Raw genomic sequence first — 115343 nt, 5'->3', positions numbered from 1 at the left:
CCCGACCGGCCGCCTGGCGCTGGTGTTCCCCGGTCAGGGTTCGCAGTGGGTCGGCATGGGTCGGGACCTGCTGGTCTCGTCTCCGGTGTTCGCGGCGCGGTTCGCGGAGTGTGCCGAGGCTTTGGGTGAGTGGGTGGATTTCGCGCCGTTGGCGGCGTTGGGCGACGAGGGTCTGTTGTCGCGGGTCGATGTGGTGCAGCCGTTGTTGTTCGCGGTGTTGGTGTCGCTCGCCGCGGTGTGGGAGTCGTTCGGCGTGGCGCCGGATGCCGTCGTCGGTCACTCCCAAGGTGAGATCGCGGCGGCGGTGGTGGCGGGCGGTCTGTCACTGGCCGACGGTGCTCGGGTGGTGTGCGTCCGGTCCCGACTCATCGCCCAGACCCTGGCCGGGCACGGCGGGATGCTCTCGGTCGCGTTGTCCGAGGCCGACGTCCGCACGCGGCTGGCCGGGTTCGAGGGTGTGTCGGTGGCGGCGGTGAACGGGCCCTCCTCGGTCGTGGTCTCCGGCGATGCCGCCCCGCTGGCGGAGTTCGCCGCCGCCTGCGACGCCGACGGCGTCCGGGTGCGATGGATCCCGGTGGACTACGCCTCCCACTCGGTGCAGGTGGAGCGCATCGAGACGGACCTGTCGGCGGCCCTGGCCGGGATCACGCCGCGCAGCAGCGACGTCGGGTTCCTCTCCACGGTCACGGGCGACTGGCTGGACACCGCGGAGCTGACCCCGGAGTACTGGTACCGGAGCCTGCGGCAGACCGTGCGCTTCCATCCGGCGATCACCGCGCTGGTCGACCAGGGCTACACCGGTTTCGTCGAGTCCTCCCCGCACCCGGTGCTCACCATGGCGATCCAGGACGCCGTCGACGACGCGGGCATCGAACACGCCCTGGTCACCGGGACGCTGCGTCGCGACGACGGCGGACCGCGTCGCCTCTACGACAGCCTCGCGCAGGCCTGGACCCGCGGCTATCCCGTCGACTGGACACCTGCCTTCGGCGACCATGCCCGACGCGTCCCGCTGCCCACCTATGCCTTCCAACACGACCGCTACTGGCTCGATGCGATCCGCCCGGCGGCGGCCGGGACCGCCCCACCCGCCGACGCCGACTTCTGGCAGGCCGTGGACGACGAGGATCTCGACACCCTCGCCCGCGATCTCGCGGTGGCCCCCACCGCCCTCGCGGAGGTCCTGCCCGCCCTGTCCGCCCGCCGCGCCAGGCAGCGCCGGGACACCACTCTCGACCGCTGGCGCTACGGCATCACCTGGCGGCCCCGCACGCAGAGCCCGCGCCCCGCCCGCACCGGCGACTGGCTGCTGGTACGCACCGAGGACGACGCCGACCGGGCCGCCACCCTGCGCGACGGGCTCGCCGCCGCCGGGGCGACGGTGCGCGAACTGGTGCTCGACGCGGCCGACGAGCGGGGGCGGGAGGCGCTCGCGGCGCGGCTGCGTGATCTCGACGCGGCAGGCGCCACCGGCGTGCTCTCGCTGCTCGCCGCCGATCAGCGACCCGACGCGGAGCACATCGGACTCACCACCGGCCTGACCGGCGGCCTCGGTCTGTTCCAGGCGCTGTCCGACGTGGGCGGCGCGGCACGGCTCTGGATCGTCACCCGCGAGTCGGCGGCCACCGGCCGCGGCGACGCGGTGCGCAACCCCGAGGACGCCGCCTTCTGGGGCCTGGGTCGGGTGATCGCGCTGGAACACCCGGACCGGTGGGGCGGCCTCGTCGACCTGCCCGCCGACCTGGACGCCGCCACCGTGCGAAGCCTGGTCGGCATCCTCGCCGACCCCGGCGCCGAGGACCAGTTCGCCGTCCGTGACGGCGCGGTGTTCCTGCGGCGCCTCGTCCGCCTGCCGATCGGCGATGCCGTGCCGCCCCGGCGGTGGACGCCGCGCGGGACCGCCCTGATCACCGGCGGAACCGGTGGCCTCGGCGCGCACACCGCCCGCTGGCTCGCCCGAGGCGGCGCCGAACACCTCGTGCTCACCAACCGGCGGGGCGACGCCGCGCCGGGAGCCGCGGAGCTGTCGGCCGAGCTGACCGCCCTCGGCGCGCGCGTCACCATCGTCGCCTGCGACGTCGCCGACCTCGCCGCGCTGACCGAACTCGTCGACGGCCTGACCCGCGACGGCGAGGAGATCCGCACCGTCGTGCACACCGCGGGCATCGGCCTGCTCGTCCCGCTCGCCGACACGTCGACGGCCGACTTCGCCGAGGGCGCCCGCGCCAAGCTGGTGGGCGCCCGGAATCTCGACGCGCTGTTCGCCGAGGACACTCTGGACGCCTTCGTGCTCTGCTCCTCGGTCGCGGGCGTCTGGGGCAGCGGCGACCACGGCGCCTACGCCGCCGCCAACTCCTACGTCGACGCCCTCGCCGAGCACCGTCGCGCCCGCGGCCTGGCCGGGACGTCCATCGCCTGGGGCATCTGGAGCCCGGACGGCGGCGGCATGGCCGTCGACATCGTCCAGGAGCAGCTGCGCTGGCGGGGAATCACCTTCATGGACCCCGGGCTCGCCGTGGCGGGGATGCAGCAGGCGCTCGACCACGACGAGGCCTTCGTGGCCGTCGCCGACGTCGACTGGGACCGGTTCGTCCCGGTCTTCACCGCCGCGCGCGACCGCCCGCTGCTCGCCGAGGTCCCCGAGGTACGCGACATCCTGGCCGCCGACGCGGCGCCCGTCGCCGACGGCGGCCAGGACGACGAGCTCGTCCGGCGACTGCGGGCGAGCGACCCCGCCGAGCAGGACTGGCTGCTGCTCGACCTGGTGCGCACCCAGGTCGCCGTGGTCCTCGGCCACGACGGGCCCGAGACGGTCGACACCGGACGTGCCTTCCGCGACCTCGGCTTCGACTCGTTGATCGCCGTGGAACTGCGCAACCGGCTCAACGCGGCCACCGGCCTGCGCCTGCCCGCCACCATCGTCTTCGACCATCCGACGGCCGCCGCGCTGGCCGAGAACCTGCGGACCGCCCTGCTCGGCGAACGCGCGGCCGCACCCGTCGCCGTCCCGCAGGCCGCCCGCGCCGAGGTCGACGACGACCCGATCGCCATCGTGGCGATGGCCTGTCGGTTCCCCGGCGACGTCACCACCCCGGAACAGCTGTGGGAGCTGCTCACCGAGGGCGGCGACGCGATCTCGGACTTCCCGACGGACCGAGGCTGGAACGTCGCCGAGCTGTACGACCCCGACGCCGACCGGCAGGGCACCAGCTACGTCCGAACCGGCGGCTTCCTGCGCGGCGCGGGCGACTTCGACCCCGGCTTCTTCGGGATCTCCCCGCGTGAAGCGCTGGCGATGGACCCGCAGCAGCGGATGATCATGGAGGTCGCCTGGGAGACGGTGGAACGCGCCGGGATCGACCCGCACTCGCTGCGCGGCAGCAGCACCGGCGTGTTCGTCGGAGCCGCCTACCAGGGATACGGCAACGACCTTCCCGAGCTGCCCGAGGGCGCCGAGGGCCACCTGGTCACCGGCACGGCGACCAGCGTGCTGTCCGGCCGGGTCTCCTACACCCTCGGCCTGGAGGGACCCGCGATCACGCTCGACACCGGCTGCTCGGCGTCCCTGGTCGCGCTGCACCTGGCCGCCGACGCGGTGCGCCGCGGCGAGTGCACGCTGGCGCTGGCGGGCGGGGTCGCCGTGATGTACGGCCCCGACGGCTTCATCGGATTCAGCAGGCAGCGCGGCCTGGCCCGCGACGGTCGCTGCAAGGCCTTCGGCGCGGGAGCCGACGGCATGGCGCTCGCCGAGGGCGCGGGACTCGTGCTCGTGGAACGGCTCTCGCAGGCCCGCCGCGCCGGTCGTCGGGTGCTCGGCCTGCTGCGCGGTTCGGCGATCAATCAGGACGGCGCCTCCAACGGGCTCAGCGCGCCGAACGGACTGGCCCAGCAGCGTGTCATCCGGCAGGCGCTGGCCAACGCCGGACTGGCCTCCTCGGAGATCGACGTCGTGGAGGCGCATGGCACGGGCACGTCGTTGGGCGATCCGATCGAGGCACAGGCCCTGTTGGCGACCTACGGTCGGGAGCGGCCCGCGGGCAGGCCGTTGTGGCTGGGCTCGGTGAAATCGAACCTCGGCCACACGCAGGCCGCCTCCGGCATGGGCGGCCTGATCAAGATGCTGCTCGCCCTGCGTCATTCGACCCTGCCGCGCACCCTGCACGCCGACGAGCCCACCACGCACGTGGACTGGTCGGCGGGCGACATCCGGCTGCTGACCGAGCCGCGACCCTGGCTCGGCGAGGGCCGTCCCCGTCGCGCCGGGATCTCCTCCTTCGGCGTCAGCGGCACCAACGCGCACCTCGTCATCGAGGAGCCGCCCGCCGAGGCCGACGAGCCGAGGCGGATCGCGCCGCCCGCGGAGGCGATCGTGCCGTGGCCGGTCTCCGGCCGGACCGATCCGGCGTTGCGCGCGCAGGCGGCGGCGCTGCTGGACCGGCTCGCGGCGGCGGAATCGTCCGCCGACTCCGACTCCGCCGACACCCCCGACACCGTGCCCACCGCCGTGGACGTCGGGTTCTCCCTCGCCACCACCCGCGCGTCGTTGGACCGCCGCGCGGTCGTGGTCGGTGCGGGCGAGACCGCGCTGCGCGACGGGATGGGACTGCTGGCCGACGGCGGCGCCACACCCGACGTGGTGACCGGCACGGCCGACGTGGCCGGCCGCGTCGCGTTCGTCTTCCCCGGCCAGGGATCACAGTGGACCGGGATGGCCGTCGAGCTGCTGGCGTCGTCGGAGGTGTTCGCCGCCCGCTTCGCCGAGTGTGCCGCCGCCGTCGAGGAGCACGCCGACTTCGCCGCCCTCGCGGCGCTGTCCGACGAGGACCTGCTGGCCCGGGTCGACGTCGTGCAGCCGTTGCTGTTCGCCGTGCTGGTCTCGCTGGCCGAGGTGTGGCGGGCCCACGGCGTCGAGCCGCAGGCCGTCGTCGGACACAGTCAGGGCGAGATCGCCGCCGCCGTCGTGGCGGGCGGACTGAGCGTCGCCGACGGCGCGCGGATCGTCTGCCTGCGCTCCCGGCTCATCGCCGAGGAGCTCGCAGGCGCGGGCGGCATGCTGTCCCTGGCCCTGCCCGCCGACGACGTTCGCGGCCGGATCGACCGCTTCGGCACCCGCGTCTCGATCGCCGCGGTCAACGGACCCGCCGCCGTCGTCGTGTCCGGCGAGCCGACCGCGCTCGACGAGCTGCTCGCCGAATGCGAGGCCGACGGCGTCCGGGCCCGCCGCATCCCGGTGGACTACGCCTCGCACTCCGCGCAGGTCGAGCGGATCCAGGACCGGCTGATCGCGGCGCTGGCCGGCATCAGCCCACGCACCGGGACGGTCCCGTTCTTCTCCACGGTCGTCGGCGACTGGCTGGACACCGCCGAACTCGACGCCCGCTACTGGTACCGCGGCCTGCGTGCCTCGGTCCGCTTCGACACCGCCATCGGAGCGCTCGCCCGCCAGGGTTTCGGCGGATTCGTGGAGACGAGCCCGCATCCGGTGCTCACCATGGCGGTGCAGGACACCCTGGAGACCGCCGACCTCCCGTCGCCCACCGCCGTCGTCGGCACCCTGCGCCGGGGAGAGGGCGGCAGGCATCGCCTGCTGACCTCGCTGGCCGAGGCGTGGGTCCGCGGTCTGCCGGTGGACTGGGCTCCGGTCTTCGCCGAGTTCGACCCGCGCGCCGTCGCGCTGCCCACCTACGCCTTCCAACGACAGCGTTTCTGGCTCGCCGCCGAGAATCCGGCCCGGCGGACTCGCTCCGGCCCGGCCGCCGACGGCCGTCGCTACCGGGTCGCCTGGCAGCCGATCGAGGCGCCCGAGGCCGCCCCGGCAGGCGCCTGGCTGCTGGTGGCCCCCGCCGAGGACGACGTCCACGAGCCCCTCGCCGCCGCCCTGCGCGCCCGCGGCGTCGACCTGCGGGTGCTGCCGGTCGACGGAGCCGGGGACCGCGCCACCCTGGCACGCCGGCTCCGCGAGGTCGACGACGAACGTCCGCTCGTCGGCGTGCTCGGCCTGCTCGGCTCCGCCGAGGAGCCCGCCGAGCAAGGCTCGGCGACCCCGATCGGATTGATCGCCACCCTCACCCTCCTACAGGCCCTGGGCGACTCCGGCATCGCGGCGCCGCTGTGGACCCTGAGCACGGGGGCCGTGGCCACCGCGCCCGCCGAGCCGCTGACCGCGCCGCTCCAGGCCCTGGGCTGGGGCCTCGGTCGCATCGCGAGCCGGGAACACCCCGATCGCTGGGGCGGGATGATCGACCTGCCCGCCGACCGGGACGAGGACACGACGGACCTGCTCTGCGCCGCACTGTCCGGGGTGGGCGGCGAGGATCAACTCGCGGTACGCGGCCGAGGGCTGCTCGCCCGCCGCCTGGTGCGTGCCGAGCCCGCCGCGGCCGCCGTCCCCTGGTCGCCGAGCGGGACCGTGCTGGTCACGGGCGGCACCGGCTCCTTCGGTTCGCGGACCGCGCGGTGGCTGGCCGCCGAGGGCGCCGAACATCTGGTCCTGGTCAGCCGACGCGGCGCCGCGGCCGACGGCGCCGAGGAACTCGCCGCCGGACTGCGGGACCAGGGCGTCGAGGTGACCCTGGCGGCCTGCGACGTCGCGGACCGCGCCGCGCTGGCCGCCCTGCTGGACTCGCTGCCCGGCCCGCTCACCGCCGTGGTGCACGCCGCGGGACTGGTGGACGACGGCGTCCTGGACACCCTGAGCCCGGACCGCGTCGCGGGCGTGCTCCGCGCCAAGCTCGACGCCGCCCGCAACCTGCACGAGTCGACCCGGCATCACGACCTGGACGCCTTCGTGCTCTTCTCCTCGCTGGCGGGCACTCTCGGCGGTCCCGGTCAGGGCGCCTACGCGGCCGCCAACGCCTACCTCGACGCCCTGGCCGAGCACCGGCACGCGCTCGGCCTGCCCGCCACCGCCGTGGCGTGGGGTGCCCTGGCAGGCGGCGGGCTGGTCGACGAGGCCGCCGCCGCCCGCTTCCGGCGCACCGGGATGGGCCTGCTGGAACCCGACGTCGCCCTCCACGAACTCGGCCGGGCGGTGGCGGGCGACCTCCCGGTCCTCGCGGTGGCCGACATCGACTGGCCGCGGTACGGACCGACGCTGACGGCCTCGCGTCCCGACCCGACGCTGCACGGCCTCCCCGAGGCTCGGCCTGCGGCGCCGTCGACGGCGGAGACCGGTCTGGCGGGCGAGCTTCGCGCGCTGCCCGCCGCGGAACGCTCGGCGCGGCTGCTCGACTCCGTTCGTGCGCTCGCGGCGGTCGCGCTCGGCTACCCCGACGCGACGGCCGTCGATCCCGACCGCGCCTTCCGCGACCTCGGCTTCGACTCGCTCACGGCCGTCGACCTGCGCAACCGCGTGGCCGAGCACACCGGACTCCGGCTGCCGGTGACCCTGGTCTTCGACCACCCCACGGCCACCGCGCTGGCCCGCCACCTGGAGGCCGAACTCCTGGGCGCCGACGCGGCGGCCGACACGGCGGCCGGGGACGTCACGCGCGGGGCGGCCACGGCCGAGGCGGACGACCCCGTCGTGATCGTCGGCATCGGCTGCCGCTTCCCCGGCGGCGTCGAGTCGCCCGCGGACCTGTGGCGACTGGTCGACGAGGAGCGGGACGCGATCTCGCCGCTGCCGACCGACCGAGGCTGGGCGCTGGAGGAGAGCTACCACCCGGACCCGGATCACCCCGGCACCTTCTACACCACCGGCGGCGGCTTCCTTCAGGACGCGGGAGAGTTCGACGCCCCGTTCTTCGGCGTCTCGCCGAGGGAGGCCCTCGCGATCGACCCGCAGCAACGCCTGCTGCTGGAGACCTCCTGGGAGGCCTTCGAATCCGCCGGAATCGACCCCGGTGGCGCGCGAGGCGAACGGGTCGGCGTGTTCGTCGGCTCCAACTACCACGACTACGCGTCCCGCAGCGGGCAGGCGCCCGACGGGCTGGAGGGATACCTGGCCACCGGCAGCGCGGGCAGCGTCGCCTCCGGCCGGATCGCCTATCTGTTCGGCTTCGAGGGGCCCGCGCTCACCGTCGACACCGCCTGCTCGTCCTCGCTGGTCGCCCTGCATCTGGCCGCCGACGCGGTGCGGCGAGGCGAGTGCACGATGGCGCTGGCCGGCGGGGTCACCGTGATCTCCACCCTCGACACCTTCGTGGAGTTCAGCAGGCAGCGGGCACTCGCCCCCGACGGCCGCTGCAAGGCCTTCGGCGCGGAAGCCGACGGCGCGGGCTGGGCCGAGGGCGCGGGAATGCTCCTCGTCGAACGGCTCTCCGACGCCCGCCGCCACGGACATCCGGTGCTCGCCGTCGTGCGCGGCTCGGCGATGAACTCCGACGGCGCCAGCAACGGGATGACCGCGCCGAGCGGGCCCGCCCAGCAGCGGGTGATCCGGCAGGCCCTGACCAACGCGGGCGTGACGGCCGCCGACGTGGACGTCGTGGAGGCACACGGCACGGGCACCTCCCTGGGCGATCCGATCGAGGCGCAGGCGTTGCTGGCGACCTACGGCCACGATCGGCCGGCGGAGCGGCCGTTGTGGCTGGGGTCGGTGAAGTCGAACCTCGGCCACACCCAGGCCGCCTCCGGGTTGGCAGGCGTGATCAAGATGGTGATGGCCTTCCGGCACGAGCGGCTGCCCCGCACCCTGCACGCCGACGAGCCGTCGCCGCACATCGACTGGAGCTCCGGTGCCGTGCGGCTGCTGACCGAGTCGCGGCCGTGGGCAGCGGACGCGAAGCCGAGGCGGGCGGCGGTGTCCTCCTTCGGCATCAGCGGCACCAACGTGCACGTCGTACTCGAACAGACACACGAGCCGGAGCCCGTCGCACCGGAGTCGACGGGGACCGCGCTCGGTGCGGGCGCCCCGGCGTGGGTGCTGTCCGCCCGCTCGGCGGCCGCCCTGCGGGGACAGGCCGCGCGACTGCTCGACGTCGTCGACCGACACCCCGGACTCGACCCCGCCGACGTGGCCTGGTCACTGGCCACCGGTCGCGCGCAGTTCGAGCACCGTGCGGTGATCGCGGGCGGCGATCCGGCCGCGCTGCGTGCCCTCGCCGACGGGGACGTCGCGCCGGGGCTGACCACGGGGATCGCCGCACGCGGTCGGCTCGCCTTCCTGTTCACCGGGCAGGGCGCCCAGCGCGCGGGCATGGGCCGCGACCTGTACGCCGCCGCTCCGGTGTTCGCCGCCGCCTTCGACGAGGTGTGCGCGCGGGCCGATCACGAGCTGGCCCGCCCGCTGCGGGAGGTGGTGTTCGCGGATCCCGACGGCGAGGACGCGGCGCTGCTGGACCGCACCGAGTACACCCAGATCGCCCTGTTCGCCGTCGAGGTCGCGCTGTTCCGCCTGTTCGAGTCCTGTGGCGTCCGACCGGACTACCTGTTGGGCCACTCGATCGGCGAGATCGCCGCCGCGCACCTCGCGGGCGTGTTCTCCCTGGCCGACGCCTGCAGGCTGGTGCTCGCCAGGGGACGGCTCATGCAGGCGCTGCCGCCCGGCGGCGCGATGGTGTCCGTGCTGGCCGCCGAGGACGAGGTCCGGCCGCTGCTGGTCGGGCGCGAGCACGAGGCCGATCTCGCCGCCGTCAACGGCGCGCAGTCGGTGGTCGTCTCCGGCACCGTCGCCGCGGTCGACGCCGTCGCCGCCGAACTCGAACGGCTCGGCCGCAAGACCCGGCGGCTGCGCGTCGCACAGGCCTTCCACTCCCCGTTGATGGACGCCGTCCTGACGGAGTTCGCCGAGATCGCCGCCGGGATCGACTACTCGCCGCCGCGCATCGGCGTCGTGTCCAACGTGACCGGCGCGCTCGCCGACGGCGACGACCTGTGCACCCCGGAGTACTGGGTGCGGCATGTCCGCTCGGCCGTCCGTTTCGGCGACGGCATCCGGACGCTGACCGGACTCGGTGTCACCGCGTTCGCCGAACTCGGCCCCGACGGGGTGCTGATCGCGCTGGCACAGGATGATCCCGACGCCCTCCCGCGCGGCGCGGCCGCGGTTCCCACGCTGCGCCGCGACCGCACCGACCGGGAGGCGGTCGGCGCGGCCCTGGCCGAGCTGCACGTGCGCGGCGTCGCCCTGGACCGCGCCGAGGTGTTCGGCAGGCCGGGCGCCCGCCGCGTGGAGCTGCCGACCTATGCGTTCCAGCGCGACCGCTACTGGCTGGAGATCACCAGCAAGACGGCGGGCGAGTCGGGACTGGCACCGACCGGGCACCCGCTGCTGGGCAGCACGACGGAACTGGCCGCCGACGGCACCGTGCTGTGCACGGGGCGGATCTCCACGCAGTACCAGCCCTGGCTGGCCGAACACCGGGTGTCCGGCACGATCCTGTTCCCCGGCACCGCGTTCCTCGAACTCGCGCTCGCCGCGGGGGAGACGGCGGGCGCGGGCGCGGTCGAGGAGCTGACGCTGCGGACGCCGCTCGTCCTGGGCGACGGCGACGCCGTACGCCTCCAGCTCGTGCTCGCCCCCGCCGACGAGGCGGGACGCCGCGCGATCACCGTGCACACCCGCCCCGACGTCGGCGCGGGCGACTGGACGTGTCACGCCACCGGCTTCCTCGGCGCCGCGAGCCCGACACCCGGAGCACAGACGACGGACTGGCCCCCGCCCGGTGCCCAGCCGGTCGACGTCGCCGATCTGTACGAACGGTGCGCGGCCAACGGCTTCGACTACGGCCCGATGTTCCGAGGGCTCCGCGCGGCCTGGCGGCTCGGCGCGGACGTGCTCGCCGAGATCGCCCTGCCCGAGGGGCGGGAGTCGGCCGCGGCGGACTTCGGACTGCATCCCGCGCTGCTGGACGCGGCGCTGCACACGATCGCCTTCGAGGACCCGGAGTCCGGCGGCACGCTGCCCTTCTCCTGGGACGACGTCACCCTGCACGCCACAGGGGCCTCGGCCCTGCGAGTCCGACTGTCGCCGACCGCGACGGACACGGTGGCGTTGACGGCGACCGACGCCGCCGGGCTGCCCGTGCTGACGGTGTCCGCGCTGCGCCTCCGGCCGCTGCCCGCGGCGGAACTGCTCGCCGCCCGCCCGACCGGGACGGACTCGCTGTACCGGCTGGACTGGCCGGTGCTGCCGGTCCCGGCGTCGACGCCCGGACACTGGGGACTGCTGTCGGATGCCGACGGCGCCGACGGGATCACGCTGCCCGGCCTGGAGCGGTTCGCCGGGGTGGCCGAGGTCGCCGCCGCCACGGCGCCGCCGCAGGCCGTGTTCGCCGATTTCTCGGCGTCCTCGGTCGCCGCCGCGAGCCTGCCCGCCGCCGTCCGCGCGGCCACCCGGCGGGCGCTGGCGTCGACCCAGGCCTGGCTCGCCGAGGACCGCCTCGGCGGCACGCCGCTGATCGTCCTCACCCGTCGGGCCTGCGCGGTGGGATCGGAGCACGCGGACCCGGTCGGGGCCGCGGTGCACGGCCTCCTGCGCACCGCCCAGTCCGAGCATCCGGACCGCTTCGTGCTGCTCGACGTCGACACGGACGAGCCGTCGCCCGCCGTGATCGCCGCCGCGCTCGCAAGCGGCGAACCCCAGCTGGCGCTGCGCGGCGCCGAGGTACGGGTACCCCGACTGGTTCCCGCCCGGACCATCCCGAGCGCACAGACCGCCCGGCCCGCCGAGCCCGCGGGCACCGGGACGGCCTCGCGGCCGTGGTCGGACCGGGGGACCACGCTGATCACCGGGGCGACCGGCACGCTGGGCCGGGCGCTGGCCCGCCACCTCGTCGCCGAACGCGGGGTGCGCGACCTGCTGCTCACCAGCCTGCGCGGCCCGGCGGCGCCCGGCGCGGCCGGACTCGTCGCCGAGCTCACCGGCCTCGGCGCGCGGGTACGGCTGGTGGCCTGCGACGCGGCGGATCGCGCCGCGCTGGCCGAGACGCTGGCGACCGTGCCCGCCGAACACCCGCTGACGGCCGTGGTGCACGTGGCGGGCGTGCTCGACGACGGCGTGCTGACCGCGCTCACCCCGGAACGACTCGACACCGCGCTGCGGCCGAAGGTCGACGCCGTGGTCAACCTGCACGAGCTCACCGCCGACCTCGACCTGGAAGCGTTCGTGCTGTACTCCTCGCTGGCGGGCACCCTCGGCGGAACCGGCCAGGGCAACTACGCCGCCGCGAACGCCTTCCTGGACGCCTTCGCCGGGCATCGGCAGGCCCTCGGCCTGCCCGCTCAGTCCCTCGTGTGGGGCTTGTGGGCCGAGGCCAGCGGGATGACCGGCAAGCTCGACCGGGCGGACCTGGCCAGAATGGCCAGAGGCGGACTCGCCCCGATGTCCACCGTGGAGGCCTTCGCGCTGTTCGACCTGGCCACGGCCGGAGACGAGGCGGTGCTCGTGCCCGCCCGGCTGGCGGCGCGAACGTCGACCGACGGCGTGGTGCCGCCCGCGCTGCGGGCCTCGACCCCGGCCCGGCCGCGCTCGGCCGCGTCGACCGCCGCTCCGGCATCGGGTGCCGGGCTCGCCGAGCAGCTGGCCCCGTTGACGACGGAGGAGCGGCACGAACTGCTCGTCGACGTCGTGCGGGCGGAGGCGGCACGGGTGCTGGGCATCGCCGATGCCGAGGACGTCGACGCCGAACGCGGCTTCCTCGACCTGGGCTTCGACTCGCTGACCGCCGTCGAGCTGCGGAACCGCCTCGCCGTCGTCACCGGGCTTCGCCTGCCCGCGACCCTGCTGTTCGACTACCCCACCCCGGCCGCGCTCGCCGGTCATCTGCGCGACGAGACCGCTCCCGCGACGGGTGGTCTGGCGGACGCGCTGGTCGGAGTGGCAGCCCTCGAACGGGCGCTGCCCGCGTTGGAGGGCACCTCGGCGGACCGGGCCGAGCTGGCCGGCCGGCTGCGCGGGCTGCTCGCCGCACTGGACGAGACGGCCGCGGGCCAGGGCCGGGTCGATCCCGCGATCGACGCCGCCAGTGACGACGAGATCTTCGACCTGATCGACAACGAACTCGGCATCTCGTGACTCGCCGGGCTGCGATCGCGCTGCGAAAGGGACACCAGCAATGAGCGACGCCAGGCTTCGAGACTACCTGAAGCGGGTCACGACCGACCTTCAGCGCACCCGCATGCGGCTGCGCGAACTGGACGACCGCGAGCACGAGCCGATCGCGATCGTCTCCATGAGCTGCCGGTACCCCGGCGGGGTCGCCTCGCCCGAGGACCTGTGGCGGCTCGTGGAGTCCGGCGCCGACGGCATCACCGAGTTCCCGACCGATCGAGGCTGGGACATCGCGCGGCTCTACGACCCCGACCCGGACTCGGCGGGGACGACCTACGCCAGGGCGGGCGGCTTCCTGCCCGACGCCGCCGACTTCGACGCCGACTTCTTCGGACTGAATCCGAGGGAGGCGCTGGCCACCGACCCGCAGCAGCGTCTGCTGCTGGAGGGCGCCTGGGAGGCGTTCGAACGGGCGGGCATCCCGCCCGCCGAGCTGCGCGGCAGCCGCACCGGGGTCTTCACCGGCATCATGTACAACGACTACGGTTCCCGGTTCGACACGCCGCCCGCCGGGCTGGAAGGCTATCTCGGCAACGGCAGCGCGCCCAGCATCGCCTCGGGCCGGGTGGCCTACACCTTCGGCCTGGAGGGGCCCGCCGTCACCATCGACACGGCCTGCTCCTCCTCGCTGGTCGCCCTGCACTGGGCGATGCAGGCGCTGCGCCGGGGCGAGTGTTCGCTGGCCCTCGCGGGCGGGGTCACCGTGATGTCGACGCCGATCACCTTCGTCGAGTTCAGCCGCCAGCGCGGGCTGGCCGCCGACGGCCGCTGCAAGTCGTTCTCGTCGTCGGCCGACGGCACCGGCTGGGCCGAGGGGCTCGGACTGGTGCTGTTGGAACGGCTGTCCGACGCCCGCCGCAACGGGCACGAGGTCCTCGCGGTGCTGCGCGGCTCGGCGATCAACCAGGACGGCGCGAGCAGCAGGCTCACCGCGCCCAACGGCCCCGCTCAGCAACGGGTGATCCGGCAGGCCTTGGCCGACGCGGGACTGGAGCCGTCCGACGTGGACGCCGTGGAGGCGCACGGCACCGGAACGACGCTGGGCGACCCGATCGAGGCACAGGCCCTGCTGGCCGCCTACGGCCAGGACCGGCCCGCACAGCGGCCGCTGTGGCTGGGCGCCTTGAAGTCCAACATCGGGCACACCCAGGCCGCCGCCGGGGTCGGCGGCGTGATCAAGATGGTGCAGGCGATGCGGCACGGCCTGCTGCCCAGGACGTTGCACGTCGACGAGCCCACGACCGCCGTCGACTGGACCGCAGGGGCGGTGCGCCTGCTCACCGAGGCGGTCGACTGGACGGAGTCGGATCGGCCGCGCCGCGCGGGCGTCTCCTCCTTCGGCGTGAGCGGCACCAACGCCCACGTCATCGTCGAGGAGGCACCCGAGCCCGCCTCGGCGTCCTCGGCGGGCGCCGTGCCGACGGACTCCGACGACGCGAACGCCGAGCTGCCGCCCGCGGACCGGACCGGCCGTAGGCGGGCCGAGGCGGACCGGACCGAGGCCGAGCGGGCCGACACGGCACCGGCCGACTCCGTGACGGCTGTCGTGGTGGATCCGCCGGTCGTGCCCTGGCCGCTCTCCGGCCGCACCGCCCCGGCGCTGCGGGACCAGGCCGAACGACTGCTGGCCCTGCTGGAGCGGCGCCCCGAACTGTCCTTCGTGGACGTCGGCCATGCCCTGGCGGCGACCAGGACCCACTTCGACGCCCGTGCGGTGGTGCTGGGCGCCGACCGCGCCGAGCTGACCGCCGGGCTGCGCGCGCTCGCCGAGGACACCGACTCGGCGCAGGTCGTGCGGGAGTCCGCGGGCACCGGTCGCCTCGCCTTCCTGTTCGCCGGGCAGGGCTCCCAGCGCCCCGGCATGGGCCGCGAGCTGTACCACGCCCACCCGGTGTTCGCGCGGGCCTTCGACGAGGCCTGCGCCCACCTCGACCCCGAGCTGCCCCGGCCGCTGCGGGAGGTGGTCTTCGCCGACCAGGGCAGCGCGGCGTCGGCGCTGCTCGATCACACCGTGTTCACCCAGGCCGCGTTGTTCGCGGTGGAGGTCGCCGCCTTCCGTCTCGTCGAGTCCTGGGGCGTGCGCCCCCGCTACCTGCTCGGTCACTCCATCGGCGAACTCGCGGCGGCGCACCTGGCCGGGGTGTTCTCCCTGGCGGACGCCTGCGGGCTCGTGGCCGCGCGAGGCAGGCTGATGCAGGCCCTTCCCTCGGGCGGGGCGATGGTCGCCGTACAGGCCGCCGAGGACGAGGTGGCCCCGCTCCTGACCGACCAGACGGGCATCGCCGCCGTCAACGGCCCGACCTCCGTGGTGATCTCCGGTGAGGCCGACGCGGTGCTGGCCGTCGCGGCCGTGTTCGCCGAGCGCGGCCGCCGCACCCGACGGCTGGCGGTGTCGCACGCCTTCCACTCGCCGCTGATGGACGGGATGCTCGCCGAGTTCGCCCGCGCCGCCGAGGCCGTGACCTACCGGCGGCCGAGGCTCGCCGTGGTGTCCGACGTGACCGGCGTGCAGGCGACGGCCGAGGAGCTGACCTCGCCCGAGTACTGGGTGCGTCACGTCCGCTCCGCCGTCCGCTTCCGCGACGGGGTCGACTTCCTGCGCGATCGCGGCGTCACCCGATTCCTGGAGATCGGACCCGGCGGCACGCTCACCGGGATGGTCGGGGACTGCCTCGACGGCGCCGAGGGCGTCGTCGCCACCCCGCTGCTGCGCGGCGACCGCCCGGAGTCGCGGGCCGTCGTCGAGGCACTCGCGCGGCTGCACGGCCACGGCGTCGACCTCGACTGGCCGCGACTGTTCGACGGTGCCGCACCACGGCGCGTCGAGCTGCCCACCTACCCCTTCCAGCGCAAGCGCTTCTGGCTCGACACGCCGCCGCCCGGCGCGGATCCGGAGGGCATGGGGTTGGCCGCCTCGGCTCATCCGCTGCTGGCCGGAATGATCGCGCTCGCGGACTCGGACGCCGTCCTGCTCACCGGGGCACTGTCGCTGCGCTCCCATCCGTGGCTCGCCGACCATCGGGTCGGCGGTGTCGTCGTGCTGCCGGGGACCGCGCTGGTCGAACTCGCTCTGCACGCGGGCGACCGCGCGGGCTGCTCCACCGTGGAGGAGCTGACGCTGCGGACACCGCTGACGCTGCCCGAGGAGGGCGCGGTGCGGGTTCAGCTCGTCATCGGCGAGCCCGACGCCTCGTCCGCGCGTTCCCTGCGCGTCTACTCCCGCCCCTCGGGCGAGGGGGAGGACCAGCCGTGGACGCTGCACGCGCACGGCATGCTGGGTCGGACGCCCGCACCCGAGGGTCCGGCGCAGGCCGAGTGGCCGCCCGCGGACGCGGTCGCCGTCGACCTCGATCCGGAGTCCTTCTACGACGGGCTCGCCGCGGCGGGTCTGGAGTACGGGCCGGTGTTCCGCGGTCTGCGTGCGGTATGGCGCCACGGCGACGACGTGCTCGCCGAGGTCGCCCTGCCCGAGGACGTGCGCGGCGGGTTCGCCCTGCATCCGGCCGTGCTGGACGCGGCGCTGCACGCGGCGGGCCACACCGGGATCGGCGGCGGCGGCGCCGTGCTGCCGTTCTCGTGGACCGGGGTGACGCTGCACTCCGTCGGCGCCGCCGCACTGCGCGTCCGGCTGCGGCGCACCGGGGAGGAGTCCCTCTCCCTGACGGTGGCCGACACCACCGGAGCGCCGGTCGCCGAGATCGCCTCGCTGGCCCTGCGTGCTCCCACGCCCGACCAGCTCGCTCCCGCGTCGGCGGCGCGCGACTCCCTGTTCCGCGTGGAGTGGACGCCGTCGCTCGCGCCGGTGGTCGCCCCGCCCGACCGGTGGGTGCTGCTCGGGGACTCCCCGGTGCGGTCGGCGCTCGTCGACCACGTCGAGGCGGTGGAGCTCGGGACCCTCGACGAGGCGGCCGAGGTGCCCCCGGTGCTGCTGCTGGACCTCGCCGCGGGCGCGGCCGACCGGGCGGCGCCGGCGGGTTCCGCCGCCGATCCGGGCGCTCGCGACGGAACAGGCCCCGACGGCACGGACATCGCAGGCTCCCTCTCCGACGGCGCCGCTCTCGTCCGGGCGGCCCACGCCCGCACCGAGCGCGCGCTGACCACGGTCCAGGACTGGCTTGGTCGGGAGCGGTTCGCCGACACCAGGCTGGTGATCCTCGGTCGAGGTGCGACGGACTGCGACGGCACGGCGGTCGACCCCGCGACGGCGGCGGCCTGGGGGCTGCTGCGTTCGGCGCAGTCCGAGCATCCCGGCCGGATCGTGCTGATCGACCTCGACGACGAGGAGAGCTCGGCGCGGCTCCTGCCCGCGCTGCTCGCCGCGCGCGAGCCGGAACTGGCGGTGCGCGGCGGAGCGGCCTTCGTCCCCCGCCTCGTCCGCGCCGACTCGTCGCGCGCGGAGTCGCCGGCCGCGCGGTTCGGTCCGGAGGGCACGGTGCTGATCACCGGCGCGACCGGGGCGCTGGGCAGGCTGACGGCGCGACACCTGGTGCGGGAGCACGGTGTTCGCAGGCTGCTGCTGCTGAGCAGGCGAGGCCCGGACGCGCCGGGCGCCGCCGAACTGAGCACCGAACTCACCGCGCTGGGCGCACACGTGGAGATCGCCGCCGCCGACGCGGCGGACCGACCGGCGCTGTCGGCCGTGCTCGAGGCGATACCCGCGGAGCATCCGCTGCGTGCCGTGGTGCACGCCGCGGGTGTGCTGGACGACGGCGTCGTCACCGCGCAGACACCGGCGCGGCTCGCGGCGGTGCTGCGGGCCAAGGTGGACGCCGCCGTCGCCCTGCACGAGCTGACCCGCGACCGCGAGCTGTCCGCCTTCGTGCTGTTCTCCTCGGCGGCCGGCGTCTTCGGCGGGCCGGGCCAGGCCGGCTACGCCGCCGCGAACGCCTTCCTCGACGCCTTCGCCGCGTCGAGGGCCGCCGAGGGGCTGCCTGCCCTGGCGCTGGCCTGGGGCATGTGGGCGGAGTCCGGCGTCATGACGGCGGGACTGGGAGAGGCCGATCGGCGTCGGGCCGCCCGAGGCGGCGTGCTGCCGCTGTCCGATACGGACGGCCTGGCCCTGTTCGACGCGGCCTGCGCGGGCCCGGCGGCCGCGGTCGTGCCGATCCGGCTGAACTCGGCGGCCCTGCGCGGGCCGGCCGAGTCCGTGCCCACCGTGCTGCGCGACCGGGTGTCGGCCCGACGCCGCACGGCGTCGGCGACCGCCGCGTCGACGGCGGACGGCGGACTGGGCGCCCGGCTCGTCGGGCTGACCGAGGGCGAACAGGCCCGGGTGCTGACCGACCTGGTCCGGACGCAGATCGCGGCGGTGCTGGGTCACGACTCGACCGCCGCCGTCGAGGTGTCCCGCGCCTTCCGGGATCTCGGCTTCGACTCGCTGACCTCGATCGAGCTGCGCAATCGACTCACCGCCGAGACCGGCGTCCGGCTGCCCGCGACGCTCGTCTTCGACCACCCGACCCCGGCCGCCCTGGTGGCCCTGCTCCAAGCCGAGCTGGGCGGCCGTCGCTCGGCCGCCCCGGCCGCCGCTGCCGGCATCGCGCAGGACGAGCCCATCGCGATCGTGGCGATGAGCTGCCGCTACCCGGGCGGCGTCGCCTCACCCGAGGACCTCTGGCGGCTGGTGGCGGAGGGCCGCGACGGGATCAGCGGCTTCCCGGTGAACCGGGGCTGGGACCTGGAGCGGTTGTACGACGCCGATCCGGACGTCCCCGGCACCAGCTACGCCCGCGAGGGCGGGTTCCTGCACGACGCGGACCGTTTCGACGCCGCCTTCTTCGGGTTGAGTCCTCGGGAGGCCCTGGCGCTCGACCCGCAGCAGCGGCTCCTGCTGGAGACCTCCTGGGAGCTGTTCGAGCGCGCGGGCATCGATCCGGAGAGTATGCGCGGCACGGCCACCGGGGTCTTCGCGGGCATGATGCACCACGACTACGCGGCTCGCCTGCATGACGTTCCCGAGGAGTTCGAGGGATACCTCGGCAGCGGCAGCGCGGGCAGCATCGCCTCCGGTCGGGTCTCCTACCTGTTCGGGCTGGAGGGTCCGGCGGTGACGATCGACACCGCCTGCTCGTCCTCACTGGTGGCGATGCATCTCGCCGCGCAGTCGCTGCGCTCGGGGGAGTGCTCGATGGCGCTGGCGGGTGGGGTGACGGTGATGTCGACTCCGACGGCGTTCGTGGAGTTCAGTCGGCAGCGTGGGTTGGCGGCGGACGGTCGGTGCAAGCCGTTCGCGGAGGCAGCGGACGGGACGGGCTGGTCGGAGGGCGTAGGCCTGCTGCTGTTGGAACGACTCTCCGACGCCCGGCGCAACGGGCACGAGGTGCTCGCGGTGGTGCGCGGGTCCGCCGTCAACCAGGACGGCGCCTCCAACGGCCTCACGGCGCCGAACGGTCCCTCGCAGCAGCGGGTGATCCGCCGTGCGCTGGCCGATGCGGGCCTGACTCCCTCCGACGTCGACGCCGTGGAGGCCCACGGCACGGGCACCTCATTGGGTGATCCGATCGAGGCGCAGGCGTTGTTGGCGACCTACGGCCGGGATCGTTCGGAGGGTCGGCCGTTGTGGTTGGGGTCGTTGAAGTCGAACATCGGTCATACCCAGGCGGCGGCGGGTGTGGCGGGTGTGATCAAGATGGTGGAGGCGATGCGGCACGGGGTGCTGCCCAAGACGTTGCACGTCGACGCGCCGTCCTCTCATGTGGACTGGGACTCCGGCGCGGTCAGTCTCCTCACCGAGCAGATCGCGTGGCCCGCGGTGGACCGGCCCCGCCGGGCGGGGGTGTCGTCCTTCGGGATCAGCGGGACCAACGCGCACATCCTGTTGGAGCAGGCCCCGGAACCGGCGACGACGGCGGAGGCTCCCGCCCGCCCGCCGCTGCCCGTGGTGCCCTGGGTCCTCTCGGCGCGCTCCGCCGAGGCATTGCGTGCCCAGGCGGACCGGCTGCTCGCCTTCGCCACCGAGCACCCCGAGCTGGACCCGGCGGACACCGCGTACTCACTGGGCGTCACGCGAGCGCGGCATCCGCATCGCGCGGTGGTGCTGGGCGCGGACCGATCGGAGCTGCTGGCGGGACTGACGACGCTCACCTCGGGAGGCACCGACCGACGGGTCATCACGGGCGTCGCGGCCGCCGACCGGCTGGCCGTCCTCTTCTCGGGTCAGGGTGCGCAGCGGTCGGGGATGGGTCGGGGGTTGTACGGGGCGTTCCCGGTGTTCGCCGAGGCGTTCGACGAGGTGTGTGCTGGGTTCGAGGGTCTGTTGCCGGGGTCGTTGGCCGGGGTGGTGTTCGGCGATGCCGATGCCGATGCCGATGCCGATGCCGGTGCTGGTGCTGGTGCTGGTGCTGGTGCTGGTGTCGGGCCGGGCTTGGACATCGATCGGACGGTGTTCGCGCAGGCGGGTTTGTTCGCGTTCGAGGTGGCGTTGTTCCGGTTGGTGGAGTCGTGGGGTGTTCGTCCGGATGTGGTGACGGGGCATTCTCTGGGTGAGATCACGGCGGCGTATGTGGCGGGGGTGTTCTCGCTGGGGGATGCGTGTCGTCTGGTGGCGGCGCGGGGCAGTCTGATGGAGGCGTTGCCCGAGGGTGGTGCGATGGTGGCGGTGGCGGCCTCGGAGGATGAGGTGCGGCCGTTGTTGTCGGATGCGGTGTCGCTGGCGGCGGTGAACGGGCCGCGGGCTGTCGTGCTCTCCGGTGTGGAGAGTGCGATCGGCAGCCTGGAACAACATTTCGTCGTTCTGGGTCGGAAGACTCGTCGGTTGTCGGTGTCGCATGCGTTTCATTCGTCGTTGATGGATCCGATGCTGGGCGAGTTCGCTGAGGTCGTCGGCGGTGTTCGGTTCGAGTCGCCTCGGTTGCCGGTGGTGTCGTTGGTCTCCGGTGAGGTGGCGGGTGCGGAGATCACGACTCCGGAGTACTGGGTGCGGCATGTGCGGGAGACGGTCCGTTTCGCCGACGGCGTCACCACCCTGCACGGCCTCGGAGTCCAGGCGTTCCTGGAACTCGGCCCCCAAGCCGTGCTCACCCCCATGGTGGGCGACGTCTCCGCCGTGGCCGCCTGCCGCCGCGACCGGCCAGAGCCGGACACCGTGCTCTCGGCGCTGGCCACGCTGCACACCACCGGACTGCCGCTCGACCTCGCCGCCCTGCTGCCCGGCGCCCGCCGCGTCGACCTGCCCACCTACGCCTTCCACCACCAGCGCTACTGGCTCGACGCCACCGTCGACGGCGGCGATCCGGCCTCGCTCGGGCTCACCGGCACCGACCATCCGCTGCTCGGAGCCGCGATCTCGCTCGCCGACTCCGACGGCCTCGTGCTCACCGGACGGCTGTCCACCCGCACCAGACGGTGGCTCGCCGACCACGTCGTGGCCGAGACGACGGTGCTGCCCGGCTCGGCCTTGATCGAACTCGCGATCCGCGCGGGCGACCAGGCAGGCTGCCCGCACGTCCGGGACCTCACCCTGCACGCCCCGCTCGTCCTCCCCGACGCCGAGGACGTCGACGTGCAGGTGGTGCTCGGCGCCCCTCGGGACGACGCCGATCGGGACCTCCGGATCTACGCCCGGCCGAGCACCGGCGAGCAGCCCTGGACCACGTACGCCACCGGCACACTGGCCCCGGAGGGGACGGCCGAGGAGGTCTCCCTCACCCAGTGGCCGCCTCCCGGTGCCGAGGAGATCGACCTGACCGGCGGCTACGCCGCGCTGGCCGAGGCCGGACTGGACTACGGCCCCGCCTTCCGAGGGCTGCGCGCGGCCTGGCGGCACGGCGAGGACGTCTACGCCGAGGTCGCCCTCGACACCGACGTCGTCACGGACACCCGCCGATTCGGACTGCACCCGGCCCTGCTGGACGCCGCACTGCACGCCGCCGGGCACACGCCGGTCGCCGCCGCGAGCGACCGCGCGCTGCTGCCCTTCGCCTTCGCGGGCGTCACGTTGCACGCCGCACACGCCGACGCACTGCGTGCGCGACTGAGACCACAGGGCCTCGACGCGCTCTCGCTCGCGCTCGCCGACTCCGCCGGCCGCCCCGTCGCCACCGTCGAGCGGCTCGCACTGCGTCCGATCGCCGACGGCCTGCGCGGCACCGCCTCCGCGATCGCCCGCACCGCGTTGTTCCGGCTCGACTGGGCACCGGTCGACCTTCCCGCCGACGCACCGCCCGTCCGCCGGGTCGTCGTCGGCGACCACATGCTCGCCGAGGCCCTGCACGCCGAGTCCGTGCCCGACGTGCCCTCGGCCGCCGCGACGGCCCCGGCGGCACTGCTCGTCGCACGCCCGGCCGACTGCGAGGCGGCGCTCGAGTCGATCCAGGCCGTGCTGTCCGACGAGCGCCTGTCCGCCGCCCGGCTGCTCGTCCTGACCGCCGAGGCGACCGGCGCCGACCCCGACCCGACGGCCGCCGCGATCTGGGGACTGGTGCGCTCGGCCCAGACCGAACACCCCGACCGCCTGCTGCTCCTCGACCTCGCCGCTGACCTCGCCGCCGCCGACCTCGCCGAGCCCGCCGCCGTCGGCGCCCTGCTCGACGGGCTCCTCGCCACCGCGGAACCCCAGCTCGCCGTGCGAGACGGCCGTGCGGCCGCGCCCCGCGTCCGGCGCGCGCCGGTGCCCGAGGGCACCCCGGACCTCGGGGCGGGCACCGTGCTGATCACGGGTGGCACCGGTGCGCTCGGCTCCCTGCTCGCCCGCCACCTCGTCGTCGCGCACGGCGTCCGCGATCTGGTCCTGACCGGCCGTCGCGGACCCGCCGCCCCCGGCGCCGCAGCGCTGCGCACCGAGTTGACCGCGCTGGGCGCGGCCGTGGACGTCGTCGCCTGCGACGTCGCCGATCGCGACGCACTGGCCGCCCTCCTCGCGGACCTGCCCGCCGACCGGCCGCTGACCGGCGTCGTCCACGCCGCGGGCGTCGTCGACGACGCCACGATCACCACGCTCACCGCCGAACGCCTGCACGCGGTCCTACGCGGCAAGGCCCTCGCGGCACGGCACCTGGACGAGCTGACCGAGGGACTCGACCTCGCTGCCTTCGTCCTCTTCTCCTCGGCCGCCGGCGTGCTGGGCACCCCCGGCCAGGCCAACTACGCCGCCGCCAACGCCGCGCTCGACGCCCTCGCCCGGCGACGACACGCCCGAGGCCTGCCCGCGCACTCGCTGGCCTGGGGACTCTGGGCCGAGACCGGGGAACTCACCGAAGGTCTGGCCGACCGCGACCGCGCCCGCCTGGAACGCGGCGGCGCCCGCCCGTTGACCCCCGGCGAAGGACTGGCCCTGTTCGACGCCGCGCTCGCCTCCGGCGAACCGGTGCTGCTCCCGATGAAGCTCGACCTCGCCGCGCAGGCGGCGACCCCGCCCCATCCGCTGCTCCGCGACCTCGTCCGGACCCGGCGCCGCCACGCCTCGGGCGCCCCGAGGACCGGGCTCGCGGCGGAGCTGGCGGCCCTGCCTGAGGCCGACCGGCATGCCGCCCTGCTCGACCTGGTCCGCGACCGGTCCGCCACCGTGCTCGGCCACTCCTCGGGGGCGGCCGTCGTCGCCGACGTGTCGTTCGCCGACCTCGGGTTCGACTCGCTGACCGCCGTCGAGCTCCGCAACGCGATGTCCGCCGCCACCGGCCTCGCCCTGCCCGCGACCCTGGTGTTCGACTACCCCACGCCCCACGCGCTCGCCGAGTTCCTGGCCGCCGGCCTCACCGGCGAACCCGTCGCCGCCGCCGCGCCTTCCACGACGCGGGTGAACGACGACCCGATCGCCATCGTCTCGATGTCCTGCCGCTATCCCGGCGGCGTGCGATCGCCGGAAGACCTGTGGCGGCTGCTCGCCGAGGGCGGCGACGGCATCACCCCGTTCCCCGAGGACCGGGGCTGGGATCTCGAACGGCTCGTCGATCCCGAGCAGACCCGTCCGGGCACCAGTTACGTCGGCGACGGCGGCTTCCTGCACGACGCCGCCGACTTCGACGCCAGGTTCTTCGGCATCTCCCCTCGGGAGGCGGTGGCGATGGACCCGCAGCAGCGCCTGCTGCTCGAAGCATGCTGGGAGGCCCTGGAGCGCGCGGGCATCGACCCGGCGAGCCTGCGCGGCAGCGCCACCGGCGTCTTCACCGGCGTCATGTACCACGACTACGGCGCGCAGCTCGCCGCCGCCGACCGGGACACCGACGGCCACGTGGGAACGGGCGCCGCGGGCAGCGTGGTGTCCGGGCGCGTCGCCTACGCGCTCGGGCTCGAAGGCGCGGCCGTCTCGATCGACACCGCCTGTTCGTCCTCCCTGGTGGCGATGCACCTGGCGACCCAGGCCCTGCGCTCGGGAGAGTGCGATCTTGCCCTGGCGGGTGGGGTGACGGTGATGTCGACTCCCACGGCGTTCGTGGAGTTCAGTCGGCAGCGTGGCCTGGCGCCCGATGGTCGGTGCAAGCCGTTCGCCGACGCCGCCGACGGGACGGGCTGGTCGGAGGGCGTGGGCCTGGTGCTGTTGGAGCGGCTGTCCGACGCCCGCCGCAACGGGCACGAGGTGCTCGCCGTGGTGCGGGGGTCCGCGGTGAACCAGGACGGGGCGTCGAACGGTCTGACGGCGCCGAACGGTCCGTCGCAGCAGCGGGTGATCCGTCGTGCGCTGGCCGACGCCGGGTTGGTGCCGTCCGAGGTGGACGCCGTGGAGGCGCACGGCACCGGGACGACGCTCGGCGACCCGATCGAGGCCCAGGCGTTGCTCGCCACCTACGGCCGGGATCGTTCGGCGGAGCGGCCGCTGCTGTTGGGGTCGTTGAAGTCGAACATCGGGCACACGCAGGCGGCGGCGGGTGTGGCGGGTGTGATCAAGATGGTGGAGGCGATGCGGCACGGGGTGCTGCCGAAGACGTTGCACGTCGACGCGCCGTCCTCTCATGTGGACTGGGACGCCGGAGCGGTCAGCCTGCTCACCGAGCTGACGCCGTGGCCGGACGGCGACCGACCCCGGCGAGCCGGCGTCTCCTCGTTCGGGTTCAGCGGCACCAACGCGCATCTGATCATCGAGGAGGGGCCGCGCGCCCCTCGCCCCACGCCCTCGGACACCGCCGTGGCACCCGTGCTGCCGTGGGTCCTCTCCGCCCGCTCGCCGGAGGCCCTGTGCGCACAGGCCACCCGGCTGGCCGCCTTCGTGACGGAGCATCCCGACCTCGGCCTCGCCGACGTCGGCTACTCCCTCGGGGTCACCCGCACGGCACACGCCCACCGCGCCGCGGTGCTCGGCACGGACCGGGCCGAGCTGTTGGCGGGCCTGGACGTCCTGGCCGCGGGCGTCGCGGACCAGCGGGTGCTCACCGGCATCGCCGCACCGGGCCGCTCGGCGGCGGTGTTCTCCGGACAGGGCGCCCAGCGAGCGGGGATGGGCCGGGAGCTGCACGCCGCTTTCCCCGTGTTCGCCGAGGCCTTCGACGAGGTGTGCGCGGGCTTCGCCGGCCTGCTGCCGCGCGAACTGGGCGACGTCGTCCTGGGCGCGGCCGCCGCCGACTCCGGGGCCGAGCTGGACCAGACCGTGTTCGCGCAGGCCGGACTGTTCGCCTTCGAGGTCGCACTGTTCCGCCTGCTGGAGTCGTGGGGCGTCCGCCCCGACGCCCTGACGGGCCACTCACTCGGGGAGATCACCGCCGCGTACCTGGCCGGGGTGTTCGCCCTGCCGGACGCCTGCCGGCTCGTGGCGGCGCGGGGCGGCCTGATGCAGGCGCTGCCCGAGGGCGGCGCCATGGCGGCGATCGCGGCGTCCGAGGACGAGGTGCGTCCCCTGCTCGGCGGCGTGCTCGACATCGCGGCCGTCAACGGCCCGACGGCCGTGGTCGTCTCCGGCGCCGAGGACGCGGTGGCCGCGATCCAGACGCACTTCGCCGACCTGGGCCGTCGCACCCGCCGCCTCGCGGTGTCGCACGGCTTCCACTCGCCACTGATGGACCCGATGCTCACCGAGTTCGCCGCCGTCGCGGCGACCGTCGACTATCGGCCCGCGCGCGTCCCCGTGGTGTCGCTGGTGTCGGGGGCCCTGGCCGGGCCGGAGATCGCCACGGCGGAGTACTGGGTGCGGCACGTGCGGGAGTGCGTCCGGTTCGCCGACGGCGTCACGACGCTGCGCGACCTCGGGGTGACCCGATTCCTGGAGATCGGCCCGCAGGCCGTGCTCACCCCCATGGTGACCGACGCCGCCTCGGTGCAGGCCGTGACGGCGGTGACCGCCGTCCCCGCCCTGCGCAGGGACCGCGCGGAGGTCGAGAGCGTCATCGCGGCCGTGGCCGCCCTGCACACCGCGGGCGCCTCGCCCGACTGGGCGGCGCTCTTCCCCGGCGCGCGGCGGACCACGCTGCCCACCTATGCCTTCCAACACGAGCGCTACTGGCTCGACGGGCCCGCCGCGGGCGGCGATCCCACCGCCAGTGGCCTCACCGCCGCCGACCATCCACTCGTCGGCGCGGCGATCCACCTCGCGGGCTCCGGCGGCGTCGTGCTCACCGGCAGGCTGTCCACCCGGACCCACCCGTGGCTGGCCGAGCACACCGTCCACGGCACCACGGTCGTGCCGGGCACCGCGTTCGTGGAACTCGCCATCCGCGCGGGCGATCACGTCGGCGCCCCGCACCTGACCGAGCTGACGCTGCACACCCCGCTCGCCCTCGACGCCCGCAGCGGGGTCCGAGTGCAGCTGGCCGTCGGCCACCGGGACGACGACGGACACCACCCGGTGACGATCTACTCCCAGCCGGACGGCGGCGACGACTGGACCACCCACGCGACCGGTGCGCTGCGGGCCACCGGGGACGCCGAGGCCGAGATCTGGGATCAGTGGCCGCCGCCCGGCGCGGAACCCGTCGACCTGGCGGGCCTCTACGAGCGCCTCGACGACGGCGGCCTCGGCTACGGCCCGACCTTCCGCGGCCTGCGCTCCCTCTGGCGGCACCCCGCCGAGGACGACACCGTCTACGCCGAGGCGGCCCTTCCGGACACCGCCGTCGCCGACGCGGGTCGATACGGCATCCACCCCGCGCTGCTCGACGCCGCGCTGCACGCGATCGGCCACACCGGCATCGGCGCGGACGGCGAGAGCGCCCTGCTGCCGTTCTCCTGGAACGGCGTCTCCCTGTACGCGGGCGGGGCGCGGGCCGTGCGGCTGCGGCTGCGGCGGCTCGCAGGCGACTCCGTCGCGCTGCGGATCGCCGACGGCACGGGTCGCGCCGTCGCCTCGGTGACCGAGCTGACGCTCCGGCCGGTTCGCCCCGCCGAGGAGACCGTGTCGCGCGACGCGCTGTTCCGCCTGGACTGGCTGCCGCTGACCGAGGTCGCGGGCGGCGACTCCGACGAGCCGGTCGACGCGGTCTTCGCGGCGGCCGACACCGCCTACGACGCGCTGCGACACATTCAGGACGAACTCGGTGAGGCACACCGGGGCGACGGCGAGGACCGCGCGCTGGTGCTGTCCACTCGTGGCGCCGTCGGCTGCGCGGGCACCGTGCCGGATCCCGACGCCGCCGCGATCTGGGGCCTGGCGCGCTCGGCCCAGTCCGAGCACCCCGGCAGGCTGGTGCTGATCGACACCGACGGAACCCCGGCCTCCGACGCGGCGGTGCCCGCGGCGGTGCGCTCCGGCGAGCCGCAGCTGGCCCTGCGGCAGGGGACCGCCTACGTCCCCCGGCTGGTCCGGGCGGCACCACCCGCCTCGGCCGACCCGGCCCCCGACGCCGAGCCGTTCGGCGGCGACGGGACGGTCCTGATCACCGGCGGCACCGGCGCGCTGGGCTCCGCGATCGCACGCCACCTGGCGGCCGCCCATGGGGTCCGACGGCTGCTGCTGCTCAGCCGCCGGGGAACCGGGGCGGCGGCGCTGGTCGCCGAACTCGCCGAACTCGGCGCGCGGGCCGAGGTCGTGGCCTGCGACGCGGCGGATCGGGCGGCGCTGGCCGAGGTGCTCACCCGCATCCCGGCCGACGAGCCGCTGCGCGCCGTCGTCCACGCGGCCGGGGTGCTCGACGACGGCACGATCGCCTCGCAGACGCGGGAGAGCCTGGATCGGGTGCTGCGACCCAAGATCGTCGCCGCCCGGCATCTCCACGAACTGACCTCGGACTCGGACCTCACCGCCTTCGTGCTCTTCTCCTCGCTGGCGGGCACCGTCGGCACGCCGGGACAGGCGAACTACGCGGCGGCGAACGCGGCGCTCGACGCCCTCGCGGAGCAGCGTCGCGCCGCCGGACTGCCCGCGTTGTCGCTGGCCTGGGGTCTGTGGGAGGGCTCCGGCGATCTCACCAGGGACCTGACGGGCACCGATCGCTCCCGGCTGGCCCGCGGCGGTGTGCGGGAGCTGCCGGTCGCCGAAGGCCTCGCGCTGTTCGACGCCGCGATGAACTCGGACCGTCCGGTGCTCATCCCGGCGAAGCTGGACCTCGCCGCCTTGCGGGCCGGGAACGCCGCGGGACGCCCGCTGCACGCGCTGTGGAACAGGTTGGTGCCCCCGGCACGGCGCACCGCCGAGGGCCTGCCCGACGGGGGCCTGCGCGACCGGCTGGCGGCGCTGTCGAGTGCACAGCGGCAGACCGAACTGGTCACCATGGTGCGCGAACGGGTCGCAGCCGTCCTCGGCCATGGCTCCGGCGCCGCGATCGCGGCCGACGAGGCCTTCACCGACCTCGGTTTCGACTCCCTCACGGCGGTGGAGCTGCGCAATCAGCTGGTCGCCGCCACCGGGCTGCGGCTACCCGCCACGCTGGTCTACGACCACCCCACTCCCGCCGCGCTGGCGGGTCGGCTGGACGCCGAGCTGTTCGGCGCGGCCGAGCCGCCTGCGGCCGCCGACCGGGTCGCGCCGTCGCAGGACGAGCCGATCGCGATCGTGGCGATGGGCTGTCGCTACCCCGGCGGCGTGGAGACCCCCGAGGACCTGTGGCGCCTGATCGACGCCGGGACGGACGGCATCGGCGGATTCCCCGACGACCGGGGCTGGGATCTGGCGGCCCTGTACGACCCGGAACCCGGCAAGGCCGGCACCTGTTACGCCCGCGAAGGCGGCTTCCTGGCCGATCCCGCCGGCTTCGACGCGAACTTCTTCGGCATCTCCCCTCGGGAGGCGCTGGCGATGGACCCCCAGCAACGGCTGCTGCTGGAGGTGAGCTGGGAGACCTTCGAGCGTGCCGGACTCGACCCGCAGTCGGTGCGCGGCAGCTCCGTCGGCGTGTTCGCGGGTCAGATGTACCACGACTACGGTGGCAGGCTCGCCGCCGCGCCGGGCGACTCGGAGGGACACGAGGGCACCGGGGGAGCGGGCAGCGTGCTGTCCGGCCGGGTCTCCTACCTGTTCGGGCTGGAGGGTCCGGCGGTGACGGTGGACACGGCCTGTTCCTCGTCGCTGGTGGCGATGCACCTGGCCGCGCAGTCGCTGCGCTCAGGCGAATGCTCGATGGCGTTGGCGGGCGGCGTGACCGTGATGGCCACCCCCGGTGCGTTCGTGACGTTCAGTCGACAGCGTGGCCTGGCGCCCGACGGCCGGTGCAAGCCGTTCGCGGCGGCCGCCGACGGGACGGGCTGGTCGGAGGGCGTGGGCCTGGTGTTGTTGGAGCGGCTGTCCGACGCCCGGCGCAACGGACATCCGGTGCTGGCCGTGCTGCGCGGGTCGGCCGTGAATCAGGACGGCGCATCCAACGGCCTCACGGCCCCGAACGGGCCGTCACAGCAGCGGGTCATCCGTGCCGCGCTGGCCGCGGCGGGTCTGCGGCCGTCCGAGATCGACGCCGTCGACGCGCACGGCACGGGTACGACGTTGGGTGATCCGATCGAGGCGCAGGCGTTGTTGGCGACCTATGGCCGGGATCGTGTCGAGGGTCGGCCGTTGTGGTTGGGGTCGGTGAAGTCGAATCTCGGGCACACGCAGGCGGCGGCGGGTGTGGCGGGTGTGATCAAGATGGTGGAGGCGATGCGGCACGGGGTGCTGCCGAAGACCCTGCACGTCGACGCGCCGACGCCGCGGGTGGACTGGGACGCGGGTGGCGTCCGGCTGCTCACCGAGCCGGTGCCGTGGGAGAGCGGCGACCGGCCGAGGCGGGCGGGCGTGTCGTCCTTCGGGATCAGCGGCACCAACGCACACGTGCTGCTGGAGCAGTATCGAGAGTCCGATCTCGACTCCCGCGCCCCGACGGGCGTCCCGCCGACGACGCCGCGGGGCACGGACGCGTCGACGGCCGAGGTCTCGACGACATCGGTGGTGCCACTGGTGCCGCTGGCCGTCTCGGCCCGTTCCCCGGAGGCGCTGGCCGCTCAGGCCGCTCGCCTGCTGGCCTTCGTCGAGGACCACCCCGAGATCGCCGTCGCGGATCTCGGCCGCTCGCTGGGTGTCAGCCGGGCCGCGCTGGAGCATCGCGCGGTCGTCGTCGCAGCCGACCGCGACGGGGCACTGACCGGCCTGCGCACGGTGGCCGACCGGGAGCGACACCCGTCCGTCTACTCGGGTCTCGCCGCCCGCACCGGCGGCCTGGCCGTCCTCTTCTCGGGTCAGGGTGCGCAGCGGTCGGGGATGGGTCGGGGGTTGTACGGGGCGTTCCCGGTGTTCGCCGAGGCGTTCGACGAGGTGTGTGCTGGGTTCGAAGGTCTGTTACCGGGGTCGTTGGCCGGGGTGGTCTTCGAGGAGACCGATGCCGCGTCGGGTGCTGTGTTGGATCGGACGGTGTTCGCGCAGGCGGGTTTGTTCGCGTTCGAGGTGGCGTTGTTCCGGTTGGTGGAGTCGTGGGGTGTTCGTCCGGATGTGGTGACGGGGCATTCTCTGGGTGAGATCTCGGCGGCGTATGTGGCCGGGGTGTTCTCGCTGGAAGACGCGTGTCGTCTGGTGGCGGCTCGTGGTGGGTTGATGGAGGTGTTGCCTTCGGGTGGTGCGATGGTGGCGGTGGCGGCCTCGGAGGATGAGGTGCGGCCGTTGTTGTCGGATGCGGTGTCGCTGGCGGCGGTGAACGGGCCGCGGGCGGTGGTGGTCTCGGGTGTGGAGCAGGCCGTGGCCGCGGTGGGTGAGCATTTCGCTGGTCTGGGTCGGAAGACTCGTCGTCTGTCGGTGTCGCATGCGTTCCACTCGCCGTTGATGGACCCGATGCTGGGCGAGTTCGCTGAGGTCGTCGGCGGTGTTCGGTTCGAGTCGCCTCGGTTGCCGGTGGTGTCTCTGGTCTCCGGTGAGGTGGCGGGTGCGGAGATCACGACTCCGGAGTACTGGGTGCGGCATGTGCGGGAGACGGTCCGTTTCGCCGACGGCGTCACCACTTTGCGCGGCACGGGCGTCACCCGATTCCTCGAACTCGGCCCGCAGGCGGTGCTGACGTCCCTGGTCGCCGAGGCCGCCGAGGACGTGACGGCGATCGCGGCCGTGCGGCGGGACCGGGCCGAGCCGGAGTCCGTTCTCTCGGCGCTGGCCGCGCTGTACGCCACGGGTGTCGATCTCGACTGGGCCGCCCTGCTGCCCGGCGCCCGCCGCGTCGACCTGCCCACCTACGCCTTCCAACACGAGCGCTACTGGCCTGCGTCGGCCCCGGCCGTCGGCGACGTCACCGCGGCAGGCCTGGCCGCCGCCGAACACCCGATGCTCGGAGCCGTGGTCTCGGTGGCGGGCACGGACGGCCTCGTGCTCACCGGGCGGATCTCGACCCGCACCCACCCGTGGCTGGCCGATCACGTCGTGCACGGCACCACCATCGTGCCCGGCACCGCCCTGGTCGAACTCGCCGTCCACGCAGGGGATCACGTCGGCGCCCCGCACCTCGCCGAACTCACCCTGCACACCCCGCTGACCCTCGACGAGCAGGACACTCACCTCCAGGTCATCGTCGGGGAGCCGGATCAGCAGGACCGCCCCGTCACCGTGTTCTCCTCCACCGACGGCGAGCAGTGGACCCGACACGCCGCGGGAATCCTGTCGACCCGAGGCGCCGCGCCCATCGCGGTCGACGCGAGCTGGCCGCCCGAGGGGGCCGACCCGATCGACGTCGCCGAGCTCTACGACCGTCTGGCCGCCGACGGACTGGCCTACGGCCGCGCCTTCCAGGGCCTCCGCGCGGCCTGGCGCCGGGAGGACGAGGTGTTCGCCGAGATCGGACTGGCCGATGACGAGCGCGCCCAGGCAGGCCGGTACGGACTGCACCCGGCCCTGTGGGACGCGGCCCTGCACGCCGTCTCCCTGGCGGGACTCGGCGCGCAGGACGGCGGTCCCCTCGTCCCCTTCGCCCTCGCAGGCGCCGCCCTGCACGCCGAGGGCGCCACCACCCTGCGCGTCCGGGTACGTCCCCGCACCGCCGACACCGTCACCCTCACCGCGTCCGATCCGGCGGGCAACCCGGTGGTGTCGCTGGAGTCGCTGGTGCTGCGGCCCTTCGGCGCGGCGCCGGCCCGGCCCGGCCCCGACGCGCTCTACCGACTCTCCTGGGTCGAACACCCGGTCGTCGAGACCGCCTCCGCGGCCCGCTGGTCCGTGCTCGGCGACGAAGAGCTGACCGAGGCGCTGCGCGGCAGCGTCGCCGGGCTCGACACCCCCGCCGACTTCGCCGCCCTCGTCGACGATCTCGACGTGCGGCCCGCCCCGGACGTCGTCGTGCTCGCACACCGTGCCGCGCCGGGGAACGTCGAGGCGTCCGCACGGATTCGTACCAGCACCGCCGACACGCTGGCCCTGCTCCAGAGCTGGTCGGCCGAGGAACGGCTCGCCGATTCGCGGCTCGTCCTGCTCACCAGCGGCGCCGTCGACGCGGGCGACGCCTCCAACGGCATCGACCTCTGCGGCGCGGCGATCTGGGGGCTGGCGCGCTCCGCTCAGTCGGAGAACCCCGACCGATTCGTCCTGATCGATCTGGACGACCTGACCGCCTCGGCCGAGGTGCTCGCGGCGGTGATCGCCTCGGGGGAGCCGCAGGCCGCCGTGCGCGGCGGCCGGGTGCTGGTACCACGACTCGCCAGGTCCGCCCCGGACCCGGAGCCCGCGGCGCCCTTCGGCCCAGAGGGCACCGTGCTGATCACCGGGGCGACGGGCGCGCTGGGCGGGCTGATCAGCGCTCATCTGGTACGGGAGCACGGCGTCCGGCATCTGCTCCTGCTCAGTCGCCGGGGGCCCGAGGCTCCGGGCGCCGCCGAGCTGACCGCGGAGCTGACCGCGCTCGGCGCCCACGTCCGGCTCGCCGCCTGCGACGCGGCCGACCGTTCCGCCCTCGCCGAGGTGCTGCGTGAGGTACCCGCCGACCAGCCGGTGCGCGGTGTGGTGCATGCGGCCGGGGTTCTCGACGACGGCGTCCTGCACTCGCTCACCCCCGAGCGGGTCGACCGCGTGCTCCGACCCAAGATCGACGCCGCGATCAACCTGAACGAACTGACGGACTCGGCGGAGCTGTCCGCCTTCGTGCTGTTCTCCTCGTTCGCAGGGCTGGTGGGCACGCCGGGCCAGGGCAACTACGCGGCCGCCAACGCCTGCCTGGACGCCCTGGCCCAGCATCGGCGCGGCAGCGGTCGACCCGCGCATTCACTGGCGTGGGGGCTCTGGGATCAGACGGGCCTGGCGGCCGACGCCGCCGCCGGCTCGGCGACCAGGCCCGGCCGGGGCGGGGTGGCGGCCCTGTCGGCGGAGGAGGGCCTCGCGCTCTTCGACGCCGCCGTCACCGGACGGGAGTGCCTCGTCGTGCCGGTCAAGCTCGTTCCCGCCGCGCTGCGTGCCCAGGGCCCCTCGGTACCGGGCATCCTGCGTGATCTGGTCCCGGTGCCTCGTCGTGCGGCGGCGGTCGGCGACATGGTCGAGGTCGACGGCCTGCGGCGGCGGCTCGCCGGGGTCACCACCGCCGACCGGCGTCGCGCACTGCTCGCCGTGGTACGCACCCAGGTGGCGGCCGTCCTCGGTCACGGTTCCGCCGAGGCCGTCCCGGCCGACCGAAGCTTCGCCGAGTTGGGCTTCGACTCGCTGACCGCGCTCGAACTGCGCAACGGCCTCACGGCGGAGACGGGGCTGCGGCTGCCCGCGACCCTGATCTTCGACCACCCGACGCCGGAGCGGCTGGCCGAGCTGATCGACGTCGAACTGTTCGGCGACGCGGCGCCCGACGAGGACGACGACGCGGCCACGCGCGCGGCGGAGACCGACGCGGACGAGGAGCCGATCGCGATCGTCGCCATGGCCTGTCGGTACCCCGGCGGCGTCACCTCGCCGGAACAGCTCTGGCAGCTGATCAGCGAGGGGCGCGACGGCATCGTCGAATTCCCCGCCGACCGTGGCTGGGACCTCGACGCCCTCTATGACCCCGACCCCGGCACCCCCGGCCGGTGCTACACCCGCAGTGGCGGCTTCCTCGACGACGTCGGCGGCTTCGACGAGGGCTTCTTCGGGATCTCCCCTCGGGAGGCGCTGGCGATGGACCCGCAGCAACGGCTGCTCCTGGAGACCTCCTGGGAGGCGATCGAACGAGCGGGCATCGACCCGGCGATGCTGCGTGGCAGCGCCACCGGCGTCTTCGCGGGCGTCATGTACCAGGACTACGGGGCGCTGCTCGCCGACGGCGGCGACGACTCCGAAGGCCATGTCAGCGTCGGCGCGGCGGGCAGCGTCGTCTCGGGCCGGGTGGCCTACGCGCTGGGACTGGAGGGGCCCGCCGTCTCGATCGACACCGCCTGCTCCTCCTCCCTGGTGGCGCTGCACTGGGCACGGCAGGCCCTCCGACAGGGCGAGTGCTCGCTGGCCCTGGTCGGCGGCGTGACCGTGATGGCCACCCCCACCGTGTTCGTCGAGTTCAGTCGGCAGCGCGGTCTGGCGCCCGACGGCCGGTGCAAGCCCTTCGCCGACGCCGCCGACGGGACCAGCTGGTCGGAGGGTGTCGGTGTGCTGCTGGTGGAGCGGTTGTCGGATGCCCGTCGCCTCGGGCATCCGGTGTTGGCGGTGGTGCGGGGTTCGGCGGTGAACTCCGACGGGGCGTCGAACGGGTTGACGGCGCCGAATGGTCCGTCGCAGCAGCGGGTGATTCGTCGTGCGTTGGCCGACGCGGGGTTGGCGGCGTCCGAGGTGGACGTGGTGGAGGCGCACGGCACGGGGACGAGGTTGGGCGACCCGATCGAGGCGCAGGCCCTGTTGTCCGCCTACGGCCGGGATCGCTCGGCCGACCAGCCGTTGTGGCTGGGCTCGGTCAAGTCGAACATCGGGCACACGCAGGCGGCGGCGGGTGTGGCGGGTGTGATCAAGATGGTGGAGGCGATGCGGCACGGGGTGCTGCCCAAGACGTTGCACGTCGACGCGCCGTCCTCGCACGTGGACTGGGACGCCGGAGCGGTGCGACTGTTGACCGAGTCGGTGCCGTGGGAGGCCGACGACCGGCCCCGCCGAGCCGCGATCTCCTCGTTCGGAATCAGCGGCACCAACGCCCACGTGGTCATCGAGCAGGGGCCCGCCGACGTGGCGGGTCCCGAGACCGCCGTCGCGGAGTCGAACCCGACCGGGACGACCTCCGCGGGGACGAACCGTGCGGGGTCGAATCCGGGAGAGTCGAGGTCCGCCGCCGAGCCGCAGGCCACCGAACCGGGGGCCGCCGCATCGGAAGCCGATCCGATCGCCGCATCGCGCCCGGTGGTGCCGTGGGTGTTCTCGGCCCGCTCGCCCGCGGCACTGCGGGCGACTGCCGAGCGGCTGCTCGTCTTCGCCGCCGACCATCCCGAGATCGACCCCGCCGCCGTGGGTCACGAACTGGCCGCCACGCGATCGGCCTTCGAGCATCGGGCCGTCGTCGCGGGCGCCGACCCCGCCGAACTGCTGACCGCCTTGCGCGTCCGCAGCGAGGACGACGCCGAGCCCCACGCCGCTCGCGACGGGGGACCGGTGGTGTTCGTGTTCCCTGGTCAGGGTTCGCAGTGGGCGGGGATGGGTCGGGAGTTGCTGGCCTGCTCCCCGGTGTTCGCGGCGCGGTTCGCGGAGTGTGCGGCGGCGTTGGGCGAGTGGGTGGACTTCTCGCCGACGGCGGCGTTGGACGACGAGGAGTCGTTGTCGCGGGATGACGTGGTGCAGCCGTTGTTGTTCGCGGTGCTGGTGTCCTTGGCGGCGGTGTGGGAGTCGTTCGGCGTTCGGCCGGACGCGGTGGTGGGCCACTCCCAGGGCGAGATCGCCGCCGCGGTGGTGGCAGGCGGTCTGTCGTTGGCCGACGGTGCGCGGGTGGTATGTCTCCGGTCTCAGTTGATCGCCGAGACGCTGGCAGGCCGCGGCGGGATGCTCTCGGTCGCGTTGTCGGAGTCCGAGGTCCGGGCGCGGCTGACCGGGGTCGAGGGTGTGTCGGTGGCGGGGCTGAACGGGCCCCGTGCCGTGGTGATCTCCGGGGATCTGGCCGCGCTGGCGGAGTTCGCCGCCGCCTGCGAGGCCGACGGCGTGCGCGCCCGGCGGGTCCCGATCGACTACGCCTCGCACTCGGCGCAGGTCGAGCGGATCGAAACCGAACTGATCGCCGCGCTCGACGGCCTCGCGCCCCGCAGCAGCGGCGTCGGCTTCCGCTCCTCGGTGACCGGCGGCTGGGTCGACACCGCCGAACTGGACGCCCGGTACTGGTACGAGAACCTCCGCAACACCGTGCGGTTCGAGTCGGTGATCGCCGCGCTGGCCACCGAGGGCTACACGAGCTTCGTGGAGGTCTCGCCGCATCCGGTCCTCACCATGCCCGTGCACGACGTCCTGGACACCATCGAGGCCGAGGCGATGGTCGTCGGCACGCTGCGTCGTGACGACGGCGGACCGCGACAGCTCTACGCGAACCTCGCCGAGGCCTGGCGACAGGGTCACCCGATCGACTGGACCGCCGCGTTCACCGGCCCTCGGGACCGCCGGATCACCCTGCCCACCTACCCGTTCCAGCACAGCCGCTACTGGCCGGAGCCCGCCCGATCGTCGGCGCGAGGCGGCGCCCCCGGTGCCCTCGGTCTCGCCGACGCCGAACACCCCGTCCTCGGCGCCGAGGTGGACCTCGCCGACGCCGACGGCATCGTGCTCACCGGACTGTTGTCCGCGCGGCATCAGCCGTGGCTCGCCGACCACTCCGTCGACGGCGTCGTCGTGGTCCCGGAGGCACTGCCCGCGGAACTCGCCCTGCGGGCCGGGCAGCGGATCGGCTTCGATCACCTCGTCCGGCTCGACGTGCTGTCGCCGCTGCCCCTGGCCGCCGACGCGGTCCTCCAGGTCCAGGTCGCCGTCGCCGCACCGGACGACTCCGGGCAGCGACCCCTCACCGTCCACGTGCGCGAACACGGGGACGCGGACGGCACGGCGGGCGGCTGGACCCGCTACGCGCACGGACTGCTCGCGACCCCGACCGCCGAGCCCGACGGCGATCCCGGCCTGGTCGCGTGGCCGCCCTCGGCGACCGAGGCCGACCCCGACGAGCAGCACCAGCGGATCGCCGACGCGGGCACCGAACTCGGATCGAGGTTCGGCACCGTGCGGGCGCTCTGGCGGCGGGACGGGGAGCTGTTCGCCGAGATCGACCTTCCGGCGGACGAGGAGCCGGCCGCCGGGCGATTCGGCCTCCACCCCGGTCTGCTCACCACCGCGCTGCTGCTGGCCGATCAGGACGGTCGAGGGCTGGTCCCCACCGGCTGGGCCGGCGTACGGCTGCACGCCCGAGGCGCCACCCGTCTGCGGGCGCACCTCGTCTTCGACGGCGATGCCGGGGTGCGGCTCACCGCCGCCGACTCCGAGGGCGGCCCCGTGCTCTCCGCGACGACGATCCGACTGTCCCCGGTGGATCGACGCCGACTCGACGGAGAACGGGGCGGCACCCGGATACCGCTGTTCGGCCTCGACTGGCAGCCGATCGGCTTCGACGCGGCGCCCGAGGTCGTCGCCGGAGACCGCCCGTGGGCCCTGGTGGGCGCCGACGTCCCCGCCGTCGCGGCGGATCTGGCGGTCCCCACGGCCGCCGCTCTCGACGACGTGATCGGAAACCCGGAGGTGGTGATCGCCCTGCTCGGCGGCGGTGACCCGCGCACCGCCGTGGGCGCGGCGCTGCGGCTGCTCCAGGACTGGCTGGCCGACGACCGGTTCGCCGCGGCCCGGCTGGTGGTGCTCACCACCGGCGCCGTCGGCTGCGGCGGGACGTCGCCCGACCCGGGGGCGGCCGCGGTGTGGGGTCTGCTCCGTACCGCGCAGTCGGAGAACCCCGGCCGGTTCCTCCTCGTGGACGTCGAGGCCGACGCGGCGGCCCCTCGGCTCGCCGAGATCCTCACGGGCCTGTCGGCCTCCGCCGAAGACCAGGTGGCGATCCGCGACGGCGCGCCGTTCGTGCCCAGGGTCGTGGAGCTGCCCGAACCGTCCGACGCGGCGGCCGTCGCCTTCGATCCCGAGTCGACGGTGCTGGTGACCGGCGGGACCGGGGCGCTCGGCGGGCTCGTCGCCCGACACCTCGTCCAGACCCACGGGGTGCGGCACCTGGTGTTGACCAGTCGCCGAGGCGCACAGGCGCCCGGTGCCGGGGAACTGCTGGCCGACCTCGCCGCCCTCGGCGCGCACGCCGAGGCAGTCGCCTGCGATGCCGCGGATCGGGAGGCACTGGCCGCCCTGCTCGCCCGGATTCCCGCCGAGCGGCCGCTGCGCGGCGTCGTCCACCTCGCGGGCGTCCTCGAGGACGGCGTCATCAACTCGCTGACCGCGGAGTCGGTGGACCGGGTGCTCCGGCCGAAGTCCGATGCCGCCCGCCATCTCGACGAACTCACCAGAGAGCACGACCTCACCGCCTTCGTCCTGTTCTCCTCGCTGGCGGGCACCCTCGGCACACCGGGCCAGGGCAACTACGCGGCGGCCAACGCCTACCTGGACGCGCTGGCGCTACGCCGTCGGGCCGAGGGGCTGCCCGCTCTCGCCATGGCCTGGGGGCTGTGGGCCGAGACCGGGGAACTGACCGGCGACCTGGGCGAGGCGGACCGGGCGCGGCTGGGGCGCGGCGGCGTCATGGCCATGTCCTCGGCGACCGGCCTCGCACTGTTCGACGCGGCACTGGCCTCGGGGGAGACGATCACGCTGCCCGCGCGGTTCGACCGGGTGGCTCTGCGCGCGCAGGGCGACGCGCTCCCCGGTGTGCTCGGCGGACTGCTGAGCACGGTTCGGCGGACCGCCGCCACCAGGGCCGCGACCAGGCTCCGCGATCGCCTGGCGGGCATGCTGCCCGCCCAGCGACGGCTGGAGCTGCTGGAGCTCGTCCGGGCGCAGGTCGCGGGGACGCTCGGTCACGCGGGCCCCGAGGACGTCGATCCGACCAGGGCGTTCAAGGACTACGGGTTCGACTCGCTGATGGCGCTGGACGTCCGCAACCGACTGGCCGCCGCCACCGAGCTGCGCCTGCCCGGTTCGCTGCTGTTCGACCACCCGACGGCGGCGGACATGGCGGAGTTCCTCCAAGACCAGCTCGTCGAGCCGGGGGAGCAGCCGGGTTCCACGGTCGACGCCGAGCTGGACCGGCTCGACGCGGCCATCTCGGCACTCGGCGCCGACGCCGCGGCGGGAGCCTCGGTGAGCATCCGGCTGAAGGCGATGCTGTCCAGACTGGACGAGCTCGCGGGCGACCGCGCGGGCGACGAGGCCGCCGACTCGGTGGTCGATCGGATCGGCGCGGCCAGTGACGACGAGATGTTCGACTTCATCGACAAGCAGCTCGGCATGTCGTGAGTCGCGGCCGGTAGCCAATTTCCTTTGGTATTTCGATTGGTATTTCGACATCGATTCGTGGGCAAGGTGTAACCGTGAACGAGGACAAGCTCCGCGAGTACCTGAAGCGGGTCACGGTCGATCTGCACGAGACGCGTGAGAGGCTTCGGGATCGCGAGGCGGCGGATCGCGAGCCGATCGCGGTCGTGTCGATGAGCTGTCGTTATCCCGGCGGCGTTCGCTCTCCCGAGGAGCTGTGGGAACTGCTCGCCGCGGGCGAGGACGCCGTCACCGGATTCCCGGCGGACCGGGGCTGGGATCTCGACGCCCTGTACGACCCCGATCCCGACGCGCCCGGCACGAGCTACACCCGGCGCGGGGCGTTCCTGCACGACGCGGGCTGGTTCGACGCCTCGTTGTTCGGCATCTCCCCGCGCGAGGCACTCGGGATGGACCCGCAGCAGCGGCTGCTCCTGGAGGCGACCTGGGAACTGTTCGAGCGGGCCGGGATCGCCCCCACCTCGGTGAAGGGGTCCGCGGGCGGAGTGTTCATCGGCGCCGGCCTCTCCGGCTACGCCACCGGACTGCGCAGTGTTCCGGAGGACGTGGAGGGGCATCTGCTGACCGGCATCTCCGCCAGCGTCGCATCCGGTCGCCTGTCCTACGTGTACGGACTGGAGGGGCCCGCGGTCACCATCGACACCGCCTGCTCCGCCTCGCTGGTGGCGCTGCACCTGGCCGCGCACGCGCTGCGCAGGCGGGAATGCGACTTCGCCATCGCGGGGGGCGTCGCGGTCCTGGCCAACGCCGCGTCGTTCGTCCAGTTCAGCAGGCAGCGCGGGCTGGCCGTGGACGGCCGGTGCAAGGCGTTCTCCGACGACGCCGACGGCACCAGCTGGGGCGAGGGCGTCGGGCTGCTGATGCTGGAGCGCCTCTCCGACGCCCAGGCCCGAGGGCACGAGGTGCTGGCCGTGCTGCGCGGTTCCGCGGTGAACCAGGACGGCGCGTCGAACGGCCTGACCGCGCCCAACGGCCCGTCTCAGGAGCGGGTCCTCCGCCAGGCGTTGATCGACGCCCGCCTCGCCGCCGACGACGTGGACGCGGTCGAGGCACACGGCACCGGGACCACCCTCGGCGATCCGATCGAGGCCCAGGCCCTGTTGTCGGTCTACGGCCGCGATCGGAGCCCGGAGCAGCCGCTGTGGCTGGGCACGCTGAAGTCCAACATCGGGCACACCCAGGCCGCCGCCGGGGTGACCGGCGTGATCAAGGCCGTGCTGGCGTTGCGACACGCCACCCTCCCCAAGACCCTGCACGTCAGCGAGCCGACCTCCCATGTGGACTGGTCTGCCGGGAACGTCGAACTGCTGCGCGAGGCACGGGAGTGGCCCGCGACCGGCCGGCCGCGCCGTATCGGCGTCTCCGCGTTCGGCGTCAGCGGCACCAACGCGCACGCCATCCTGGAGCAGGCCCCGACGGCCGGGGAGCAGGCGGCGGGCGGGAAGCGGCCGGGGACCGAACTCGGCCACCGCAGCCCGACCGCCGCGCCGCGCGATACCGTGATCGTCCCGGTGCGGGTCACCGCACGTACCGAGCCCGGACTGCGCGCCCAGGCGGCCCGCGTGCTGGCCCACGTCGAGCAGCACCCCGACCTCGCCCTCGCCGACCTCGGCTATTCCCTCGGGACGTCGCGGGCCGACCTGGAGCACCGCGCGGTCGTGGTCGCCGCCGACCGGGCGGCCGCGCTCGACGGGCTGCGGGCCGCGGCGGCGGGCGAGCGGCACCCGGCGGTGCACACCGGCGTCGCGGCGCGGGGCGGCGGCCTGGCCGTCCTGTTCTCCGGTCAGGGCGCGCAGCGGGTCGGGATGGGTCGGGAGCTGTACGCGGCGTTCCCGGTGTTCGCCGAGTCCTTCGACGCGGTGTGCGCGGAGTTCGACGGCCTGCTGCCGCACGGCCTGGCGGAGGTGGTGTTCGACGACCCCGGCACCGAGCTGGACCAGACCGTGTTCGCCCAGGCGGGCCTGTTCGCCTTCGAGGTGGCGCTCTACCGGCTGCTGGAGTCCTGGGGTCTGCTGCCGGACCTGCTGACGGGGCATTCGCTCGGCGAGATCACGGCCGCCCACCTGGCCGGGGTGTTCTCGCTGCCGGACGCCTGCCGGCTCGTCGCGGCGCGCGGCAGGCTGATGCAGGGCCTGCCCGAGGGCGGGGCGATGGTGGCGATCGCGGCCGCGGAGGAGGAGGTCCGCCCGCTGCTCGCCGAGACGGCGGCCGTCGCGGCGGTGAACGGCCCGAAGTCGGTGGTCGTCTCCGGCGCCGGGGACGCGGTGACCGCCCTCGCCGACCATTTCGCCGGCCTGGGCCGCCGGACCCGGCGGCTCACCGTGTCGCACGCCTTCCACTCGCCCTTGATGGAACCGATGCTCGCCGACTTCGCCGAGGTCGCGGCAGGCATCCGGTATGAGGTAGCCCGCCTTCCGGTCGTGTCCCTGGTGTCGGGCGACGTGGCCGGGGCGGAGATCTCGACCGCCGACTACTGGGTCCGACACGTGCGAGAGAGCGTGCGGTTCGCCGACGGCGTCGCGACGCTGCGCGCCGCCGGGATCACCCGCTTCCTGGAGGCGGGCCCGCGCGGCGTGCTCACCTCCCTGGTCGCCGACCTGGTAGCCGACGTCGCCGCGGTGACGGCCGTGGCCGCGCTGCGCACGGACCGACCGGAGGCCGAGGCCCTCACCGCGGCGGTGTCCGCGCTGCACGCCGCGGGACAACCGCTGGACTGGGCGGCACTGCTGCCCGGCGCCCGGCGAGTGGACCTGCCGACGTACGCGTTCCAGCGAGACCGCTACTGGCTGAGCGACGCCGCAGGCGATGCTTCGGCCGCGCAGGCGGGTGCGGACCCGTTCTGGGAGCTGGTGGCCGATCGGGAGCTGGCCCGCGCCCTCGGAGTCGCCGACGACGCGCCACTGGACGAGGTCCTGCCCGCCCTCACCCGGTGGCACCGCGAACGCGCCGCCCTATCCACTGTGGACTCCTGGTGCTACCGCGTCACGTGGGCCGCGCAGGGCGACTCGGACCTCCGGCCCGCCGGCCGGTGGCTGTTGATCGTCCCGACCGGCCGCGCCGACACGCCGTGGGCGGCCGGGCTCGCCGCCGCTCTCGCCGCGGGCGGCGCCGAGCCGATCGTGCTCGATCATCCCGGCCTGGCCGCCACGCGGCAGGCCGTCGCCACCGCGATCCAGGCACACACCGGTCCGGACCTCGCCGGCGTGGTCTCCCTTCTCGGCCTGGACGACTCGCCGCACCCGGACCACGCCGGACTGCCCGGCGGCCTCGTCGCCACCGCCACCCTCGTGCAGGCCCTCGGCGACGCGGGACTGACCGTCCCGCTGTGGCTGCTCACCGACGGCGCGGTCGCCGCGGCCGGGGACGACCCGGTGCACCGTCCGCCGCAGGCCGCGCTGTGGGGCCTCGGTCGGGTGGTCGCGCAGGAGCACCCGGAGCGCTGGGGCGGGCTGATCGACCTGCCCGAGTCCGTCGACGACCGCGGCATCCGGCGGGTGCTCGCGGCGCTCGCCGGCGGCACGGAGGATCAGCTCGCGGTGCGGGCGGGCGGGCTGCTCGCCCGCAGACTGACTCGGGCGCCGGGCGTCGCCACCGAGCGGGCCGGTTGGCGTGGCGGCGGCACGGTGCTCATCGTCGGCGGCACCGGCGCGCTCGGCGGGCACGCCGCTCGCTGGTTCGCGCACAACGGCGCCGATCGTGTCCTGCTCGCGGGCCGCCGAGGCCCCGACACCCCCGGTGTGGCCGAACTCGTGGCGGAGCTGACCGACCTCGGCATCCACGCCGAGGCCGTCGCCTGCGATGCGGCGTCGACCGACGACCTGCGCGCCGTGCTCGCGGCGATCCCCGCCGCCACCCCGCTCAGCGCGGTCGTGCACGCCGCGGGCGTGCTGGACGACGGCGTCGTCGACACGCTCACCCCCGACCGCCTGGCCGCCGTGCTGCGGGCCAAGGTCCAGGCGGCGACGAACCTGCACGAGCTGACGGCGGGGACGGATCTGTCGGCGTTCGTGCTGTTCACCTCGATGGCAGGCGTGGTGGGCACCGCCGGGCAGGCGGGCTACGCGGCGGCCAACGCCGCGTTGGACGCCCTCGCCCAGCGGCGCACCCGACAGGGCCTTCCCGCCACCGCGATCGCCTGGGGGCCCTGGGCGGGCGGTGGGATGGCCGCCGACGAACTGGTGGCCGAACGCGCCCGCCGCGGCGGGGTGCGGACGATGTCCCCGGAACTGGCTGTGACCGCGCTCGGTCGCGCCGTCTGGCATCCCGGCGCCGACCTGCTGGTCGCCGACATCGACTGGAGCCGCTACGCCCCGCTGCTCTCCCGCACCCGGCCCAGTCCGCTGCTGCGCGACCTGCCGGAGGCCGTGCACGCGGTACCCGCCTCGGCGACGGTCGGAGACCTCGGCCTGCGCGACGCCTTGGCGGGCCGGAGCCCGGCCGAGCAGCAGGCGGTCCTGCTGGACCTGGTCCGCGTGCAGGCGGCAGGCGTGCTCGGATACGCCGGGCCCGCCGCGATCGACGCCGATCGGGCGTTCCGCGACCTCGGATTCGACTCGCTGACCGGGGTCGAGCTGCGCAATCTCCTCGGCGCGGCGAGCGGCCTGACACTGCCGTCCACCCTCGTCTTCGACCACCCCACTCCCGCCGCGCTGGCCGCCCGGCTGGCCGAGGAGTTCGGCGTGCCGACCGGAGGGGCCGTCTCGCCCGCCGAGGTCCGTGCCGACTCGGGGGAACCCGTCGCCATCGTCTCGATGAGCTGTCGCCTTCCCGGCGGGGTGCGCAGTCCCGAGGAACTGTGGGAACTGCTCGCCGCGGGCACCGACGCGATCGGGGCCTTCCCGCGTGACCGGGGCTGGGACGTCGACGCGCTCTACCATCCGGACCCGGATCATCTCGGCACCAGCTACGTCGCCGAGGGCGGCTTCCTCGACGACGCCGCGGGCTTCGACGCGGACCTCTTCGGGATCTCGCCGCGGGAGGCGCTGGCGATGGACCCGCAGCAGCGACTCCTGCTGGAGACCTCCTGGGAACTGTTCGAACGCGCGGGCGTCGACCCCGGCGCGACGCGCGGCAGCCGGGCGGGCGTGTTCGTCGGCACCAACGGACAGGACTACCAGCTGGCGCTGATGGGCGCCGTCGACGCGGGCGAGGGACATTCCGGCACGGGCAACGCGGCCAGCGTCGTCTCCGGCCGGGTGGCCTACGCGTTCGGGCTGGAGGGTCCGGCGGTGACGGTGGACACGGCCTGTTCGTCCTCGTTGGTGGCGATGCACCTGGCCGCGCAGTCGCTGCGCTCCGGCGAATGTGATCTGGCGTTGGCGGGCGGGGCGACGGTGATGGCCACCCCCGGTGCCTTCGTGGCCTTCAGTCGACAGCGTGGCCTGGCGCCCGATGGTCGGTGCAAGCCGTTCGCGGAGGCCGCCGACGGGACGGGTTGGTCGGAGGGCGTGGGTCTGGTGTTGTTGGAGCGGCTGTCCGATGCTCGGCGTAACGGGCATCCGGTGCTGGCCGTCGTGCGCGGGTCGGCGGTGAACTCCGATGGCGCGTCCAACGGCCTGACCGCGCCTAACGGGCCTGCCCAGCAGCGGGTGATTCGGCAGGCGTTGGCCAACGCGCGCATCGCGGCGGACGGTGTGGACGTGGTGGAGGCGCATGGCACGGGTACGACGTTGGGTGATCCGATCGAGGCGCAGGCGTTGTTGGCGACCTATGGCCGGGATCGTGTCGAGGGTCGGCCGTTGTGGTTGGGGTCGGTGAAGTCGAATCTCGGGCATACCCAGGCGGCGGCGGGTGTGGCGGGTGTGATCAAGATGGTGGAGGCGATGCGGCACGGGGTGCTGCCGAAGACCCTGCACGTCGACGCCCCCACCTCCCACGTGGACTGGACGTCCGGCGCGGTACGGCTGCTCACCGAGCGGCGAGAGTGGCCCGAGGCCGACCGGCCCCGCCGCGCCGGGGTGTCGTCCTTCGGGGTGAGCGGCACCAACGCCCATCTGGTTCTGGAGCAGGCGCCTGCGGAGTCGGACGCCGGGGCTTCGGACGTCGGTGGATCAGGGGCTGCGGGAGCAGGCGCCGAGCGGCCTGACACCGAGGGAACCGGCACCGAGGAGTCACGCGACCGGCCCGCGCGTCCGTCGTTGCCGCTGGTGCCGTGGCCGGTCTCGGCCCGCTCCGGCGTCGCGCTGCGCGCCCAGGCGGCCCGACTCAGGGACTTCGTCACCGATACGCCCGCACTCGACCCGGTCGACGTCGGCTCGTCCTTGGCGACCACCCGGTCGACGCAGCCCACCCGCGCGGTGGTGCTCGGCGTGGACCGAACCGAGCTGCTCGCCGGTCTGGACGCGTTGGCCGCGGGGCAGGCAGGCCCGCTCGTGGTGACCGGCGCCGCCTCGCCGGGCGGCCTGGCCGTCCTCTTCTCGGGTCAGGGTGCGCAGCGGTCGGGGATGGGTCGGGGGTTGTACGGGGCGTTCCCGGTGTTCGCCGAGGCGTTCGACGAGGTGTGTGCTGGGTTCGAGGGTCTGTTGCCGGGGTCGTTGGCCGGGGTGGTGTTCGGCGATGCCGATGCCGATGCCGATGCCGATGCCGGTGCTGGTGCTGGTGCTGGTGCTGGTGCTGGTGTCGGGCCGGGCTTGGACATCGATCGGACGGTGTTCGCGCAGGCGGGTTTGTTCGCGTTCGAGGTGGCGTTGTTCCGGTTGGTGGAGTCGTGGGGTGTTCGTCCGGATGTGGTGACGGGGCATTCTCTGGGTGAGATCACGGCGGCGTATGTGGCGGGGGTGTTCTCGCTGGGGGATGCGTGTCGTCTGGTGGCGGCGCGGGGCAGTCTGATGGAGGCGTTGCCCGAGGGTGGTGCGATGGTGGCGGTGGCGGCCTCGGAGGATGAGGTGCGGCCGTTGTTGTCGGATGCGGTGTCGCTGGCGGCGGTGAACGGGCCGCGGGCTGTCGTGCTCTCCGGTGTGGAGAGTGCGATCGGCAGCCTGGAACAACATTTCGTCGTTCTGGGTCGGAAGACTCGTCGGTTGTCGGTGTCGCATGCGTTTCATTCGTCGTTGATGGATCCGATGCTGGGCGAGTTCGCTGAGGTCGTCGGCGGTGTTCGGTTCGAGTCGCCTCGGTTGCCGGTGGTGTCGTTGGTCTCCGGTGAGGTGGCGGGTGCGGAGATCACGACTCCGGAGTACTGGGTGCGGCATGTGCGGGAGACGGTCCGTTTCGCCGACGGCGTCACCACTTTGCGCGGCCTCGGAGTCCAGGCGTTCCTGGAACTCGGCCCCCAAGCCGTGCTGACTCCGCTGATCGAGGGTGGCGAGGGTGATCAGGACGTGACGGCCGTGGCCGCCGCACGCCGCGATCGCCCCGAACCCGAGACACTGCTGGCCGCGCTGGCCGCGCTGTACGCCACGGGTGTCGATCTCGACTGGGCCGCCCTGCTGCCCGACGCCCGCCGCGTCGACCTGCCCACCTACGCCTTCCAACACGAGCGCTACTGGCCGGAGCCCGCCGCGGGCGCGGTCGACGAGGGCGAGCAGGGCACGGACGCCGCGTTCTGGGCCGCCGTCGCCGAGAACGACCTCGACGTCCTCGCCGACACCCTTCAGGTGGACCGGGCACCGCTGCGGGACGTGCTGCCCGCCATGAACGCCTGGCGCCGCAGGCTCGCCGCCCGGACCGAGGTGGAGTCCTGGCGCTATCGAGTGCACTGGGAACCGCTGCTCGACCTCGCCGCCGAGACCCCCGCCGGCGAATGGCTGCTCGTCACGGGTGAGGACGACGCCGACCCGCTCGCCGACTCCCTCCGGGTCGAGGGAGTCCGCATCACGCCACTGCGGCGTGTCGACGACCTCGTCGGAACGCTCGCCGCCTCGGCCGTCGCCCCGGCGGGAGTCCTGCTCGCCGATCCCGACGTCGCCGACGTGCTCGCCGCGCTACGTGCCCTGGCGGACGCCCGCGCGGACACCCGACTGTGGGTGCTCACGCACGCCGCCGTGGCCACCGGCCGCGCCGACCCGCTCGCCGACGTCGAACAGGCGGGTTTGTGGGGGTTGGGCCGCGTCGCAGCCCTCGAACACCCGAGCCGCTGGGGCGGTCTCGTGGATCTGCCCACGACCACCGACCGGCGGGCCGTCACCAGACTGTGCCGGGTGCTCGCCGACGGCGGCGAGGACCAGGTCGCCGTGCGCGGCTCCGTCGTCCTCGGCCGCCGACTCGTCCCCGCCCCCCTGACCGGGCGCGCCCCGGCCGGGCCCGCCCCCGCCGGACCCGTCTGGCGGGGCACGGTGCTCATCACCGGCGGCACCGGCGGGCTCGGCGCGCACACCGCCCGGCTGCTCGCTCGCTCCGGAGCCGAACAGCTGGTGCTTCTCGGCAGGCGCGGCCCGGCCGCACCCGGCGCCGCCGACCTCCTCACGGAACTGACCGCCCTGGGCGTTCGCGCCGAGGCGGTGGCGTGCGACGTCACCGACCGGGCCGCGCTCGCCGCCCTGGCCGCCCGACTCGATGCCGAGGGCACCCCGGTGCGCGCGGTCGTGCACGCCGCGGGCATCACCGGACACCGGCCGCTGGCCGAGACCACCGCCGCCGAGGTCGCCGAGGCCAACCACGCCAAGGTCGTCGGCGCGCGGCACCTCCACGATGTGTTCGCGGACGTGGAACTCGACGCCTTCCTCCTGTTCTCCTCGATCGCCGCCACCTGGGGCAGCGGCGGCCAGGGCGCCTACGCGGCGGGCAACGCCTATCTCGACGCCCTCGCCGAACACCGCCGTGCCCGAGGCCTGGCCGCCACCTCCGTCGCCTGGGGGCCGTGGGCGGGTGCCGGGATGGCCGCCGCCGACGGTGCCGAGGAGGCACTGCGCCGCCGCGGCCTGCGTCCGTTGGAGCCGGGCGCGGCCCTCGCCGCGCTGCACGCCTCGATCGAGCACGGCCTCACCACCACCGTCGTGGCCGATGTGGACTGGTCGGTCTTCGCCCCCGGCTTCACCGCGCTGCGGCCCAGCCCGCTGCTGACGGCCGTCCCCGCCGCCGAGGCGGCCGTCGCGGCGGCGGGCGTGGGCGGCGCACCGAGCGGCGGAGCGGGCGATGCACTGCGCGCCAGGCTTCGCGGCCTCGCCGCCGCCGATCGGGACCGGGCGATCGACGAACTCGTCCGAGAGCAGATCGCGCTGGTGCTCGGCCACGGCGACGCGGCCGCGATCGCCCCTGACCGCGCCTTCTCCGACCTGGGTTTCGACTCGCTGACCGCCGTGGAACTGCGTAACCGGCTGGCCGGGGCCACCGGGCTGAGCCTGCCCGCCACCCTGGCCTTCGACCATCCGAACTCCGCCGCGCTCGCCCGGCTCGTCCGTACCGAACTCCTCGGGGCGGAGGACGGCCCGGCGCCGGGCACGCGGGCCGCCGAGGCGGTGGACCTCGCCGATGATCCGGTCGTCATCGTGGCCATGAGCTGCCGTCTCCCCGGCGGCGTCCGCTCTCCGGACGACCTCTGGCAGCTCGTCGCCGACGGAACCGACGCCATCTCGCGCTTCCCGGAGAACCGAGGCTGGGATCCGGCTCGGCTGGGCGGCGAGCAGATCGCACGGCAGGGCGGCTTCGTCTACGACGCCGACACCTTCGACCCCGACTTCTTCGGAATCTCGCCACGCGAGGCCCTGGCCATGGACCCCCAGCAGCGACTGCTGTTGGAGACGACGTGGGAGCTGTTCGAACGGGCCGGGATCGACCCGACCGCGCTGCGCGGCAGCGACACCGGGGTGTTCATCGGCGCGGGCTCCTCCGGTTACGGCGCCGCGCTGACCGAGGTGCCCGACGGCGTCGCCGGCCACCTGCTCACCGGCAGCGCGAGCAGCATCGCCTCCGGCCGGATCGCCTACGCGCTCGGGCTGGAGGGCCCCGCCGTCTCCCTGGACACCGCCTGCTCGTCGTCGTTGGTCGCGCTGCACCTGGCGATCCAGTCGCTGCGACGCGGCGAGTGCGGCCTCGCCGTGGCCGGCGGGGTCACCGTGATGTCGACGCCCAACGCCTTCCTGGAGTTCGGCCGCCAGGGCGGACTCGCGCCGGACGGCCGCTGCAAGGCCTTCGCCGACGAGGCCGACGGCACCGGCTGGGCCGAGGGAGTCGGCCTGCTGCTGGTGGAACGGCTGTCCGAGGCACGGCGGCGCGGCCACGACGTGCTCGCCACCGTGCGCGGCTCCGCGATCAACTCCGACGGCGCCTCCAACGGCCTCACCGCCCCCAACGGCCCCGCTCAGCAGCGGGTCGTCCGACAGGCCCTGACAGGTGCGGGTCTCACGCCCGCCGAGGTCGACGTCGTCGAGGCACACGGCACCGGAACGGCCCTCGGCGATCCCATCGAGGCACAGGCGCTCCTCGCCGGGTACGGCCGAGACCGCGATCCGGACCGGCCGCTGTGGCTGGGCTCGATCAAGTCCAACATCGGGCACACCCAGTCGGCGGCGGGCGTCGCGGGCGTCATCAAGATGGTCCAGGCCATGCGGCACGGCGTGCTGCCCCGCACGTTGCACGCCGACAATCCGACGACCAAGGTGGACTGGTCGGCGGGCACGGTGCGACTGCTCACCGAGCCCGTGCCCTGGCCGGAGACCGACCACCCGCGTCGGGCCGCCGTGTCCTCCTTCGGGATCAGCGGCACCAACGCGCACACCATCCTGGAGCAGGCGCCCCCGCCCGAGCCCGCCGCGCGGCCCGCGCCGGACGACCGCGCGGTCCGACCCGCGCCGTGGCTGGTGTCCGCCCGCGGCGCCGAGGCGTTGCGGGCTCAGGCGGCCCGGTTGCACGCCTCACTCGGCGAGGCGGACCCGCTCGACGCGGCCCGCTCTCTCGCCTCGGGCCGCGCCACCCTGGAGCACCGGGCCGCGGTGCTGGGCCGCGACCGTGCGGAGCTGCTCGACGGCCTGCGTGCCCTCGCCGAGGGCGAACCGGCCGCCCGGGTGCTCACCGGCGTCGCCCGCCCCGGAGGCCGCTCGGCGTTCCTGTTCACCGGCCAGGGCGCCCAGCGTGCGGGCATGGGCCGCGGGCTCTACGCCGCCTCCGAGGTCTTCGCCGAGGCGTTCGACGCCGCCGCGGCCTACCTCGACGCCGAACTGGACCGCCCGCTGGCCACGCTGGTGTTCGCCGAACCGGACTCCCCGCAGGCCGCGCTGCTCGACCAGACCGGCTACGGCCAGCCCGCCCTCTTCGCCTACGAGACCGCGTTGTTCCGGCTCGCCGAGGCCCACGGGCTCGGCGCCGACCTCCTCGTCGGCCATTCCATCGGGGAACTCGTCGCGGCGCACGTCGCGGGCGTCCTCTCCCTGCCCGACGCCTGCCGGGTGGTCGCCGCCCGAGGCAGGCTGATGCAGGCCCTGCCCGAGGGCGGCGCGATGGTCGCCCTGCAGGCGGGCGTCGACGAGGTGACGCCGTTGCTGTCGACGGCGGTCGCGCTGGCCGCCGTGAACGGGCCCGCCTCCGTGGTGATCTCCGGCGACGAGGACGCCGTGTCGGCGATCGCCGCCGAATTCGAATCGCGAGGTCGCAAGGCGCGCAGGCTGCGGGTCTCGCACGCCTTCCACTCGCCCAGGATGGAGCCGATGCTCGCCGAGTTCGGCCGCGTGCTGTCCACGGTGGACTTCCGAGCCCCGAGGACGACCGTGGTGTCGACGGTCACCGGGCGGCCCGCCGCGGGCGGTGAGCTGTGCGGCCCCGACTACTGGGTCGAGCAGGTGCGCGCCACCGTCCGCTTCGGCGACGCCGTCGCCCACCTGGACGCCGCCGGGGTCACCCGACTCCTCGAACTCGGACCGGACGCCGTGCTCACCGCGATGACCGCCGCCGCGCTGCCGCCGAACGACGCGCGGGCCTGCGTCCCCGCCGCCCGCGCGGACGACGCCGACGAGCAGGCCGCGTTCACCGCCGCGCTGGCCGCCTGGCACGTCCACGGCGGCGGCGTCGACTGGACCCCGCTGACCCGCGGCGGTCGCCGCATCGACCTGCCGACCTACCCGTTCCAGCGGCGCCGACTCTGGCTCGATACCCCCGCACCCGCCCCGTCCACCGAGGACGGCCCGCTCTGGGACGCCGTGGAACGCTCCGACCTGGCCGAGGTGACCAGGGCGCTGGGCGTGGCCGAGGACGCTTCGCTCGCCGAGGTGCTGCCCGCCCTGCACTCCTGGCGGCACCGCCTGCACGAGGCCGCCGTCACCGACTCCTGGCGTTACGACGTCGTCTGGCGGCACCTCGACTCGCCCGGCGAACACCACACCCCGGGCAGCTGGCTGGTGATCGAACCCGAGGACGACGTCGAATACCTGGCGGCGCTGACCGACGAACTGGTGCGGCAGCGGCACGACGTCGTCCGGCTGGCCTGGTCCGCCGCCGTCGGGGACCCGGCCCGGCTGGTCGCCGCCGCGGCGGACGTGACGGGCGTGCTCCTGCCCGCGACGGGCGGCGACACCGCCGCGGCCCTGCCCGCCCTGCTGCGTGCCCTGACCGAGGCGGGCGTGACCGTACCGCTGTGGTGCCTCACCCGAGGGGCCGTCGGCACCGGCCCCGGCGACCCCGTCCTCGATCCCGCACAGGCCATGATCTGGGGCCTCGGCCGGGTGGCGGCGTTGGAGTCCCCGCGAGGCTGGGGCGGCCTCGTCGACCTCCCGGCCGCCCCGGACACGGCGGTGCTGCGCAGGCTGCCCGGCGTGCTGGCGGGCGTCGCCGGGGAGGATCAGCTCGCCGTGCGGCCCGCGGGCGTGTTCGTCCGGCGCCTCGTCCGGGCGACGGTCTCCGCCGCGGATCCGGTGTGGTCCACGAGTGGAACCGCGCTCGTCACCGGCGGCACCGGGGCACTGGGCGGGCAGGTCGCCCGCTGGCTGGCCCGCAGCGGCGCGGAGCACCTCGTCCTCACCAGTCGCCGGGGTCTCGCCGCGCCCGGCGCCGCCGAGCTCGCCGAGGAGCTGCGCGGTCACGGCGTCGCGGTGACCGTCGCGGCCTGTGACGTCGCGGACCCCGAGGCCGCCGCCGCGTTACTGCGCGACCTGGCCGGGCGGGGCGAGCGGATCAGGACCGTGGTGCACGCCGCCGGAGTCTCAGAGGTGAGCCCGCTCGTCGAGACCTCCCCGGAGCAGTTCGAGCGGGTCGTCGCGGGCAAGGTCGCCGGGGCCCGCAACCTCGATGCCGCGTTCGCCGACGCCGACCTGGACGCCTTCGTGCTCTTCTCCTCCATCGCGGGCGTCTGGGGCAGCGGCGGCCAGGGTGCCTACGCGGCGGGCAACGCCTATCTCGACGCGCTGGCCGACCGGCGCCGAGCACGCGGGCTGCGGGCCACCGCCGTGGCCTGGGGCCCGTGGGGCGGCGGCGGCATGGCCGCGGGTTCGGAGGCGGAGCGATCCCTGCAACGACACGGCCTTCGGCTGCTGGCCCCGGAACTCGCCGTCCTCACGTTGCGGCGCGTCCTCGCGGCGGACGGCGCCGGGGCGGTCGTGGCCGACGTCGACTGGTCGCGATTCGCCCCCGGCTTCACCGGGTTGCGGCCGAGCCCGCTGCTCGGGGAGCTGGCCGAGGTCGCGGCCGCGGTGCGGGAGGCGACGCCCGACGGCGTGTCGTCGGGCGCGGCCCTGCGGGCGGCCCTCGCCTCGGCGGAGCCCGACGAACGGCACGAGCTGCTGGTGCGGCTGGTGCGTGAGCAGGCGGCGGTCGCGCTCGGACACCGCGACGCGGCCGCCCTCGACGCCGAGCGGGCCTTCGCCGACCTCGGTTTCGACTCGCTGACCGCCGTGGAGTTCCGCAACGCGCTGACCTCGGCGACCGGGCTTCGACTGTCCGCGACGCTGGTCTACGACCACCCCACGCCCGCGGTGCTCGCCGGGGCGCTGCTCGCGGAACTCGTCCCGGCGGCGGAGCCCGTCGACCCCGCCGAGGCCGAGCTGCGCCGCGCGCTGGCGGCGACCCCGCTGGAGCGGTTCCGCAAAGCGGGCCTGCTGGAGACCCTGCTGCGGCTCGCCGAGGACGGCGCGGCGGGCGCCGAGGGCGACGAGTCGCCCGAGGAGTACGACGCACTGGACGCCGCCGCCCTGATCGAACGGGCGCTCGGCACGTCGGCGACCGCGCGAGTGGAGGGATGAGATGACCACGTCCACCGAGGAGCTGGTCGAGGCGCTGCGCGCCTCGCTCAAGGAGAACGGCAGGCTCCAGAGGCGGGTACGGGAGCTGTCCGACGCGGCGGGAGAGCCGATCGCGATCCTCGCCACGAGCTGCCGCTACCCCGGCGGCGTCGACTCGCCGGAGCGGCTGTGGCAGCTGGTCCGGGACGGCACCGACGCCATGGGGGACTTCCCGACCGACCGTGGTTGGCGCGAGCGCGGCATCGGCGGCTTCGTCCACGACGCGGGCGACTTCGACCCCGGCTTCTTCGGGATCTCTCCGCGCGAGGCGCTGGCGATGGACCCGCAGCAGCGGCTCGTCCTGCAGACGTCATGGGAGCTGCTGGAGCGCGCCGGGATCGACCCGACCACGCTGGCGGGCAGCCGGACGGGAGTGTTCCTCGGCGCCGCGACCAGCGGCTACGGCGCCGGACTCGCCGAGACCCCGGCGGAGGTCGCCGGGCATCTGCTGACCGGCAGCGCGGGCAGCGTGGTCTCCGGTCGCATCGCCTACCTGCTCGGCCTGGAGGGACCCGCCGTCTCGCTCGACACGGCCTGCTCGTCCTCGCTGGTGGCGCTGCACCTGGCCGCCCGCGCGCTGCGCGCGGGGGAGTGCTCCCTCGCCCTGGTCGGCGGGGTGACGATCATGGCCTCCCCGATGGCCTTCCAGGAGTTCGGACGCCAGGGCGGGCTCGCGGCCGACGGCCGATGTAAGCCCTTCGCCGAGGCGGCCGACGGCACCGGCTGGTCCGAAGGCGTCGGCATGCTGCTCGTGCAGCGGCTCTCCGACGCCCGACGTGAGGGCCGCACCGTGCTGGCCGTCGTCCGGGGCACGGCGGTGAACTCCGACGGCGCCTCCAACGGACTCACCGCGCCGAACGGGCCCTCTCAACAGCGGGTCATCCGCGCGGCGCTCGCCGATGCCGATCTCCGGCCGTCCGAGGTGGACGTCGTGGAGGCCCACGGCACCGGCACCGCCCTGGGCGATCCGATCGAGGCACAGGCACTGCTGGCGACCTACGGACGGGACCGTCCCGCCGAGCGGCCGCTGTGGCTGGGCTCGGTGAAGTCCAACCTCGGCCACACCCAGCTCGCCGCCGGGGTCGCGGGCATGATCAAGATGGTCGAGGCGTTCCGCCACCGTGTCCTGCCGCGCACCCTGCACGTGGACCGGCCGTCCACCCAGGTGGACTGGACGACCGGTGCGGTCCGGCTCCTCACCGAGGAGCAGGCCTGGCCTGTCGCGGACCGACCGCGCCGAGCCGGGGTGTCCTCGTTCGGCATCAGCGGCACCAACGCGCACGTGCTCCTCGAGGAGGCCCCGGCCGAGCACCCACCGCGGCCCGCCGGCTCCGCCGCACCCGGCGACGCGGCGATGCCCGCCCACTCCGCGGCACCCGGCGACGTCGCCATTCCCGACGCCTCCGACGCTTCCGCCACCCCCGGCGGCTCCCACACCGGCGCGGCACCCGCCGTTCCCGCCGGAGTCCTGACCGGCTCCGCGCAGCCGCCCGCGATCGTCGGCTGGCCGTTGTCCGCCCGGAGCTCCGAGGCGCTGCCCGCGCAGGCCGCCCGGCTCCTGGCCGCCCAGAGCTCTCACCAGACCGTTCAGGACTCCCCGACCTCCGACGGGACCGCGCCGCTCGCCGACGTCGGCTGGTCGCTGGCCACCACCAGGGCAGCCCATCACCATCGCGCGGTCGTGCTCGGCGCCGACCGGCCCACGCTGTTGCGCGGTCTGGCCGCACTGGCCGAGGGCACCGCCGAGGCGCGCGTGATCACCGGGACCCGACTCACGGGCCGGACCGCGTTCCTGTTCTCCGGCCAGGGCGCGCAACGCCACGGCATGGGCCGCGCGCTGCATGCCGCGCACCCCGCGTTCGCGGCGGCGTTCGACGACGTCTGCGCGGGCTTCGAGGGCACGCTGGACCCTCCGTTGCGCGACGTCGTGTTCGCCGAGGACGGCACCGAGGCCGCCGCTCTGCTGCACCGCACCGACTACACCCAGGCCGGGCTGTTCGCCGTCGAGGTGGCGTTGTTCCGACTGCTCGAATCCTGGGGCCTCTCACCGGACGTGGTGACGGGACACTCCATCGGCGAGGTCGCCGCCGCACACGCGGCGGGCGTGCTGTCGTTGGAGTCGGCCTGCCTCCTGGTCGCCGCCCGAGGCGGTCTGATGCGGGACCTCCCCGGCGGCGGCGCGATGCTGTCGGTGGCCGCGACGGAGGACGAGGTGCGGCCGCTGCTGACCGAGACCGTCGACCTCGCGGCGGTCAACGGACCCGCCTCGGTGGTGCTCTCCGGCGACGAGGACGCCGTCCTCGAACTCGGCGCCCGCTTCGAGGCCCTCGGCCGCCGCACCCGGCGGCTGACCGTGAGCCACGCCTTCCACTCGCCGCACATGACGCCCATGCTCGCGGAGTTCCGCGCGGTCGCCGAGTCGATCGACTACGCCGCGCCGACGATCCCGCTCGTGTCGAACCTCGCCGACGCCGATCCGACCTCCCCGGAACACTGGGTGCGGCACGTCCGGGAGCCGGTGCGGTTCCACGACGGCCTGACCGCGCTGCGCGGCCGAGAGGTCGTGCGCTTCCTGGAGGTGGGGCCGCGCGGCGTGCTCACCGCGCTGGCCGGGGAGTCCCGCGCGGGCGACGAGGCGTTGATCCCGGCGCTGCGCGGCGGACAGGACGAGCCCGCGGCGCTGGCCGCCGCCGTCGCACGCCTGCACACGGCGGGCCGTTCGCCCGACTGGGACGCGGTGTTCCCCGACGCCCGCCCGGTGGACCTGCCGACCTACGCCTTCACCCGCACCCGCTTCTGGCTGGCCGATCCGACATCGGGCGACGAGGACTCGGCGCGCTACGAGGTCGGCTGGACGGAACTCGACGAGTCGACCGACCTCGCGCCTGCGGGCTCGGCGGGCCGCTGGCTGGTGTTGGTGCCCGAGGCGCTCGCGGCCGACGAGTACCCGGCCGCGGTCCGCGCGACGCTCGCGGAGGCCGTCGGCGAGGTCGACGTCCAGCCGGTCGACGTCCGGGGACTGCGGCGCGACGGCCTCGCCGGGCTGCTGCGCGCCGCGGCCGAGGACGTCCCGCCCGCCGGAGTGCTCTCCCTGCTCTCCTGGTCCGCCCCCGGCGGCGAAGCCGAGGAATCGTCCTGCCCGGTGACCGTCGCCGTACTGCTCCTCCAAGCGGTGGCCGACGCCGCGATCGAGGCGCCCGTCTGGCTGGTCACCCGGGGGGCCGTCGGCATCGGCGACCACGACCCGGTGGCCGCGCCGGCACAGGCCGCGGTGTGGGGACTCGGCCGCGTCGCCGCACTGGAGTTCCCCCGCGACTGGGGCGGCCTGATCGACCTTCCGTCGGCTGTGGACCGGCGCGCCGTGGGCAGGCTGCCCGGCGTGCTGCTCGGCGACGCCGGCGAAGACCAGGTGGCGCTGCGGGCCGCGGCGGGCCACGGCAGGCGGCTGCGGCGGATCGTCGAACCCGTGCAGGCGCAGAGCTGGCCGAGCCGGGGCACCGCCCTGATCACCGGGGGCACCGGGGCACTCGGCGGGCACGTCGCCCGCCGCCTCGCCGAGACCGGCACCGAACACCTGGTGCTGCTCAGCAGGCGCGGCCCGGCGGCTCCGGGGGCGGCCGAACTGGAACGCGAACTCCACGCCCTCGGCGTGCGGGTGACCATGCCGGTGTGCGACGTCGCCGACCGCGCCGCGCTGGCGACGGTGGTGCGCGACCTCGACGAGGCGGGCGAGGATCTGCGCACCGTGGTCCACACCGCGGGTGTCGCGGGCTTCGGCGCGCTGCGGGACACCTCGGTGGAGGAGGTCGCGAACATCCTCCGCGCCAAGGTTGCGGGCGCGGACAACCTGCACGCGGTCCTCGGCGACCGCGATCTGGACGCCTTCGTGCTCTTCTCCTCCATCGCGGGTGTCTGGGGCAGCGGCGGTCAGGCCGCCTACTCGGCCGCCAACGCCCACCTGGACGCCCTTGCGTCGCACCGTCGGGCCGCGGGGCTGGCGGCCACCGCGATCGCGTGGGGGCCGTGGGGAGAGGGCGGCATGGTCGCCGACGACGAGGCGGCCCAGGCGTTGCGCCGCGTGGGTCTCCTCCTCCTCACCCCCGCGACGGCGATCGCCGCGCTGGAGGCGAGCCTGGTCGAGGATCGCGCCACGACCACGGTCGCCCACGTGGACTGGTCGGTGTTCGCCCCCGGTTTCACCGCACTGCGGCCGAGCCCGCTGCTGGGCGAGCTGGCGGAGGCCCGCGCCGCCCTGGACGTCGCGGCAGACCCGACCGGCGACGGCGGCGCGGACCTGCGTGCCCGGCTCGCCGCGACCGAGGCGGCGGAACGCGGCGCCCTGCTGCTCACCCTGGTACGCACCGAGGTCTCGGCGGTACTCGGCCATGACACCCCCGACGCGGTGGAGCCGGATCGGGCCTTCCGCGACCTCGGCTTCGACTCGCTCACCGCGGTGGAGCTGCGCGATCGACTGGTGAGCGCCACCGGGCTGTCCCTGCCGACCACGCTGGTGTTCGACCACCCCACGGCGGCCGACCTGGCGGACCGCCTGCGCGCGGAGCTGCTCGACGAGCGAGACTCCGACGAGCCGCTGGCGATGCTGACCCCGTTGGACCGACTGGAGAACGGCACCGCGCGGTTCAGCGCGGCCGACATCGAGACCACCGGGATCGTCGACCGGTTGCAGGCACTGCTGGCCCGGCTCGACGCCGTGCGCCGAGGCTCGGCCGACCCCGACGGTCTCCCCGACGACGCCCCCGACTCGGTCGGCGACCGGCTGCACGCGGCCAGCGCCGACGAACTGCTCGCGTTCATCGACGACGAATTCGGCACGGCTTCAGCAACGAAGGACCAGTGAGACCGCACATGGTGAACGAAGAGAAGCTCGTCGGATACCTGAAGCGGGTCACCGCCGAGCTGCACGAGACCCGCGAACGGCTGCGCGCCGCCGAGTCCGCGACGCAGGAGCCGATCGCCGTCGTCGCGATGAGCTGCCGGTTCCCCGGCGGCGTCCGCTCGTCGGAAGACCTCTGGCGGCTGGTGTCGGACGGCACGGACGCCGTCTCGGCGTTTCCCGACGACCGAGGCTGGGACGTCGAGGCGCTGTACGACCCCGAGCCCGGCGTGCCCGGCCGGAGTTACGTGCGCGAGGGCGGTTTTCTCGACGAGGTGGCGGACTTCGACGCCGAGCTATTCGGGATCAGCCCCCGCGAGGCCCTCGGGATGGACCCCCAGCAGCGGCTCCTGCTGGAGAGCGCCTGGGAGGTCCTGGAACGCGCCGGAATCGACCCGTCGTCGCTGCGCGGCGCGCCGGTCGGCGTGTTCGCGGGCACCAATGGGCAGGACTATCCGGCGCTGATGGCGGCGTCGCCGCAGCGTGCCGAGGCATTCACGGGCACCGGCAGCGCGGCCGCGATCCTGTCCGGTCGCATCGCCTACGTGCTCGGTCTGGAGGGCCCGGCGGTGTCGGTCGACACCGCCTGCTCCTCGTCGCTGGTGTCCCTGCACCTGGCGTGCCACTCACTGAGCAGGCATGAGTGCGCCCTCGCGTTGGCGGGCGGGGTGACGGTGATGTCCACGCCGAGCTCGTTCATCGGGTTCAGTCAGCAGCGTGGCCTGGCGCCCGATGGTCGGTGCAAGCCGTTCGCGGAGGCGGCGGACGGGACGGGTTGGTCGGAGGGCGTGGGTCTGGTGTTGTTGGAGCGGCTGTCCGATGCTCGGCGTAACGGGCATCCGGTGCTGGCCGTCGTGCGCGGGTCGGCGGTGAACTCCGATGGCGCGTCCAACGGCCTGACCGCGCCTAACGGGCCTGCCCAGCAGCGGGTGATTCGGCAGGCGTTGGCCAACGCGCGCATCGCGGCGGACGGTGTGGACGTGGTGGAGGCGCATGGCACGGGTACGACGTTGGGTGATCCGATCGAGGCGCAGGCGTTGTTGGCGACCTATGGCCGGGATCGTGTCGAGGGTCGGCCGTTGTGGTTGGGGTCGGTGAAGTCGAATCTCGGGCACACGCAGGCGGCGGCGGGTGTGGCGGGTGTGATCAAGATGGTGGAGGCGATGCGGCACGGGGTGCTGCCGAGGACGTTGCACGTCGACGCCCCCACCTCCCACGTCGACTGGACGTCCGGCGCGGTACGGCTGCTCACCGAGCGGCGAGAGTGGCCCGAGGTCGACCGGCCCCGCCGCGCCGGGGTGTCGTCCTTCGGGATCAGCGGGACCAACGCGCACATCCTGTTGGAGCAGGCCCCGGAACCGGCGTCGGCGTCGGCGGTCCCCGCCCGCCCGCCGCTGCCGGTGCTGCCCTGGGTGCTGTCGGCGGGATCGGCCGACGTGCTGACCGCGCAGGCTGCCCGGCTCAAGGACTTCGCGGTCGAGTCGACGGACGACCCGGCCGACGTGGCCTACTCGCTGGTGACCTCTCGATCGCGGCACACCCGCCGGGCGGTGGTCCTGGGCGCCGATCGCACGGAGCTGCTCGCCGGCCTGGAGACCCTGGCCTCGGGCGGCACCGGTGCGACCGTGATCACGGGCGCCGTTCGGCCGGGCCGCACCGCCGCGCTGTTCTCGGGTCAGGGTGCGCAGCGGTCGGGGATGGGTCGGGGGTTGTACGGGGCGTTTCCGGTGTTCGCCGGGGTCTTCGATGAGGTGTGTGCGGGTTTCGAGGGTCTGTTGCCGGGTTCGTTGGCCGGGGTGGTGTTTGCCGGTGCCGGTGCCGGTGCCGGTGCCGGTGCCGGTGCCGGTGCCGCGGGTGCTGTGTTGGATCGGACGGTGTTCGCGCAGGCGGGTCTGTTCGCGTTCGAGGTGGCGTTGTTTCGGTTGGTGGAGTCGTGGGGTGTTCGTCCGGATGTGGTGACGGGTCATTCGTTGGGTGAGATCACGGCGGCGTATGTGGCCGGAGTGTTCTCGCTGGAAGACGCGTGTCGTCTGGTGGCGGCTCGGGTGGGTTGATGGAGGTGTTGCCTGAGGGTGGTGCGATGGTGGCGGTGGCGGCCTCGGAGGATGAGGTGCGGCCGTTGTTGTCGGATGCGGTGTCGCTGGCGGCGGTGAACGGGCCGCGGGCTGTCGTGCTCTCCGGTGTGGAGAGTGCGATCGGCAGCCTGGAACAACATTTCGTCGTTCTGGGTCGGAAGACTCGTCGGTTGTCGGTGTCGCATGCGTTTCATTCGTCGTTGATGGATCCGATGCTGGATGAGTTCGCTGAGGTCGTCGGCGGTGTTCGGTTCGAGTCGCCTCGGTTGCCGGTCATCTCTCTGGTCTCCGGTGAGGTGGCGGGTGCGGAGATCACGACTCCGGAGTACTGGGTGCGGCATGTGCGGGAGACGGTCCGTTTCGCCGACGGCGTCACCACTTTGCGCGGCACGGGCGTCACCCGATTCCTCGAACTCGGCCCCCGGGCCGTGCTCACCCCGATGATCACCGACCTCGTCGCCGACGCCACGGCGGTCGCCGCGCTGCGCCGCGACCGTCCCGAGCCCGCCGCGCTGTCGGCCGCGCTGGCGGTCCTGTACACCACGGGTGTCGATCTCGACTGGGCCGCCCTGCTGCCCGACGCCCGCCGCGTCGACCTGCCCACCTACGCCTTCCGACGGCAGCGGTTCTGGCCGGAGCCCGGCGCCGACTCCGCCGACGTCGCCGCCGCCGGACTCTCGGCCGTCGAGCATCCGCTGCTGGGCGCGCGCGTCTCGGTGGCGGGCACGGACGGCCTCGTGCTCACCGGGCGGATCTCGACCCGCACCCACCCGTGGCTGGCCGATCACGTCGTGCACGGCACCACCATCGTGCCCGGCACCGCCCTGGTCGAACTCGCCGTCCACGCAGGCGATCACGTCGGCGCCCCGCACCTCGCCGAACTCACCCTGCACACCCCGCTGACCCTCACCCGACACGACACCCAGGTACAGATCGTCGTCGGCGCCCCGGCGGAGAACGGTGAACGTCCGCTGCACGTCTACTCTCGCCCCGACGACGACGCCTCCTGGACCACCCACGCCGGCGGCGTGCTGCTCGCCGAGGCCTACCGGCCCGCCGCCGCCGACCTCACCGCCTGGCCCCCCGCCGATGCGGCGGCCCTGCCCTTCGACGGCGCGGCGCTCTACTCCCGGCTCGCCGCGGGCGGCCTCGCCTACGGGCCCGCGTTCCGAGGTCTGCGCGCCGTCTGGCGGCGCGGCGACGACGTGTACGCCGAGGTGGAGCTGCCCGAATCGGAACGCGACCGGGCCGCCGCCTTCGGCCTGCATCCGGCGCTGCTCGACGCGGCCCTGCACGCCGTGTCCTTCGCCGATCTCGGCGCGGGCGACGACCGAGGACTCGTGCCGTTCGCCTTCTCCGGGGTGAGCCTGCACGCGACGGGCGCCGACACCCTGCGCGTCCGGCTGTCCCCCCGCGGCCCGGATTCCCTCGCGCTGACCGTCGCCGATGGCACGGGCGCACCCGTCGCCGCCGTCGAGTCGCTGGTTCTGCGCCCGATGGTCGCCGATCGGCTCGGCATGTCGACCGACGCGCTGTATCGAGTGGACTGGCGACCACGGGACGTCGAGTCGAGAGCCGGCATCGGCGCCGAACACTGGGCCGTTCTCGGCGAGACCGCTCTCGCCGCCTCCCTCGCCGACCACCTCCCCGAGGCCCCCCGACACACCACCCTGGACGAGATCGCCGCCGCCGACGTGGTGGTCGCCGCGCTGTCCACCGGCCGCGACGTCGAGACCGCTGACGTGCACACCGCCGTCCGAGCCGCCCTCGCCCTGCTGCGCTCCTGGCTCGCGGCCGAGCGCTTCGCCGAGTCGCGGCTGATCCTGGTCACCGGCATGGCGGCGGGCCCGGACACCGCGTGCCCGGCGGGCGCCGCGGTGTGGGGCCTCGTCCGCTCGGCGCAGTCCGAACATCCCGGCCGGATCATGCTCGTCGACGTCGACGAACACCCCGCCTCGGCCGCCGCGTTGCCCGCGCTCGCCGCTGCAGGCGAGGACCAGGCCGTGCTGCGCGGCGGCACCCCCGTGGTGCCCCGACTCGGCCGGCTGCCCAACCCCGGCGAACCGGGCGGCCCGCTGCGCCCGCCGCCCGTCGAGCACTGGCGACTGGACGCGCCGGAACGCGGCTCGGTGGACAACCTGACGCTGGTGGAGTGTCCCGAGGCAGGCGCGCCGCTGACCGCGGGACAGGTGCGGATCGAGGTCCGCGCTGCAGGCGTCAACTTCCGCGACGTCCTCGGCGCGCTCGGGATGTACCCGGGGCCGCCCGTGCCGCTGGGCATCGAGGCGTCCGGGATCGTCCGGGAGGTCGCCCCCGACGTCACCGCTCTGCGACCCGGCGACCGGGTGATGGGCATCGTCGGCGGCGGCTTCGGCCCGACCACGCTCGCCGACCACCGCCTGTGCGCGCGCATCCCCGACTCCTGGACCTTCGCCGAGGCGGCCTCGGTGCCGCTGGTGTTCCTCACCGCCTACTACGCGCTGGTCGACCTCGGTCGGGTCCGGCCGGGGGAGACGGTGCTGATCCACGCCGCCGCGGGGGGCGTCGGCATGGCCGCCACCCAGCTCGCCCGCCACCTCGGCGCCGAGGTGTTCGGCACGGCGAGCGCGGCCAAACACGACACGCTGCGCGCCCTCGGATTCACCGAGGACCACCTGGCCTCCTCCCGCGACCTGCGCTTCGAGGACCGCTTCCGCGCCGTCACCGACGGCCGGGGAGTGGACGTCGTGCTCAACTCCCTGGCGGGCGAGTACGTCGACGCCTCGCAGCGGCTGCTGGTGCCGGGCGGTCGGTTCCTCGAACTGGGCAAGACCGACGTGCGCGAGCCGAGCGCCGGGTATCGGGCGTTCGACCTGATCGAGGCCGGGCCCGACCGCATCCAGGAGATGTTCGCGGCCCTGCTGGCGCTGTTCGCCGACGGCACGCTCCAGCCGCTGCCGATCACCGCCTGGGACGTCCGCGACGCACGCACCGCCTTCCGCAGGCTCAGCCAGGCCGGCCTCGTCGGCAAGGCCGTGCTCACCGTTCCGACGGCGTGGCGGACCGACGGCACCGTGCTCGTCACCGGCGGCACCGGCGCGCTCGGCGCCCAGCTGGCCCGGCACCTCGCCCGCGCGGGCTTCCGACACCTCCTGCTGATCAGCCGGCGGGGCGCCACGCCCGAGGCCGAGGAACTGATCCGCGAACTGGCCGATCTCGGCGCCGAGACCGAGGTGCTCGCCTGCGACGTGACCAACCGGGCCGCCCTCACCGCCGTGCTCGCCGGCGTGCCCGCCGACCGTCCGCTCACCGCCGTCGTGCACGCCGCGGGCGTCCTCGCCGACGGACTCGTCGACACGCTCGACGCCGACGGACTCGACGCCGTGCTCCGCCCGAAGGCCGACGCGGCGTTGGCGCTGGACGAGCTGACCCGAGGCCTCGACCTCGCGGGCTTCGTGTTGTTCTCCTCGCTGTCGGCCACCGTCGGCGCGCCTGGCCAGGCCAACTACGCCGCCGCCAACGCCCTCCTGGACGCCGTGGCGATCCGCCGCGCCGCCGCGGGCCTGCCCGCCCACTCCCTGGCGTGGGGCCCGTGGGTGGCGGACGGCGGGATGACGAGCACCGTCGGCGCGGCCGACCGCCGCAGACTCGCCGCCGCAGGTCTCGTTCCGTTCACCGAGGACGACGGCTGGCCGCTGTTCGACCTCGCGGTCGCGGCCGCCGCCCCCGCCGTGGTCCCGGTGCGCTTCGACCTGCGGGCGCTGCGCGCGCGAGCCGAGGCGCTGTCCCCGATCCTCTCCGGACTCGCCCCGACCCGGCGCAGGCAGGCGGCGGCGGGCGCGGCGAATGCGGGCACCCTCCTCGACCGGCTCGCCGGGGCGACGGACGCCGAACGCCGTCGCACCCTGCTCGACCTGGTGCGCGCCCAGGTGGCGGGCGTGCTCGGCCACCCCTCGCCCGAGTCCGTCGACCCCGACCGCGCCTTCACCGACCTCGGGTTCGACTCGCTGACGGCCGTCGAGCTGCGCAACCTGCTCGCCTCGGCGACCGGGCTGCGGCTGCCCGCCACCCTCACCTTCGACTATCCGACCCCGTCCGCCCTGGTCGCGCAGTTGGACGCCGACCTCGGCGGCGCGGCGGCGGTCCCGACCCCGGCCACGTCGACGCGGTCCGCCGATCCGGCCGAGCCGATCGCCATCGTGGCGATGAGCTGCCGCTTCCCCGGCGGCGTCGCGTCCCCGGAGGACCTGTGGCGGCTGGTGGCCGAGGGCACCGACGCGATCGGCGACTTCCCCACCGACCGGGGCTGGGACCTGGCCGGGATGGCGGACTCCGGACAACAGCGGGCCGGCGTCAGCTACGTCCACGAGGGCGGGTTCGTCGACGGGGTCGGCGACTTCGATCCGCGGTTCTTCGGCATCTCCCCTCGGGAGGCGCTGGCGATGGACCCGCAGCAACGGCTGCTGCTGGAGGCGTCCTGGGAGGTCCTGGAACGTGCGGGCGTGGTCCCCGCCTCGCTGCGCGGCACCCCGACGGGCGTGTTCATCGGCGCGGCCTCCAGCGGCTACGGCACCGGCCTCGCCGAGATGTCCGAGGATCTGACCGGACATCTGCTCACCGGCAACGCGGGCAGCGTCTCCTCCGGCCGCATCGCCTACGTCCTGGGGCTGGAGGGTCCGTCGATGACGGTGGACACGGCCTGCTCGTCCTCCCTGGTGGCGCTGCATCTGGCGTCCCGGTCGCTGGCGGCGGGGGAGTGCTCGCTGGCCCTGGTCGGCGGCGTCGCCGTGCTGGCGACCGCCGGGATGTTCCTGGAGTTCAGTCGGCAGCGGGGGCTGGCACCGGATGGTCGGTGCAAGGCGTTCGCCGAGGGGGCCGACGGGACCGGCTGGTCGGAGGGTGTCGGTGTGCTGCTGGTGGAGCGGTTGTCGGATGCCCGTCGCCTCGGGCATCCGGTGTTGGCGGTGGTGCGGGGTTCGGCGGTGAACTCCGACGGGGCGTCGAACGGGTTGACGGCGCCGAATGGTCCGTCGCAGCAGCGGGTGATCCGCGGCGCATTGGCCGACGCCGGGTTGGCGGCGTCCGAGGTGGACGCCGTCGAGGCGCACGGCACTGGAACGGTGTTGGGCGATCCGATCGAGGCGCAGGCCTTGTTGGCGACGTACGGGCGGGATCGGCCGGCGGGTCGGCCGTTGTGGTTGGGGTCGTTGAAGTCGAACATCGGGCATGCGCAGGCCGCGGCGGGTGTGGCGGGTGTGATCAAGATGGTGGAGGCGATGCGGCACGGGGTGCTGCCGAAGACGTTGCACGTCGACGCGCCGACGTCGCAGGTGGACTGGGAGGCGGGCGACATCCGGCTGCTGACCGAGGCGACACCCTGGGACGGTGGTGATCGGCCGCGGCGCGCGGGGGTGTCGTCGTTCGGGATCAGCGGCACCAACGCCCATGTACTGCTGGAAGAGGCCCCCGCCGACCCCGACCCCCACGCCGATGCCGACGCCGTGCCCGTCGCGTCGCCGCCCGCCCCCGCGGTCGTGCCGTGGCTGCTGTCGGCGCGCTCACCGCAGGCACTGGCCGAGCAGGCTCGGCGACTGTCGTCCTTCCTCACGGCGGAGCCGGCACGCGAACCGGCCGACGTGGGCTGGTCGTTGGCGAACTCGCGGACGGCCTTCGAACATCGCGCGGTCGTGATCGGCGAGGGCCGCGACGAACTGCTCGCCGGTCTCACCACCACAGAGCCGACGGCGGCCGCGGGAGCCGTCGGTCGCCTGGTGTTGGTGTTTCCTGGTCAGGGTTCGCAGTGGGTGGGGATGGGTCGGGAGTTGTTGGCCTGTTCTCCGGTGTTCGCGGCGCGGTTCGGTGAGTGTGTCGATGCTTTGGGTGAGTGGGTGGATTTCGCGCCGTTGGCGGCGTTGGGCGATGAGGTCCTGTTGTCGCGGGTTGATGTGGTGCAGCCGTTGTTGTTCGCGGTGTTGGTGTCGTTGGCGGCGGTGTGGGAGTCGTTCGGTGTGGTGCCGGATGCGGTGGTGGGTCATTCGCAGGGTGAGATCGCGGCGGCGGTGGTGGCGGGTGGTCTGTCGTTGGCCGACGGCGCCCGGGTGGTGTGTCTGCGGTCCCGGCTGATCGCGGAGACGCTGGCGGGGCACGGTGGGATGCTCTCGGTCGCGCTGTCGGAGGCCGACGTGCGTAGGCGGTTGTCCGGGTTCGAGGGTGTGTCGGTGGCGGCGGTGAACGGGCCGTCGTCCGTCGTGGTCTCCGGTGATGCCGTACCGCTGGCGGAGTTCGCCGCCGCCGGGGAGGCCGACGGCGTCCGGGTGCGATGGATTCCGGTGGACTACGCCTCCCATTCCGCACAGGTCGAACGCATCGAGGCGGACCTCCGAACCGCGCTGGCGGACCTCGCGCCGCGGAGCAGCGAGGTCGGGTTCTTCTCCACCGTCACGGGCGACTGGCTGGACACCGCGCACCTCGACGGCGCCTACTGGTACCGGAGCCTGCGGCAGACCGTGCGCTTCCATCCGGCGATCACCGCGCTGGCCGATCAGGGTCACACCGCCTTCGTCGAGTCCTCCCCGCATCCGGTGCTGGTCATGCCGATCCAGGAGGCTCTGGACGCGCACGACGTACTGGTGGTCGGGACGCTGCGGCGGGACGACGGCGGACCGCGTCGCCTCTACGACAGCGTCGGTCAGGTCTGGGCACGCGGCCACGCCGTCGACTGGACACCTGCCTTCGGCGACCATGCCCGACGGGTCCCGTTGCCCACCTACCCCTTCCAGCGCAGCCACTACTGGCCTGCGAACCCCCGGCCCGCGGGCGACGCCGCCGCCCTCGGTCTCGACGTCGCGGCGCACCCCCTCCTCGGCGCCGCCGCCGACCTCGCCGACGGCGGCCGCACCATCCTCACCGGAACCCTCTCCACCGCACGTCAGCCCTGGCTGCGCTGGCACTCGGTGGCCGGAACCGTGCTGTTCCCCGGCGCGGGGTTCCTCGAACTCGCCCTGCACGCCGCCGACCACGTCGGCTGTCGACGGGTCGACGAGCTCGTACTGGCGGCCCCGCTCACACTGCCCGACGACGGCGTGGTCCAGATCCAGGTCGTGATCGCCGACGCCGAGGCGGACGGCCGCCGCGCCGTCAGCGTCCACTCGCGGGCCGTCGGCGCCGCCGACCCGGACTGGACTCGCCACGCGACCGGACTGCTCTCCCCGGCGGCGGGCCCGGCCGAGAGCCTGCGCGCCTGGCCGCCCGAGGGCACCGTGCCGATCGAACTCGGTGCGGAGGAGAACGGCGTCCTGGCCGCCTGGCGGGCAGACGAGGAGATCTTCGCCGACGTCGCCCTGCCCGCGGACCTGCATGACGAGGCCGCCCGCTTCACCCTCCACCCGGTGCTGCTCACCGCCGCGCTCGACGCGATCAATCTGCTCGGACTCGACGGCGCACTCGCGGACGGCTGGATGCCGTTCACCTGGGCAGGCGTGTCGGCCTCGGCCGCCGGGGCGACCGCCGCCCGCGTCCGGCTCACCAGGACGGCCGCCGACACCGTCGCGCTCACCCTCGCCGACGGCGCGGGAGCCCCGCTGGCGACGGCCGAGTCCCTCGTCCTACGGCCGCCGCCCGCCGCCCCGGACGCCGGCGGTCCGTCCTTGCTGCGGATGACCTGGCCGGTGCTGCCCGTCGACGCCGCCGAACAGGACGGGCGCTGGGCCGTGGTGGGCGGCGACGCACTCGACCTCGTCGCGAGTCTGCGGGCCGCGGGCCTGCCCGCCGAGTCCTACCTCGACCTCGCCGCGCTCGGTGCGGCGGCGGGCCGAGGAGCAGCCGCGCCCGACGTCGTCCTGGTCTCCGCCGTCACCGGGGCGGACGGCGACGCGGCGGCGGTCCGCGCCGACGCCGCGGATGCACTCCGTCTCGTGCAGGACTGGCTCGCCCAAGACCACCTCCACGACTCACGTCTCGTCCTGTGCACCAGGGGCGCGGTCGCCGTCGACGCCCAGGACCGGATCACCGACCTCGGCGCCGCCGCGGTCTGGGGGCTGCTGCGCACGGCCCAGACCGAGAACCCCGATCGGTTCCTGCTCGTCGACCTGGACGAGCGGGAGAAGTCCGCCGCCGCCCTGCCCGCGCTGCTGGCCGCGGGCGAACCCCAGGCCGCCATGCGCGACGGCGCCGTGCACGTCCCCCGGCTCGAGCGCACGGCGTCGACCCCCGCCATGCCGCCGATCGCCCTCGACGGCGGCACGGTGCTGCTCACCGGCGCCACCGGCACCCTCGGCCGCCTCTTCGCCCGGCACCTCGTCACCCGACACGGCGTCCGCGACCTGCTGCTGCTCAGCCGCCGCGGCGCCGAGGCCGACGGCGCCGCCGACCTGCTCGCCGAGCTCATCTCCCTCGGCGCGCGCCCCGACCTGGTGGCCTGCGACGCCGCGGACCGCGCCGCCCTCGCAGACGTGCTCGCCGCCGTCCCCGCCGATCGCCCGCTCACCGCCGTCGTGCACGCCGCGGGAGTGCTCGACGACGGTGTGCTCGGCTCGCTCGACGAGGAGCGCATGGACCGAGTGCTGCGCCCCAAGGTCGACGCCGCGCTGAACCTGCACGAGCTGATCGGCGACACCCCCGTCGCCGTCGTGCTGTTCTCCTCGGTCGTCGGCACCTTCGGCTGGCCCGGACAGGGCAACTACGCGGCCGCGAACGCCTTCCTCGACGCCCTCGCCGCACACCGACACGGTCTCGGCCTGCCCGCGCACTCGCTGGCCTGGGGGCTCTGGGCCGCCGACGACGACCTCGGCGGCGCGGGTCGCTCCCGGATGTCGCGCGGCGGCCTGCTCCCGCTGTCGGAGGCCGAGGGCCTCGCCCTGTTCGACGCCGCCCTGGCCTCGCGTGAACCGGTCCTCGTCACGGCGCCGCTGGACACGGCGGCCCTGCGCTCCGGCGCGGAACTGCCGAGGATGTTCGCCGGGCTCGGCCGACCGGGCCGCCGACGGGCCGCCGCCAAGGGCACCGACTCCGGCGCCCTGCGCAGGGAACTCGCGAGCCTCGCGGAACCGGAGCGACGCGACTCGCTCACCGACCTGGTGCGGACCACCGCGGCGACGATCCTCGGTTTCACCGACGGGGAGTCGCTCGCCGCCGACGAGGACCTCCTGGCCGCGGGTTTCGACTCGTTGACCGCGATGGAGCTGCGCAACCGTCTCGGCACCGCCACCGGGCTGCGCATGGCGGCGAGCGTGGTGTTCGACCACCGCACCCCGGCCGCCCTGGCCCGAGTGCTCGCCGAGGAGCTGGCCGCCGCACCCGAGACCACGCCGGGATCGCGGACCGACCCGGCGGACAGCCTCCGACACCTCTTCCGCGACGCGTGCGCGGCGAACCGTCTCAAGGAGGGCCTGGACCTCCTCGCGGCGGCGGCGACGCTGCGGCCGTCGTTCCGGGACTCCGTCGGGTACGGCAGCCCGCTGACGCCGGTCCAACTGGCCCGAGGCGACGCCCGCCCGCCCCTGGTCTGCTTCAGCTCCTACGCCGCGATGGGCGGCATCCACCAGTACGCCAGGCTCGCGGCCGCCAGCCGAGGCGTTCGTGACCTGTACGGCATACCCACCCCCGGCTTCCTCGCCGACGAGCCGCTTCCCGAGACTCGGGAGGCGTTGTTCGACCTCTACGCCGAGGCCGTGCTGGCGGCGGCGGGCGACGAACCCGTGATCCTGCTCGGATCGTCCTCCGGCGGGCTGTTCGCCCACGCCACCGCCAGTGCGCTCGAGGCCGCCGGTCGGTCGCCCGCCGCCGTCGTACTGCTGGACAGCTACGTGCCGCGCACCGTCACCGGCAATGCGTTCTGGCAGCAGATGACGCAGGGGATGTTCGACCGCGAGAACCTCTTCGGCGAGCTGGACACCACCCGTCTCAGCGCGATGAGCTGGTACTTCCGGATCTTCGCCGACTTCGAGCCCGGCGAACTCGACGCGCCGGTCCTGTTCGTCCGGCCCGCCGACGCCGTCCGGATAGGCCCGGAGCAACGCGAGCCGGAGGGCGAGTGGCGGTCCACCTGGGACACCGCGCACACCTCCGTCGAGGTGCCCGGTGATCACTACACGATGGTGGAGTCCCACGCCGAGACGACGGCGGCCGCCGTCGAGGCCTGGATCGCCGAGACGCTGTGACCGACCCGACGTGGCGGTTGTCCCGGCGTTCGTCACCGCCGAGACGCGGTGACCGCCGAAGCTCCGCCGCGACCGTGCCGCCGACCATGAAGGGGAAGAGGATGCGCGTCCTGTTCGTCGCACTGCCGGAACGCTCCCACGTCTACTGCATGACCCCGCTCGCGTGGGCACTGCGCACCGATGGCCACCAGGTGCGCGTGGCGTGCAGCCCGATGACGACCGAGGTCGTCACCGCCACCGGCCTGCCGGCGGTGCCGCTCGGCACCGACCCGATCGTCCACGAGAGCATGAGGTCGACGCCGGAGTCGCAGGAGAACGAGTTCGTCAGCTGGAGCGAGACCGACCCGGAACGAACCAGCTGGGAGGAGCTGTACTTCCGTTATCAGGCGGCGGTGGAGGCCGCGTTCTCCCTTTACGCCGAACCGCTGCTGGCCGATCTCGTCGACTACACCAGGAGTTGGCGACCCGACCTGGTGGTGTGGGACACCCTGGCCTTCGCCGGTCCCGTCGCCGCCGCCTCCGTCGGCGCGGCGCACGTCCGCATCCTGTGGGGCGCCGACGTCTGGGCCGGGATGCGCGCGGCGTTCCGACACCACCACGACGCTCAGCCGCCGGAGCGACGAGCCGACCCCCTCGCCGAATGGCTCGCCAGGATCGGTGCCCCGTACGGCGTGGAGTTCACCGAGGAGCTGATCCTCGGCGAGCGCACCCTGGATCCGATGCCCCCGAGCCTCCGGCTGGACACCGGAGTGCAGCGCCTCCCGCTGCGTTACGTGCCCTTCAACGGCCCGACGGTGCTGCCCGACTGGTTGCACGAGCCCGCCGCCCGTCCTCGGGTGTGCCTCACCCTCGGCACGTCGAACATCGAGGCCTACGGCACCGACTACGTCTCCATCGAGAAGGTGCTGGCCGAGCTGGCCGACCTGGATGCCGAGGTGATCGCCGCGGTCACGCCCGAACAGCGTGAGCGACTGGTGACCGTGCCGGACAACGCGCGCATCGTGGACTCGATCGCACTCGACCTCCTGCTGCCGAGCTGTTCGGCGATCATCCACCACGGCGGGTTCGGCTCCTACGCCACCGCACTCGCCCACGGCGTGCCGCAACTGGTCGTCTCCACCGCCGTCTCCGACCACATCGAGCGGGGAAGGCGCCTGGCGCGCAGCGGCGCCGGGGTGTTCCTGCGCACCAGCGAGACGACGCCCGTGCTGGCGGACCGGCTGCGCGGCCTGCTCGCCGATCCGGGCGCCCGCCGCGCCGCGGAACTGCTGCGAGACGAGGTGGCGGCGATGCCGAGCCCCAACGCCGTCGTCGCCCGACTCGAGGATCTCGTGGCGGCGAGGCGTTCGCCCACGTCGGATTCGGCATTTTCCCAAGCATCGAGTTGATACCAAGAAGCGGTGCGTCGGCCGCGCGAGACACCGGGCGCAGGCACGTCTTCAACCGCGACCAACCCGCGAGGAGAGCAATGCCACCGAGTTCGTCCACTCCGGACATCAGCGACGCGGCACCGGGGAAGGGGCTGCGCATCCTCATGATGCCGCTGCCGATCCACGGTCACGTCATGCCGACCCTGCCGTTGGTGACCGAGCTGGTGCGCCGGGGCCACCAGGTGGTCTACGCCGCCACGCAGACGCTGGCCGAGACCGTCGGGGCCACCGGCGCCGAGGTGCTGATCTACGAGTCTCCGTCGTCCACCAATCCGCCGGGGGACCTCTTCGACACCGAGCACATGTCCGGCCAGCCCATCAGGGCGGTGCGGGAGGCACAGGCCACCACGGCGTCGATCGAGGCCTACTTCGCCGACGGGCCGCCGGACGTCGTGGTCTACGACCTCGTCACGTTCTTCTCCGGCCGGGTGCTGTCTCGGAAGTGGAACCGCCCCGGCCTCGAGCTGTTCCCCACCTTCGCCTCCAGCCATGAGTTCGTCTTCCTGATCAAACTCTTCGAGCAGGTAGGCGCTCGATTGGACCCGCGGCACCCGTCGATGGCCGAATACTTCACCGAGCTGATGACCTACCTCGGCGGGCACGGTATCGACGATCCCGCGCTGATGAACGACCCCGCGGAGGATGCCAACCTGGCCTTCTTCCCGAAGATGTTCCAGCTGGGCAGCGAGTCTTTCGACGATCGGCACGCCTTCGTGGGGCCCTGCCTGGAACGCGCGGAGCCGGAGACGAGCTGGACGCCGCCCGCCGACGGCCGTCCCGTGGTCCTGGTGTCGCTCGGCACGACGACCAACGAGCAGCCGGACTTCTTCCGGATGTGCGCCCGAGCCTTCGAGGGCCTGCCCTGGCATGTGGTGCTCACGCTCGGCAGCCGGGTTCGCCCGGAGGAGCTGGGGGAGATCCCCGCCAATGTCGAGGTGCACCAGTGGCTGTCCCACCTGGCCGTGCTGCCGCACGCGAAGGCGGTCGTCACCCAGGCGGGCATGGGCAGCCTGATGCAGGCGCTGCACTTCGGGGTCACGCCGGTGATGGTGCCGCACTCGCCGGAGCAGCAGATGATCGCTGAGCGGGCGGCCGATCTCGGCGTCGGCCCGCTGATCCGGCACGACCGGATCGACGCGGCGCTGCTGCGTGCCGCGGTGCGGGAGGCGGATGCGCCGAACTACCGTGCGGCCGTCGCGACGCTGCGGGAGAGCATTCGCGAGGCGGGCGGGGTCGACAGGGCGGTCGAGGTGGTCGAGTCCCGCGCGCGGGCCACGACTCCGGCCTAGCGTGCTCGGCGGCGGGGCGAGCCCGATGCGCTTCGCGTCGATGCTCGCGTCGCTGCCGTGCGCCGTTGCACGGCAGCCTGCGGGTCGTCCTACTTGATGTAGGTCTCACGGACTCGCGGCGGCCAGGTGTCGGAGGTGAGAATTCCCAGACTGTAGGCCTTCGCGATGAGCGCCGTGCGATTCGACACCTTGAGCTCACGGATCAGATTGCTCACGTGGTATTCGACGCTCTGTCGACTCAGGTACATCTTGTTGGCGATCGTCACGCTCGACAGGCCGGACGCGATGTTCTCCACGATCATCGCGTCCATCGGCGACAGCATGAAGCGTTTCCTCGGCCGTACCGGGCGGTTGTCGTCATTGGCCGGGTTCAGCAGCACGAGGATGTGCTTCAGCGTTCCCGACGGCTCGGTCACCGCCATGGCCCGTAGATCTCCCAGGAATGCCGAGCGCTGCTGCCGAACCGTGATCAGCCGATCGACGAACAGCTTGTTTGTGCCCTCCACCAGCCTGCCGAAATGCTGCTGAAGCGGCCGTCGAACACTGGGGTGGACCAGCTCGACGAAATTGAGCCCGCGCACCTGGGCGCTGGTCCGTCCGAACTGTTCGGAGAAATCCTCGCTGGCGTCCCGGACACGCAGGTGGGTGTCCAGCTGCGCCATGCACAGGCCGGACTGCTGGAACAACGACGTGTAGACGTCGCAGTGATCGTCGGCGGAGCGGTGGCCCTCGGCGACGAGGGTTCGCGGTGGTGTCATCGTGCTGCTCGCATCGGTCACGCTGGTCTCCGTTCTCGCAGGGGGTGAGTGGTGCTCCGGACGGCGGCGACCGCTCGACGGACTCGTCCCACTGGTCCGTCGAAAGTCCGGCCGTCGGTGTCGCCGTCGCTTCACGCTGCCGTCGCGCGGGCCGTGACGCGGTCGCCCGCAGGTGGTCTTTCGGAAGCCGATTCGCGCGAGACGGCGTCGTGACGTGCGATGGCGGTGGAATACTTCGATGCCCGCCCGGTACGGGCGAGCGACTCGCGTCGGGATGTCCGGATGGTGTGCCTCAGCGGCGGACAGGTCCGCCCACGGCCCGCCCCGCCTCCCGGGGAACGGATGACGCGGCCGCGCCCTCGGGACCGCGCCAGATCGAGCCCGACGGCCGAGCATCCGGTCGTCACCGCGCGCCGAGGCCTCGAGAGCCTGCCGCCGCCGACGCCCTCGCGGGCCTCCGCCGAGGCGGCGGGCAGCGTCGGCCGCCGGAGACCACGTGATCCGAGGGAGGTCGGGCCGACCGGAGTACCGGTAAACCGATATTCGATGTAAAGGAGGCGATCGTGCTCATCTGAGCGCCATTCGGATATGCTGCCTCGCTCATCTGAGCGCAATCCGGATAAGTGCCGGTGCTCATCTGAGCGGAATATGATTCGTGGTCGGCGGACGGGTTGCCATGTATACGATCTGTACACCGTCAGGCCGGCTTCCGGTGAATCTCTCGGCGCAACGGGTTGGGCTCGACGGAGTATTCGGTCAACAGACTCCGTGGTTGCCGGGGTGCCCGGATCGGGCCGTGTGACCGGCCTCGACGAACTCCATGGTCGGACCATCCTTCGTGACGATCGCATGGTATGAACGACTCCAGAGGCGATGTTTCAGACAGGCGGCCGACCGGCTCCTGGGGGAGAGCCGGTCTCTCGCATTGGAACTGATGTCCGCACAGGTCGGCAGGTTCTACTGAGCTGGATGTTACTTCTGTTCGATCGTCGAGTAAAACGTGTGACTCTGCAACTGTCTCATACTCGGTTGGTCGTATTCAATGGTCTCGACCAGTGGTACTCGACGCAGTCCGACAAAGTCGACCGCCGTGTCTCACCGATATCTCACACCGATGTCGACGCCCGGCGTCCGCGCCTTTCGGCTCGTCCGATGTCTGCCCGAACGAGTCGGTGTCGGGTCGTGGCGGGCGTCCGATGTCGCGGGGTGGGAGTCGGGTCGAGCCGAGGGAGGACTCGGCGCGGGGCGGGTTCGCGGCGGTCGCCGTCGGCAGGCCGGGCACCCGGCGGGTACCGGCGTCGCGTGAGGAGTGGGGCCGAGATGAGTCGCCTGCCCGGTGTCTGCCGACGCGGCGGGGACGTTCGGTCTGTTCGCGGCGACAGGACGAATGCCGAGTGCCCGGCCCGGGCGAGACCGTCGGGTCTCGTGGCGTCGACGGGCGACTCATCCGATCAGTCCGAGGCATCGGGTGCGACGCCGGTGGCGGTCCGGGCGCGGGCGTCGGGCACCGGTCCGTCATGGTGTCCGGGTGCCATGGTGTCCGGGTGTCCCGTGTTCGCGACGGCGCGCCGCGCCCGACGGGCATCGTGCGGCGAGGCGGAGTCGCCGAGCGTGAGTGCGCCGACGGTGTGCGCGGCGTCGGCTGCCGAGGTGGTCGACGAGGGTGACGGCCCGGGTGGAGGCGGCCGGGGGCTCGGCGGGGTGGCCGAAGGGGGCGCCCCTCGACGCTCCTTGCATGAAAATTCAGGGTCGTGCATAATTCGGCCCGTGTCTAAGGTCCTCACCTCCCTGCCCGCCGGCGAACGCGTCGGCATCGCCTTCTCCGGTGGTCTCGACACCTCGGTCGCCGTCGCCTGGATGCGTGACAAGGGTGCGGTGCCCTGCACCTACACCGCCGACATCGGCCAGTACGACGAGCCCGACATCGGCTCGGTGCCCGGGCGTGCACTGGCCTACGGCGCCGAGGTCGCACGGCTGGTCGACTGCCGCGCCGCGCTGGTCGAGGAGGGACTGGCCGCGCTCACCTGCGGAGCGTTCCACATCCGTTCCGGCGGGCGCGCCTACTTCAACACCACGCCGCTCGGCCGCGCCGTGACCGGAACCCTGCTCGTCAGGGCGATGTTGGAGGACGACGTCCAGATCTGGGGCGACGGCTCCACCTTCAAGGGCAACGACATCGAGCGCTTCTACCGCTACGGGCTGCTCGCCAACCCGAACCTGCGCATCTACAAGCCGTGGCTCGACGCGGACTTCGTCGCCGAGCTCGGGGGCCGCAAGGAGATGTCGGAGTGGCTGCTCGCCCATGAGCTGCCCTACCGGGACAGCACGGAGAAGGCGTACTCGACCGACGCCAACATCTGGGGTGCCACCCACGAGGCCAAGACACTGGAGCACCTCGACACCGGCATCGAGACCGTCAACCCGATCATGGGCGTGCGCTTCTGGGACCCGAGCGTCGAGATCGAGACGGAGGACGTCACGATCGGCTTCGACCAGGGGCGGCCGGTCTCGATCAACGGCAAGGAGTTCGCCACCCCGGTGGATCTCGTGCTGGAGGCCAACGCGATCGGCGGCAGGCACGGCATGGGCATGTCCGACCAGATCGAGAACCGGGTGATCGAGGCGAAGAGCCGAGGGATCTACGAGGCCCCGGGGATGGCGCTGCTGCATGCCGCCTACGAGCGGCTGGTCAACGCCATTCACAACGAGGACACGCTCGCGCACTACCACAACGAGGGCAGGCGCCTGGGCAGGCTGATGTACGAGGGTCGATGGCTCGACCCGCAGGCACTCATGGTGCGCGAGTCGTTGCAGCGCTGGGTCGGTACCGCCGTCATCGGCGAGGTGACCCTGCGACTGCGGCGCGGCGAGGACTACTCGATCCTCGACACGACGGGCCCGTCCTTCAGCTATCACCCGGACAAGCTGTCGATGGAGCGCACCGAGGACTCGGCCTTCGGTCCGGTGGACCGGATCGGTCAGCTCACCATGCGCAACCTCGACATCGCCGACTCGAGGGCGCGGCTGGAGCAGTACGCGGGACTCGGCCTGGTCGGCACCACTCAGCCCGCGCTGACCGGCGCCGCCCAGGCCGCCGCCACCGGGCTGATCGGCGCGATGCCGCGGGGCGGGGCCGAGGCCATCGCCTCGCGAGGGACCGTCTCGGGTGACGACGAGATCCTGGACCGCGCCGCGATGGAGTTCGGCACGGACTGACCACCGGGGGAGCGGGGGCGCCTCGGCGGCGCCCCCGTCCCACCCGTCGACGGCCCTCCGGTGTCGCTCTCGCGGGCTCGGCGCCGGGGGCGCGGCTTCCCCGTGATGAATCGGCGCCGGGGGCGCGGCTTCCCCGTGATGAAGGCGTCCACCTCGGCGCGGCGGGCCGAGTCGCAGGTAGCGCGGGTCGCGAGCACCCCGACGATGCCGACGGCCGTCACGAACAGATAGAAGCCGGCCGGGCCGCCCCAGCCGAACCGGTTCTCCCGCAGTACGGCGATGAAGGGGCCGAAGCCTGCGATCGACGCCGCCGGCCGACCGATCAGATGCGCCGAGTAGGCGTCATGTCCGAGGGCACAGCGGTTACCGGCGATCTTGCTCGCCGCCATCACGGCGCCGACCCCCGTTCCGGACACCAGCACGGCCCGGTCCGTCTCGCCGCGACGCATCGCGTCGCAGGTGGCGAAGGTGATGTCCGGGAAGTCGACGGGCGCGTCGTCGGAGGTGCCGTGGTCGACGATCTCGTGACCGAGTCGCCGCAGCACCGAGGCGACGTGGTTCTTGAGCGGATGGCCTGCGTGATCGTCGCCTAGTGCGATGCGCATGGTCGGGTCCCTCCTCGGTGTGTGCCTCGTTCCGCGGGTGTGCTGCCGGGACGGGGAGGTCGATCGACGGCGCGGTGTCGACCGGCCGCCGCCTGAGGAGCGAATCCGCTTTCACGACCGATCCGGACGCGTCCGGCGTCGACGGTCCGTCCGGGCCTGAACCGAGTCGGTCCCGGCCTCGATTCGGGAACGGCGGCGGACGAGCAGGTCAGGATGGTTGGTGTCGCGTGCCGTCGGCGGGCGCGCTTCGCGGACACGGCGCTCTCCGTTCGTCGTCCCGCACCGGGCGATGCCGCATCGCCCGGCGAAGAGGGGCCGGCCGAGCCCGGCCTCGGACGAAGGGGCGTGTCGAGGCCGTCTCGCCTGGTCACCGTGGGCCGCCGCCCGGCCGCTGGCGGGACCGCTGTTCGATGGAGCGGTCGAGAGACGAGTCCGTACCAGGTCAGGGGACTGATCGGCACGGCCCTGGGCCGCCGGCCTCCGACGGTCCGTGTCGTGGGCTGATTGTCCGCTGTGTTCAGTGGGTACGAAGGGATGACGGTCCGCACGTGAGGAGGAGGAAACACATGGCGAAGATTCTCTGCGTCCTCTACGACGATCCGGCGGACGGCTTTCCACCGAGCCCCGCCCGGGACGACATCCCGACGATCGATCGTTATCCCGACGGCCAGTCGGCGCCCACGCCCGAGGCCGTCGACTTCCACCCTGGTGAACTGCTCGGCAGCGTCTCCGGCGAGCTGGGACTGCGGCGCTTCCTCGAACAGCAGGGCCACGAGCTCGTCGTCACCTCGGACAAGGAGGGGGACCACTCGGTGTTCCAGCGTGAGCTGCCAGACGCCGACGTGGTGATCTCACAGCCGTTCTGGCCTGCCTACCTCACCGCCGAGCTGATCTCCAGGGCACCCCGGCTGAAGCTGGCGATCACGGCCGGCATCGGCTCGGATCACGTCGATCTGGAGGCGGCCGTCGACAACGGCATCACGGTGGCGGAGGCGACGTACTCGAACAGCATCAGCGTCGCCGAGCACGCCGTCATGCAGATCCTGGCCCTGGTGCGCGACTACCTGCCCGCGCATCGCATCGTCACCGACGACCGGGGCTGGAACATCGCCGACGCGGCGCGGCGTTCCTACGACCTCGAAGGAATGTCGGTCGGCGTGATGGCGGCGGGCCGGATCGGCATCGCCGTCCTGCGCCGACTCGCCCCCTTCGACGTCGCGCTGCACTACACGGACAAGAACCGACTGCCCACCGAGGTGGAGGAGGAGTTGAACCTCGTCTTCCACGAGGACGTCCACTCGCTGGCCCCCGCCGTGGACGTCCTGTCGATCCATGCACCGCTGCATCCCGAGACGAAGGGGCTCTTCGACGACGAGCTCATCGGCTCGATGAAGCGGGGCTCCTACCTCGTCAACACCGCACGCGCCGCCATCTGCGACCGTGACGCGGTGGTCCGCGCCCTGGAGAGCGGCAGGCTCGCCGGCTACGCGGGAGACGTGTGGCACCCGCAGCCGCCGCCCACCGATCACCCGTGGCGCGACATGCCGCACCACGGCATGACCCCGCATGTCTCGGGGACGACGCTGTCGGCGCAGGCCAGGTATGCCGCCGCCACCCGGGAGATCCTGGAGAACTGGCTGTCCGGCACGCCGATCCGCGACGAATACCTGATCGTCGACCAAGGCCGCCTGGCGGGATCGGGCTCCCGGTCCTATACGACCTGATGTGGCGGGTGGGGCGGCCGCCAGGTCGAGGCGTCGCGGGTCGTCTCCGGCGGAACCGGCGCGTCGACAGTCAGGTCCGGTGATCACGGCAGACGAGCACGGCCCGCGGTGTACGGCGCAGACGGGTGCGTCCTCTTGAGCACGGTGGACCGCGTGCTCAGCGGCGCACCCGTCTCTCCTGCCCCGCCGATGCGGCAGTGCCCTTCCTCCCGTCCGGAGCCGACGAGTCGATCCAGCTCGGCGGACGTACTCAGGGAGAAGGTCCCGCTCCGTGAGAATCCCGGATCACCACCGTGAGGGATTCTCCGCCGTGCTCTCCACCGCACGTCCCGCCTCATTCGCCCTGCGGGCGGCGAGGACGAGGAGTGTCACCATCGCCGCCATCGAGGCGTGGACCGTCAGCAGGTTCGACAGTGTCGTGCCGGAGATCAGCCGCCGACGGTGATCGCGTCGGTCGCTCCGCCCACGACGCGGCCGATGCGTGCGGCGCTGAGCAGCCGCGGTCGCGCCGCCAGGTGCCCCGCCTGCCACGCGGCCGCGGAGGACTTCGTGGCCGTCGTCGCGATGTCGGATCCCGAGTCACGGGCAGACTCGCCTGTCGTCGTCGAGTGTGCGAGGACGTGGAGAAGGCCGGCGAGCATGGTCAGCGCGGCGGCGAGGACGAGGAATCCCCGCGACAGCCTCCAGCGTCGCAGTGTCGCACTCGTCGGCCGCGTCGATGCGGGTGGTCGCCGACATCGGGCGGCGGCCTGCCACCGTTCGGCGGGCGTCGGCGGCGCGCGACGCGGGTGCGTCGAGGTTGATCGACGGCCAGGTAGATCCGGCGCGTCGGGTGACTCGGACGCCCCAGACGACGCTCCGCCCGCTCGCCCGCCCGCCCGCGACGCTCCGCCCGGCGGAAGATCGACCCGGCAGGCGTGTCGGCAGGGTCGGGCGGCCGACGGCGCCCTGACGTCGGCGGGATGTCGGCCGGTGTGAAGCGGCCTTCTCGCCTTCGGCCGGGTGTCCTGCCGTCGCCGTCGCCGGGCGGGTGGGCGGCGTGCGGCCCTGCGCGCGGGAGACGTCCGGCCGGGCGGAGCGCGGCCCTCGGATCGTGGTCCCGGCCGGCTCTCGGCGGCGGCTCGGCGGGCGGGGGACGGTGGCGTGGCACCCGGCCCGCTGCGTCCTAGGCGATCTGATGCCCGCTCGTGAGTGCCCCATAACGTCCGCTCGCGGTGGTCGTGCGCGGTCCCTCCTGGTCACGGACTCGCGGGATCGGAAGTTAAGGAAGTATTTCGCTGCGTTTTCACCCCTTTACACCAGCGCTTTTCTCAGTAGTGTGTCACCCACTACATGCGGCTGGACGGCGAAAGGACGCACGCATGGACCGTACGACGAGTGCAGAACGTGAGGTGAGCGCCCCGGCGTCCGCCGCCCGGGCGGGTCGCCTCGCCGCCGTACGACCCACTTCGGACCGGGCCCACGCGACGTCCGCCGACACGGTCGTCCTGCGCGGCGGCCTGCTCGGCGACTGGCAGGAGCGCAATCGGGCCGCGACCATCCCGCACACCATCGCGCGGCTGCGTGACCAGGGCATCCTCGGCAACCTGCGTGCAGTGGCCGACGGTACGGGCGCGGAATACGTCGGGCGCTACCCGTTTCTGGACACCGACGTCTACAAGACACTGGAGGGGCTCGCCTACGAGATCGGGCGAGGCACGGCCGACGAGGCGGTGACTGCCTTCTGGTCGGAGGCGCTCGACCTCATCGAGCGGGCGCAGCGGGCCGACGGGTACCTCAACTCCTTCGTCCAGAACGAGCACACCACCCGCGAACCGTGGGAGGACCTCGCCTGGGGACACGAGCTGTACAACCTCGGGCACCTGGTGCAGGCCGCCGTGGCCGCGAGCAGGCAGGCGGGCGACGACCGGCTGCTGCGGGTCGCCGTCCGATTCGCCGACCTGGCGGTCATCCGCTTCGCGGGCACCGGCGACGGGTGCGGTCATCCCGAGGTGGAGACGGCACTCGTCGAACTGGCACGGCACACCGGGGACCAGCGGTATCTCGACCTCGCCGCGTCGTTCGTGGACCGTCGGGGTCACGGCTCCGTGCCGAAGACCTTCTTCTCCGCCGACTACTTCCAGGACGACGCCCCTTTCCGCGAGCTCACCGGGGTGCGGGGGCACGCCGTGCGGATGGTGTACCTCGCCGCGGGCGCCACCGACGTGGCGATCGAGCGCGACGACGCCGAACTGCTCGCCGCGTCCCGGCGGCTCTGGGACGACATGCTCGCCACCAGGCTGTACCTGACCGGCGGGCTCGGCGCTCGACACTCCGACGAGGCGGTCGGCGACCGATACGAACTGCCCTCGGAACGCTCCTACTCGGAGACCTGCGCGGCGATCGGCACGATGCAGTGGGCGTGGCGCCTGCTGCTGGCCACCGGGGACGCGCGGTACGGCGACGTGTTCGAGCGGATCCTGTACAACGCCTACGCCGTCGCGCTGTCCCAGGGTGGCACGGCGTTCTCCTACGACAATCCGCTGCAACGTCGGCCCGAACACCGGCAGGGCGGCGGCGCCCCGACGGGCTCGCCGCCGCGGCGTGAGTGGTTCGTCTGCGCGTGCTGTCCGCCCAACGTCATCCGCTGGACGGCCGAACTCCAGGACCACCTGGCGATCGTCACGCCGGGCGGCGTCGGGCTGGTCGTCTACGCCGACGCCGACGTCGACACCGAGCGCATCGCCCTGCGACTTCGGACCGCCTATCCGGACGACGGCCGCGTGACCGTGACGATCGACCGTGCCGAGCCGGACACGGAGCTGGCCCTCCGGATTCCCGCGTGGACCGACGGCGCCGCCGCCCGGATCGACGGCGAGGACGTGCCCGTCGAGACCGACGGGGGCTGGCTTCGGCTGCGCCGTGACTGGGCGTCCGGAACCGTCGTCGAACTCGACCTGCCCATGCCGGTGCGGTTCCACGGCGCGCACCCGTCGGTCGACGCGCTTCGCGGCTCGATCGCCGTCGCCAGGGGACCGGTCGTCTACTGCGCCGAACAGCAGGACCAGCACGCGCCCCTGGACGACGTCGTGCTGTGCCCGGCCGACCTCGGCTCCGCTCGCGTCCACGCCGGTCGTCTCGGCTCGGACCCCGACACCGACGTCCTGCGCATCACGCTGGACGCCAGGGCACGCCCGGCGGCGTCCGCCGAGCTCTACCCGGTGCTCGACGCGACCGCCGAGTCGGAGCAGCCGGCGGAGCCGACGACCGTCGACCTCCTGCCGTATCGGTTGTGGGCCAATCGGGGAGCCGATGCCATGCGCGTCTGGCTCCGCGGCGGATGACGCCACCTCGGGCGGCCCGTACCAGGGCCGTCCGTGCGGATGACGCCCGCACCGGGGTCGCCGCGACGACGGTCCGCGCGGCCGGCGCCCCCCGCATCGCTTCCCCGGCATCGCGGCGTGCCGGCGCCGCACCGTCGCACCGCCGGATCACGCACCACACCCGTTTCATCGCACCGCATCTCCACCAGACCGTTCTCCACCACACCCCTTCTCCAGTGGGGCACTCGAGTGTTCCCCGACGCATCCGGGAGTGAAGGAATCATGGCCACACATCGCAGGGCACGCGCCGCGATCGGAGTCTTCGCGGTCGCCGCGCTGACCCTCACCGCCTGCGGCGGCTCCGGAGACGACGCGGACGACGTCACGACCACGGACGGCGGCTTCGCGCTCAACACGGGGGAGACCGAGCAGGGCGGCATCGTCACCGTGCTGGGGTCGGTCGACCTCTCCCATCTCGATCCCGCGATGGGCAACGACGGCAACGTCAACAACGTCTACGAGCTGATCTACCGCCAGCTCACCGACTTCGCCTTCGACGAGGAGACCGGCGAGCTGGAGATCGTCGGCGATCTGGCCGTCGGGCCCGGCGAGTACAACGAGGACGCCACGGAGTGGACGTACACGCTCAAGGACGGTCTGCGGTACGAGGACGGCCGTGAGATCACCTCGGCCGATGTGAAGTACGGAATCGAACGGTCACTCGACCCGGCGTTGGCGATCGGATCGGACTACCACGAGATCATCGACGGTGCCACCGACTACCCGGGCGTCTATGAGGCGCCCGAGGGCCTGGACTCCATCGAGACGCCCGACGACAAGACGATCGTGTTCCGCCTCCGCGGACCGCTGGCCGGATTCGACGCGGTCGCCGCCACCCAGCCCTTCACACCGTTCCCGGTGGGCGAGATCGCGGTGGATCAGCTCGACCAGCAGCCCCTGTCGTCCGGCCCGTACCGGGTGGAGGAGTACACGCGTGGTGAGCGCCTGACGCTGGTCCGTAACGAGGAGTGGGACCCCGCCACCGACGAGACCCGCGCCGCGTCGCCCGACGGTTACGAGTTCCTCTTCGGAATCGACGCCAACACCGTCGACCAGCGGATGCTCTCGGGGCAGGGTTCCGACGCGAACGCGATGGCGTCGAGCACCAACGGCATGCTGCCCGCCTCGCTCGCCCAGGTGATGTCGAATCCGGAGCTTCAGCAGCGCACCGTCCGTTCGCTGCCCACCTGCACGATGTACCTGGCGATGAACAACACCCATGAGGCGTTGTCCGACGTCCGGGTGCGGCAGGCCATCAACCACGCGGTCGACAAGGAGAGCGTCGTCACCGCCACCGGCGGCCCCGCGATGGCCGAACCGGCGCACACGATGCTCACGCCGTCGGTGCCCGAGCGCCAGGAGTTCGACCTCTACCCGACGGATCAGGAACAGGCGATCGCACTCCTGGAGGAGGCGGGCTTCGGCGAGGGCGACCTGACGCTGACGCTGGACGTCCGGGCGCTGCCGAAGTGGCAGGCACAGGCGGAGTCGGTGCAGCAGTCCCTCCAGGCGGTGGGCATCGAGGTCGAGCTGAACGTCATCGACGCGGCGACCTTCTACGAGGTCATCGCCACCCCCGCCCAGCAGAACGACCTGGCCATCACCGGCTGGTGCTCGTCCTGGATGTCGGGCTACCCCCTGCTGACCTCGTTGTTCGACGGCGAGAGCATCACCGACACGGGCAACACGAACATCAGCCAGTTCGACGAGCAGGCCATCAACGACCGGTTCGACGAGATCGAGGCGATCGCCGACATCGACGAGCAGAACGTCGCCTACGGCGAGCTGGACCGGGAGATCATGGAGTTCGCCCCCGTCGTCCCGCTGGTGCGCGAGACGCCCCTGCAGATGGTCGGCGAGAACATCGGCAACGCCTTCGCCAGCTCCGCCCGCAGCGGCTACATCGACTACTCGTCCATCGGCCTGAAGAACCCGCAGGGGTGACGTCGCCATGGCGATGACCACACAGGCACTCACCCGGCAGGCGGTGCGCCGACGCGGCGGCAGCCGATGGCGGCGACCCGCCGTGATCGCCTCCTTCGTGTTCCTCGGCATCGTCGTCCTCATGGCGGTCTTCGCGCCGCTGCTGACGATGATCAGCGGTTCCGGGCCGTACGAGTTCCACGAGGACAAGATCGATCCCATCCGAGGGGGCCTGCCCATCGGCCCCTTCGGGGGGATGAGCGCCGAACACTGGTTCGGCGTCGAGCCGCTCAACGGTCGCGACATCTTCGCCCGCATCGTCTACGGCGCCCAGGTGTCGCTGACGATCGCGGTGAGCGCGGCGGCCGTCACCACCGTGCTCGGCGTCGTGTTCGGTGTGCTCGCCGGGTTCTTCGGCGGCATCGTCGACCAGGTCGTCTCGCGGGTCATGGACTTCCTGATGGCCTTCCCGGCGCTGATCTTCATGATCGCGATCCTCTCGGCGCTCCCGCAGGGCAACCGGCCCGCGCTGCTGGTGGCGGTGCTGGCGTTGTTCGGCTGGCCCGCGACGGCGCGGGTCGTGCGGGGTCAGACCATGTCGATCGCCCAGCGTGAGTTCGTCGAGGCGGCACGGGCCTCGGGCGCGAGCCGGATCGCCATCGTGTTCAAGGAGGTCCTGCCGAACCTGGTGGGGACGATCACGGTGATGGCGACGCTGTCGGTGCCGACGTTCATCGCCACCGAGGCGGGGCTGTCGTTCCTCGGCGTCGGCGTCCGACCACCCACGGCCTCGTGGGGACAGATGATCTCCTCGGCCGTCCCCTGGTACGCCTCCAACCCGATGTTCTTCATGATCCCCGGCCTGTTCCTCACCCTGACCGTGCTCTCGTTCATGGTGATCGGCGACACGCTTCAGGCGACTCTGCAGAGGAGGACGCAGCGCTGATGCCCCTCTACATCGCCCGACGGCTCATGAGCGCGGTGCTCGTCCTGCTCGCCGTCGTCTTCTTCACCTTCGTCGTGTTCTTCGTGCTCACGCCGGACCCCGCGCTGAGCATCTGCGGGCAGACGTGCACCCCCGAACGCATCGAGGACATCCGCACCAGACTCGGCCTGGAGGACCCGTTCTGGGTCCAGTTCTGGACCTTCCTGGCCGGGATCTTCGTCGGCCGCACCTACGGCGAGGGCGTCACCGCGATCGTCTGCGAGGCGCCGTGTCTGGGCTACAGCTTCCAGACCCGTCAGTCGGTCATGACCATGATCGGCGACCGCATCGACGTCACCGTCACGATCGCGATCGGCGCCGCGCTGCTGTGGCTGCTCGTCGGGGTCGGCGCGGGCCTGCTCGCCGCGGTGAAGTCCGGGACGTGGTGGGACCGGGGCGCGACCGGTCTGGCGCTGGGCGGCATCGCCCTGCCCAACTACTTCGTCGCCCTCATCCTGCAATGGCTGCTGGTCGTGCAGCTGCAGGTGCTGCCGTTCCCGACGGTGGTCGCCTTCGGGGAGGACCCGCTCCGGTGGTTCCAGACCTACCTGATGCCCTGGATCGTCCTGTCCATCATGTACGCCGCGATGTACACGCGGATGACCAGGGCGAACGTGCTCGACACGCTGTCGGAGAACTACGTTCGCACGGCACGCGCCAAGGGCCTGCCCAAGGGTCAGCTGCTGACCCGCCATGCGCTGCGGCCGTCGCTGACCCCGGTGGCCACCCTGTTCGGGATGGACTTCGCGGCCCTGCTCGGCGGCGCGCTCATCACGGAGACGGTGTTCGGACTCAACGGCGTCGGCAAGCTCGCCTACGACGCCATCGGCACCAATGACCAGCCGGTCATCATGGGCGTCACCCTGCTGGCGGGCGCCGCGGTGGTGCTGATGAACATCGTCGTCGACCTCCTCTATCCCCTGCTGGACCCGCGTGTGAGGAAGGGAACCCGATGAGCGCCGCAGTGCAGACGGGGGGCGACGAGCTGCTGCGCGTCAGCGGGCTGCGCATCGCCTTCGGCCCCGATCCCGACGACGCGGTCGTCGACGACCTGTCGTTCTCGCTGCGTGCCGGGCGCACCCTCGGCGTCGTCGGCGAGTCCGGCTCGGGCAAGTCCATGACGTCCCTGGCGATCATGGGGCTGCTGCCGCCCGACGCACGCACGTCGGGGTCCATCCGCTTCGGGGACCAGGAGCTGCTGGAACGCTCCGCCCGGGAGATGCGGGCGCTCCGGGGGGAGCGGATCGCGATGATCTTCCAGGATCCGTTGTCCTCGCTCAATCCCTACTACACGGTCGGCTTTCAGATCGCCGAGGCTTATCGGGCGCACCGTCGGGCGACCGCGGCGCAGGCCAGGAAGATCGCGATCGAGGCGATGGAGCGGGTCAGCATCAAGGAGCCGCAGCGGCGGTTCGACCACTATCCCCACCAGTTCTCCGGGGGGATGCGCCAACGGATCATGATCGCGATGGCGTTGGTCTGCGAGCCGGAGGTCATCATCGCGGACGAGCCGACGACCGCGCTCGACGTCACCGTCCAGGCACAGATCCTGACGCTGCTCACCGATCTGCAGCGTGACACCGGGGTGGGGATGCTCTTCATCACCCACGACCTCGCGGTGGTCAGCGAGGTCGCCCACGACGTGCTAGTGCTGCGTCGAGGGCAGCAGATGGAGGCGGGCACCGCCGAGCAGGTGTTCTCCCGCCCCCGCCACGCCTACACGCGGCAGCTGCTCGACGCGACGCCGCGCATCGACGACGTCGAGGAGGCCGGGGCATGAGCACGCCGATCCTCGCCGGGCGCAATCTCGTCCGGGAGTACGCGACCAGGAACCGGCGCGGCCCGGTCTTCCGAGCGGTCGACGACGTCACCCTGGAGGTCGGCGCGTCGGAGACCCTGGCCGTCGTCGGCGAGTCGGGCAGCGGGAAGTCCTCGACGGCTCGGCTGCTGGCCCGCCTCGACGACCCGACCTCGGGGGTGATCGAGCTGGACGGCGAGGACGTGACCTCGGCGCCGCCCGCCAGGCTGCGGACCTTCCGCCGCACGGTGCAGGTGGTGTTCCAGGACCCCTACTCCTCGCTGAACCCTCGGCACGACGTCGAGAAGATCATCACGGCGCCGCTGCGCTACCAGGGCCTGGGCGTGCGCGGCGACGGGACCCGGCTCTGCAAGGAGCTGATGGAGCGGGTCGGGCTGAATCCAGACCACTCGACCCGGTATCCGCATCAGTTCTCCGGCGGCCAGGCACAGCGCATCGGGATCGCCCGTGCGCTCGCGGTGGGACCGAAGGTCGTGATCTGCGACGAGGCGGTCTCCGCGCTGGACGTGTCGGTACAGGCACAGGTGATCGACCTGCTGCGTGACCTGCAACGCGAACTCGGCCTCAGCTACGTCTTCATCGCCCACGACCTGGCGGTGGTGCGCAGCCTCGCCGATCGCGTCGCGGTGATGAGCGGCGGGCGGGTGGTCGAGCAGGGCAGCCGGGACCAGGTGTTCGACGCCCCGCGCGAGGAGTACACGCGGGCGTTGCTGGCGGCCGTGCCCAGGATCAACCCCGAGTGGGAGAGACGGAGACGAGAGTGGACGGCACGAGAAGGGCAGGACTGACATGACCCCCGCCGAGACGTTCCGGACGATCAGCGAGCGGGAATGGGAGTGGCGGCTGGGCGAGCTGGGCCGTCAACATTACGGCTCCGCCCTCGGCGTCGACGACTTCCTGCCCGACGAGAGCCCCGAGGCGCACGAACGACGCGCCGCGCACTGGCGGGACGTCCTGGCCCAGGTGAGCGCCCTGGACGTCGACGCGCTGGACGCCGTCTCACGGGTGAACCTCGCGGTCTACGTCCAGCAGGTCGAGACGCTCGTCACGGCCGTCGAGCATCGGCAGTACGAGCGGCCCGCCAACGCCGACACGGCCTTCTGGACGACGCACGCCGACCGGGCGAACGGCACGCTGCACGACGTCACGGAGGCCGAGGCGTTCCTGCGGCAGCTCGCCGAGCTGCCTCGCTGGTTCTCCCAGCACATCGAGAACATGCGTGCCGGACTGGCCCGCGGTTTCGGGCCCGCGCGGGTCTCGATGGCGGGTCGGTCCGACCCGGTGCGGTCCGTCGCCTCGGCGGAGACGGCCGAGAAGACGCGCTACGCGGCCCCCTTCACCCAGGCCCGCGCCGCGGGGATCATCGACGAGGCGCTGCTGTCGCGTGCGCTGGAGGTCATCGGCTCCTCGGTGATCCCCGCCCACGCCGACCTGCTGCGATTCCTGGAGGAGGAGTACCTTCCGGCGCTGCCCGAGGAGATCGCCGCGACGAAGGGGCCCGGCGGTCGGGAGTACTACCTCGCGCAGCTCGCCGAGTACAACACGACGCGGCTGACCCCGGAGGAGATCTTCGCGCTCGGCGAGGAGAACGTGGCGGCCATCCGCGAGGAGATGGTCGCGGTCGCCCATGAGGCCGGCTTCGACGGCGACGTGCCTCGGATGCTGGAGTTCATGCGCACCGACTCCCGGTTCTACGCCACCACGGCGGAGGACCTGCTCAAAGAGGCGGCCTGGCACACCAAGCGCTTCGACGGGATCGTCCACGAGTACTTCGGTCGGGTGCCGATGCGGCGGTTCGGCATCATCGAGCCCCCGCCCGAGCTGGCGCCCTACTACACCTTCGGTCGAGGCGGGATCGACCGCTACACGCTGAACACCTACAACCTGCCCGCCCGGCCGCTGTACTCGCTGTCGGCGCTGACCCTGCACGAGGCGGCGCCGGGACACTGCTTCCAGATCGCGCTGGCCAGCGAACTGGCCGACCTGCCCGCCTTCCGTCGGCACGTCTACATCTCCGCCTACGGGGAGGGCTGGGCGCTCTACACCGAGCGGCTCGGCGTCGAGATGGGGATGTACCGCGACCCCTTCGAGACGATGGGCATGCTCAGCTTCCAGATGTGGCGCGCCGTGCGGCTGGTCGTCGACCCCGGCATGCACGCGTTCGGCTGGAGCCGGGAGCGGGCCCAGGAGTTCCTGCGGAGCAACACCGCGATCGCGGAGCACGAGATCGTCACCGAGATCGACCGGTACATCGCCTGGCCGGGCCAGGCCACCGCCTACTTCATCGGGCAGCTGCGGATCATGCGCCTGCGTCGCCTCGCGGAGGACACGCTGGGGCAGGCCTTCGACATCCGCTGGTTCCACGACGCCGTGCTCGGGTTGGGCAGCGTGCCGCTCGCCGTCCTGGAGGACGAGATCGAACGGGCGATCCGAGCCAGGGCCGCCGACCACGAGGGAGAGGAACGCGCATGACCAGCACGAGGAGCACCGCGATCGGGACGATCACGGTCGTCGGCGCCCGGATCTTCGACGGCGAGCGCGTCCGGGACGACGCCGACGAGATCACGATCGTCGACGGCGTCATCACCGCCGTGGGCCGGAATCTGCCTCGTGCCGGGGAGGTCCTCGACGCGGGCGGGCGGATGGTCACGCCGGGGCTCATCGACGCCCATTTCCATGCCTACGGGACCAGCATCGACGTCATGTCCATCGAGTCGTCGCCGTTGAGCTACGTCTCGCTGGTGGGCGCCGACCGGCTGAGCCGGGCCCTGTACCGGGGCTTCACCACGGTGCGCGACGTGGCGGGCGGCGACCCGGGCCTCGCCAAGGCCATCGACCTCGGTTACGTGACCGCCCCCCGGTACCTCTACACCGGACCGGCGTTGAGCCAGACCGGCGGACACGGCGATCCCCGTCAGGGCGACCTGGACCACTGCGCCGCCCATGCGCACCTCTCCGAGGTGGTCGACGGACCCGACGCGGTCCGCCGGGCCGTGCGGGAGCGGTTCCGCACGGGCGCGCACGCCATCAAGATCATGGCCTCGGGCGGCGTGGTGTCGCCGACGGACCCGATCCAGTTCCTGCAGTACCACGCGGACGAGGTCCGCGCGGCCACGGACGAGGCCGCCCGCCGGGGCAGCTACGTCGCCGCGCACGCCTACCCGCCCGCGGCGATCATCCACGCGGTGGAGAACGGCGTGCGCACCATCGAGCACGGCAACCTGATGGACGAGCACGCCGCCGCCGTCGTGGCGGAGCACGGCGCCTACCTGATCCCGACCCTGGTGGCCTACGACGCGATGGAGCGCCGGGGCGTGTCGGTGGGGCTGTCGCCGACGGGGCAGGCCAAGAACAGCGAGGTCCTCGCGGCGGGGCTGGAGGCGATCAAGATCGCCAGGAGCGCGGGAGTACCGGTCGGCTTCGGCTCCGACCTCATGGGCGAGCTGGAGGACGACCAGCTCGTCGGCCTCCGGTTGCAGATCGGCGTCGACGGCGTGCTGGAGACGCTGCGGGCGGCCACGACGGTCAACGCCCGAGCCATGCGCCGTCCGGACATCGGCGCGATCAGCGAGGGGCTCTCGGGTGACCTGGTCGTCTTCGACGGCGACCCGCTCACGGACCCGGCCGTGCTCTGGGACGAGGCCAAGCCGCGCACGATCGTTCAGCGGGGAGTCCTACGCTGAGCGGTTGACGACCGCGATCAGGCAGCAGGTCGAGGCGCTCGACGGTGAAAGAGGATGAGGAACCTGTCCGGCTCGAAGATCCAGCGGCAGCTGAGCCTGCGTGCTCAGGTGGAGGAGGCGCTCTCCTCCGCCATCGTGTCCGGGGAGCTCGCTCCCGGCTCCCTTCTCACGGTGCCGACGCTGGCGGCGCAGTACGAGATGTCGGCGACGCCGGTGCGGGAGGCCATGCTCGACCTGGAGAAGCGCGGCTTCGTGACGCCGGTGCGCAACAAGGGATTCCGGGTCACCACGGTGAGCGAGGAGGTGCTCGGTCAGCTGCTCGACGTCCGACAGCGACTGGAGCCCTCGGCGATGCGGGACCTGGCCGCCAGCGGCATCCCGGTCGACATGACGCGGTTCCGCGCACTCGCCGACGCCATCGTCGCCGGCGCCACGACGAGTGATCTGCACGCCTATCTCCAGGCGGATCGGGAGTTCCATCTGGCGCTCACTGATCTGCTGGCCAATCCGCTGCTGACCCAGCTCATCGCCGATCTGCGGTCGCGGACACGACTGGTCGGGCTGGTGACGATGCTCGAATCGCGTCAGCTCGACCAGTCGGCCTCGGAGCATCACCTGTTGTTGGACCGGATCGAGGCGGGCGACGCCGAGGGCGCCAAGGCCTTGATGCACCAGCATCTCAGCCACATCAGCGGGTGGTGGGCCGGTCGGTCGGAGACCTCCGGGCACTGACGAGACGCTCGGCGGGCCGCATCGGTCGGGCGGTTCGAGCGGACATCGGCGATTCGTGAGGCAGACCACTCTCATTCGAGTGCGATATGTGACATATTACTAGCGGAAGGAGGGCGGATGACCGAGATCATCGTGATCGGCGCGGGCATCGTCGGTGCCGCCTGCGCCAGGGAGCTGGCCCGCCGAGGCCACCGTGTCCTCATCGTGGACCGCGGCCCGACGATGACCGGCACCAGCGCGTCCTGTGAGGGGAACCTGCTGGTCTCCGACAAGGGGCCGGGAGCGGAGTTGGAGCTGGCCCTGGCCGCGAACGCCCGATGGCCCGCCGTCGTCGCCGACCTCGCCGACGAGCTGGGCCCGGACTTCCCCTCGATCGAGTTCGAGAAGAAGGGCGGGCTGGTCGTCGCCACGACGGAGATCGGCGCGCAGCCGCTGATCGACTTCGCCGCCGAACAGCGGGCGGCGGGAGTCGACGCCCGCGTCGTGTCCGCCGAGGAGGCGCACGAGCTCGAACCGGACCTCACCCGTGACCTGACCGCCGCCGTGTACTACCCGCAGGACTGCCAGGTCCAGCCCGTGGCGGCGGGCGAGGCGCTGCTCGCCTCCGCGCGCCGTGCGGGCGCCGAGGTCCGCCCCGGCGTCGAGGTGCTGGGCGGAATCGTCCGCGACGGCCGGATCGTCGGCCTCACCACCACCGACGGCGACCTCACCGCCGACGCCGTCGTCCTCGCCGCGGGCCCCTGGTCCGGCGAGGTGTCCGAACGGATCGGCGCGCCGGTGCTCGTCCGGCCCCGCCGAGGAATGGTGCTGGTCACCACGCGCATGCCCCACCGCGTCTTCCACAAGGTCTACGACGGCGACTACGTCGGCGCCACCCAGTCCGCCGAGGCCGACCTCCAGACGTCCAGCGTCGTCGAGTCCACCGCCGCCGGGACCGTCCTCATCGGATCGAGCCGAGAGCAGATCGGCTTCGACGCGAGCCTCCGCGTCGAGGTCCTGCGCGAGATCGCCCGCAAGGCCGTCGCCCTGTTCCCCTTCCTCGCCACCGCCCCGGTGATGCGTGCCTACGGCGGATTCCGGCCGTACCTCGACGATCACCTGCCGCTCATCGGGCAGGACCCCCGGCTGCGCGGCCTGTGGCACGCGACGGGCCACGAGGGCGCGGGCATCGGCCTGTCCGTGATCACCGCCGAGCTGCTCGCCGCCGAGCTGCTCGGCGGCGACGCGCCCGTGGACCCGACGCCGTTCCGCCCCGGCGGCCGACCGCTCGCCGTCGGCGGCCTCGACCCGAAGGCAGGCGCCGCATGAGCCCGAGACCCGAGACCGGGCGCCGGACGCCCCCGACCATGATCCCGGCGGCGACGGACGAGGTCCGGCGCGTCGACCGGGCCGACCTCGTCATCGAGGTGGACGGCGAGTCCGTCACCGGCGTGCGCGGCCAGACCCTCGCGGGCGTGCTGCTGGCCGCGGGCCGCGACTCCTGGCGGACGACGAGCCGGGACCGCAGACCGCGAGGGGTGTTCTGCGGAATCGGCGTGTGCTTCGACTGCATCGTCACCGTCAACGGCGAACGCGACGTGCGTGCCTGCCAACGCCGCGCCCGCGACGGCGACACCGTGACCCTGCAGGCGGACACGCTGCCGGAGGCCCGGTCATGACCGTCGTGATCATCGGCGCGGGCCCCGCCGGACTGAACGCCGCGAGCGCCGCCCGCACGGCCGGGGCGGACGTCGTCCTGCTCGACGCCGCCGAACTGGGCGGCCAGTACTGGCGACACCTGCCGCCGGAGCGACCCGCCCGCCGTCAGGGACGCCTGCATCACGGCTGGTCGCGATTCACCGCGCTGCGCGACCGGCTCGCCGCCGACGCGGGGTGCGAGATCGTGACCGGGGCCCAGGTCTGGGCGATCGATCGCCAGGACGACGGTCTCCGGGTGCACGTTCTCGTCGGGCAGGCGGACGGCCGGGACCGGACGCCGCGGACCCTCCGGCCCACCGCCCTCGTCCTCGCCACGGGCGCCCACGACCGGACCCTTCCGTTCCCCGGCTGGGACCTGCCGGGCGTCTACTCCGCGGGCGCGGCCCAGGCGTTGGCCAAGGGGGAGCGCGTCGCGGTGGGCGGCCGAGTCCTCGTCGCGGGCGCGGGTCCGTTCCTGCTGCCGGTCGCCGCCTCCCTGACCCACACCGGCGCGCGCGTCGTCGGCGTCCACGAGGCGGCCCGGCCGTCCTCGCTGCTGCGGAACTGGGCGGCCAGACCGTGGGAACTGGGCGCAGGCCTCGCCAAGGCGGGCGAGCTGGGCGGCTACGTGCTCGGCCAGCTCCGCCACCGCATCCCCTACGTCGCGGGCTCCGCGGTGATCGCCGCCCACGGCGACGAGCGGGTCGAGTCCGTGACCGTCGCGCGACTGGACCCGACGTGGGCACCGCTGCCCGGCACCGGACGGCGCATCGAGGTGGACGCCGTCTGCGTCAGCCACGGGTTCACGCCGAGGCTCGAACTCGCCATCGCGGCAGGCTGCCGGATCGGCCCGGACCGCTTCGTGGTCACGGACTCCGACGGCCGCACCAGCGTCGACGGCGTGTTCGCCGCGGGTGAGATCACCGGCATCGGCGGCGCGCAGGCGGCCGAGACCGAGGGCGTGCTGGCCGGCCGGGCCGCCGCGGGGGCCGCCGACGACCGCCGGACGGCGGCGCTGCGGCGCAGACGGGCAGGCGCGGGCCGCTTCGCCGCGCGGATCGAACAGGCGCACGGCATCCGACCGGGCTGGACCGCGTGGCTGGACCGCGACACCGTGCTGTGCCGGTGCGAGGAGGTCACCCACGGCGAACTCGTCGACGCCGTCGACACCACCCGAGCGCGGGGACTGCGCTCCACCAAGCTCACCAGCCGCGCCGGGCTCGGCATCTGCCAGGCCCGGATGTGCGGCAGGAACGTCGAGGAGGTCCTCGGGCAGACCGTGCCCGACGGCGCCATCGCCGACACCTCCACCGACCGGCGGCCGCTCGCGGCGCCGATCAGTCTCGCGGAACTGGCGGCGCTCCCGGCCGCCCCGACTGCACAGGAAGGGCACATCCCATGACCGGCACGCAGTTCGACCTCGGCGGCGTCATCGTCGCCACCACACTCCCCTTCAAGGAGGACCCGAACGCCCCCGCAGGCCTCGCCGTCGACTTCGACCGCTTCGCCGCGCACTGCGACTGGCTGATGAACAACGGCTGCCGAGGCGTCGGCCCGAACGGGTCGCTCGGCGAGTACTCCTCGCTCACCGACGAGGAGCGCCGCAAGGTGATCCAGGTCGCGGTGGAGACCGTCGGCGACCGAGGGCTCGTCGTCGCGGGAGTGCACGGCGTGGGCTGGCACCAGGCCAAGCACTGGGCCGAACTGGCCGCCGAGGACGGCGCGGCAGGGGTGTTACTGCTGCCACCGACGATCTTCCGCGCCAACGAGGGCGAGATCATCGAGCACTACGAGAAGGTGAACGAGGTGGGCCTGCCGATCATGGCCTACAACAACCCCTTCGACACGAAGGTCGATCTCACCCCCGACCTGCTCGCCAAGATCGACGGGCTGGAGAACGTCGTCGCGATCAAGGAGTTCTCCGGGGACGTCCGGCGCGTCATGGAGATCCTGGACAAGACGAGCCTCCAGGTCATCGCGGGCGCCGACGATCTGCTGTTCGAATCGCTGGTGGCGGGGGCGACCGGCTGGTTCGCGGGCTACCCGAACGCCTTCCCCCGGGAGGCCGTCGAGTTGTACCGGCTCGTCATGGCGGGCAAGGTGTTCGAGGCACGCGAGCTGTACCAGAACATGGTGCCGGTGTTCACCTGGGACTCCAAGACCGAGTTCGTCCAGGCGATCAAGCTGTCGATCGACGTGGTCGGCGAGAGCTACGGCGGTGTGACCCGTCCGCCGCGCCGCCCGCTCTCCGAGGAGGCCGCGGCGGCCGTCCGTCGGGACACCGAGCGGGCGCTGGCCTACACGAGGAACCGCTGAGTCCCGGCGATCAGGAGGGCGACACCCGTGCGATCCATTCGGACCGTCAGCGCGGTCGACTCGCACACCGAGGGGATGCCGACGCGCGTCGTGACCGGCGGCGTCGGCGTCATCCCCGGCGAGACCATGAACGAGCGCCGACTGCACGCCATCGAGCATCTCGATGAACTGCGCACCTTCCTGGTGACCGAGCCGAGGGGGCATGCCGCGATGAGCGGGGCGATCCTTCAGCCGAGCACCCGCCCGGACTGCGACTGGGGCGTGCTGTTCATCGAGGTCTCCGGTTTCCTGCCCATGTGCGGCCACGGCACCATCGGGGTCGCGTCGGTGCTCGTGGAGACGGGCATGGTCGAGGTGCGCGAGCCGGAGACCGTCATCCGGCTGGACACGCCTGCCGGCGTGGTGGTCGCACGGGTGGCCGTCTCCGACGGGCATGCCGAGTCGGTGACGATCGAGAACGTCCCGAGCTTCGTGGACCGGCTCGACGCGGTCGTGACCGTGCCGGGACTCGGGGACGTGCCCTACAGCCTGGCCTTCGGCGGCAACTACTACGCCATGGTCGAGCTCGACGCGGTCGGTCTGCCCTTCGACCGATCCCGCGCCGACGACGTCCTGCGGGCGGGGCTGGACATCATGGCCGCCGTCAACGCCACGGCACCGCCGCGACACCCGAGCATCGACGGGGTGAACCACTGCCATCACGTCGAGTTCATCGCGCCCGGTTCGGACGCGAGGCTGTCGCGGCACGCCATGGCCATCCATCCCGGCTGGTTCGACCGGTCGCCCTGCGGCACGGGAACCAGCGCCCGGATGGCGGAGCTGTGGCAGCGGGGCGAGCTTGCGCTGGACACGGATTTCGTGAACGAGTCGTTCATCGGCAGTCGTTTCGTGGGCAGACTGGTGCGGGAGACGGAGGTGGCAGGCGTTCCCGCCGTGGTTCCGACGATCACCGGACGGGCGTGGGTGACGGGGATGGGGCAGTACCTGCTCGATCCGACGGACCCGTTCCCGGCCGGATTCTCGTTCTGACCGAGGCCTCGATCCGGGACGCCGCCTGTAGGGCGGTCGGTTCCGGGTGCCCGGCCGGCGGGGGCGCGGCGGGGCAGGGCACGTCGGCCGTCGACGAGGACGGCGCGACGTGCCCCGAGACCAGGCCTCTCGGTCGCGAATTCGGCGGGCCTGTCTTCGATCGGTCTCGGTTCGGGGCCGCGGCGTCCCACGGGCCGCGCGGGATCCGGCGACCCGACGCGACCCGTGCCAGGCGGCTGAGGCCGCCGGTCACCATCGCACGGGCAGGGGAGCGACTCCCGAGTCCCCTCGGGCGAGCCGCTCGACCGGAACCGCCGGCCGGAGGTCCGGAAACCGTGTCGCCAGGCCGGTGACGGCGGCTCGGAGCACGACGCGGGCCAGCGGGGCGCCCAGGCAGTGCCACGCGCCGTGCCCGAAGGTCAGGTGGGGGTTGGGTCGCCGTTCGACGTCGAAGACGAACGGGTTCTCGAAGACGCGCGGGTCCACGTTGGCCAGCGCCAGCGACGGCACGACCGCGTCGCCACGCGCGACCGCCCGGTCCGCCAGGCGCAGGTCCGTCCGCGCGTAGCGGGGGAACCCGGTGGCCGTTCGATCCCCGAGCCGCAGGATCTCCTCCACGGCGCCCGCGACGAGATCCGGGTCGTCCGCGAGCCGCCGGAGCAGCGTCCGATCTCGGGTGAGCAGCAGAACGCCGAGGTCGATGTGGAACGCGGTGCTCTCGTGGCCCGCGAACAGCAGCAGGGAGGCGAAGCCTGCCACCTGCTCGTCCTCGAGTCCCTGCGCGCAGAGCCCGGCGATCACGCTGCCGTCGTCGCCCCGGCCGCGTAGGAACGCGGTCACCTCGCGGAGGTGGCCGACCAGGTCGTGATGGGCGCGGACGGCGCCCGAGGCGTCCCGTCCGTCCATTCGTCGGACCATCGCCGTGAACCGTCGACGTTCCGTGAAGGGGACTCCGAGCACCTCGCATAACACGCGCAGCGGCAGGGGATAGGAGAACGCCTCGTGGAGGTCGACGGGACGTGGGGCCGTCTCCATCTCCGCCAGCAGTTCCGTCACGGTGCTCGTGATGCCTGGTGTGAGCGCCGCGATACGGCGTGCCGAGAAGAAGCCCGACAGCAGCCGCCGCGCCTCCAGGTGCTCGGCGTGCTCGTCGGCGTGGGTGTACAGCTCGCTGGGGCCGTGCAGCACCGGGTTGTCGCCGAGTCGTGCGGCCGCGGACGGGTGCGGATGGGTCCTGCCCAGGTGCGGATCCTGATACATGGCGCGGATCGCGGAGTGCTCGGTGAGCAGCCAGGCGGCGGCGTCGTGGGCCACGCGCACCGGGATCACCGGACACGCCTGCTCCCGCAGGGCGAGCAGCCGGGGATCGTGTGTCAGCGGTTCCGGCTGCTCCAGCGGCAGGGGAGGGGCGGTCTCGGAGGGGTCGGTCATCGACGATCCTTTGTGTATGCGTTGCCGTGTACACAAGAACGTATACTTACTTCCGTCGGGCGACAACCGCGCGTCGCGGCGGCGGCATAGGGTCAGGTGAGTGCTTCGATCGTCCGATCGGCACAGCCGGCATGTCCGACCAGCGCCGACGGGCGCGATCCGCTGCGAGGAGTCAGGCAGAATGCGACTGTCCAGAGTCGAACGGCGCGTGCAGATCCTGCGGGCGGCGACGGCCGTCCTCGTCGCGCGGGGCGGCTTCGCCGCGACGTCGTTGGAGGACGTCGCCCAGGCCTCCGGAGTGACGCGCGCGATCCTCTACCGGCATTTCGACTCGAAGGACGATCTCCTCCGGGCGGCCGTCGACCGGGCGGCAACGGACCTGCACGCGGCGACGACCACCGACGGCGAACTGCGAGACGACAGTATCGGAGGCATGCTGCGCTGGGCGCACGGCGAACCCGCGGCATTCCGCCTGCTGTTCCACCACGCCGTGCGCGAACCCGCGTGCCGGACTCAGGTCGACGCACTGCTCGATGCCATGACCGCGGCCGTCCTGCCGCATACCGGGGACCAGACGGGGCCCTGGGGGCGCTGGACGGCTCGGCTGGCCACCAGCACGGTCGTCGAGGCCGTGCTCTGCTGGCTCGACGTCGGCTGTCCCGATCCGGACGAGGCACTCGGGCGCATCCTCCGTGTGGTGGAGGGCATCGTGTCGGCCGCCCCCGTCGCCTCCCGTGCCCCGGCGGACTGAACGGGGGGACGGGCGCGGCCTCCGAGCCGACCAGGCGTCGCCGCGCCCGCCCGGAGGCCGGCGGCGCACCCGGCGAGGCCGCGCCGATCCGTGGCGCTCGATCCTTGGACGTCGCGCCCGCTCGCCCGCTCGCCCGCCCGGCGGCTCGACCGACTCGAGCGCCGGAACATCGCCTGCTGGTCGGCGCTTCCTCCGCCGCGGGCACGGTCCTCAGACCGTGGGCTGTGCGGTCCCCGCGATCCGTCGCGTCCTCGGGCGCGCCGACTCGTGTCGATCTCCCGTCATCCAGTCGCTGCTCGTCGTTTCGCCACGGCGGACGACGTTCACTCGATCGGCGGTAGGGCCGTCATCGGCGGGCAGATAATTTCGTCGTCATGTACTTCGGGTCGGCGAACCGCGATCGTCGTTGGCGAATGATTGTGTTCTCGTCGGTCATCGCCTTCTCGAATGACACTCGGATACCGGATGGTGGTCGGTAGGAACCGACTCCAGACCATCATGGTCGAGTCCTGTTCGAGGTCGTCGAGCCGACAGTCGAGAGCTCCCCGCGCGCCTTTGTGGTGACGGCGATCCGTTCTCCTCGGTGGTGTCGGCCGGGACTCCGTCAGGCGGAACGGCGCTGACGGCCGGACTCGCTCGTCGGCCCGCCCCGGTGTCGTCGGGTCGATGTCCGGTCGCTCGATCGTCTGGCCGCCCGCGCCGTCTCATCATTCCGCTGACCTGGTGTGTTCCCCTTCGTCCGTTCACGATCGCCGGACACGGACGATGACGATGTCGACGGGTGAGATCACGTGACGAACGGACGGCGCGAAGAATGACGCTACCGCAGGATTCCGGACAGGCGACCACCGTGGCGACAGAGAACCGCTCGGTGCCGGTCGCGATGAAGAAGATCCGATCTCGACGGAATTCCCTCGTGCTGGCGGACACGCTCTTGATCGACGAGTGGAAGCAGATCGGCCGACAGATCGCCGCGATATCCGAGTCCTCCGTCTGGTGGCTCGGCGACTGGCTGCTGTTCGGGCAGGCCCGATACCCGGACCGCTACCAGCGGGCGATCAACGAGACGAATCTGGATTACCAGACCTTGCGCAATTATGCGTGGGTGGCGGGCAAGTTCCCGCCCGCCCGGCGGCATCCGGGTCTGAGCTTCCAACACCATGCCGAGGTGGCGGCCCTGCCGCCCGACGAGCAGGACCGCTGGCTTTCCCGCGCCCAACGTCACTCCTGGTCTCGTAACGAGTTGCGGAACCGGGCCCGCGCCGCCCGCAACGCGGCCCGGGAGGTGACCGGACCGCGCATGACACACGTCGAGATGCGCATCGACGACCGCAGACACCAGGCATGGGAGGCGGCGGCCAGTCGCTCCCGACGCAACCTCGTGGACTGGATGACCGCCGTGCTCGATCAGGTGGCCGGGGCGGCGGAGAGCACGGACGCGACCGCGGTGGAGATCGTGGTGCCCCGCGACGGGACCGACACGTCTCGGCCGCACGGCGACTGACCGGACGGGCGGCGCCGGCCGCCGCGGTGAGCGCGTTGCCAGGGGGCGCCCATCGTGCCGCCGTCCCGTTCGTCGCCGCGCCGCGCGGATCACTCGCGACTCGTACGCGGTTCGCGAGCGACTCGTGCCGGGTCGGCTCGGCACCGCTCGAGGTCAGGACGTCCGGCCGCGTACGTAGTCGGCCAGAACCGTCAGGTCGTCGACCAGCCGAGGGGAGAGTTCCGCGTCCTCGATCTCGGCCATACGGGACTCCTCGACCACTACGCATGGGTCGCGGGCTCTCGGCGCGCCTCTCGAGTACCGATGCGGATCGGTCAGCAGTTCGTCGCCGGATCGCCGACACCGTGGAGAGAGGTCGTCGACTGACATCCGACTAGCGTCCTCGGGCGTGGATTCGGCCGTGCGCCACGGTTCCTCGCCTTGACGGGTTCCGCTGGAAAGCACTCGGAATGCCGGACGGCGGACCCGGACGGCGTGGCCTCCCTCCAGTCGCGAGAACCCCCGATTCGACCGTCTCGGCGTCGCGATCGGAGACGCGTCGTGCGGGCGGGCCGACCTCGAGCCCGGCTCGGCGTGGATCGATCCGACCCCGCCGCCGGGCGCGGCGCCGTCGCGGTCGGCGGGTGGCCCGGCGCGGCCGGGTGCCGCCCGGTCGGCCGTGCCGTCAGCCCGCCGTCGCGCCTCGGCGCAGCGCGGTGTCCAGGCTCCGCAGCAGCTCGCCCGTCCGACCGCGGCCGGACGGCGCGGCCGGGTATCGCGACAGCACGTCGACCACGACGGGGCCCGCGAGATCGAGCGCACGCGCCACGTGCTCCGCGCCGACCGTCCGTTCGTCCCCGGCCGCGCACTCGAACGCCCGGGCCGCGTGCGCGGCTGATCCGAGGAGATGCCAGACCTGGGTCGCCTTCGCCAGCGGGTGCAGGAATGCCGCACCCGCCGCGGCGACGGCGGCGCGGGCCGCCTCGCCCTCGGCCTCCTGGCCGGCGTCGCGGGCGGCCCCGTACGCCCGTTGCGCCGCCCAGGCCACATCCCGGAGGGCCTTGGTGCGGCTGCCGCCCGCCGCGAAGGCCTGTGCCGCCTCGAGTGCGGCGCGCGGCCGCCGATCCGCCTGCCTGCTCGCCTCGAAGATCGCGAGGGCGGGGCGGGCGCAGGCCACGGCATAGCCGGTGACCGCGCGCAGTTCCGTCGTGGTCAGGTCGATCGTCGCGTCGTCCGCGGTCGGCGTCATGATGTTCGACCGTATCGTTGAAGCATCGGTGGAGCGTCATCGTCGATCCGTCCTGGTCGTGTCTCCGAAACCCTCGAAGTCGATGGAGGGCCGGTGTCCGCCGTCGCACCGTCGGGCCCGGGCGTGGCGCCGGCACGGGCGGGCCTGCCCGCGGTGCGCGACGGTGTGTCCGCTGCCGCGCTCTTCCGTGTCGCCGCTGTTCACGGCGCCTCGGCGTCGGGCACGCCGCAAGGATCGCCGTGCCGACATCTCAATGAATCAACGAGTGTTAGATTGTCGATATGGCGATGGACCGTGACGACTCCTGCGACCTGTTGTGCCTGGATCTGCCGCACGCGGAGCGCATCCGCACCGGACTGCCGCCGCTGTCGGTGGCGGAGCCCGCCGCCGCGGCGGCACGGGCCCTGGGCGACCCGACCCGACTGGGCCTCGCTGCCGCCCTGGCCGCGGGCGGGGAACTGTGCGTCTGCGACCTGGCCTGGGTGGCGGGACATGCGCAGAACCTGGTCTCGCATCACCTGCGCCAGCTCAAGACCGCGGCCCTGGTGACCTCCCGGCGGGACGGCCGGCTGGTGATGTACTCCCTGACCGACCGCGGCCGTGCCCTGCTCGCCGCGGTGCTGGGAGAGCACGTCACTCCGGCCGTCGGCGCGGCCGGAACGGCTGAGACGACGGCTGCCGGCGGCCGACGTGAGTGACGCCTGCTGCGGTGCCGAACAGGAACGCGGGACCACCGCCGGCCAAGAGGGGCCGGACCGACGGCAGGGCCCGGAACGGCTATGGCGGACGCGCGAGCTGCGCTATGCGGCGGTGGCCGCCATGCTGCTCGCGGCCGGGCTGCTGATCGACACGACGGGCGCCGAGACGATCGGTACCGGCCTCGCCCTGGCCTCCGTCTTCGTCGGGGCCGCGACGTTCGTGCCCGGGGCGCTGCGCGGCCTGCGGCGTCGCCGAGTCGGGGTCGGCACACTGATGTCCATCGCCGCCGTCGGCGCGGTCGCCCTCGGCCAGATCCATGAGGCCGCGATGCTCGGCGTGCTCTTCTCCGTCGCCGAAGGGCTCGAGCATTATGCGATCGCGCGTACCCGCCGCAGCCTGCGCGCCCTGCTAGGGCTGGTCCCCAAGACGGCCTCGACGCTTCGAGACGGCGTGGAGACGCCGGTGTCTCCCGAAGACCTCCGGGTCGGAGATCGGCTGCTGTTGCGCCCCGGCGAGCGCGCCGCCACCGACGGTGTGATCCGCCTCGGCCGCACCACGCTGAACCTCTCCGCGATCACCGGCGAGTCGATGCCGATCGAGGCGGGTCCGGGCGCGGTCGTGCACGCGGGCGCGATCAACGGCGGCGGCGCGATCGAGGTCGACGTGACCGCGCGGGCGTCGGACTCCTCCCTGGCGCGCATCGTGCGGATCGTCGAGGAGGCCCAGGACCGCAAGGGCCCGGGACAGCGCCTCGCCGACCGTATCGCCCGGCCGCTCGTCCCGGCGATCATGGTCGCGGCGCTGCTCGTCGCCGGAGTGGGATCGATGCTGGGCGACCCGCTGCTCTGGCTGGAACGAGCCCTGGTCCTGCTCGTCGCGGCGTCGCCCTGCGCCCTGGCGATCTCCGTTCCGCTCACCGTGGTCGCCGCCGTCGGCGCGGCGGGACGCCACGGCGTGCTGATCAAGGGCGGCCTGGCGCTGGAGGAGCTGGGCCGGGTCGACGCCGTGGCGCTGGACAAGACCGGCACCCTCACCCGCAACGCACCCCAGGTCGTCGCCGTGCTCTCGGCCTCGACCGACATCGGCCGGGCCGACATCCTCGCCGCGGCGGCCGCGCTGGAGAGCCGAAGCGAGCATCCGCTGGCCTGCGCGATCCTCGACGCCGCCGAGGACGTCCGCGCCGCCGACGACGTCACCGCCGTCCCGGGTCACGGTCTGCGGGGCAGCCGGGACGGCGTGACGTCACGGCTGGGCAGACCCGGCTGGATCGACGCCGGACCGCTGACCGAGGACGTCGAGCGACTCCAGGCCGCCGGGACCACCGTCGTGCTCGTCGAGCACGACCACACGCTCCTCGGGGCGATCGGCGTCCGCGACGAACTGCGTCCGGAGGCCGCGGAGGTCGTCGACCGCCTTCGCGGCATGAACATCGACGTCGCGATGCTCACCGGCGACAACACCCGGACCGCGGCCGCGCTGGCCGCCCAGGCGGGCATCCGCACCGTCCACGCCGAGCTGCGTCCCGAGGACAAGGCAGCACTGCTGGAGGAACTGCGACGGAACGGCCGGACGGCCATGGTCGGCGACGGCGTCAACGACGCACCTGCGCTGGCCACCGCCGACGTCGGCATCGCCATGGGCGCCATGGGCACCGACGTCGCCATCGAGACCGCGGACGTCGCGCTGATGGGCGAAGACCTCGGACACCTGCCTCAGACACTGGTCCACGCCCGCCACGCCCGGACCATCATGCTCCAGAACGTCGGCTTCTCACTGGCGATCATCGCCGTGCTCGTGCCGCTGGGCGCCTTCGGCGTCCTCGGTCTGGCCAGTGTCGTGTTCATCCACGAACTGGCCGAGGTCCTCGTCATCCTCAACGCCGTCCGCGCGGCCCGCATCGCGGCACTGCCCGGTGTCGTGGCGCCGCGCCCGGCCGTGCCCGGCGCGTCCGCGTCGTCGCCCGCCGCCTCCGGGTCCGCACCGTGCTGCGAGGCCTGCTGATCTGTGATCCGTGTTCCCTCGACCCGTCACCGGCCGCTCTCCGCTCGGAGCCACAGCGGCGTTCGGCTTCCGGACGGAGGCGCGGGGCGGGCGACGATGCCTGCCGTCGCCCCTGCCCGGGATGGAGCCGATTATTGATTTACGATGACTGTCGCTTCAGCGTTGATCAAAATCATTGTCTGGGGCATCCGGGGAACAACCGCAGGACCACATCGCCTTGAAGGAGACTTCGACCCGCTACCGGTCTCACCGAGTCCGCGTACTGCTCGGGCGGGGCCTTCAGGAAGTAGGAGGCCGCGGAGAGGATCGATCCGCCGACACGCCGGACCTATGCGATCTCGGCCGTGCATGGCCTGCGGAGGGGGCGAACGGCGTCGTCGTGCCCGGCAAGGACGCCACAGCAAGGACGCCACAGCAAGGACACCTCGGCAAGGATCCCCGGCGAGAACGTCCGAGGAGGGCGCCCGGCGGGGCGGCTGACGAACATGGGCGGGGATCTCGGTGGCGGGCGGACGACGCGCCTCGGTGCCGCCGACCCGGAGCCGAACCGGGGCGAGCCGTGGCGGGGAGGAGTGGGCTGTGGCGGGGCGAACCGTGGCGGGCCTGCCGGCGCGTCAGTCGTGATCGCCGTCGACGTAGAACCAGGAGCCGTCGGTGCGCCGGAAGCGACTGTGCTCGGTGAGCGTGCCCGACCGGCCGTGCAGTCGGTAATGCGCCTGGAAGCGCACCGTCCCGTCACTGTCGAACGGCCCGCCGCCGGTCTGCTCGAGGATGTCCAGACGGGACCAGCTCTGTGCGGGATCCAGGTCGAGCTTCGCGGGCCGCCGCGAGGGATGCCAGGTCCGCAGCAGGTAAGGGACGTCACCGACGGCGAAGGCCGAGAACCGCGAACGCATGAGCTGCTCGGCCGTGGCCGCTCGGCGAGTGCCCGCGTGCAGCGGCGCACAGCAGTCGGCGAAGGGCTCCCCGTGCCCGCACGGGCATCTCCGGCTCAGGCTCACCCGCCCAGTCTCTCAAGGGTGCGTGCCGTCGTCGGGACCGCCCGGGCGCGACGCGGGCCGCCGCCCCTGACACGGCACGGCCACACCGCCGATCGGCCTTCGACGCGGCCTCGGCCGGGTGCGGATCCGGAGTGCGGTCCGCTCGGGGTCGAGCATCGCACCGCGGACGAGGCCGAGACCCTGCGAAGAAGACGCCCACCGGATTCCCGCCCGCAGGACCCCGACCGGATCCCCGGTCCGTGTCTGGCGGAGAGTCGCGGCCACGGCACCGGAACACACCCCTGATCGCGGCCGGTTGATCGGCGGCGTGCCGTACTCCGCCATTCCTGCGGAGCGGACAGGCGAGGCCCTGCACACGCCACCACTTCATCGGCGGGAACGTCGCTCCTGGCGCCTCGGGCCGGTTCGCCGCCGTCGAGGTCGCCGCCGCCCGATGAGACCTGGCCGGTGCAGTGGAATCCGCGGCGTCGCGCCAGGGTGCTGATGCGCTTCGTCGTCCTGGTCCGTGCCGACGAGGACGACCTGGCCCGGCTGCCTGCGTCCGCGCACGGACCAGGTCGACGCGTGCGGGAGGACACGGCCACCCGGCTCGTCGCCATGGCCGAGCGCTTCCGCGCCGGGGCGGGCTTCGCGGTCGCGAATCGGACCGCCCCAGCCGCACGGTGTCACGGCTGCCTCGCCGATCACGGCATCGAGAAGGCCGTCCGGCCTCCGCAGGTCCACCAGACCCTTGAGAGGATCAACGAGATCATGCGGGTGACCATCTCGCGCCGGATGCAGGAGGCCCCATGAGCGACGTCGAATTCTCCGTCCACGACGGACTGGGTCGGATCACGCTGAACCGGCCCGGCGTGCTCAACGCCCTGAACCACGACATGGTCCGCGCGATCGCCGCCCGGCTCGAACACTGGCGGGTCGACACCGGTGTCCGGGCGGTCGTCATCGACGGCGCGGGCGACCGAGGGCTCTGCGCGGGCGGCGACATCCGCTCCATCTACGACGACGCCCGCGCGGGCGGCACCGCGTCGCCCGCCTTCTGGGCCGACGAATATCGGCTCAACGCCGCGATCGCGGGCTATCCCAAGCCCTACGTGGCGCTCATGGACGGCATCGTCATGGGCGGCGGGGTGGGCGTCTCCGCGCACGGCAGCCACCGGATCGTCACCGACCGCTCCCGCGTCGCCATGCCGGAGGTCGGCATCGGCTTCGTCCCCGACGTCGGCGGCACCTACCTCCTCTCGCGCGCGCCCGGCGAGCTCGGCACCCATGTCGTGCTCACCGCCGCGCGGCTGACGGCGGCCGACGCGATCCACTGCGGTCTCGCCGACCACTACGTCGCCGCGTCCCGACTCCCGGACCTGATCGACGCGCTGGCGGACCACACCCCGGACGCGGCCGCGGCGATGGTGGCCGGCCCGCCACCGCCGAGCCCGCTGGCGGCCGAGGCCGAGTGGATCGACCACTGCTACGCGGCCGACACGGTGGAGGAGATCCTCGATCGGCTCCGCGACGGCGGTGACGCGGCGGTGGCTGCGGCGAAGCAGATCGACGGCGGTTCGCCGACCGCGCTCAAGGTCACCCTGCGTGCCCTGCGCTCGGCCGCCGCGCTTCCGGATCTGGCGGCCGTCCTGGACCAGGAGTATCGGATCTCCTGCCGGGCGCTGGCCTCGCCGGATCTCGTCGAGGGCGTCCGGGCGCGGATCGTCGACAAGGACCGCGCGCCCCGCTGGTCGCCCGCGACCCTGGCCGAGGTCGACGACGCGATCGTCGACTCCTACTTCGCCGACCTCGGCGACGACGAGCGAAGGGGAGCGGACCGATGACCCCGTCGTCTGACTCGAGCTGCGCGACATGGGCTGATCACAGTGCCTCGCCCGCGCCGTCGGGACGACCGAGGAGGGCCTGTGTCTCACGGGCACCGCGGATGCCGCGGATGCCAACGGTCCGGCCTGGTCCCGTGCGTCGCTCCCGCGGCGTGGCCCCTCGAAGAGACCGTCGCCGTCGCGAGCACGATCGCCCGCGATGTCGGCGCCCGCGGTCGCGATGGCCAAGGAGGCGGCGAACCGCTCCCTCGAGGCGGGTGTGGCCGAGTCCGCTGGTCGAACGGTGCCTCTTCCGCTCCGCCTGCGCCACCGAGGACCGGAAGGAGATCATGCCCGCGTTCCCGGCGAAGCGCGTCCCGGCATCGCTGACCAGGCCGTACCGCGGTGCGCCGAGCGTCGGTCCCTCCGGGAAACCATCGCAGGGACCGTCTCATCGGCGCTGAACTCCCTACTCGGATGATGTCGGACCGGTCATGCTCGGCCGTTGGCGCCGCGAGAGGCGACGTCGTCGGCCACCAGGGCGTCGGGGTGCGGTGTCGCCCGCCCGGTGTCCCCGGTGGAGAGTTCCGCCAGCAGGGTCAGCGCGGCCGCCGACGACGTACGCGGCACGGCGCGGAAGATCACGAGGCGTTGGCCGTCGTCATCGGGCAGCGTCATCAGTTCGTCGGCCAACGTCAGCTCACCGACGACCGGGTGCCGGAGGCGGCGATCGTGTGAGACGCACCGCCACACGGCATGCGCCGACCAGAGCGCGGCGAACTCGGTGCTCCTCCTCGACAGTTCACCGACGATCTCGGCGATCCGCTGGTCGGCGGGGTGTCCACCCGCGATCATCCGGAGATCCGCCACGGTGTCACGGGCCTTCTCCTCCCAGTCGAGGAACAGTGCGCGGAAGCGAGGATCGAGGAAGAACATTCGCGTCCAGTTCGGCCTGCCGCCTCCGCCGCGCGCCGCCTCGTAGGGCAGATGCCCTGCCAGGAGTGCATGGGCGAGCCGATTCCAGACGAGTACGTCGCCGTACCTGCCGAGGACCAGCGCGGGCAGTCGATCCAACGAGTCGACGAGGAGTTCGATGCCGTCGCGTACCCGCTCCGGTTCGGCAGTGGGGCGCGTGCGGCGTCGACTCCGGGTGAGGCTGTACAGGTGGGAGCGCTCGGCCGGGCTGAGACGCAAGGCCCGTGCCAGCGCGTCCAGCACCGAGTCGGACGCACTGCCGTCATGTCCCTGCTCCAGCCGGATGTAGTAGCTGACGCTGATCCCGGCGAGCTGCGCCAGCTCCTCCCGGCGAAGGCCCCGGACCCGACGACGACCGTGCCGGGGAATGCCCGCGTTCTCGGGGCTGACCCTCGCTCGCCTCGACCGGAGGAAGTCCCCGAACTCCGAACGCTCCGCCATGGACCTCAGCATGCACGTCTCCGTGGCGCCGTGCCTGCCACTGACAGTGATAGTCATCGCCAGACGAGAACCGTCTCGATGCGGCCAGGCCGGACGACCGTCGCGCCGCCGTGCCCGCGCTCAGGCGGGTCGGGGTGCGGGCCGGTGCGCGGCCTGCCGCCGCATGACGTCGGGCGAGGACGTGGCCCGGTTGCGCTCCGCGGACCTGGTGGACCACGGCGACGGAACGTCGGGACGATCTCCCGCGCCGCGGCGGAGCCTGCCACTCTCCGTGGCACCAGTCGGAATCATGCCCTGAGCAGAGGGCTCGTCGACTCGCTCCTGGCCGATCAGGATCACTGTGCGAACACGAAGACGGCTGTGGAGAGGGCGACGACGGGCATGACGGACAGAACGATCTCCGGCACCGACTCCTCGGGGAATGCGACCCAGCACGGCCTCGGCGTTCGAGCGCTGCTCACGTTGATCACCGTGTGCGCCGCCCAGTTCATGATCGCGATGGACTTCTCGATCGTCACGGTGGCGCTGCCCGCCATCGGCAGCGGCCTGAACTTCGGCGGGCCCGACGAACTGCAGTGGGTCGTGACCGCCTTCATCCTCCCCACCGCGGGATTCCTGCTGTTGTTCGGCAGACTCTCGGATCTGGTCGGTCGCCGGAGACTGTTCCTCGCAGGCATGGTCATCGTGACGACCTTCTCGCTGATGGCGGGGCTTGCCACGATGCCGTGGACGCTCATCACGGCCCGGGCGGGGCAGGGCGTCGGCTCCGCGATGGTCGGTGCCACCGCGCTCGCGCTGCTCACCGCGCTGTTCCCCGAGGGCCCGCGCCGGGACAAGGCCCTCGGTATCAGCGGTGCGGTGCTCTCGTCGGGATTCGTCGTGGGCACCATCGGCGGCGGAGTCATCACCGAGGGGCTGAGTTGGCGGTGGACGATGATCATTCTCGTCTTCATGGGAGTCCTCGTGCTCCTCGGTGCGGTCTCCCTGCTGCCACGACAGGAGGAACGACGCCCCGCCCGGCTTGACGTTCCCGGAGCGCTGCTGGTCACCGGCGGCATGCTCGCCCTGGTCTACGGGATCTCGACCGTGGGCAGCACGGGCTGGACGAACCCGTTCGCCGTGTCTCTGCTGCTGGCCGCCGCGATCCTGCTGAGCACGTTCCGCTACGTCGAGGGCAGGCGGGAGGCGCCCCTCGTGCCGCCGTCGATCCTGCGACGGCGGTCGGTGACCTGGGGCGGCCTGGCCGGCCTCGTCACCTTCGGGATGTGCGGCGGAACCACGGTCCTGTTGAGCCTCTACCTGCAGGACGTGCTGCTCTGGAGTCCCCTGGCGACCGGGGTCGGCTTCCTCGCCGAAGGCGTCGCCGCCATCCTGGCCGCCATCCTGGCCCCGAGGTTCATCGCCGCGCTCGGCGGTCCACGGATCCTGCTCATCGGTCTGCTCGTGCAGGGGTTCGGCACCTCGGCGATGCTGTTGCTGCCGGAGGAAGGCGACCTGACCCTGCTACTGCTCACGACGTCGGCGCTGGGCTTCGGACATGTTCTCGCGGTGGTGTCGTTCCTCGGCATCATGACCTCGGGAGTGTCGGCCGCGGATCAGGGACTCGTCGGTGGTCTCGCACAGACCGCTCAGCATGTCGGCAGCGCGGTCGGCGTCGCGATGCTGGCCGCCGTCGTCGCGTCGACGACGGTCGGCGCCACCGGCACGGCGGCGACCAGCTCCGCCGCCGGTATCCGGGCAGGCCTGTTCGTCGGGGCGTCGGTGACCTTGATCGGCGCGCTCGTGACGGGGCTGTTCCTACGTGGACCCGCCGTCGGACACTCGCCGAGGCCGGAGAATCGACGACTCGGCGGGGTCTTCGGCGGACGCGGTGGACACTCGGATCCGGAAGGCGAGCCGGGACGTGCGGTCGACTGACTCTCTCGGCGGCTCCCTGGGCGACCTGTGGCTTCGGTTCGTCAGTTCCGGTTCAGGCCGTGCTCGCGGGACAGCAGCGCACGCTTGAAGTGTGCTTCGGTCTCATCCACCTCGGCGGTCGGAGTGCTCGGGCCGAAGACCCGCAGGATGCTGAACCGGTAATGCCGTGTATGGGTCGGATCGCTGTGGAGAAGTCGTCGCAGTGCCACGTTCCCGCCGTGACCGTCTCTGACATAGGCCCGCCAACGGCCGAGGATCCGTTCGCCGCCGTCCGCCTTCCCCACGTACAGCCTGCCGCTGTCGATGTCCGCGATGAGGTAGACGCCGGCGACGGAGCCGAGCGCGGTACGCCATGCCGTATAGCGTGAATCCGTCACCACCTGTTCTAACTCGTCGAAGTCGAGCAGCACGCGGTCGAATCCGGGGAAGGGCACGGCCTCCGGATCGACGATCTCGATCACGGGGAACTCCGCCGCGTCAGCCCCGCGCTTGGCCCAGTTCAGCGTGACCTTCGACCACTCCACGACGAGCCTGCCGACGAGCGACCGCAACGACTCGACGGGACGGAGATCGAAGTACAGGTGGTCGTCGGTGCGCTCGGCGAGCACCTCCCCGTGATTCTCATAGACCGCGATCAGCCGGGAGCGCCTGTTGCGGTCCGCCATGAAGACCAGCCAGTACCGGCTTGAGAGGGCCTTCGACCGCGGCTTCAGCTTCTGAGCGCGCGTATAGGCGAGCACCTTGTCCGGGGTGAGGTCGGCCGCTGACCGGAGTCCGTCGGCCTGGTAGGTGTGTCGCAGCGCGACGGCGGCGTCCGGGTCGACATCCGCCGCGGCGAGTACGTGGCCGAGACGGAGATCACCGGTGATGGTCGGAGAGATCACAGCGGCCAACGTAGCGCGGCGGCGATCGCCCTTCGGCCGGGTCGGATCGGAGCCGGGCCCACGTCGGGGCCGGTCGTCGGGCCAGTGACGGGCGTCCCGCCCTTCGATCCGGATTCGACCATTGGACGTCGAAACCTGCGTACCTGGTCCACCAGTCACACGACCTTCCCTCCGTTTTTCGCCGTCCTGGATTCGCCGCCTGCGTGCTTCGGCACGACACGACACCTTTGTTCATTGTTCGGTCAAGCAATGATGTCGACGGCGTGTCGCCATCGGCGGGAATCGTCACGACGACGCGGCTACGGCGAACGGACTATCGGCAGGCGTACTTTCGGGTCGAGACGAACGTAAGCCAGTTGCCCTCAACGGTCGATCTCTGCGAAAGTCATCGCGCCGATTCGGTGCGGGTTCTCCGGCGTCGTCCGCCGTACCCGCCGAGCGTGGGGAGCCTGGGGAACCGATGCAGACCGTGGCCGTCATGAACTACAAGGGCGGGGTGGGGAAGACGACCCTCACCGCCAATCTCGGTGCGATCGCCGCGAGTCGAGGTTTACGGGTACTGCTCATCGATCTCGATCCGCAGACGAATCTGACCTTCTCGTTCTACTCGGTCGACGAGTGGCATGGCGACATCAGTGACGAACGCACGATCAAGCAGTGGTATGAGGGCGACATGCCGGGGCGAGACTTTCCGCTCACAGAGTTGATTCTCACTCCGGACCCGGTCAACGAGGCGATGGGCGACACTCAGGGCGGCCTCGACATCATCTCCTCCCATCTGGCGCTGATCGACATCGATCTGAAGCTTGCCGCACTCCTCGGTGGGAGCACGACTCTGGAGGGTTCGAAGCGGCGCTTCCTGGAGCTGCACGGCTGCCTGCGGCGCGCGCTACGGGACGAGCACTTCAGCGAGTACGACCTGGTGCTCATCGACTGCGCGCCGAACTTCGGCCTCGTGACGAAGACGGCGATCGTCGCCAGCGATCACATTCTCGTACCGGCCAAGGCGGACTACCTGTCCACATTGGGATTGGACTACCTCGTCGAGAACTGCGTGAAGCTCGTCGGCCAGTACAATGAGTTCGTCGCTTTCGGTGGGGCGGGCGGGCACGGCACGATCGAGCCGGTCACCCTGGGCGCGGTGTTCACCATGGTGCAGATGTACTCGCAGCAGGTGATCCTCTCTCAACAGAGGTACATCGACGAGGTGCAGGTCAACTCCACGGTGCCCGTGCTGAAGAGCACGATCCGCCACAGTCCCCGACATTTCGGTTCGTCGGGAGACGGCGGCGTGCCCGCGATGCTGAGCGCGGCGCGCACGGACGACGTCGTCAAGGAGTTCGACGCGCTGGCCGACGAGGTGCTGGGCGCGCTCGGACTCATCCAGGGTGGTGCGCGGTGAACGATCTACGGAAGCTCATCACGCTCCACGCCCGTTGGTACGAGTTCCTGGAACGACAGGACGATGCCACCCTGGCCGCGCTCGTCGGGGGTACCGCGCGCCTCGCGATCGTGCCCGGTGACGACGCCGACGCCGACACGCCACGCGCAGCCGCCGCCGTCGATCCCGATCCGGCCCCGCCCACGCCGCGCCTCCTCGATCCGCTACAGACGGCCGTGCACACTCTCCAGACGGCGGACTCGGTGGAAGACCGTCGGGGGTATCTGGCCGCGCTCGGGTTCTCGGTGCCGGACCTGCGCACGGTGGCGAAGCGGTGCGGCCTGCGCGGCTACAGCAGGCTTCCTCGACCTGAGCTGCTGGAGTTCCTCGCCCGTGGCGGTGCGGAACCAACCCCGGCCGCCACCGGCCTCGGTCGACCGGCCGCAGCCGACGCGGGCGGGGCGACCGCCGAGAAGGGATCGCGGTCGTCCATGACCCCGACATCGGACACGTCCCGACCGTCGGACACGTCCCGATCCGCCGACGCGGCGGCCGTCGCCGCACGGCTCCGCCAGACCGAGACGGAGGAGGAGGGCGCCGCCTATCTCGAGGCCCAAGACCTGGATCGGGACGGCCTGCTCGCCGTCGCCGCCGAGTTGCGGCTCACTCGGGTGGCGCGTCTGAGCAGGCCGGAGCTGCGGAGGCGCGTGCTCAAGCAGGCGATCGGCGCTCGACGCAAGTTCGCCGGGCTGCGGAAGTGGTGAGCGCCGGTGGCCGCTGAGTCGGGTACCAGGGGCGAGGACACCCCGCGGACGCAGTATCTGATCGACGGGCGCCGGGTCACGGTCTCGGACCTGTTGCAGGCCGGTCTGATCCAGGCCGGAACGCGGCTCCGATTCACCCGCACTCGCATCGGAGCCGTCTACGACGCGATCATCACCGACACGGGCCGCATCCGGCTCGAATCCGACGGCGAGGAGTTCCGCTCGCCGTCCCGGGCGGCCATGGTGGCGGCCGGGATGCGTGCGGTGGACGGCTGGCGGGCGTGGACGGTGGTCGGCCAGGACCGGCTTCTGGACGCGGTGCGTCAGGAACTCCTCGATCAGGCGGCGGACGGCTCTCGGCGACAGCCGTCCCAGGACTCCGCGCGACAGAGCGTGCACGACCGGCTGCGGCAGGCGCGGGAGCGAGCCGAGAAGGACGACCCGGAGCGGGTCTCGGTTCGGGAGCTCCTCACCTTCTGGGGGGCCGCGGACCGTGGTGACCAGGTGAGCCAGATCGAGGCGGACCTGGCCAACCACGGACTGGTGACCTCCCCGAGCTTTCGGGCGGTCACGCTCGACACGATGGTCCTGCTGACCACGCCGCCCGTCGACGAGGAGGACAGGACGGCGGGCGACGTCGGGCTCGTCGCCGAGCACGTCGCCGACGACGAGGGCGAGGACGACCTCAACGTCCGGCTCACCGTGGGGAACCTGTCGCCGCTGAGCGGCGTGGTGTCGGTCAGTCCCGACAGTCGCCTGACCGAGGCGATCACGAAGATGCTGGTGGACGACTATTCCCAGCTCGCGGTCCTCAGCGGCGCGCGTAACCTGCGGGGCGCCGTGACCTGGCGTTCGGTCGCGCTCGCGTTGCAGCAGGAGCCCGACGCGATCGTCGCCGACGCGCTGGAGCCGGACGTGGAGGCCGTTCCCTACGACCGGGACCTGTTCGAGATCCTGCCGCGCCTGCAACAGCGCTATTTCGTCTTCGTCCTGGACGAGACCAAGGCCGTCAAGGGCATCGTCACGACGGCGGACGTGGCGCATCGGTACGGCGAGATGGCGACCCCGTTCTTCCACCTCGGTGAACTGG

Annotated in this window: 41 protein-coding genes and 1 pseudogene (2 of these 42 cut by a window edge); 35 read left to right on the top strand and 7 right to left on the bottom strand. The window is 73.1% G+C overall.

The features are described from left to right. The 8 genes from AHOG_RS29975 to AHOG_RS15150 all read left to right on the top strand — a co-directional run. Positions 1-12958 carry the 3' portion of a type I polyketide synthase gene (locus AHOG_RS29975; protein ID WP_425427609.1) on the top strand. It extends 1733 nt beyond the left edge of the window, so only the last 12958 of its 14691 coding nucleotides appear in the window; its start codon lies beyond the left edge, outside the window; the stop codon is at positions 12956-12958. 40 nt (positions 12959-12998) lie between these two features. Next, on the top strand, positions 12999-39641 hold the full coding sequence (locus tag AHOG_RS29970) for a type I polyketide synthase (RefSeq protein ID WP_245856249.1): 26643 nt from the start codon (positions 12999-13001) through the stop codon (positions 39639-39641). Between the two features lie 17 nt (positions 39642-39658). After that, complete coding sequence (locus AHOG_RS29965; protein ID WP_425427608.1) at positions 39659-53782, top strand: type I polyketide synthase; 14124 nt, start codon at positions 39659-39661, stop codon at positions 53780-53782. 1 nt (position 53783) lies between these two features. After that, the gene (locus AHOG_RS15170) at positions 53784-58679 is read left to right on the top strand and encodes a type I polyketide synthase (RefSeq protein WP_093941945.1); all 4896 of its coding nucleotides are present in this window, start codon (positions 53784-53786) and stop codon (positions 58677-58679) included. An 8-nt stretch (positions 58680-58687) separates the two neighbouring features. Continuing rightward, a complete protein-coding gene (locus AHOG_RS30340; protein WP_093941944.1) occupies positions 58688-60769 on the top strand; it encodes a type I polyketide synthase in 2082 nt (693 codons plus the stop codon). Continuing rightward, on the top strand, positions 60769-70926 hold the full coding sequence (locus tag AHOG_RS15160) for a type I polyketide synthase (RefSeq protein WP_093941943.1): 10158 nt from the start codon (positions 60769-60771) through the stop codon (positions 70924-70926). The genes AHOG_RS30340 and AHOG_RS15160 overlap by 1 nt, the downstream gene beginning before the upstream one ends. A gap of 101 nt (positions 70927-71027) precedes the next feature. Then, a complete protein-coding gene (locus tag AHOG_RS15155) occupies positions 71028-72314 on the top strand; it encodes an activator-dependent family glycosyltransferase (RefSeq protein WP_093941942.1) in 1287 nt (428 codons plus the stop codon). An 80-nt stretch (positions 72315-72394) separates the two neighbouring features. Then, positions 72395-73645 (top strand): macrolide family glycosyltransferase, encoded by a 1251-nt coding sequence (locus tag AHOG_RS15150; RefSeq protein ID WP_093941941.1) that lies wholly within the window; start codon positions 72395-72397, stop codon positions 73643-73645. A gap of 89 nt (positions 73646-73734) precedes the next feature. On the opposite strand, the gene AHOG_RS29070 is transcribed toward AHOG_RS15150, so the two are convergent. Further along, complete coding sequence (locus AHOG_RS29070) at positions 73735-74424, bottom strand: helix-turn-helix transcriptional regulator (protein WP_169725864.1); 690 nt, start codon at positions 74422-74424, stop codon at positions 73735-73737. 1746 nt (positions 74425-76170) lie between these two features. Here AHOG_RS29070 and argG point away from each other — a divergent pair. Further along, positions 76171-77619 (top strand): argininosuccinate synthase, encoded by a 1449-nt coding sequence (gene argG, locus AHOG_RS15140; RefSeq protein ID WP_093941939.1) that lies wholly within the window; start codon positions 76171-76173, stop codon positions 77617-77619. A 332-nt stretch (positions 77620-77951) separates the two neighbouring features. Here the strand turns inward: argG and AHOG_RS29955 are convergent. Further along, positions 77952-78224: pseudogene (locus AHOG_RS29955) on the bottom strand (RpiB/LacA/LacB family sugar-phosphate isomerase); the annotation flags it as partial. 566 nt (positions 78225-78790) lie between these two features. On the opposite strand from AHOG_RS29955, the gene AHOG_RS15130 reads away from it, so the two are divergent. From AHOG_RS15130 to AHOG_RS15050, 16 genes are all read left to right on the top strand, one after another. Next, positions 78791-79948 (top strand): NAD-dependent formate dehydrogenase, encoded by a 1158-nt coding sequence (locus AHOG_RS15130; RefSeq protein ID WP_093941938.1) that lies wholly within the window; start codon positions 78791-78793, stop codon positions 79946-79948. A 271-nt stretch (positions 79949-80219) separates the two neighbouring features. After that, positions 80220-80393: a hypothetical protein gene (locus AHOG_RS28520; protein WP_157736830.1), complete on the top strand. Its 174-nt coding sequence runs from the start codon at positions 80220-80222 to the stop codon at positions 80391-80393. Between the two features lie 916 nt (positions 80394-81309). Continuing rightward, the gene (locus AHOG_RS15115; RefSeq protein WP_093941935.1) at positions 81310-83271 is read left to right on the top strand and encodes a glycoside hydrolase family 127 protein; all 1962 of its coding nucleotides are present in this window, start codon (positions 81310-81312) and stop codon (positions 83269-83271) included. 261 nt (positions 83272-83532) lie between these two features. Further along, positions 83533-85254: an ABC transporter substrate-binding protein gene (locus tag AHOG_RS15110; protein ID WP_093941934.1), complete on the top strand. Its 1722-nt coding sequence runs from the start codon at positions 83533-83535 to the stop codon at positions 85252-85254. Positions 85255-85261: 7 nt separating this feature from the next. Next, a complete protein-coding gene (locus AHOG_RS15105) occupies positions 85262-86179 on the top strand; it encodes an ABC transporter permease (RefSeq protein WP_211290403.1) in 918 nt (305 codons plus the stop codon). Then, positions 86179-87174 (top strand): ABC transporter permease, encoded by a 996-nt coding sequence (locus AHOG_RS15100; RefSeq protein ID WP_093941933.1) that lies wholly within the window; start codon positions 86179-86181, stop codon positions 87172-87174. The genes AHOG_RS15105 and AHOG_RS15100 overlap by 1 nt, the downstream gene beginning before the upstream one ends. Further along, on the top strand, positions 87171-87998 hold the full coding sequence (locus AHOG_RS15095; RefSeq protein WP_093941932.1) for an ABC transporter ATP-binding protein: 828 nt from the start codon (positions 87171-87173) through the stop codon (positions 87996-87998). Before AHOG_RS15100 ends, AHOG_RS15095 begins: the two co-directional genes overlap by 4 nt. Further along, positions 87995-88825, top strand: a complete 831-nt coding sequence (locus tag AHOG_RS15090; protein ID WP_093941931.1) for an ATP-binding cassette domain-containing protein — start codon at positions 87995-87997, stop codon at positions 88823-88825. Before AHOG_RS15095 ends, AHOG_RS15090 begins: the two co-directional genes overlap by 4 nt. A 1-nt stretch (position 88826) precedes the next feature. Further along, positions 88827-90509: a DUF885 domain-containing protein gene (locus AHOG_RS15085; RefSeq protein ID WP_093941930.1), complete on the top strand. Its 1683-nt coding sequence runs from the start codon at positions 88827-88829 to the stop codon at positions 90507-90509. Next, a complete protein-coding gene (locus tag AHOG_RS15080) occupies positions 90506-91720 on the top strand; it encodes a metal-dependent hydrolase family protein (RefSeq protein WP_093941929.1) in 1215 nt (404 codons plus the stop codon). The genes AHOG_RS15085 and AHOG_RS15080 overlap by 4 nt, the downstream gene beginning before the upstream one ends. A gap of 54 nt (positions 91721-91774) precedes the next feature. Next, positions 91775-92452, top strand: a complete 678-nt coding sequence (locus AHOG_RS15075; RefSeq protein ID WP_093941928.1) for a GntR family transcriptional regulator — start codon at positions 91775-91777, stop codon at positions 92450-92452. Between the two features lie 117 nt (positions 92453-92569). After that, positions 92570-93760: an NAD(P)/FAD-dependent oxidoreductase gene (locus tag AHOG_RS15070; RefSeq protein WP_093941927.1), complete on the top strand. Its 1191-nt coding sequence runs from the start codon at positions 92570-92572 to the stop codon at positions 93758-93760. Positions 93761-93798: 38 nt separating this feature from the next. After that, on the top strand, positions 93799-94110 hold the full coding sequence (locus AHOG_RS15065; RefSeq protein ID WP_093941926.1) for a (2Fe-2S)-binding protein: 312 nt from the start codon (positions 93799-93801) through the stop codon (positions 94108-94110). Then, on the top strand, positions 94107-95531 hold the full coding sequence (locus AHOG_RS15060; RefSeq protein WP_093941925.1) for an FAD-dependent oxidoreductase: 1425 nt from the start codon (positions 94107-94109) through the stop codon (positions 95529-95531). Before AHOG_RS15065 ends, AHOG_RS15060 begins: the two co-directional genes overlap by 4 nt. Beyond that, the gene (locus AHOG_RS15055; protein ID WP_093941924.1) at positions 95528-96445 is read left to right on the top strand and encodes a dihydrodipicolinate synthase family protein; all 918 of its coding nucleotides are present in this window, start codon (positions 95528-95530) and stop codon (positions 96443-96445) included. Before AHOG_RS15060 ends, AHOG_RS15055 begins: the two co-directional genes overlap by 4 nt. A 27-nt stretch (positions 96446-96472) precedes the next feature. Further along, a complete protein-coding gene (locus AHOG_RS15050) occupies positions 96473-97474 on the top strand; it encodes a proline racemase family protein (RefSeq protein WP_093941923.1) in 1002 nt (333 codons plus the stop codon). Positions 97475-97723: 249 nt separating this feature from the next. On the opposite strand, the gene AHOG_RS15045 is transcribed toward AHOG_RS15050, so the two are convergent. Beyond that, positions 97724-98905: a cytochrome P450 gene (locus tag AHOG_RS15045; protein WP_093941922.1), complete on the bottom strand. Its 1182-nt coding sequence runs from the start codon at positions 98903-98905 to the stop codon at positions 97724-97726. Between the two features lie 181 nt (positions 98906-99086). On the opposite strand from AHOG_RS15045, the gene AHOG_RS30260 reads away from it, so the two are divergent. Both AHOG_RS30260 and AHOG_RS15035 read left to right on the top strand, forming a co-directional pair. Beyond that, on the top strand, positions 99087-99656 hold the full coding sequence (locus AHOG_RS30260) for a TetR/AcrR family transcriptional regulator (RefSeq protein WP_093941921.1): 570 nt from the start codon (positions 99087-99089) through the stop codon (positions 99654-99656). An 814-nt stretch (positions 99657-100470) separates the two neighbouring features. Next, positions 100471-101160, top strand: a complete 690-nt coding sequence (locus AHOG_RS15035; RefSeq protein WP_245856248.1) for an LmbU family transcriptional regulator — start codon at positions 100471-100473, stop codon at positions 101158-101160. Positions 101161-101824: 664 nt separating this feature from the next. Here the strand turns inward: AHOG_RS15035 and AHOG_RS15030 are convergent. Continuing rightward, positions 101825-102388, bottom strand: a complete 564-nt coding sequence (locus tag AHOG_RS15030) for a putative immunity protein (RefSeq protein WP_093941920.1) — start codon at positions 102386-102388, stop codon at positions 101825-101827. 287 nt (positions 102389-102675) lie between these two features. On the opposite strand from AHOG_RS15030, the gene AHOG_RS15020 reads away from it, so the two are divergent. Both AHOG_RS15020 and AHOG_RS15015 read left to right on the top strand, forming a co-directional pair. Beyond that, a complete protein-coding gene (locus tag AHOG_RS15020) occupies positions 102676-103086 on the top strand; it encodes an ArsR/SmtB family transcription factor (protein WP_211290657.1) in 411 nt (136 codons plus the stop codon). Next, complete coding sequence (locus AHOG_RS15015; RefSeq protein ID WP_245856247.1) at positions 103079-105088, top strand: heavy metal translocating P-type ATPase; 2010 nt, start codon at positions 103079-103081, stop codon at positions 105086-105088. Before AHOG_RS15020 ends, AHOG_RS15015 begins: the two co-directional genes overlap by 8 nt. Before the next feature lie 614 nt (positions 105089-105702). Here the strand turns inward: AHOG_RS15015 and AHOG_RS15010 are convergent. After that, positions 105703-106089, bottom strand: a complete 387-nt coding sequence (locus tag AHOG_RS15010) for a YchJ family protein (protein ID WP_093941917.1) — start codon at positions 106087-106089, stop codon at positions 105703-105705. Between the two features lie 447 nt (positions 106090-106536). On the opposite strand from AHOG_RS15010, the gene AHOG_RS15005 reads away from it, so the two are divergent. Both AHOG_RS15005 and AHOG_RS15000 read left to right on the top strand, forming a co-directional pair. Beyond that, entirely contained in the window at positions 106537-106881 is a 345-nt protein-coding gene (locus tag AHOG_RS15005) for a hypothetical protein (RefSeq protein WP_093941916.1), read from the top strand. Continuing rightward, a complete protein-coding gene (locus AHOG_RS15000; RefSeq protein ID WP_093941915.1) occupies positions 106878-107912 on the top strand; it encodes an enoyl-CoA hydratase/isomerase family protein in 1035 nt (344 codons plus the stop codon). The genes AHOG_RS15005 and AHOG_RS15000 overlap by 4 nt, the downstream gene beginning before the upstream one ends. A gap of 471 nt (positions 107913-108383) precedes the next feature. Here the strand turns inward: AHOG_RS15000 and AHOG_RS14995 are convergent, their stop codons facing one another. Next, a complete protein-coding gene (locus tag AHOG_RS14995) occupies positions 108384-109319 on the bottom strand; it encodes a helix-turn-helix domain-containing protein (RefSeq protein WP_211290402.1) in 936 nt (311 codons plus the stop codon). Positions 109320-109688: 369 nt separating this feature from the next. Between AHOG_RS14995 and AHOG_RS14990 the strand changes: the two genes are divergently transcribed. Further along, positions 109689-111224 carry an MFS transporter gene (locus AHOG_RS14990; protein ID WP_093941913.1) on the top strand — a complete coding sequence of 512 codons (1536 nt, stop codon included), beginning with the start codon at positions 109689-109691 and terminating at the stop codon, positions 111222-111224. A gap of 41 nt (positions 111225-111265) precedes the next feature. On the opposite strand, the gene AHOG_RS14985 is transcribed toward AHOG_RS14990, so the two are convergent. Beyond that, entirely contained in the window at positions 111266-112108 is an 843-nt protein-coding gene (locus tag AHOG_RS14985) for a GIY-YIG nuclease family protein (RefSeq protein WP_211290401.1), read from the bottom strand. Between the two features lie 460 nt (positions 112109-112568). On the opposite strand from AHOG_RS14985, the gene AHOG_RS14980 reads away from it, so the two are divergent. The 3 genes in view from AHOG_RS14980 to AHOG_RS14970 are tightly spaced (at most 6 nt apart) and all read left to right on the top strand, a layout consistent with a single transcriptional unit that may run on beyond the window. Then, positions 112569-113510 (top strand): ParA family protein, encoded by a 942-nt coding sequence (locus AHOG_RS14980; RefSeq protein ID WP_093941912.1) that lies wholly within the window; start codon positions 112569-112571, stop codon positions 113508-113510. Then, on the top strand, positions 113507-114253 hold the full coding sequence (locus tag AHOG_RS14975; RefSeq protein ID WP_093941911.1) for a hypothetical protein: 747 nt from the start codon (positions 113507-113509) through the stop codon (positions 114251-114253). The genes AHOG_RS14980 and AHOG_RS14975 overlap by 4 nt, the downstream gene beginning before the upstream one ends. A gap of 6 nt (positions 114254-114259) precedes the next feature. After that, positions 114260-115343: the 5' portion of a restriction system modified-DNA reader domain-containing protein gene (locus AHOG_RS14970; RefSeq protein ID WP_093941910.1), read on the top strand. The gene runs 308 nt beyond the window's last position; 1084 of the gene's 1392 nt are visible here — the first part of the coding sequence; it begins with the start codon at positions 114260-114262; the stop codon falls past the right edge of the window.

The sequence above is a fragment of the Actinoalloteichus hoggarensis genome, assembly GCF_002234535.1.
GTDB classification, from domain to species: Bacteria; Actinomycetota; Actinomycetes; order Mycobacteriales; family Pseudonocardiaceae; genus Actinoalloteichus_A; species Actinoalloteichus_A hoggarensis.
Note: the sequence above shows the minus strand (reverse complement) of the source record. Positions and strands in the feature narration are given on the sequence as shown.

Coding starts and splice junctions, on each gene's coding strand:
- AHOG_RS29970 (WP_245856249.1), top strand. CDS start 12,999: ATGAGCGACGCCAGGCTTCGAGACTACCTGAAGCGGGTCACGACCGAC.
- AHOG_RS15170 (WP_093941945.1), top strand. CDS start 53,784: ATGACCACGTCCACCGAGGAGCTGGTCGAGGCGCTGCGCGCCTCGCTC.
- AHOG_RS30340 (WP_093941944.1), top strand. CDS start 58,688: ATGGTGAACGAAGAGAAGCTCGTCGGATACCTGAAGCGGGTCACCGCC.
- AHOG_RS15160 (WP_093941943.1), top strand. CDS start 60,769: ATGGAGGTGTTGCCTGAGGGTGGTGCGATGGTGGCGGTGGCGGCCTCG.
- AHOG_RS15155 (WP_093941942.1), top strand. CDS start 71,028: ATGCGCGTCCTGTTCGTCGCACTGCCGGAACGCTCCCACGTCTACTGC.
- AHOG_RS15150 (WP_093941941.1), top strand. CDS start 72,395: ATGCCACCGAGTTCGTCCACTCCGGACATCAGCGACGCGGCACCGGGG.
- AHOG_RS15130 (WP_093941938.1), top strand. CDS start 78,791: ATGGCGAAGATTCTCTGCGTCCTCTACGACGATCCGGCGGACGGCTTT.
- AHOG_RS15115 (WP_093941935.1), top strand. CDS start 81,310: ATGGACCGTACGACGAGTGCAGAACGTGAGGTGAGCGCCCCGGCGTCC.
- AHOG_RS15110 (WP_093941934.1), top strand. CDS start 83,533: ATGGCCACACATCGCAGGGCACGCGCCGCGATCGGAGTCTTCGCGGTC.
- AHOG_RS15105 (WP_211290403.1), top strand. CDS start 85,262: ATGGCGATGACCACACAGGCACTCACCCGGCAGGCGGTGCGCCGACGC.
- AHOG_RS15100 (WP_093941933.1), top strand. CDS start 86,179: ATGCCCCTCTACATCGCCCGACGGCTCATGAGCGCGGTGCTCGTCCTG.
- AHOG_RS15095 (WP_093941932.1), top strand. CDS start 87,171: ATGAGCGCCGCAGTGCAGACGGGGGGCGACGAGCTGCTGCGCGTCAGC.
- AHOG_RS15090 (WP_093941931.1), top strand. CDS start 87,995: ATGAGCACGCCGATCCTCGCCGGGCGCAATCTCGTCCGGGAGTACGCG.
- AHOG_RS15085 (WP_093941930.1), top strand. CDS start 88,827: ATGACCCCCGCCGAGACGTTCCGGACGATCAGCGAGCGGGAATGGGAG.
- AHOG_RS15080 (WP_093941929.1), top strand. CDS start 90,506: ATGACCAGCACGAGGAGCACCGCGATCGGGACGATCACGGTCGTCGGC.
- AHOG_RS15075 (WP_093941928.1), top strand. CDS start 91,775: ATGAGGAACCTGTCCGGCTCGAAGATCCAGCGGCAGCTGAGCCTGCGT.
- AHOG_RS15070 (WP_093941927.1), top strand. CDS start 92,570: ATGACCGAGATCATCGTGATCGGCGCGGGCATCGTCGGTGCCGCCTGC.
- AHOG_RS15065 (WP_093941926.1), top strand. CDS start 93,799: ATGATCCCGGCGGCGACGGACGAGGTCCGGCGCGTCGACCGGGCCGAC.
- AHOG_RS15060 (WP_093941925.1), top strand. CDS start 94,107: ATGACCGTCGTGATCATCGGCGCGGGCCCCGCCGGACTGAACGCCGCG.
- AHOG_RS15055 (WP_093941924.1), top strand. CDS start 95,528: ATGACCGGCACGCAGTTCGACCTCGGCGGCGTCATCGTCGCCACCACA.
- AHOG_RS15045 (WP_093941922.1), bottom strand. CDS start 98,905: ATGACCGACCCCTCCGAGACCGCCCCTCCCCTGCCGCTGGAGCAGCCG.
- AHOG_RS30260 (WP_093941921.1), top strand. CDS start 99,087: ATGCGACTGTCCAGAGTCGAACGGCGCGTGCAGATCCTGCGGGCGGCG.
- AHOG_RS15035 (WP_245856248.1), top strand. CDS start 100,471: ATGACGCTACCGCAGGATTCCGGACAGGCGACCACCGTGGCGACAGAG.
- AHOG_RS15030 (WP_093941920.1), bottom strand. CDS start 102,388: ATGACGCCGACCGCGGACGACGCGACGATCGACCTGACCACGACGGAA.
- AHOG_RS15020 (WP_211290657.1), top strand. CDS start 102,676: ATGGACCGTGACGACTCCTGCGACCTGTTGTGCCTGGATCTGCCGCAC.
- AHOG_RS15000 (WP_093941915.1), top strand. CDS start 106,878: ATGAGCGACGTCGAATTCTCCGTCCACGACGGACTGGGTCGGATCACG.
- AHOG_RS14995 (WP_211290402.1), bottom strand. CDS start 109,319: ATGCTGAGGTCCATGGCGGAGCGTTCGGAGTTCGGGGACTTCCTCCGG.
- AHOG_RS14990 (WP_093941913.1), top strand. CDS start 109,689: ATGACGGACAGAACGATCTCCGGCACCGACTCCTCGGGGAATGCGACC.
- AHOG_RS14980 (WP_093941912.1), top strand. CDS start 112,569: ATGCAGACCGTGGCCGTCATGAACTACAAGGGCGGGGTGGGGAAGACG.